This is a genomic window from Pseudomonas sp. 05L36 (genome assembly GCF_056398125.1).
On record NZ_JBFTOU010000008.1, the window covers coordinates 1 to 115343 of the forward strand.

Below are 115343 nucleotides of genomic sequence, written 5' to 3' on the forward strand. Positions count from 1 at the left end.
TTTGCCCGATGGACGAGCTGAGAAGCGTTACTGGTGGCATTAAAAGCGGGCTGGAGCTACGAAGAGCGCTTTAGGTGTAGTTAGCCAGCCAAACATCGTCGGCGCTAGTGTCGACGATGTTTGAACCAGTTTTTACACACTCTGGGCCGGSGGCGGCTAACCCGGCATCCATGCCGGGTTGCCCACTGCGCAGAACCTCCWCTCGGCCTCACGAGGGGGCGTGTACCGCAACAGCGCCCGAGGCGGCCTACCGGCCGGCCTGGTTCTGATGCGTGCGTGTTTCCCTGTAGGAGCTGTCGAGTGCAACGAGGCTGCGATCTTTTGGCTTTATTCCTTACAAACAAGATCAAAAGATCGCAGCCTTCGGCAGCTCCTACGGCGTGATACATCCGCGAAATCAGGTCGGCTGGCAGTCCGCCTTCGCTGGCAAGCCAGCTCCTACAGTGGATCTGCGTACACCCAGTGCTTCTCACCACTCAWCAGGCCGAGCGTTAGCTCGCCTGCAGCTYTTGATCTTGATCCACCCGCCCCCTCGGMAGGCTGAGCGGAGGTGTTTATCCGGGGATTGGCGCGCAGCGCCGTTCGACGCAGTCGAACTCATTGCATGTAGGTCGAAGCGAAGCCGACCGGAGGGCAATGCCCCCGGATGAATACCGGAGCGAAGGAACGCCGAGCCTAAGCGAGGGGCCGTACGCAAGGGGCGAGCGTTTTTTGCTTACTTTTTTAGGCGCTCTTGTAAAAAAGTGAGTCGCCGTAAGGGCGAAACCGTCAGCCGCCGTTACCGCAGCAACGGATATGTACACGGTAAACAAAAGACAGGTCGGCTCGAAGGCCGCCTCGATTACTGACAGATCAAAGCTCAAACCGCAATTCAGGCCAGATCGGCGACGTACCCCGCTTCTGCGACTCAAGAATGGCCCGGCACAACGAGCACAGACGCTGATCCTGAAACACCCGGCGATCGACACTCGACCAGCGCGGTTGCGCCGGCAACAGACTGCCACACAAGGTGCGGTCCGCCGAGCCGCCCAGCTCCAGTTGACGGGTCACCAGATGCACCCGCACTTCCTGGCAGGCGAACAGATCCAGCTGTTCGTCAGGCTCGATCAGTTGGTAGGCAAAAAGTGACCAGGCAGGACGCGGCATCGGGGGCTCCAAATCGGGGGCGCCACCTTAGCCGAAAGCCTGCTTCTAGAAAAGTGTCATAACAGTGGTTTTAGCGTAGGCCAGACATTTTCCAGCAACTTGTCCTGAGCCCCGGCCGCCGGGTGTATGCCGTCGGCCTGCATCAAGTCCGGATGGCCGCCCACACCGTCGAGGAAAAACGGCACCAGCGGGATTTTTTTCTCATCGGCCAGGTTGCTGTAGACCTCGGCGAAGGCCTTGGTGTAGCGGGCACCGTAATTGGGCGGCAGTTGCATGCCGAGCAACAGCACCTTGGCACCGCTGGCCCGGGAGCTGTCGATCATTGACGCAAGATTTTGTTGCAATTGAGTTGGCAGCAAGCCGCGCAGGCCGTCATTGCCGCCCAACTCGAGGATCACGACTTGCGGTTTATGCTCTACAAGCAGCGCGGGCAGGCGTGCCTGGCCCCCGGCACTGGTGTCGCCACTGATGGACGCATTGATCACTTTGTCGTCGAAACCTTCGCGCCTGAGCCGTTGCTCAAGCAGCGACACCCACCCCAGCCGGGTATCCAGCCCGAAACCGGCGCTGATACTATCGCCAACGATCAGGACTGTACCCGCCGCTGCGTTTTGGGCCATGCACATCAAGGCCAGGCCAGCACTCAAAAACCAGACACGCATCGGACTCTCCATGGGCGCAAGCATTCTCATCGCGAAGGACCTTACCAAAGTGGTTCCCAGCGCGGAAGGTGAACTGACCATCCTGCACGAACTCAGCCTGGAACTGAACAAGGGCGACAGCCTGGCCATCGTCGGCGCTTCGGGCTCTGGAAAATCCACACTGCTGGGCCTGCTCGCCGGCCTCGACCTGCCGAGCAGTGGCGAGGTCACTCTCGCCGGGCAAGGCCTGAGCAACCTCGATGAAGACCAGCGTGCGCGCATCCGCGCTGAACACGTGGGTTTCGTGTTCCAGTCATTCCAGTTGCTCGACAGCCTCAATGCCCTGGAAAACGTCATGTTGCCGCTGGAGCTCGACGGCCGCAAAGACGCCCGAGAACGCGCCACCCAATTGCTGCAACGGGTCGGGCTGGGCCAACGCCTGACTCACTCGCCGCGCCAGCTCTCCGGAGGCGAGCAACAACGCGTGGCGATTGCCCGCGCGTTTGCCGCCGAGCCCGATGTGCTGTTCGCCGACGAACCGACCGGCAACCTCGACAGCCACACCGGCGAGCGCATCAGCGACTTGCTGTTCGAGCTCAACCAGGAACGCGGCACGACCCTGGTGCTGGTGACTCACGATGAACGCCTGGCCCATCGCTGCCGGCGCCTGATCCGTCTTGAAGCCGGCCTGCTGGTCGCCCCTCTGGAGCCTTGATGGCACGTCTGCCGCTGTTGCGCCTGTTCAGCCTCGCCATCCGCCAATTGCTGCGCGATGCCCGCGCCGGTGAATTGCGCGTGTTGTTTTTCGCCTTGCTGGTGGCCGTGGCCGCCAGCACCGCCATCGGTTACTTTGGCGCGCGCCTGAACGGCGCCATGATGCTGCGCGCTACCGAGTTCCTCGGTGCCGACCTGCTGCTGGAAGGCAGTTCGCCTGCGCGCCCCGAACAGATAAGAAGCGGCACCGAACTGGGTCTGGAACACGCTCAAGTGGTGGAGTTCTCCAGCGTCATCGCCACCGATAACGGCATTCAGCTGTCCAGCATCAAGGCGGCCGATGACACCTACCCGCTACGCGGCGAATTGAAAAGCGCGCCCGCCCCCTTCGCCACGGAAACAGTCGGTGGCGGACCGCAACCCGGTGAAGCCTGGGTCGAGGCACGCCTGCTGACCGCCCTGGACCTGAAGATCGGCGATAGCATCGATGTCGGCATGAAAACCCTGAAACTGGCGCGGGTGCTGACTTACGAACCCGATCGCGCCGGCAATTTCTACAGCCTGACGCCGCGGGTGCTGATCAATCTCGGCGACCTTGCAGCAACCGGCGTGGTGCAACCCGGTAGCCGGGTCAGCTATCGCGAATTATGGCGAGGCAACGCTCAGGCACTCGAGACGTACCGGCAACTGATCAAGCCGGGGCTTGCCGCCAATCAGCGCTTGCAGGACGCCCGCGACGGCAATCGACAGATCGGTGGCGCCCTGGGCAAGGCCGAACGCTACCTGAACATGGCCAGCCTGGTGGCGGTATTGCTCTCCGGCGTGGCGGTGGCGCTGTCGGCAACCCGCTTCGCCACCCGCCGATTCGATGCCAGTGCATTGCTGCGCTGCCTCGGGCTGTCGCGCCGGGAAACCATGGTGTTGTTCAGCCTGCAACTCACTGTGCTCGGGCTGCTGGCCAGCATCAGCGGCGCCCTCCTCGGCTGGCTCGCACAACTGGGATTGTTTGCCCTGCTGCATGACTTGCTGCCGACCGACGTGCCTGCGGGCGGACTGTTTCCGGCCGTTGCCGGGATCGGCACCGGACTGGTGGCGCTCGCCGGTTTCGCCTTGCCGCCGCTGGCGGCCTTGGGCCGGGTACCGCCATTGCGCGTGCTGCGTCGGGATATGCTGCCGATCCCTTCCAGCACCTGGATGGTCTACGGTGTAGCGCTGGGCGCCCTCGGCCTGATCATGTGGCGCCTGAGCCTGGACCTGGTGCTGACCTTTGCCCTGCTCGGCGGCGGCGTGATTGCAGCGCTGGTGCTGGGCGGTTTGTTGTTGCTGCTGTTGAAGAGTCTGCGGCGCATGCTTGCGCGTGCATCCTTGCCCTGGCGTCTTGGACTCGGGCAATTGCTGCGTCATCCGCTCGCTGCGGCGGGACAGTCCCTGGCGTTCGGCCTGATTCTGCTGTCGATGGCGCTGATCGCCTTGCTACGTGGTGAGTTGCTGGATACCTGGCAAAACCAGTTGCCGAAAAACGCCCCCAATTACTTCGCCCTGAACATCCTGCCCGCAGATAAACAGGCCTTCACCAACCACCTGATCGCCGTGTCGGCTCAATCGGCACCGTTGTACCCGGTGGTGCCGGGGCGATTGATCAGCATCAACGGCGAACCGGTGCAGCAGATCGTCACCAAGGAATCGGCAGGCGACCGGGCGATCCAGCGCGACCTGAGCCTGACCTGGGCCGCGGACCTGCCGTCGGGCAACAAACTCACGGCCGGCAATTGGTGGAACGAACAGACGCCGGATGATGTTCCCGGCGTGTCGGTAGAAGGCAAGGTCGCCGAAAGCCTGAAAATCAAGCTCGGCGACCACCTGGTTTTCAGCGTTGGCGGAGTCAATCGCGAGGCGAAAGTCACCAGCCTGCGGGAGATCGACTGGGACAACTTCCAGCCGAACTTCTTCATGATCTTCCAGCCCGGCACCCTCAAGGATCTGCCGGCGACTTACCTGACCAGTTTCTACCTCGCACCCGGTCACGACCAGCAGATCGTCGACCTGTCCCGGGCCTTCCCGGCGGTGACGATCCTGCAGGTCGAAGCCTTGCTGGAGCAACTGCGCAGCATCCTCGCCCAGGTGACCCTGGCGGTGGAGTACGTGTTGTTGTTTGTGTTGGCGGCGGGGATGGCGGTGCTGTTCTCCGGCCTGCAAGCGACGCTGGATGAACGCATTCGCCAGGGCGCGTTGCTGCGTGCGCTGGGGGCGGAACGGCAATTGCTGGTCAAGGCGCGGCGCATCGAGTTCGGTTTGCTGGGCGCCGTCAGTGGCTTGCTGGCAGCGCTGGGTTCGGAAGTCGTGAGTTGGGTGCTCTACCGCTACGCCTTTGATCTGCCGTGGCATCCGCATCCATTGCTGATGTTGCTGCCACTGCTGGGTGCCGTGCTCATTGGTGGTGCCGGGGTGTTCGGCACCCGTCGGGCATTGAACGCCAGCCCGCTGACAGTCCTGCGCGAGGGTTGATAGACTCCTGCCATCCTCACCACAAGAAGCAGTCATGAGCCGTTACCGCCCTCCCCGCACCGCCGGCACCGCGCTGATCACCCCCGAGGGTGAAGCGCGGATGCGCGCCGAGTTCCATGAGCTGTGGCATGTACGTCGGCCCCAGGTTACCCAGGCTGTCAGCGAAGCCGCGGCCCAGGGTGATCGCTCGGAGAACGCCGAATACACCTACGGCAAAAAGATGCTGCGAGAAATCGACAGCCGCGTGCGGTTTCTCACCAAACGCCTGGAAGCGCTGAAAGTCGTCAGCGAAAAACCCAGCGATCCGAACAAGGTCTATTTCGGCGCCTGGGTCACGATCGAAGATGAGGATGGCAAAGAGTCGCGCTACCGCATTGTCGGGCCCGATGAACTGGACCTCAAACAGGGCCTGATCAGCATTGATTCGCCCTTGGCCCGCGCCCTGATCGGCAAGGCACTGGACGCCGAAGTCCGGGTCCAGACCCCCACCGGTGAGCAGTGCGTTTACATCGTGGCGATCGACTACCCGTGAGCTTTAACGCCGGGTAATCAATCCTTGCCGGGCAACGCGGGTCAGTTGCCGGATCACTTCAGGAGCCTCTTCGAGGCTGGGGGACTGAATCACTGCCAGATCGAAACTGTCGTCGGCGAAACGAGCGAGGGACTCACCGTCTTCGACAAACTGGATCAGGAAAGCAGCGGGACCGCCGGTACGGCGTGGCCAGCCATCGAGATAACGCAAGAGCGTCGGCTGATGTTTGCCGCCAAGCAGGATTTTTGGATTGCGCTGGGTCAGATGTGCCGTGATCGGCGCGGGACGTACAACGGCGTTTAGTGCATTCATTGTGTCGTGTCTCTGCCTCAAAAGTCTGCATGGCAGGTGAGAGGCAACACCGAACCAGCGCTTTAGCGGTATTTCGAAGCCTGTTCCGGCTTCTATCGGCAACTGAATGAGTCACCTGGCGCCCCGCAAGTAGCTGTTTAAATCGGCGCATGAGCAACATCCTAGAGAAGCTGACTGGACAGTGTCAAGAATGACGCTCAACAAAAAAGGCCCGACAATGCGGGCCTTTTCGTTGAGCCAGAGCGGTCAACCAGCGATGGCACGGTCCGCCGAGAGTTTGCCCGCACCTTCGATCAATACCGCGATACTGCCACCGAGCAAGGCCAGGGCGAATTCATAACCGTTGTTGGCCATGAACAGACCGTTGCCAATGTGTACCGAGAAAATCGCGACCAGCAACAGGAAGGACAGGCCAAGCGCGGCCGGGCGAACCAGCAAGCCGATGATCAGGGCCAGGCCGGCGAAGAATTCAATGCCGCCAGACAGTGTCGCCATCAGGTAACCCGGCGTGAGTCCCAGGCTTTCCATGTACTGCGCGGTTCCAGCCAGACCATAGCCACCGAATGCCCCGAAGAGTTTCTGCGAGCCGTGAGCGGCGGAAATAATGCCGACCACGATGCGCAGAACCGTCAGGCCGTAGCCAGCGCGGGTAGACAGTACCTTGTTGATCAGAGTGCTCATGCTGTTTCATTCCTTGTAAGTGTGTGTTGGTTGGCCGCTATATTAATCAGCAATTCAGTTGTTAAAAGCGCAAAAAACCCGCCATAACAATCAGATTAGTTGATCATTTGCGTGAGGCAACCTTTTGCTCCTGGGGCTCCAACGACTCGCGCTCCCGGTCGAACGCCAAGTAGTACTTGTTCACGCTATTAACATAGCTGACAGGCCCCATACCTACTTGCTCCATGGCAATGCGTTCGACCTGGAAAAACCACTGGTTGGGATTCAAGCCTCGCCGCCGCGCTTCGGCGCGCATGCCCTGGACCCGCTCCGGCCCGATGTTGTAGGCCGCCAGCACGAAGGCCATGCGTTCGCGCTCGTTGAGTTTCGGACTGGCAAAGAACTTGCGCCGGATCATCGCCAGGTACTTGGCCCCGGCCTGCACATTGCCATCAAGGTCCTGAATATTGTTGACCCCCACCCGCTGCGCCGCAGAAGGCGTGATCTGCATCAGACCGGTGGGGCCATCGCCACTGCGGGCGGCAGGTTGCAGGGCTGACTCCTTGAAGGCCAGCGCCGCCAGGTTCAGCCAGTCCATGCCCTGGGCATCGGCGTGTTTCTGCAGCACCGGGCGAAGTTTTTCCAGACGCTGCCGGTCCGTCTTCGCCAGTGGATAGTGCACTTGATAGAGACGACGATAGATCCGCAGGAACGCGACGTCCTGATCCGATGGTTTCTTGTAGACGGTGAGGAAGCGATCGATGCTGGCCCGCAGCATCGAGGCGTCACGGCGCACGAACCAGAATTCCTCTCCCGGATCACTGACCAGTACCTGCTTGTCGAAACGCAGCTTGGGCAGGATCTTGCCCCAGCGTTCGGCGATCGGCTGCTCGACGATAGTCAGGTGGAAGATCCCACCCTGCACCATCTCCAGTACATCCTCGACGGCAAGGCTCGGATCGACCCATTCGATTGTGACCGGTGGCAGTTTGTGCAAAGCGAGCTTTTGATTGATCTGGCTGACGGCATCCCCGGCGGCGCTGCCGGCGGGTAACGCCAGGGTCTTGCCGGAAAGCTGTTCAAGCCTGGTGTAGCGGTGTTCGCCCTTGATGCCCACCAGGACCAAGGGGATGTTGCTGGCAATCGGCTCACTGGTGCTGACGGCGAAGCCGGGTTGCAGATCGAGCAACTCGCCTGGCGCCACCAGGTCGCCCTCCCCGCGCTGCAATGCGCCGAGCAGTTGATCCTTGGCCTTGGGAATGATCTTGAGGGTGATTTCCTGACCGTCTCGGGCGTGGCCGTTGAGGTATTGCTCGAATGCTCTCAGACGGTGGTATTCGACCCCGATCGCCTGCCCCTGGACTTCGCCGGAACTGTTACGGCTCTGGTTGACCAACACCCGCAGCACACGACTGCTGCGAATTTCCGCAAGGTCGCGCACCTTGCTGGCCGGTACGGCTTGCAGCGGCCCGGGCAGACGCGCGACCGCCGACATCGGCAGTAGCAGCGAACAACACAGCAGTAGCAAAACCGAGGGACGAATCATCCACTCTCCGGAAAGAATATGAGGCCCGCCTCAATGACGAAAACCATCAAGCGCGGCGACAAAAACAGAGCGCCCAAGGCGCTGGCAAAGTGCGAAAGACTGGCACAATGATGGCAAAACTACCAACCCAGCCTGGCCCGCGGCTCAAGAGACAGCGTTAACCCGTTGTAGTTCTTGGCTTTTCTTATAAATCCACGGCTCTGATATGCTTTCCGGCCTTTGGGCCGAGGTAGCACCATGCAACTCATCGATATCGGCGTCAACCTGACCAACGCCAGTTTTGCCGACAAACACCGGGCCGTACTCGACCGCGCCTACGCGGCCGGCGTGTGCCAACTGGTGCTGACCGGCACCAGTGTCGAGGGCAGTGAACAGGCTCTTGAGCTGTGCCAGCAACTGGACGAAAGCGCCCAGCGCCTGTTCGCCACCGCCGGTATTCACCCTCACTGCGCCAGCGACTGGAACGCCGACAGCGCCCGACGTTTGCGCAGCTTGCTCATGGAGCCGAATGTGGTGGCCGTGGGTGAATGCGGGCTGGATTTCAACCGTGATTTCTCGCCGCGCCCGCAACAGGAGAAAGTCCTCGAAGAACATCTGGCCATGGCCGTCGAATTGCAGCTGCCGGTTTTTCTGCACGAGCGCGACGCCAGCCAGCGTTTGCTGGAGATCCTGCGCGACTTCCGCGACCGACTGCCGGCCGCCGTTGTGCATTGCTTCACTGGGGAGCAGAAGGCGCTGTTCAGCTACCTCGACCTCGACCTGCACATCGGCATTACCGGCTGGATCTGCGACGAGCGCCGGGGCACGCATTTGCATCCGCTGGTCAAGGAGATCAAGCGCGGACGCCTGATGCTCGAAAGCGATGCACCGTATCTACTGCCGCGCAGCCTGCGCCCCAAGCCGAAGAACGGGCGAAACGAGCCGGCGTACCTGACCGAAGTATTGCGTGAAGTGGCGCTGCATCGCGGAGAAAGCCAGGAAGATCTGGCGGCGCACACTACAGCCTGTGCGCGGGCGTTTTATGGGCTGCCATTGATCTCCTGATTAACATAAATCCCTGTGGGAGCGGGCTTGCCCGCGATGAGGCCGGAACCGGCAACATCAATCCAGACCATGACACCTATCAAGCCAATAGCCAGCCTTGATTCGCCGCCAGCATGGACCGGGCCTATTCTTCCTACATGTGTTCAACATGGATCGAGGATCAGCATCATGGGCAAACGTCACCCCAACCTTCCCGTCTGGCAATGGCGAGCGTACCCGAACAATCATCAGCACCCGACCAATCTGGTGCTGCACCTGATCGCGGTGCCGTTGTTCATCGTGGCGTTTCTGCTGATTGTGTCCGGGGTGTTCAGCCTGAGCCTGGCGAACATCGCCATCGGTGTGATCGGTGTGATTGCGGCGCTGGCCTTGCAACGCCACGGCCACAGCCTGGAGACCCAAGCCTCCGAGCCGTTCAGTGACCGCAAAGATGCGATTTCGCGCTTGTTGGTCGAGCAGTTCCTGACGTTTCCGCGATTCTTCCTCAGCGGTGGCTGGTGGCGCGCCTGGCGTGAACGCCACCGCCGTCACTGATCAGGCGAACACGGTCACCGTCTGCCGGCTCATGGCGATCAACCGGCCATCCGCGCTCCACATTTTTGCGGCAGCATGCCCGTAGCCGTCAGCGGCGTATTCGGTTTCGACCAGGTATTTGCACCAGTCCAGAGTGTTCAGTTCCAGCAGCGGTTGCACGAACTCGATGGTCCAGGTCAGCGTGCTGCCCATCGCCGGCTTCTTCAAAAACGGCATCAGGGCCGGCGGCCAGGCGTCCACCAGCGCCAGGATATGCGCCTCGCTGATGGCCTCTTCTTTCACGTCGCCGCGCAAGCGCACCCAGCCGCCCATTTGCCGGGACGTGCTGCCGCTGAACGGCAGCCCGCCGATACTCCAGCGCATCGCCAGATGCCGCATGAATTCCGGGATGACGCCTTCGACAAAAGGCAGTTCCTGGCATTCGTCCCAGTGCTTCATTTCTGGTGCCGGTTCAGCGGTCACCGCCACTTCCGAGGGGCGCGAGGCGCCAAAACTGCCCTGGATCAACGTCACCACCTGACCCTTCTGCATCACCCGGCCCAACACCTGGCTGACCGCCTTGCCTTCGCGCAGCACCTCGACCTCAAAACTGACCGGAACCTCGGGTTCAACCGGGCCGACAAAGGTGATTGCCAACGAACGTACCGGCCGATCCGCCGGAACCCGGGCACGCATGGCTTCGTACTGCAAAGCAGCCACCAGGCCACCGAAACTGGCGCGCCCCTGCGCCCAGGAGGCCGGGATAGACAGCTCATGCGGCTGGCTACGGACAGCGTCGAGCAGTTCGGAGAAACGCATGAAAACCTCAGGGATCGAAAAAAGATGAAGGGATCTTACCCAGCCGGAGAAGGCTATACAGCACCCATTCCGGCCAAAAGTACTGACAGAAGAGCCGAACACATAACCCTGTGGGAGCGAGCCTGCTCCGGGCGGCGTTCCGACGATAGCGCCCGGACAGCCAACATCAATTTTGAATGTCACGACCTCATCGCGAGCAGGCTCGCTCCTACAATGGATCTCCGGTGTTTTCAGGATTTGAAACAGGCCTTACCCAGTTTTTCCAGCACCCGGTCCGCACGCTGTTCAGCCTCGGCCATGGTGGCTGTCCAGACCGCAACACAGGGCTGCAAATCCGTTTCCTGTTCAGCCATGGCCAGCCATTGCACGCAATCGTGCCAGTCGCCCAGCGCGCCCTGGGCCGATTTCAACCGGGACATGGCCGCTTTCGGCAAACGGTCCAGTTCGGGGTAAGCATCGATGCCATAGCGCACACGCTTGATCAGCAGCCGCAGCCGATGACGGTCATGAGCCGGGTCGTGCAGTGCCTCGTCGAGTTTTCCCCACTGCTTGCCCAGGCGTTTTTCGATGCGCTTGCGCAAGCCCTTGAGCAATCCCTGGCGCTGGGCGGCGCGCAGAAAACGCGGAAATGCATCGAGGACGATCAGCAATTGCGCAAGTTCAGGGCTGGCCGCCACGGCCGGATAGGCCTCGGCCATTTGCGCCATGCGCCACTGTGCGGCTTGGGGTTGATGGTGCTGGAGCAGGTACGCCGCCAGCACTTCGCGATCACGTAATGGCGTGCTCAGTTCGCCCACCCGGGAGGCGGCCGCTTCCAGTTGTTCGACACCGGGCAGCCCGCGCAAGGGTCGCAACAGGCTGCGTAACCGACGCATGGTCGTGCGCAGGTCGTGTAACGCTTCAGGGTCTGTACGCTCTTTCAGGCGGGCCTGACAGGCCAGCAGACGAACTTCCAGGCCCAGAACCTGAGCCACCAACCGATCGATCATGGGGGGTTTACTCCGTAAACTGCGCCAGGTTGCAAGCTCCAGGCTGCAAGCTCGGTGGGTCTTGCAGTTTGCAGCTTAGAGCTTGTAACCGCTTTTCGCTTTTAACGCCCCGCGCGCGATTCACGAATATAGAAACGGGCCTTCTCGGCTTTGGTGGTGCAGCCTTCAAACCCCTCGAATTGCTGCTGGGTCTTGGCTGCGGTCAACAGCGACAGGGCCTTGGAGTAGCTGACGGTCCCGGCAAAACCTTCGGCCTTGGCCAAGTCCAGTTCATGCCATGCAGCATCCAGGTTGCTACCGCAACTGTCGCGATAAGCGGTTTTGCCGGCACAACCGGCGAGCGCCAGGGCAATCAATGGCACGCAGATCCAGGCTTTCATCACTCACTCCTCAAAGATAGGTCAACAGTCGTGCAGGTAAGACGGTGTGGCACCTGAAAAGTGCCGTTGGTCCGCTATGCAAACTATAGCGCTGACGAGAATAACCATGTGCCGCCATGGAGTGTCGAAAATACGACGCTCTTGCCCCGTCGAACGACCAAGGCGATTGAAGCGTGCCCCTCGATGGGTGCATTGTTGAACCATTCAAGCGAGGGCGATCCATGAAAAAGCGTGTCGCACTGGTATTGGGCTCGGGTGGAGCCCGGGGTTATGCACATATCGGGGTCATTGAAGAGATCGAACGGCGCGGCTATGACATTGCCTGTATCGCCGGTTGCTCCATGGGCGCGGTGGTGGGCGGGATCTACGCCGCCGGCAAACTCAATGATTACCGCGACTGGATCGAGAGCCTGGATTATCTCGACGTGTTGCGCCTGGTGGACGTCAGTTTTCGTCTGGGGGCGATCCGTGGCGAGAAAGTCTTCGGGCAGATCCGCAAGATCGTCGGCGAGATCAACATCGAAGATTTGCGTATTCCCTACACCGCGGTTGCCACCGACCTGACCAACCAGCAGGAAATCTGGTTCCAGGAAGGTTGCCTGCATCAGGCCATGCGCGCCTCGGCAGCGATTCCCAGCCTGTTTACCCCGGTGATGCAGGGCAACCGCATGCTGGTCGATGGCGGCATTCTCAACCCGCTACCGATCGTGCCCGTAGTGTCGAGCCATTGCGATTTGATCATCGCGGTCAACCTCAACTCCACCAACCAGCGCCACTATCAATTGCCGGTCATCCAGCGTCCCGCCGCCTTCAAGACCCGCTTCGACAGCCTGATCAACTCCGTCGGCTCTAAGTTGCCGTTCCGGCGCAAACAGGCTGAACAATTGTTGGTTCTGGAACAGGAAGCCTTGAAGGCCGAAGGTGCGGACTTCAACCCATGGATCGAATCCGCCGAGCCCGAGGCGCAGCAACCCGCGGCCGCTCCGCAAACCAGTGGCGCACCCCGCTCCGCCACCGGTTCGTTCATCATCGACAACGTCGGGCCGGCGTCCTTGCTGGATTTGATCAACCAGAGTTTCGAGGTAATGCAGACGTCGCTGGCGCAGTACAAGATTGCCGGGTATCCGCCGGACATCCTGATCAACGTGCCTAAACGCGTGTGCCGGTTTTTCGAGTTCTATAAGGCGCCGGAGCTGATCGCGCTGGGACGGGAGATTGCGCGCGATACGCTGGATCGGTATGAGAATGAGCAGAACTGAAAGTCTGAAAATTCTCGATTGAATGTAAGGGCCTCATCGCGAGCAGGCTCGCTCCCACAGTGAGTCTTTGGTGTTCACAAAATGTGTGTCTGGCCGAAACTCCTGTGGGAGCGAGCTTGCTCCGGGCGGCGTTCCGACGATGACGTCAGATCAGGCAACGAAGATCTAAAGGCTACCCTCACTCAACAACCGATACCCCACCCCAGCCTCAGTGACGATGAACCTGGGTTGGGTCGGGTCATCCGCCAGTTTCTGGCGCAAGTGCCCGACCACGATGCGCAGGTAGTGAGTGTCTTCGGTGTGGGTCGGTCCCCAGATGTCCTTGAGCAATTGCTGCTGGGTGATCACCCGCCCGGGATGTCGCGCCAGTTGCGCCAGCACGGCGTATTCCTTGCGAGTCAGCGCGACTTCGATACCGTCGAGTAACACCCGGCGATACGCCAGGTCGACCATCAATGGACCGAAGGTCAGCGCCGCTTGTTGCACCTCGCCCACGGGCGCCTGGCGCAACAACGCACGAATCCGCGCCAGGAACTCCTGAATGCCGAACGGCTTGGTCACGTAGTCATTGGCGCCGCCATCCAGGGCCTCGACTTTCTGCCCTTCACCGGCGCGCACCGAGAGCACCAGCACTGGCACCGTCGACCACTCGCGAAAATCGCGCAATACCTGTTGGCCGTCCATGTCCGGCAAGCCGAGATCGAGCACCAGCAAGTCCGGTTTGTTCAACGCGGCTTGTGCCAATCCTTCACTGCCGGTGCCGGCCTCCAGCACTTTATAGCCCTGGGAAGCGAGGCTGATGCGCAGGAATTTGCGGATCTGCGGTTCGTCGTCGATGACCAAAATGGTCGCGGTCTGGCTCATGAATTCACATCAACACAAAGAAGTGGCAAGAGAGTAGCGCAAGCACGATCAGGCTTCACTCTCGTATCCTGGCTGAGCCTGTAGCGGCAGGTGCAACGTGATGCAGGTCCCGCGCCCCTCGATACCGTCGGCAACGCTGATACGCCCGCCATGGGCACCGACCATGCCCTGACAAATCGCCAGCCCCAGCCCGGTACCCTGCCCGCCACGATCACCCCGCGCCGCGGTGTAGAACATGTCGAAAATCTTCGCCCGTTCCGCCTCCGGAATTCCCGGCCCCTCATCGCAGACCGAGAAAAACAGCTCACGGTCATCGGCCCCGGCGCGCAATTGCAAACGTCCGTGGTGCGGCGAAAACCGCGCGGCGTTTTCCAGCACGTTGACCAGTGCCTGTTCGATCAGCGCGGCATGGACGAACAGCAGCGGCAATTGCGCCGGTACTTCGGTGCTGACCTGCAGCGACGCGAGTACCGCGCGCAAGCGATTGAGCGCACTGCCGATGATATCGGCCGGCGACACCCAGTCCCGTGCCAGCTTCAGCGCGCCGTGGCCGAGCCGGGTCATGTCGAGCAGGTTTTGAATGTAGCGGTCGAGGCGCTCGGCTTCATCGCGCGTGCCTTCGAGCAGTTCACGTCGATCCTCCAGCGGGATCGCTTCACCCAGGGCCAGCAGGCTATCGATACTGCCGCGCATGGACGTCAGCGGAGTGCGCAAATCGTGGGACACCGACGCCAGCAAGGCGCTGCGCAGTTGCTCGGTTTCGCCGTGCAGCCGCGCCGCTTCCAGATCATCGGCCAGTTGCGCCCGGGCCAGTGCCTGGGCCAGCGGCTGGCTCAGCGCGGTCAACAAGCGTCGGCGCTGGCCGCTCAGGGTCTGGCCTTCCCTGGCACATACACCGAGCAACGCCAGCGGGCCGTCCTCCACCGATAACGGCCACCACCACCAGCGGCCGAACGGCAAGGTACCGGTGCCCGCACCCGCGGGTTGATCGTGTTGCCAGGCCCAATCGGCGGCGGCGCGCTCGGCTTCGGTGAACTCGAGCGGGCCACCGGTTTCGACTTTCCAGCCGTTTTGCCCATCGCGATTGAGCAGGCACAGTTGCACATCGCTCCAACCATTGAGGTGCTGGGCAGCCGCGCTGACCACGGCCTGACGGTCGGTGGCGGCGGTGAGTTTGCGTGACAGGTCAAGCAATTCGGTGGTCTCTTCCTGGGTATCACGCAGCGCCTGCAACTGCCTGCGCTGGCGCGCCGCGAGGTTGCCGGTGAGGGCCGCCATCAGCAGGAAGAACAACAAGGTCAGCACGTCTTCTTCGCGCTGGATACTGAAAGAGAAATTCGGTGGAATGAACAGGAAGTCATAGGTCAGGAACGACAGCGCCGCACAGGCCAGCGCCGGCCCGAGACTGCTGCGCACCGCCACCAGCAACACCGCCGCAAGGAACACCAGTGAAATATTTGGCAATGGCAGAACGCTCGCCACGGCCCAGGCCAGGGCGCTGGCCAGAACCGTCGCGACCACGGCCAATGCGTAGTCGAACCAGACCAGTGAATGCATCGACCACTGGTGCGGTTGATGCTGTTGGTGATCGCTGTCGAGAACGTTGATCTCCAGTCCGCGCGCATTACGCAGCAACCGCGCCGCCAGCCCGCCACCGAACAGACGTCGGCGCAAACGTGGCCGGGACTGGCCGACCAGCACCAGGCTGGCGCGGCGTTCGGCGGCATGCTGAATCAGGGTTTTCGCCACTTCACCGGCGCGCAGCAACACCACTTCGCCCCCCAGGCGTTCGGCCAGTTGCTGGGCACTCTGCAGGCGCAGACGTGACTGCTCGTCACGCACGCTGCCGTTGTCCACGTGCACCAAGCTCCAGGGCAGGTGCCGCCGCTGGGCCACGCGGCTGGCATGACGTACCAGGCGTTCAGCCTGGGTATCGCCGTCGACCCCTACCAGCAAACGCCCACGCACGGCCGGAGCCGCTTGACCGAGTTGGCGATAGCCCTGGGCCAGATCGTCATCGACCTGAGCCGCCGCGGTTTGCATCGCCAGTTCGCGCAAAGCCGTCAGGTTGGTCTGGGAAAAGAATGCGTCGATGGCCGCCCGCGCCTGCTCCGGCACATAGACCTTGCCATCGCGCAGTCGCTCCAGCAGCTCCCGTGGCGGCAAGTCGATCAGCAACAGTTCATAGGCTTCCTGCAACACCCAGTCCGGCAGGGTTTCGCGGACCTGCACGCCGGTGATGCCGCGCACCTGGTCGTTGAGGCTTTCCAGATGCTGGACGTTGACCGTGGTGTACACGTCTATGCCTGCGGCGAGCAGTTCCTGAATGTCCTGCCAGCGTTTTTCGTGACGGCTACCGGGTGCGTTGGTGTGCGCCAGTTCGTCGACCAGCACCAGTTTTGGTTTGGCTTTGATCAGACCGTCGAGGTCCATTTCTTCAAGCAACACGCCACGGTATTCCGAGCGCACCAACGGCTGCTGCGGCAAGCCGCCGAGCAGGGCTTCGGTTTCGGCCCGGCCGTGGGTTTCGACGACGCCGGCGATGATTTTCACCCCTTGGCGTAACTGGGTGTGGGCCGCTTGCAGCATGGCGTAGGTCTTGCCGACACCCGGCGCGGCGCCGAGAAACACCTTGAGCCGGCCACGGCCATCGCGGGGCAGGTCTGCTAACAACGCGTCGGCGCGGCCGGAGTTGCTCATTTTCATTGCCTTGTTTGACTTGATATATGGGTGTGGCATTAAAAGATCGCAGCCTGCGGCAGCTCCTACGCCAGATGGCGTACATCCTGTAGGAGCTGGCGAAGCCTGCGATCTTTTGATCTACAGGTTTTCCAGCGCCAGATTCAACTCAAGCACATTCACCACCGGCGGGCCTACCAGTGGTTGCTCGATGTGAGCGTCCAGCAGTTGTTGCAGTGTCGCTACCGGCAGGTTGCGCGCCGTCGCGACACGCGCCAGTTGATAGGCAATCGCCGCCGGTGGCAAGTGCGGATCGAGACCGCTGCCGGACGTAGTGACCAGCGCCAATGGCACCGGCCCCTGGCCTGGCACCAGCAGTTTGTTGGCATCGTCGATCACCCGCGTGGCCAGGGCCGGGTTGCTCGGCGACAGGTTACTGGCGCTGCTCGACACGGTGGCAAAGGCACCAGCCGAAGGGCGCGGGTGGAACCAGGCGTCGCCGACGAAATCCTGGGCGATCAGCGAAGAGCCACGGACCTTGCCCTCGGCATCCCGCACCAGGCTGCCGTTGGCCTGATCCGGAAACGTGACCTGGGCCACGCCGGTGACCACCAGTGGATAGGCGACGCCGGTGATCAGCGTCATCAGGACCAGCAGGCTCAGGGCTGGACGTATCAATGTGGACATTTCAAAACCCTCTAATTCACAAGTCAGGTACACCGTGGCGCATCCATCGCGAGCAAGCTCGCGATGGCGGCTTATCTGGCACACCACGCAGTCAAACCAGATGCAACGCCGTCAACAGCATGTCGATCGCCTTGATGCCCACGAACGGCACCAGGATCCCGCCCAGGCCGTAGATCAGCAGATTGCGCCGCAACAACGCCGCCGCACTCGCCGCATGCACCCTCACACCGCGCAGCGCCAGAGGAATCAGCACCACAATGATCAGGGCGTTGAACACAATCGCCGAGAGAATCGCGCTCTGCGGACTGCTCAGGTGCATCACGTTGAGCACGCCCAGTTGCGGGTAAATCGAGGCGAACAGCGCCGGCAGGATCGCGAAGTACTTGGCCACGTCGTTGGCGATGGAAAAGGTCGTCAGCGCACCGCGGGTGACCAGCAACTCCTTGCCGATCTGCACCACGTCCAGCAGCTTGGTCGGGTCGCTGTCGAGGTCGACCATGTTGGCCGCTTCACGTGCTGCCTGCGTGCCGTCGTTCATCGCCATGCCGACGTCCGCCTGGGCCAGGGCCGGGGCGTCGTTGGCGCCGTCGCCGCACATGGCGACCAGACGACCGTCGTTTTGCTCGTGACGAATGCGCGCCAGTTTTTTCTCCGGCGTGGCTTCCGCCAGCACATCGTCCACACCCGCCTCAGCGGCGATGGCAGCAGCGGTCAATGGGTTGTCGCCGGTGACCATGACGGTGCGGATCCCCAGTTTGCGCAACTCGGCGAAACGCTCGCGGATACCGGGCTTGACCACGTCCTTGAGGTGGATCGCCCCGAGCAACTTGCCGTCGGCACACACCAGCAGCGGGGTGCCGCCGCTTTGGGCGATCTTGTCGATTTCACGGGACAACGGTGCAGCCAGATCAGCCCGCGTGAGGCCGACGAACGCCAGCAACGAATCCACCGCACCTTTGCGGTACACGCGGCCCTGATAGTCGACACCGGACAAGCGGGTTTCGGCGCTGAATGGCACGACTGTCAGCACATCGGCGGACGGTTCCGGTTGCGGATGAGTGCCACGCAGGTACTCGACGATCGACTTGCCTTCAGCGGTGTCGTCGGCCAGCGAAGCCAGCAATGCGCCTTCGGCCAGTTCCCTGGCTGTCACACCTGGCGCGGCATACACCGCCGAGCAACGACGGTTACCGAAGGTGATGGTGCCGGTCTTGTCCAGCAGCAAGACGTGCACGTCCCCCGCCGCTTCCACCGCGCGACCGGACTTGGCGATCACGTTCAGGCGTACCAGGCGATCCATCCCGGCGATACCGATGGCCGACAGCAAACCGCCGATGGTGGTCGGAATCAACGTGACCAACAGCGCCACCAGGAACACCAGCGGCAGGTTGCCATTGGCGAAGTGGGCGAACGGTTGCAGGGTCACGACCACCAGCAGGAAGATCAGGGTCAGGCCGATCAGAAGGATGTCGAGCGCCACTTCATTCGGGGTTTTCTGGCGTTTGGCGCCTTCGACCAGGGCAATCATGCGGTCCAGGGTCGACTCGCCGGGGTTGGCGGTAATCTTCACCAACAGCCAGTCCGACACCAGCCGCGTGTTACCGGTGACGGCCGAGCGGTCGCCACCGGACTCACGAATCACCGGCGCCGATTCGCCGGTAATCGCCGCCTCGTTGACAGCCGCGATGCCTTCAATCACTTCGCCGTCACCGGGGATCATCTCCCCCGCGTCGACGCGCACCACATCACCTTTGCGCAGGCTGATGGCGGGCACCACCTGAAAACTGCCATTGCCGCTCTTGCGCCGCGCGCTCAGGCCTTCGCTACCCGCCTTGAGGCTGTCAGCGCGGGCCTTGCCGCGACCTTCGGCGAGGGCTTCGGCGAAGTTGGCGAACAGCACGGTGAACCACAGCCACACCGCAATTTGCGCGGCGACGAAGGTCGGCACCGCTGTGTCGGGAATGAAGCACAGCACGGTGGTCAGGATCGCGGTCAGTTCGACCACCAGCATCACCGGCGCACGCTGCAATTGCCGTGGGTCGAGCTTGACGAAGGCTTGCAGCAACGCCGGGCGCCAGAGGGCCGAGATCGCGGTTTTCGGTTGTTCCGCTGCCTTGACGGCGGCAGGCTTGATTGCAGGCATATTCATGATGGTTTCCTTAGAATCCCATGCTCAGATGTTCAGCGATTGGTCCCAATGCCAAAGTCGGCAGGAAGGTCAAACCACCCACCAGCAAAATGGTCACGGTCAGCAGGGTCACGAACAGCGGGCCGTGGGTCGGGAAGCTGTTTTGTCCGATCGGTGCGGTTTTCTTCATCGCCAGGCTGCCAGCCAGGGCCAGCACCGGGAGGATGTAGCCGAAGCGACCGATCAACATGCCCAGGCCCAGCATCAGGTTGTGGAACGGGGTGTTGGCGCCGAAGCCACCGAAAGCCGAACCGTTGTTGGCACTGGCCGAGGTGTAGGCGTAGAGCAGCTGACTGAAACCATGAGCGCCCGGGTTGCTCACGGCGGCCACCGGACCTGGCAGGCTGGCGGCGATCGCGCCGAGCACCAGTACACCGATCGGCATGACCATCAGGGTCACCACCAGCAATTGCACTTCCCTGGCCTGCAGTTTCTTGCCGAGGTATTCCGGGGTGCGGCCGATCATCAGGCCGGCGAGGAACACCGCGATCAGCACGTTGAGCAACATGCCGTAGAGCCCGGCGCCGACGCCGCCGAAGATCACTTCGCCGACCATCATGTTGACCAGCGCCACCATGCCGCTCAGCGGGTTGAGGCTGTCGTGCATGCCGTTGACCGAACCGTTGGACGCGGCCGTGGTGGTCACCGACCACAACACCGTGGCGGTGGTGCCGAAACGTGCTTCCTTGCCTTCCAGCGGCGCGGTCTGTTCGACAGCAACGTAGTTCAACGCCGGGTTCGGTTGGTATTCAGCCCACAGCGAGGTCGCGCCGCCGATCAGGAACAGCGCCAGCATGCAGGCGATGATCGCGCGGCTCTGGCGCAGGTCCTTCACGTAATGACCGAAGGTGAAGACCAGCGCGACGGGGATCAGAATGATCGAGGCCATCTCGAACAGGTTGCTCCACGCGGTCGGATTCTCGAACGGATGCGCCGAGTTCACGCCGAAAAAACCACCACCGTTGGTGCCCAATTGCTTGATCGCAATCTGACTGGCCGCCGGGCCAAGGGGAATGACCTGGTCGACGCCTTGCACCGTCACCGCATTCACATACTGCGCGAAGGTTTGCGGCACGCCCTGCCAGACCAGATACAGCGCCAGCAGCAGGCACAGCGGCAGCAGGCCATAGAGGGTGGCGCGGGTCATATCGACCCAGAAGTTGCCAAGCGATGCAGTGGATTTGCGACCGATGCCGCGGCACAGCGCAACCAGTACGGCCAGACCGGTGGCGGCGCTGACGAAGTTCTGCACGGTGAGGCCGACCATCTGGCTCAAGTAGCTCAGGGACGCTTCGCCGCTGTAGGCCTGCCAGTTGGTGTTGGTCATGAAGCTGACGGCGGTATTGAACGCCAGCGTCCACTCCTGGCCCGGCAGGTTCTGAGGGTTCAGCGGCAGGTGGTCCTGGAACAGCAGGATCGCGAACAGCAGCAGGAAACCCGCGAGGTTGAAGGCGAGCAAGGCCAGGGCGTATTTCTGCCAGCTCTGTTCGGCTTGCGGGTCAACCCCGGCCAGTCGGTAACAGCCACGTTCGACTGGCCCAAGGACCGGCGACAACCACGTGCGCTGACCTTCCATCACCTTGTAGTAGAAGCGCCCGAGAAACGGCGCCGGGACCAATACCAGGGCAAAAAACCCGAGGATCAGCCAATAGTCATAACTGTGCATAGCCGCTCCTAGTTCCGGTCCGCGCGCAGCAGCGCAACCAACAGATAAATGAACAGCCCCACTGCCAGCAGTAGTGACACCCCGTCCAGAACGCTCATGGAAGTTCTCCGTGTTACGGCGTATTGCCGCGTGTGGAGTCATTGTCGGAAAGGAGGCTGTAAAGGAACGAGATCGAGGGTGCGGGAGAGGCATAAAGAAAACGTAAAGAGTGGGTTTATGCAGGGGTTACAGGGTGCGGGGCGGAAAAACCGGGAGTGTCGCAGGTAGAACTCTAAATTGTGCGCGAGAGTAGTGAGTGAAGGCTGCAAGTCATGGATAATCCCGCCCGATTGGCGCGACGCAACCGAGTGGGGTCAAGAACTCTTGCACCTCCCCGCTCGCGCCTGCAAGCTACCGCTATTCGCATTTCTGAAGAAGGCTGGCCCAACGTGCGTATCCTTATTACCGGCGGAGCCGGTTTCATAGGCTCGGCCCTTGTCCGCGAGCTGATTCAACACACTGAGCATGATGTGCTCAACCTGGACAAACTGACGTATGCCGGCAATCTCGAGTCGCTGACCAGCATTGCCAACGACACTCGCTACGAGTTCGTTCAGGCCGATATTGTCGATCAGGCGACCGTCAGTGCAGTGCTGGCGCGTTTCCAGCCTCACGCAATCATGCACCTGGCAGCCGAGTCCCACGTCGATCGTTCCATCGACGGGCCATCGGAATTCATCCAGACCAACATCGTCGGCACCTACAGCCTGCTCGAAGCCAGCCGCGCCTATTGGCAAGCCCTCCCGGAGCCTGAGAAAAGCGCCTTCCGCTTTCATCACATTTCCACTGACGAGGTTTACGGCGACCTGCACGGTGTCGACGATCTGTTTACGGAAACGACGCCCTACGCGCCGAGCTCGCCCTACTCCGCCAGCAAGGCAGCGTCCGACCACCTGGTCCGCGCCTGGCAGCGAACCTATGGCTTGCCGGTGCTGCTGACCAATTGCTCGAACAATTACGGGCCGTTCCACTTCCCCGAGAAACTGATTCCGCTGGTCATCCTCAATGCCTTGGCCGGCAAGCCGCTGCCGGTGTATGGCAATGGCCTGCAAGTGCGCGACTGGCTGTTCGTCGAAGATCACGCCCGGGCACTGCTCAAAGTGGTGACCACCGGCACCGTCGGCGAGACCTACAACATCGGCGGGCACAACGAACAAAAGAACATCGACGTGGTACGTGGCATCTGCGCCCTGCTTGAAGAACTGGCACCGCACAAGCCTGAGGGCGTTGCGCATTACGCCGACCTGATCACGTTCGTCCAGGATCGCCCTGGTCATGACCTGCGCTACGCAATCGACGCCAGCAAGATTGAACGCGAACTGGGCTGGGTACCCGAAGAGACCTTCGAAACCGGCCTGCGCAAAACCGTTCAATGGTATCTGGACAATATGGAATGGTGCCGCCGCGTTCAAGACGGCAGCTATCAGGGCGAACGCCTTGGCGCCATCAACCCCAAGGAGCTGCTCGCATGATGAAAGGCATCGTTTTGGCGGGTGGCTCGGGCACGCGCCTGCACCCGATTACGCTTGGAGTGTCGAAACAGCTGTTGCCAGTCTACGACAAGCCAATGATCTACTATCCGATTTCGGTGCTGATGCTGGCCGGTATCAAGGATATTCTGCTGATCTCCACCCCGCAGGATCTGCCCCAATATCGCAATCTGCTGGGTGACGGCAGCCAGTTCGGGGTGAATTTCAGCTTTGCCGAGCAGCCCTCACCGGACGGTCTGGCCCAGGCTTTTCTGATTGGCGAAGAGTTCATTGGCGATGACCCCGTGTGCCTGATCCTGGGCGACAACATTTTCCATGGTCAGCACTTTGGCGAACAATTGCAGAACGCGGCAAAACGCACTTGCGGTGCCACTGTGTTCGGTTACTGGGTCAAAGACCCCGAGCGCTTCGGCGTAATCGATTTCGACAAAGATGGCCGTGCGCTTTCGATCGAAGAGAAACCGAAAAAGCCGAAATCCAGCTATGCCGTTACCGGCCTGTATTTCTACGACAACGATGTGATCGAGATCGCCAAGGCGGTGAAGCCTTCACCTCGCGGCGAGCTGGAAATCACCGACGTCAACAATGCCTATCTGCAACGTGGCGATCTGCAGGTCGAGCGCTTTGGTCGAGGTTTCGCCTGGCTCGACACCGGCACCCACGATAGCTTGCTCGAAGCCTCTCAGTACGTGCAAACCATCGAACACCGCCAAGGCCTCAAAGTCGCCTGTCTCGAAGAGATAGCCTATGAACATGGCTGGATCGACCGCGAACAATTGCTGGAGCGTGCCCGGTACTTTGGCAAAACCGGGTATGGCCAGTACCTGGCCAAACTGGCAGGGGAAGAGCAATGAATCTGTGCGAGCCCGATTCGCCCGGTAACGAGACTGGACTGTTCCCGTGAAAATACTCATCAATGGCCGACATGGTCAGGTTTCACATGAATTGCAACGGCGACTGGGGGCTGCCGGCGAGCTGATCGTATTGGGTCGCGATCAGCTCGACCTTGCGCAACCCGATCAGATTCGCCGTCAGGTGCAAAACGTCCGGCCCGATCTGATCATCAACGCCGCGGCCCATACAGCGGTTGATCTGGCAGAAAGCGAGCCGCAATCAGCCTTTGCCATAAACGCGGTAGCTCCCGGCATCCTTGCCGAAGAAGCGCTGGCTCTCGACATCCCGTTGATACATTACTCCACGGACTATGTATTCGACGGGAGTAAAGCCGGACCTTACACCGAGGACGACACGCCCAATCCGCTTGGGGTGTACGGCAAGAGCAAACTGGCCGGTGAGCAGGCAATCAGGGACGTGCAAGGTAAATACCTGATCCTGCGTACCAGTTGGGTCTATTCAACTCATGGCCGTAACTTTCTGCTGACGATGCAGCGTTTGCTGCAAGAGAAACCGGAGTTACGCGTAGTCGCCGATCAAATCGGCGCCCCTACATGGGCCGGTACAATCGCCAATAGCACCCTTGCCCTGATCGAACGCTGGCAGGCGAACGAAGTTGCCAACTGGGGTACTTATCATCTGACCGCTCAAGGTGAAACCTCCTGGTTCGGCTTCGCACAGGCGATCGGCGAAGCATTGCGACAACAGGGCAAGCCCTGCGCCGACCTGTTACCGATCCCGTCCAGCGACTACCCGACACCCGCAGCCCGGCCGCTCAACTCGCGCCTGGATTGCAGTCGCTTGCAACGCGATTGGGGTGTCAGTCAACCTGACTGGCAAACGGCGTTGCGCGAGTGCCTCACTCAGCAAGCCTGAGCATCAACCGCTGCCCGCACCTGCATTGAAATACCAAACCTGCGCGTTGCAACGGTGTCGGGTAGCGGGCATGCGGGCTTGCTCGCGAAAGCGGCATTTACACCAGCGCCGCCCCTGACTGACGCACAAAATTCGCGCATTCTGTGGCGAACATCCCCGATACGACGCCTTTCATCCTATTACGACGCACCATCGTGAAATGGCACGCCCACTGCACTGGCCTCCCCCGAGCTTTCCAAACCACTCAGGGAGCAAAAACATGAACACACAACTCAAACCCACGCTGGGCACGTTGCACTTGTGGGGCATTGCGGTTGGGCTGGTGATTTCCGGGGAGTATTTCGGCTGGAGTTATGGCTGGGGCGTGGCCGGGACTTTGGGCTTTCTGGTGACCTCATTTTTGGTCGCCACCATGTACACCTGCTTCATCTTCAGTTTCACCGAGCTGACCACTGCCATTCCTCACGCCGGCGGTCCCTTTGCCTACAGCCGTCGCGCCTTTGGCGAAAAAGGCGGGTTGATCGCCGGGCTGGCGACACTGATCGAATTCGTCTTCGCCCCGCCGGCGATTGCCCTGGCCATCGGCGCCTACCTCAATGTCCAGTTTCCAGCCCTTGACCCGAAACACGCGGCAGTCGGTGCCTACATCGTGTTCATGGGCCTCAATATCCTCGGCGTGAAACTGGCAGCGACGTTCGAACTGGTGGTCTGCGTGTTGGCCGTCGCCGAATTACTGGTGTTCATGGGCGTAGTCGCCCCCGCGTTCAGCTTCAGCAACTTCGCCCTCAATGGCTGGGCCGGTTCCGACGTGTTCGATGCTCCGGCGATTGCCGGGATGTTCGCGGCGATCCCCTTTGCCATCTGGTTCTTCCTCGCCATCGAAGGCGCAGCCATGGCCGCCGAAGAAGCCAAGGACCCGAAGCGCACGATTCCCAAGGCTTACATCAGCGGTATTCTGACCCTGGTGCTGCTGGCGATGGGCGTGATGTTCTTCGCCGGTGGCGTCGGCGACTGGCGCACCCTGTCGAACATCAACGACCCGCTGCCACAGGCAATGAAAACCGTGGTCGGCGAAAGCTCGGGCTGGCTGCACATGCTGGTGTGGATCGGCCTGTTTGGTCTAGTGGCGAGTTTTCACGGGATCATCCTTGGCTACTCGCGGCAGTTCTTCGCCCTCGCCCGGGCCGGCTACCTGCCGGTGTCCCTGGCCAGACTGTCACGTTTTCAAACCCCGCACCGGGCGATCATCGCCGGCGGTGTAATCGGCATTGCAGCCATCTACAGCGACGGCTTGATCAACCTAGGCGGCATGACGCTGACCGCCGCAATGATCACCATGGCCGTGTTCGGCGCCATCGTGATGTACATCATGAGCATGCTCAGCCTGTTCAAACTGCGTAAAACCGAGCCGAACCTGGAACGCACCTTCCGCGCCCCCTGCTACCCGCTGGTGCCTTTCATTGCACTGATGCTGGCAGTGGTGTGCCTGGTGGCGATGGCATGGTTCAACACGTTGATCGGCCTGATCTTCCTGGGCTTCATGGTGGCAGGTTTCGTGTACTTCATGCTCACCGCGCAATTGCGCGCCGACGCACCGGCGGATGCGATGTTGACCGGACATTGAAAGCGTTAGAGTGAACCTTGGACAACAGGCATAGAATGGGGGTGATAGCGATGGAACTGCGATGAAACCCCATCACTCAAAGTGGTATGCACGATCGGTTGGCGAACCCTCGTCGACCCGCCCGCTTTTCAAGGAGAGTCCTATGCCCTGGTATGCCTGGCTGATTCTGGTCGTTGCCATCGGCTCGATCGTTGGTGGTCTGATGCTGCTGCGCGACACCGCCAACAAGGTCGAACTGACCGAAGAGCAACGTAAGCGCGTCGCCGAACGCAATGCGGAAATGGACGCCAAGGAAGCGAAGGACCGCTGACTGAAAACCCCGCCTGTATCGGTGGGGTTTGTTTTTGCGTGGAATATCCTTAAATCATACCGCTTTGTACCCATATCGAAGCATCTGCATGCTTTTTAGAAGTAGAAGTACAGTCACCATGCAATTTTCATTGGTTAATATGGTCCGCATTGATGCGGAGATATCAGATGCGTTACTCGCAGGACCATAAAGCCCAGACCCACCAACGCATAATCAAGGAAGCTTCAGCGCGATTTCGACGCGATGGTATCGGCGCGACCGGGCTGCAACCCCTGATGAAAGCTCTGGGCTTGACCCACGGTGGCTTTTACTCGCATTTCAAGTCCAAAGACGAACTGGTGGAGAAAGCCTTGCAAGAGGCTGGCGTACAAGTCGACGAGTTGTGCGCGCAAATCTTCGCCGAGGAACACCCACTCGAAGCTTTCATCGACACCTACCTGTCCGAATGGCATCAAACCTCGCCTCACGAGGGCTGCCCGCTGCTGACCATTTCTTCGGAACTGGGGCTGCGTGGTCAACCGAGTCCAACCAGCGACGTCGTGCTCCAGGCGCGACTCGATCAGATCCAGCACACCCTTGACGGTGAGCGCACCGCCGACCGCAGCATCGTCATCATGTCGACGCTGGTCGGCGCCTTGCTGTTATCCCGCAGCGTCGCCGACGCCGAGTTTGCCCAACGGATTCTCGACGTCGCACGCGATCACCTCAAACATTCACAGGATTAACCCTGCCAACGCTTGAACAGCACACTGGCATTGACCCCGCCAAATCCGAAGCCGTTGGACAGCGCGTATTCGATGGCCATCGGCCGCGCGCTGCCATGAACGATGTCGACACCTTCAGTGGCAGGGTCCGGGTTCTCGAAATTGAGAGTCGCCGGCACGATCTGGTCACGAATCGCCAGCAGCGTAAAGATCGCTTCGAGCCCACCCGCTGCACCGAGCAAATGCCCGGTCGCCGACTTGGTCGATGTCACGGCGATGCCGTTTTGCGCACCGAACAACGCCTTGATCGCCGCCAGCTCACCTAGATCACCAACCGGAGTCGAGGTTGCATGAGCATTCAGATGCTGAACCTGAGCCGGTGAAACACCTGCCTGTGCCAATGCCAACGACATCGCTCGCCGCGCACCGCTACCGTCCTCGGGGCCAGCCGTCAGGTGATAGGCATCGGCGCTGGTACCGTAGCCGACCAGCTCCGCCAGAGGTTGAGCACCACGAGCCAGCGCATGCTCCAGAGACTCGATGACCAGTAGACCGGCCCCTTCTCCCATCACAAAGCCGTCGCGGCCGCTGTCGAAAGGTCGTGAAGCGCGCTCGGGCGTTTCGTTGTAAGCACTGGACAAGGCACGAGCAGCCGCAAAACCGGCAAGACTGACCCGATCGATCGCCGCTTCCGCACCACCGCACACCGCGATATCCGCCTCACCCGCGCGAATCAACCGCGCCGCATCGCCAATCGCCTGAACCCCGGCGGCACATGCCGTGACCGGCGCACCTAATGGCCCTTTGAAGCCATGCTGGATTGACACGTGACCTGCCGCGAGGTTGACCAGAAATGAAGGGATAGTGAATGGAGACAAACGTCTCGGACCACGGCTATCGGTGGTGCGCACCGCATCGGCAATCGCGCCGAAACCACCTACACCTGAACCGATGATGGTGGCCGTGCGCTCCTGGGCATTGGCGTCCAATGCTTGCCAGCCGGCTTGCTCCAGTGCCTGACGCGCCGCTTCCATGGCGAACAGGATGAAGCGGTCCATCTTCTTCTGTTCCTTGGGTGGGGTTGCCCGATCCGGATCGAACCCCGCCTCCGGATCGTCAGCCAACGCAGGCACTGCACCGCCAACCTTGGCCGGCAGGTCGGCAACCACCTCTTGCGGTAAATTGCGCAGCCCGGAACGCCCGGCCAACAGCCGCGTCCAGACTGCCTCGACACCGCTCCCCAGCGGCGACACCAGGCCCATGCCCGTTACAACCACACGACGATCACTCATACCGCAATACCTCAGTCGATTAGGGGCGTTTCATTTGTAACGCGCAGCGGCTTTGCTTTTGGAAAGATTGGGCGCCATCACAAGGCGTGCCGCAACAAAGGCATCCCAGTCGGCGGCATCCGGCAGCGAAGGAATGGTGACCAACTCGCCCTTATCCAGACCCGACAGTGCCGCGTCGACCATCTCGCCCGCTTCCATGACCATCTGGGCCGGAATCTGCGAAGCATCGATACCGGAGCGTTCCCAGATTTCGGTGCGTGTCACCCCAGGCAATACGGCCTGGACCTTGACCCCGGTGCCATCGAGTTCGGCATTCAACGACTGGGTCAGGCTCAATACATAGGCCTTGCTGGCGCTGTAGGTGGCGTTGAAGCGTTCGGGAAACAGCGCTACCACAGAAGCAATGTTGATGATGGTACCCCGGCGCGCCTTGGCAAAACTGGCCGCCGCGGCCGATGCCAATCGCGTCACCGTTGTAACATTCAACTGAATCATTCGCTCCAGTTGATCGGTATCGGCGTTGGCCAACAAGCCATCCGCGGCTACGCCGGCATTGTTCAGTAAAAGGCTGATACTCGAATCGCTGCGCAGACGCTGTTCAAGTTTCAGCACATCGTCCTTCTGCGTCAGATCTGCCTTGAGCACCTCCACCTGAACCCCATGAGCATTGCGCAGCGCGCTTGCCGCTGCTTCAAGCCGCTCCTCGTCACGAGCAACCAGCAACAAATCAAAACCTCGCGCTGCCAACCGTTGCGCGTAAATCGCACCGATACCGGAAGAAGCACCAGTGACGAGGGCGGTGCCTTGGGACTGAATGGACGTCATGACTTGGCTCCTGGGAGATGCCAGAGGGATAGATAAGCGCCTGAATCTCAGCCTGCCTGGACGAGCTGCGTATTTATTATACACATAATTTAATATAGTATATTACAGTCGTAATTTTTCAATTGACGACGGAAGTCAAAACTCGCTGCAGTCACCAAAAATTAAAAAAAGCCGGTCAATAACCGGCCTCCAAGACTGATTTACAAGCATAGTTCAACCGGGACCTCTCGCGATTCTTATCTGGAAGGGCCTGTCGATACCCTTCACTTCGAACAACTCGTCGGCCACAAACAGACCAATACTTTCGCGGTACGCAACAATCGCCAGAGCCTTGGTCTCCCCTACACCGGTTAACTCACGCCGCAAAGTCGGCGCATCGGCCCTGCCAAGATCCACTGTGCCGGTTGCGCATTCGCTGAAGCCTTCCATCACCACCGCAACCTTGGCAGATCCGGATTCGCTGCAGGCTCTGCCTTAGCGGTAAAAGAGGCGCTGGTAAGCAAGGCGAAAACCTGGGAGTAGAAATAGCCTGTACGCATAAATGGCGCTCCATGACATCGGTTGAAGAAGCAGCATTTCTGAAGCTGCTCCTCAAATCAGGCGCCGTGGGAGAATGTCAAGAATGTGTCTGTTGCGGAAAATGAAACAATCAAAGGTCGAGATGAAGGAATTTGGCCAGATAACATTTTGTCAATGCAAACACCGGAGCTGGCAGTACGATTCCAGCAGCTGCGTGATGAGCGAAGAGTGTCTCAACAAAATTTATTTAAATCGCCAATCACTTCGAATAAATTATCCAGCAATAGCGGAACATTAAATACTAACAGATAGTTTAACTATAAGAGTCGCGTGCAACTTTGTGAGAAGATGCATCATCAATAGGTCAATGGCACGATTGAAACCAGGTAGCGCTCCGTGAAAAGGCAGTGGATGGAACTGATTCCGCCCCCTTTAGCGTTGCTAAAATAGCTCATTGATTGCCGAGTCACCAACCGTTGCATCTTCCAGGCAAGCAAGTTTGGTCAGCCACGGCAGAAATCACAGCTTCCGCCGATCGGTTAGAACTGGAGGACCCTGGCTGTAGACAGGGCATTGAAAAAACGTGAAAATCGGCAGCTGCATTATGACCGGCTGCGAAATCTCAATAAATGACTGCGAAGAAAAATATCAGCGCTCTATCCTCTCCAGTGGCTGCGAGTGCTGCAGCCATCGTCGGTCGATTTCTCCTGCTTGGTACGGGGGCCCTGACCGGAATTCTACTGCCACTCACTATGAAGCAAGAGTCCGTGGGCTTGTTTTTTTTGTGCCAATCCATAATAGCAGCGCTTGCCACTTTGGGTCAGTTAGGTTTAAGCATTACAGCTCCAGCTATTATCTCCAGAGCCATCGGTGATAAAGACACTGCCAGGGTAAAGCAAACTTTACGGCGCACTTTAATCATTGGATGCTCAGCGGCAAGTCTGTTCGCGGTTACTTTTTTGATAACTCTAACGGTACTGGAAAACCTGTTGCACTCAGAGTTGACAGGCGCGCTGCAGAAATTAGCACCACTTATCTCAATCAGTATGATGTTAGCTGCCACGGTAACTTTACTATCCGAGCAACACCGGGTTTTAGGACACTTTGTTCAGGCGAGTTTCCTGGTAGTTGGTACTGCTGTCGCCAGCGCTGCTGCCGTCATTATTGCCTGGCAGTCAAAGATAACACTTTCATTGGACACCCTTCTCTTTTCGGGAGTTCTTGGTGTTTTATGTACCGCATTACTGGGTGGATATTCCCTGTGGCGCTGGCACAATACTCATGATGGGGAAACCAAAGAAACTGTAAGTTATTCCGAAATATTGTGGCAAACCATACCTAACCTTACCACCACAAGCGTGCTATTTATCATAGCTCAAGCAGACTTGTGGATCATTGTTTTCTTTGGCAGCACCGCTGACGTAGCAATCTATGGCCTGGCATCACGGCTTGCTATCTTGGTGATAATTCCCTTGGCAGTAGTCAATACAGTCATCGCACCATCAATTGGGCGTCTGTGGGTTCGACGAAAAAAACGTTACTTGCAAAAAGTGATGGGTATCGGTGCGGGTGTAGCAACGGGAATGGCAATTACGGGCTATCTATTATTCGCCATTTTAGGTCAACTCATTATTGCAATGGCTTGGCCAGAAGAGTATTCAGAAGCTTACTTTCTATTTATCATTCTCGGCTTCGCTCAAGTTATTCAGACCTTCGCTGGAACCGCCGGCATGGTCTTGGTCATGTTGCAAAAACAACATATTACCATGCGAATCTCTATTGTCAGCGGTGTACTGATGATCGCCGGAGGAAGTGTGGCATTCATATATTTCGGCATAATTGGATTAGCTATCGTTTATAGCTCGGGCAGTATTATTCAGTCAGCCCTGATGATTCATTATGTAAATCGAATATTCAACCTGAAAACAACTGCCAACTTTAAATCAACAATCAAATTCAGCCAATCCTATTTTCACTAAGAGAATCCACATGGACGATAAAATGACGACACTGCCGAAAGTCACTATTGTCATCCCCACGTACAATACTGCTCGATATTTGCTGGATGCAATTGATAGCGTCAAAAAACAAACCTATCAAAATATCGAACTGATTGTGGTTGATGATGGATCAACCGATGACACTCCGAATTTGCTGAAGAATCATCCTATGCAGTTTTCGCATTTCAGACAGGAAAATGCTGGACAAAGCGCTGCCATGAATTTCGGATGGAAACAAAGTTCCGGCGATTTGTTGGGTTATCTAAGTGCTGATGACAGATTACACCCTACTGCAATCGAGACGATGGTCTCGCGAATGGCGTTGTCACCTGAAGCAGTATTGGCATACCCGGACTTTTGCGTAATCGACGAAGACTCAAATTATGTTAGAACCATTACAGCCCCCGAATATTCTGAAAATCTGCTCATTGCCAATTTCCAATGTTTACCTGGCCCAGGCGCGCTATTCAAACGGACAACATGGGCGCTAGTAGGCGACTGGAATACTGGGTTAAGAAACATTCCGGACATGGACTTTTTTCTGCGTTTTTGTCAACACGGCCCATTCATCCGCGTCCCAGAGGCGCTAGCAGATTTCCGCATTCACTCTGGGTCAACTACCTATAATCCCTCCAGTGTTCAACGTTCAGATGAGCCAGTTATCGTTATTAAAGATTTTTATAATACGAATGGTTTACCCAAAAGGTTTCTTCGCTGGAAAAAAAGGGCGATGGCAAACGCCTATCTGCTGTCAGGATTCATGCACGGTTTCTCCGGCCGTTACCTCATCAGTTTAAAGCAGATGTTTCGGGCCGCAATACTAAGCCCTTCATCACTATTTTCTCGCAAGATGATCAGCTACGTAATCGGCATTTATAAATCCGCATCGGTAAAAAAATGAACGAGATCTCAGAAGGCTATTTTGATAATAAAGCGACAACAACATGGATTGTCGCCACAGTGACTTTACTTAGCGTATGGGCAGGCTTCTATTACCCAGGCATGGTCGCTTTATTTGCAATCTATTGCACACTGAGCATTGCCATAATATATGCCACGATTAAAAATCGACCGAAAAGCTACTTCATATTTTTTCTATTTTCTTTTTTGATTTTAGGTTGCTGGGCAAAAATCACTTTACACTTGCTCATTGGAAACAACTTCATTGAGCCCATAGGAGGCTTTGATGAATCGCCAGCCGCATGGAACAACGCCATTGTAGTACTGATCACAGCATTTAGCGCGCTGCTTATCTGCTACTTCATTGTCGTGGCCGGCTTGCAAGAAAGAAAAGAACTAGAAACCAATATAAACACAAAATTCTTATCAGCACTCTTGGGCATGGCAATCATCTTCACAATTGCCTCTCTAGTTTTTAACTATTACTTTTCGATTATCAAAGTTGGATACGAACCAACTTTAAAGCTACCTAGTTATATTTACGTAGTCTTTTCCTTCATGGTCGCCTGGGGAAACTCTATTGCTCTTTTCACCTTGGCTTACTGGTTGGTAAAAAGCGGAAAATTAACTCCGAACATGCTTTTTTATATCGTCATTATTGAGGGTGCACTGACATCAATTTCGATGGGCAGTCGTGCACAAATGATCCTTCATGTTTCGGCTCCTTTTATTGCTTACCTGATACAAGGGAGAAAACTAGAGTGGAACATATCAAAAATTGGCTGGATAAAGATTTTTTCGACGACCGCTTTATTGTTTGCATTTTCGATAATTTCCGTATCAGTCGATCGCCTTTCTTCGTTTGCAAAGGCAGTACCTTATACAGAAAAAACCATCGTGAAAGGAAATCTGGAAGAATCCGGGACGTCGTTGAAATTATCCGAAAAAGCTTTAATACACGACGCCACCCCAGAGCCATACGTCACCCCGCATCAACTGTCACCCGAACTGAAGTTCAAACGAATCGCAAACGAATTGAGCAAGCTAATCGTAGACCGATGGATTGGCGCTGAAGGAGTTTTAGCAGTAACGAGCAATCATCACCTGAATTTAGATCTTTTTATGAGAGGCTTAAAAGAAGATCCAGCACAAGGCACACAAGCAATATATCAGCGAATATCTAATGCACAGTATGAAAGATTAGAAAATTTTACATTCATGACAATCCCTGGCCCTATAGCAGTACTGTATTACAGCGGCAATCATCTCGTGCTTTTTGCTGGCATGGCACTATTATTCTTCTTGGGTTATAGCATCGAGCTTGCCGCTAAACGGTTACTGAATAATGTTATGACAAGCGCTACTATTGGCGTTGGAATGGCATACTTGACAGTGCAAATTAATTTCCCCAGAGCGTTTCTTTTTTTCGCGATTGAGATAACCGCTTTTCTTATAGGGTTAATTGTACTGAGATGGATACTAAATAAACAAAAGCATCCCATCAACTCTTTACATCAACAAGCACTCTAATTATCCTGAATAAAACCTTCAAAATAATCGACCATATTAGTTACAATTACATGCCAACTATAATGGTCGATTACAAACGACTTAAGTCGTTGCCCTTTAAGCGTCAAATCGTCGGTCTCTGAAAGCATGAGCTGAAGCCCTCTACTGATGCCAGCGGCTGTCGGCTCGACTACTCTTCCCCCGTTGATTGTCTGTACTTCGTCAAAGCCACATGTATTTGTCAGCAATACCGGCAAACCTGTGATTCCTGCTTCCAGAGCAACAAGTGACATGGCTTCCGATCTGGAGGGAATGACAAGCATCAATGCATGTTGATAAGCTTCATTCCGTTGGGCCTCATTGAGAAATCCAATAAAATGAATCTGACGAGCTATTTCATGACCAATCAAAGAGGCCTCAAGCTCGGCTTGCATTCCGAAGTCTGGCCCGGCAAGCACTAAAGGATAATGGTGGGCTGCCTTTGTAGAGAGATAGGCTTTAATAAGCAAATCAGGGCCTTTGACAGGGGCAAGCCTACCCATAAATAAAATATACGGCTCTTCGGGCAGATTCTGCAGTGTACGTATTGGGGTTAACGCGGGCTCCGCCACCCCATTCGGAAACACCGGGATACGATCCGGCAAAAAACCTGTAACTTCTGCAATTAGTATTCGCTCTAACTGAGTAATTGCAATAAACCCCGACGCACTTTTTATAAGTGATTTACCAAGCAACAAATGAAACAGCTTCTTAACTGGACCAGGCTTTCCGATGGAAGCAAATTCACCCGCGGGGCAAAGTACATAAGGAGTCCGCGCGATCCTGGCGAAGAAGCCGGTAATAATGCTCAACAAATTCCAGTAGCCCATGATATGGATAATGTCAGCAGACTTCACCGCTTTCCACAGACGCATAAAATTGACCAATGGGATTGGAAAGTGTTGACCCATTTTTCCAGTAATGTAGGTTTTAACACCTCGAGTATTAAATTCTGATTGCCAGGAATCACCGGACATCGCGATGACTTCACAACGACAGCCTTTATCCGCAAGGGTATTGGCTAAGTGTCTTGTGCGTTCCGCAGTCCCTCCCCCACGCTGTGCATCAAGAGAAATATTAATCAATAAAACATTCATACCGTAGCCCTCAAGTGACTCAAGTAACCTTTAAGGCGCTGGGTGAACAGTGCAGAATCTGGCAATCCAAGTTGCAACAATCGATCTTCTTGGAAGCGACGCATTGGATCGGTATTACTAATCCCTCTGGCATTTAATACCAAACGCAGCACTCGCGAGGGGAGGTAAGGAATATGCAATACTGCAGTACGATTAAATACTTCCAGCAAACAATCCTGAAGATAAGCGAAATTATTATTAGCGTCAGCGTCTTCAGTCACTACAATAATTTCCCCCTGAATTATTGGTGCCGCCGTTGTAACAAACAATAAAACCTCGACTACTTTTTCAACGCTGACCAAATGCATTCGCCGCGCACCGTACAATGAACGGCGCAATGCGAGTTTCCAGCCAGGGGCACTCGAAACTTCCCTTACGAATGAAACAACATTTAATCCACCGACACCAAATACCGCGCCAAGGCGCAAAATCAAGGCTTCGAAATGCTCGGCATTGACGGCGCTCACAAACTTCTCAGCAGCGGCATGCTCACGCTCATAAGGCGTGATAGGCACGATCTGTGAAGCCGAAGTACAAATGCTGTCCTGGCTTGCTCCAAAAACGTCAATACTTGAAACATGGATATAACGTTTAACACGTGCATTGCCGCAAGCGAGCAAAATATTCTTGATCGCTGACAAGAACCATCCGGTGCCGTCTGGCCGCAGCAAATTCAAAACGATGCTGCCGCAATTCAAAATTTTCTCTAACGACGCGCTATCATCCAAGTCAAAATGTCGAACCTGTATAGGCGATTCTGTTAACCAATGTGGCTCGTTTCGATGGACCGCGAAAATAATTTCGAACTCTTTGCTGTAATCAACTAAAGAATTGAGTAAATGCTGACCAACAAAGCCAGTTCCACCTATCACAACGATACGCTGTTCAATGGTAGAGTGAACTTCGCATTCAGTATCACTTGTCTCAAGATTCAAGATGACTCACTCCTTAAATGCACACACAATTCAAGCCCTAGTATTCGTACCAATGCCATCAAAAATATAAAAACAGCTTAAAAAATATAATACATCTATTCAGTACGACTACTCAGCCCACCATGGATCCAGGATTTTTTTCAGTTAAAATCCGTAATATAACCGGCTTAATGATCAAGACGCCGCTGTTCGTAAATCCAATCCACTATCTCTCCTTGAGGGGTGTATCCATGGACTGTTTCTCTCAATAATTGTCGAACGAGAGAGTAATCATTCTCATCAAGCGCCGCAAGCAGATGCGTCAGCTTGACCTTGAGGACTTCCCAGGCCAAATAATCCTCGTGAGCACTCATGATCATCGGGTGCTGAGTTGCAACTACGTTGTCACCAATCAGCAGTTCTTCGTAGAGTTTCTCTCCCGGGCGTAACCCAGTAAACTCAATGGAGATATCACCGTGCGGATTTTTTTCTGAACGAACACTTAAACCTGACAGATGAATCATTCTCTCTGCCAGCTCAACAATTTTTACCGGTTCGCCCATATCCAGCACGAAAACATCACCTCCCATCCCCATAGAGCCCGCCTGAATAACCAGTTGCGCCGCCTCTGGAATGGTCATGAAGTAACGAGTGATTTTAGGATGAGTAACCGTGAGCGGGCCACCTGATTTTATTTGTTTGTGAAATAATGGTATCACCGAGCCGGAAGAACCTAAAACGTTTCCAAAACGGACCATCGTAAATCGGGTTCGATTGACTCTGGATATGCTTGCAGTGTCACCAAATAGTACCGGTGCGGGCTCCTTGCTGAGAGCTTGAAGCGTCAGTTCGGCAAGACGCTTGGTGCTACCCATGACATTTGTAGGCCGTACAGCTTTATCCGTCGAAATCAATACAAAATTAGCCACGCCTGCCTGGATTGCAGCTTGGGCCGTATTAAGTGTACCCATTACATTATTGAGTACACCCTCGGCAATATTATGTTCGACCATCGGAACGTGTTTATAAGCCGCGGCGTGATAGACTGTCTCTACATGCCATGTTGACATCACATCTAAAATTTTAGCCTTATCACGGACCGATCCGAGGATCGGAAGAATTTTCGTAGACAACGACTCCCGAACAATTCGTTGCTCAAGCTCCGACAAAATACTATAGAGATTAAATTCACTATGCTCGAGCAATAAGAGGACCGTGGGTTGCAATGACAATATCTGCCGGCACAACTCAGAACCTATAGACCCACCAGCCCCGGTAACAAGTACGACCTGTTGTTTGATGCAATGTTCGAGTAACTCATGTTGGGCAGCAACTGCATCACGCCCCAATAAGTCGGCGATATCTACTTCTTGGATATCATCGACTTTTACGCGTCCGCTAGCCAAATCCATGAACCCGGGGACAGTGCGAACATGAAGGGGATATTCCTCCAGAAAACCAAGTATTTCTCGACGACGCCCACGAGATGTGGAGGGTATCGCTAATAAAATTTCCTGCACACCAGTAGCTTCAATCATCTCCTTGATATGCTTTGGTTTATAAACCTTAAGCCCAGAAATAACTCGACTGGCAATACTTCTATCGTCATCGATAAAGGCGACCGGACGCATGGCTCGTCCCATTCGCAAAGCTGCTACAAGCTGATTTCCGGCAGCACCAGCTCCATAAATGGCCACCTTAGGTAATCCGTTATCCCGGCTGGTGAAAGGAACATGTTGAGCTGCGGAAAACCAATCACCGAGAAAGTATTGGCGCATGAACAGTCGAAGACCACCGATCATGACCAAACTTAGCCACCAATAATTAAAAATTATTGACCGCGGCACAATATTCTGATGATTACTATACCAATACACGACAACGCCAAGAATTAACGATGACAAACTTACCGCTTTGACGATCGTAATAAGGGCATCATTACCAAAATAGCGCATGACTGCGCGATACATTCCAAATTGAAAGAAAAGTGGAATTGCTACAAACTGCGCACTCAAAAAAAGCCAGAGATGCTGAGTGAGCGGGTTGACCATCTCATCGATGCCTAATCGGACAACAAATGCCATCCACAGGGCTAGCCACACCAACGCGACATCAGCAGCAACCTGGATCAGTCGTTTACTGCGGCGCGGAAGACCTAATAACAAAGCCCGGAATCTTTCCATAACCCCTTCGAACGCTCCAACCACACCTATTTTTATGACGCTTAGAATGCGCTCATTCCCGTACGACTGTCATTTTACACCAGTAAGAGTCGAACATCCGGGCTTGGCCCGAATTTTTTCTTTCTCGCCCGGATGAAATGCTTTTATAATTTAGACTGCGTTTACCTGCTGGAATACGGTAATAGCGCGCCGCCAATGCGGCACTGTTATCAGGATCACAAACCAGTCAGGCGCCCGACTCAACGATTACGCAGATCCCTCTCCTTGCAAGGCCGTCATGATAGGGCAACCGGCCGTAAGATGTGATTGGACTTTACTGCATAGTGCGCAGAAGATATCTCCTCATCACTTAAACCAACCAACAAAATTGAGAAACTCTCAAATATTTATTACATGCAACCCACAGAACATCGCACTGACAATAACAAATCATCAAAACAGTGATTATTTTTACTGTTTCTGCCCCAACTCAAGCATGCTACCGCTGCCGAAAGTCAATATCTTCTTCCAGCCTTAACAACCTGCTGGTTTCTACCATCGAGCCCGTAGACTGAGCAGTACAGACACCCCAACAAATACCACACTAAAGTTATACCCCATCGACAAGCAAGGTAGGCAGACTAGCAGGCGCACTTCTCCTGCATTCTTGAGAAACCGCTCTATCTACCGAACTGAAAAAAAGTTGCAGATATAACAAATCGAAAACGATGGATTACCGATACCCGGAAAACATCACTGAACCGTCAACCGAACGCTCATCTCTTTATAATTTACTTGGCTGACGTCCGCGACAGCTTCCTGATCCTAAGCAATAACCAAAACAATAGAGGCCCCAACACCATCCCTACCAACAGTGAAAGCACTACAATTACCGACACGGGCAATGCAGGCCCTGTCCACCCAAGAAACACCATCGAAATGGTTTGTTGGTTTTCCAGGACGAACACCAAGACCACTAAGATCAATAGCAACAACAAAACCGCAAGCATTACGCGTTTAATATTAGACATCAGTAACAACCCAAACTCCGTTTACTATCACGACACTTCCTCCTCATCCTCATTCACCCGATCACGCAACTCCTTGCCGGGCTTGAAATGCGGAACGAACTTGCCATCGAGGCTGACAGACTGACCGGTTTTCGGATTGCGCCCCACGCGCGGTGCGCGATAGTGCAGTGAGAAACTGCCGAAGCCACGGATCTCGATGCGATCGCCGGTGGCCAGGCATTGGGACATTTGCTCAAGCATGGTCTTGATGGCCAGCTCCACATCCTTTGATGAGAGCAGTCCTTGATGGGTGACAATTCGTTCGATCAACTCCGACTTCGTCATATTTTTCCCTTCTTTTTCAAGCAGCTAGATCAGCGCTTCAAAGGTTTTAGCACGCCCGGACGATTTTGAACAGCCCATTGCATTTACCGCATTCTCTCCCCGCATGAGCGTCCGCGCCCCGGCACCCAGCTCACCTACAGATAACCAACATGGTCCGTGTCAATAAACCCGCAGGATTGAAGCCAAAGAAGTATTCATCTTCATCCCTGGCGTCGTCGGACCTGGCCACAACCTTGTAACCTGCCCCCTTACATTCCCTGTCAGCTCGCTTTTGACACCTCTCCCACCCCGATCCCAGCCCCGAGCAATCGATCTCGACGCCACTGACCCCGTGTACCGCATGGGTCCTTGCATTAGTCGTACAACCCGCCAATGTCAGTACGGCAATCACGACAATGAGCCTTTTCATTCACATCCTTATGCCAGACGCCTCGCCTGACCGTCGTTCGCCTTCAGGCATAAGACTAGTTGCAAATAAACGACTGATCCGATTAAAGAAAAAGACAACCTGAAGCGCCTTGAGTTTCTGCAATCCTCCCCGGGAACCAATATCCTGTTCAACCCGAGTGGTAGCACAGGAGCATCAGTAGCTAATGGCTTGCCGCGACGATGGCATGATTGAGGAATACGACCTGTACGCCGCACGCCGATAGTTCTTCCATCAGCAATGCCTGGTGGGCATATTTTCGTGACAGCCGGTCTGGGGGGACAGGACGTAGAGACGATCTACCAAGCCAAGTGCAGCGCGGTCTCTGAGCCGTTCCAATTGTGGGCGAATCAGCGTCGCGCCGCTGACGCCAGCGTCGATAAAGCGCATGTCCTCAACGACTTGGGCGCCATCAGCCACGATCCGCTCCATCAGCGCGGCAATCTGGCTTTCAATCGTGCCGCGTTTAGCCTGTTGGTCAGAGGATACCCGGGCATAGAGCGCCACCATCTGAATCACAGCCTGGCTCATTGCTCACCTCGCTTGGCAGTACGATGCTTTTTCACAGGGGACCGGGATTGCGACAACTCTGAGGAAGTCCGCGTTTCTGTCGGTTTTAGCTGCTCGTAGACCCTCTCGAGCTCTTCACAAGAGAATCGATTTGGCTCAAAAGCCACACGAATACGCCAGATCCGCGGTTTTCGGCTCATGACTGAATTCTCCCGTCAGTGGGGGCGATGACCTCAATGACGAGAACAATCTCGACGCCGGGGCATCCCGCATACCTCGCAGCAAAACTCTCCATGACAATGCACAGCCCCCATTTTATCCGAGAGTTTGCTCTATTGTTGCCGGCGCTATCTCGCCGTTGTTGTCGAACATCCTGCTCCACGAACTCGATCGTGAATTGGAGCGGCGAGGCCATCGTTTCGTGCGCTACGCCGACGATGCGAACATTTATGTGCGTAGGCGTCGTTCCGGTGAGCGAGTGATGGCCGGCGTCGAGCGGTTCTTGAGGCAGCGTCTGAAACTGACGCTGAACCGGGAAAAGAGCCGGGTAGCCGGGTCATGGATGTGTGACTACTTGGGCTACGGGATGAGCTGGCATCAACAGCCAAGGCTGAGTATCGGCTACGTTGAGATCGGTGATGTTCTGAGGCGTAGCCTGGAGTTCAACAATAACGTCAAGAATCTCGACGGGTTCTTCACAGGCGTGGTGGAGCGTTGCTGGATCAACAGCGGCATCCACGGCACCTACATGGGCGACAGCCTCACGATCCAGCACAACACGATTACCGGTCGCAACTGCGGTATCGAGGTGATCGGCTTGTCTGGCGCTCAGCAGATGGCCATCCATGACAACAACATCACGACCAACGGCGGGGCGCTGGCGTTGATCAACGTCGAACAGCCTCAAATCACGATCAATCAGTTGGAGCACCCTGGTTACTCGTCCCGCTACACGGGCATCTACGATCCGTTCATCCATCTGTCGGGTTGCTTTAAGCCTTACCTGCATCGAAACACTATCAATCCCGACAACCGTTCTGGCGACTATGCAAACAGCGTTTTGCCGTCAAGCACCATAACTACCGATAACGGCACGACCAAGACGGTGCTGAGCGGAAACGATATGAACAAGGCGCGTTTGTATCATGTGAACAGTGGGGTGACAGGCGCGGTGGTGTACCTCGACAAGTATCAGACCTACTACAACGAAGCGGCTTTGGCCTCTACTGGTACGGTCGTAGCGGAGGCTCTCGCAGGATGAAAATTCAGTACACACAATGGCCGCGCAGCGGGAAGATCAGCGCGAAGCTCGTCTACGCCGACGGTACCCATAAGGTCGGTCCTCCTTGCGATACGGAAAAGGTAGCTCTGGCTGCAGCCAGGAAGGCTGAAGCGGAGAAGTAGCCCAAGCGATCCTATGCCAGGGACGGCTGGTGTGTTGTCGCAGACCAGTCTCAAAGCTGATAGCATGCCGGCCTACTGACTATATGTTCGCCTAAAGGACGACTGGCAATGACTTTGGCCAAGGTAATACGCTGTGCATCGCCGAAACGGATTACGTTGGCGGGGTTGGCCCTGGTTTAGATTTCTTCCTCTGCGCTGGGCTCGTCTTTGGTAGAGTAAGCAGCTGCAGCTTGGAAAACGGCAGATCAGGAAGCGAGAGATTGTAGTATCCCGGATATGGACCTGATTGATGCGGTCCCAAAATCCGTAAGAGATCAAGAGGGATGCCAAATCAAAGCAGGCTCGCGTTCTTGGACCCAGCAAATCCAATCTGACATGTCCTGTGCGATAGCTTCTCTGGATATAGTGGGGGTGATCAAGCAGGAAAGTTACGACAGGGTATGCGTCGTGGAGCTCACCCGAGCTAAGCGAGACTCGATTGTGGCAAGCGCCAAGTAGATCCCGAGTGCCCGATACACTTGCCGGCTATCGGCTTAGCATTTCAAGGAAATCAGGAATGTATTCATCATTCGTCAATCGTGGCAGTCTCTTGCTTGCCCCTGCTTTAGCGCTGTGTTCATGGATATCTTTGAATCCGTACTTTTTATGGGGCTCCAGTAGGCATATTGCACTTGCCGGACTAACGGCTGGCGTCATTGCGGCGCTCGCGTTCATCGCTGGTGATAGGCCACGTAAAAGTGAAATGATCGGCTTTGCCATGATGGCCATTTTTATAGTCTACATAAGCTTCCTCCCGAAAACGGACGGAAGCTTTACACGTTGGTATTTCGTTCTGCCGACTATGCTAGCGCTCTTCGTATTCGAAGACAGTCGGAGAGCCGAACTTATAAAAGCATTTTCGATTATCTTCGGGTTGAGCTTGCTGCCAGGTGTTTTGGTATCGATTGGCGCCATTCTCGGGCTTCAAATCAGCTTTAATCACAGCCCGCTTCTAAACCCTGTAATGGCCGCAGCGGGGGGTTATTATCTGAATGTGCCCGGTGTGCTATTGCTTGGGAATAACGTGACGTCTCTACCATGGGGCGGAACGCTCTACCGTTTGTGTGCGGTTTATGATGAGCCGGGGATGGTGGGTACCGTTTCAGCATTTCTGCTCGCAGCCCATAGGTTCCGGATCAGGTCAACAGCCACCATCCTACTTTTCGTAGGCGGGTTGCTCTCGTTTTCTTTGGCGTTTGCAGTGCTGACAGTCGCTGGTTTTGCTGCTCGCCTGGTGCTGACCCGATCTGCCAGAACCTTGGCGCCTCTCGCTCTGAGCGTAGTTGCAGGGCTGCTTGCCGCAGGAGTCATCAAGCCAGATTCTTTCCACACAGAAACGAATGCGAAAGGCCCTGGAGTCGAAGTCACTACATCGGCGCCTAGCTTGACAGGACCATTGTCTTCTCCTCCGGAGCTAGTTGCTAGCCTCCCAGAGACGCAGGCATCGGAAGCTTCGGTAGTGAAAAACACCACTGAATTACCGGCCTCAACCTTGCGTCAGACTCAGTACATAAACAATAGATCGCTTCCTGAAATGCAAAAACTGCTCAATGACTATTGGTCTTCAGGTTTGAAGACTCTTATGTTCGGGGTAAGCTCTGACGCTAGCGTAACGTTTGGTGGAGTCTCTCAAGTGGTAACGAGAATATTCACGGACTTTGGGATCATCGGGATGATCCTTTTTGCAGGCTCTATGATTTTGCTTGCTATCGCGCTTCTGCGTAGAGCTGATTTGCCGAAATGGGCATTACTGTTTTTCGCGCTGTTCCTGTTTAGTATATATCAGCGGCCAATTGTCTGGATGCCTTACGCGTTCACGCTGTTCATTTGTTGTCCGGTATTAGCTGGAGTTAACGTGAGGAAACGAATCAGCGTTACTTAAACGTTATGACTTCATAACAGCTTCAATCTCAACATGACCCGCTACGGCGGGTTTATTGAGATGGTCAGCCTGACCGAGAAGCCCTGCAGGTTTACGCTTGCAGGGCTTTTCTCGTTTTTGGCGGAGGATCTCTCATGAACACGGTGACACTTCGTAAGCGATCCGTAAACCCCGCCAGCCATCAAGATGGATAGCGCGTTTAACTACGCGATACCGGCGAGCAGTTCCAGGGCAGTAAAGCTTCGTAATCCTCAACCGAAGAGGCCGTCGGCAGGCGCTCAAGTGCTGGCGCAGCCACGCATAGGGCTCTTGGCCGTTGGCTTTGGTTGTCTCGACCAGGCTGTAAAGTTGAGCACTGGCCGTCGCGCCTTTGGACGTGTCGGTGAACAACCAGTTCTTCCTTCCGATCACGAAGGGCCTGATGGCGCGTTCGGCAGGGTTGTGGTCAATCGGCAAGTAGCCTTCCTCGACATACCACGCAAGTTTGTTCCAGTTGTTGGCCAGATAACTGATGGCTTTGCCCAGGGCGCTCTGAGCTGTGACCTGAGGCTGTGTCTTTTCCATCCAGTTTTTCAACTGAGCCAGCACCGGCAGGCTGTGCGCGTGACGACCGGTTTTACGCTCGCCGTCGTTGCCGGCCTGTAGATCGCGTTCGATGCCATAAAGCTTGTTGATCAGGTTCAGCGCGATGTCGGCACGTCCCGTCTTGCCTTTGGGCTGTACTTTTTGCGCTTCGACGAATTTGCGTCGTGCATGCGCCCAGCAGCCTAAACGCTCAACCCCCTCCTGCGCGCCCAGCGCGTTGTAACCGGCATAATCATCGGTCATCACGTAGCCGCGATAGCCATCAAGCAGACGCGTCGGCACCTCCTGAGCCCGGCTTGTTGAGGAAGACGAAAAGCACAGGGTCGAATACCGCGACCTTGATATCCAGTTCGACCAGCGCGGCCAGGCCATCAATGGATTTTCGAAAGTCCACGGGTTTGGGGTAAAGATAGACTTTTTCGACTTTTGCATCGGGGCGCATCATGGCGGGCTGGCTCTTGAGGGAATCGGGAGCACAGCATCCGGGATCAGCTAAGCGCTTTGAATGTGGGGTTCATGGAGCGCTTACAACGAATTAACCGCTCAGGCCACCAGGAGCGGTTTTTCACCTTGGATATAGCGTATAAGAAAAATGCCCGTATCTTGCCATACGGGCATTTTCTTTAACCGGTCAGCAGATTGCCAGGTTTTTACACAGCCTGCAATGATCGGCCTTTTTCGTTCAATTACACGCTTAGTTCAATTCGATCTTCTCGCGATTTCTGTCCAGAAGCGCTTTACCAATCCCCTTCACTTCCAGCAGTTCATCTACTGACGCAAATGGCCCATTGCTTTCACGATATGCAACAATCGCTTTGGCCTTGGCCTCGCCTATACCCGACAGTTCACGCTGCAGCGTTGCTGAATCGGCACGATTAAGATCGATTTTGCCCACTTGCCCCTTGGCGGCCACATCCAGTACCTGAGGTGTCTTGAGCACCTCGGGACTGGTCACTGGAGCAGCGAAAGTAACGACGGGAACACTGGTGAGAAGGGCAAAAACCAGAGAGTAGAAATAGCCTGTACGCATAATTGAAGCTCCATGACGGCGTTTTAGAAGGCAGCTTTTTCCGAAGCTGCTCCTCAAACTTAGGCTATGTAATGGCGCTGTCAAAAACATGTACATTGCAAAATATGAAACAATCAGGGTTCCAGGCGTCGCTGCTGGTAGATCCAGTCGACGATTTCACCATCCGGGGAGTAGCCACTAACGGTGTCGCGCAACAACTGGCGAACACGCGCATAATCGTCTTGATCAACGGCGCGGAGCAATTCGCTCAGCTTGACCTTCAGCACATCCCAGGACAGGTAATCCTCGTTGGCAGTCATGATCATCGGGTGCTGAGTGGCAGCCACGTTGTCACCGATCAATAATTCCTCATAAAGTTTTTCACCCGGACGCAGGCCCGTGAACTCGATAGAGATGTCGCCATGCGGGTTTTTTTCCGAACGGACGCTCAAACCAGATAAATGGATCATCTTCTCGGCGAGCTCAACAATCCTCACAGGCTCCCCCATGTCCAAAACGAAAACATCCCCGCCCTGCCCCATGGAACCCGCTTGAATAACCAGCTGCGCGGCTTCGGGAATGGTCATGAAGTATCGAGTAATCTTGGGGTGAGTGACCGTCAGTGGCCCCCCCGACTTGATCTGTTTATGAAATAGCGGAATAACCGAACCGGACGATCCCAGAACGTTCCCAAACCGCACCATTGTGAAGCGCGTCTTGTTAACCCGAGAAACGTTGGTCGTGTCACCGAACAATACCGGTGCCATCTCTCGACTGAGCGCCTGCAGCGTCAACTCGGCAAGACGCTTGGTACTGCCCATTACATTGGTAGGCCTCACGGCCTTGTCAGTCGAAATCAATACAAAGTTGGAGACACCGGCCTGAAGTGCCGCCTGTGCTGTATTCAGTGTGCCGATCACATTGTTGAGCAGACCTTCAGCAATATTATGCTCGACCATAGGCACGTGCTTGTAAGCCGCGGCGTGATACACCGTATCCACACGCCAGGATTTCATCACATCCAGAAGTTTTTCCTGATTGCGCACAGACCCAAGAATTGGCAAAAGACGAATCGGCAATGACTCTCGTGCAATTCGCTGTTCCAGTTCGGACAAGATGCTGTAGAGATTGAACTCGCTATGCTCAAACAGCAAAAGTGTCGTGGGTCCGAGTGCCAGGATCTGACGGCAGAGTTCGGCGCCAATGGAGCCTCCAGCACCTGTAACCAGAACGGACTGCCCCTTGATGCAGTGCTCGAGCAAATCCCCCTGAGCCGGAACAGCATCGCGGCCGAGCAGGTCGGCAATGTCTACTTCCTGGATGTCGTCGACCTTGACCCTGCCACTGGCCAGATCCATGAAGCCCGGGACACTTCGAACGTGCAGAGGAAAACCTTCGAGAAAACCAAGAATCTCGCGGCGGCGACCACGGTTGGATGACGGGATGGCCAGGAGAATTTCCTGAGCGCCCGTGTTGTCGATCATTTGTTGGATATGTTTAGGCTTATATACTTGCAGCCCCGAAATAACCCTATCGGCAATACCGCTATCGTCATCGATAAAGGCAACAGGTCGCATGACCCTCCCCATTCGCAAGGCGGTAACGAGTTGATTGCCGGCGGCCCCCGCACCGTAAATCGCGACTTTTGGCAAGCCATCATCCCTGCTCGTAAACGGAACATGCTGAACCGCGCTGAACCAATCACCCATAAAATACTGGCGCATGGCGAAGCGCAATCCCCCGATCATGATAAGACTCAACCACCAGTAGTTGAATATGATCGAGCGGGGAACGACGTTCTGATGGTTGCTGTACCAGTACAGCAAGACGCCCAGGATCAGGGACGATAATGTGACGGCCTTGATAATGGCAATGAGCGCATCATTTCCGAAGTACCGCATCACCGCGCGATACATGCCAAAGCGGATGAACAGGGGAATTGCCACGACAGGTGCGCTGACAAAAAGCCAAACATGCTGAGTGAGGGGGTTGACCATCTCGTCCAGCCCCAGACGTACAACAAACGCCATCCACAAGGCAAACCAGACCAGAAAAATATCAGTCAGAACCAGCAAAATTCGCTTATGTCGTCTTGGCAGACTTAATAAATGCGCCCGAATTTTATCCATAACCCCTCTAAACACCTCTCGAAGCTCCCAGCATTGATACAGCAACTACAGCTTTTGGTATCTCTTGTGGATAAGGCATTGCGTGATAGCCAGAGCAACCATCACGCATTGTTCGCGATTTCCAACTCGCCAGCGTGGAATTTGAATGCCAGCGCCACCAAAGGCACATAGGCAAGAATCAATCCTGTCGCACCATCCAGGTACTGCATGACGACCAATATAGCGACCGGCAATAACCACAACAAATTGACAGCGGCTATTGCGACTGTGACCACACGATGGCTGCGGAATTTCCGTGAAGCGTACTGGTATCCATGGCTGCGATGAGCCTCATAGACCTTGTCACCACGCAACAGGCGTCGCAGCAAGGTAAAAGTGGCGTCAACAATGAATACGCCTAACAGGATAAGCCATGCCCACAAAAACACCGGTGCAGTCCATGCGGCATGCAGGGCCAACACCGCCAGCACTATGCCTAGAAAACCACTCCCGGCATCGCCCATGAAAATACGCGCTGGCGGGAAATTCCAGACAAGGAAACCGAGTACGGCCATTGTCAGCACAAACGGGGCAATGGAGAGACTCACATGACCGCCAATCCAATACACCAGACAAGCGCCGACACAGGTGCAAATCGCTTCGACACTCGCCAGACCATCAATACCATCCATAAAGTTATAGAGATTGAGCATCCAGACTAGAAAAAAAGCCCCGATGACATAACCAAACCATCCCAGACTTATTTCGTAACCGAACACATTGATCGGGGCCATGCCGCCAATCCAGAACAATGCCCAGATGGCACCAGCGAAATGCGCCAGCAGGCGCCACCGGGCAGCAATGTGTCCGTGGTCGTCAAGAAAACCTATGACTGCTATCCACCCACCGGCTCCAAGTAGAGCCAACGCCATGGGCCAGGCCATGTCATCTACCCAGACAAGCGCCGGTAACGCAATCAGAAAACTCAGGACGATGGCCACACCTCCACCACGCGGTGTCGGGACCGAATGTGAACTTCGTGAATTCGGAATATCTATCAAACTGCGTGCCAAGGCATATTTGCGCAATGCACCCGTGGCCAAAAATGAAACACCAACCACAGCAGCCAACAACCAAATTGTGTTCAAAGATCAACTTCCTGAAACAGCCAAAATCAATTTTGCAATTGAACCAGCACTGCCGTTAGCCAGCTTATCGCTGCCTGTCCTTGTAGTAGTTCGCAGCCGACACCAGAGCTTCATCGACGCTAACGGGAGGAGTCCAGCCCAGCAGCTTTCGAGTTTTGCTTATATCGACTTGCAACGACCCGCAAAGCCGTTGCGATAAAGCCTGCTTACCTAAAAGCTGCGCTCCTCGCTCAAGCAGCACACTCGGAACAGGCAACAACCGTGCAGGCTTGCCCAGCGCTTGCCCCATGCGCCTCAAGAGCTGCGTAGTGGACAGATCTTCCCCATCACTGACAAGGAAAATCTGATTCGCTGCAGCAGGGTGACGAATACAGGTCACTATTAAATCAACAAGATTGTCGAGCGCGACCAGACTGCGTCGATTATGGATAGCCCCGAATGGCAGCGGCACCCCCTTGTCCAGCCAGCGCATCATGTTCAGGAAATTGGCCCTGACACCCGGGCCATAAACGAGCACAGGACGAATAATCACGACCTCCATCCCTGAATCGATCGCGATTTCGCGTAACCCTCGCTCGGCCTCCATCTTTGATACGCCATAGGGGTCCGCTGGCGCGGGTGGAGCATCAGCAAGATAGGGCTCATTGAGCGGCGTACCTTCACCATTCACCTTGATCGAGCTAATGAACACAAAACGTCGAACCCCTTGACCAGCCGCCTGCCGGGCAAGATTCAGTGTGCCTTCGACATTCACCTTGCGAAACGCCACCAGCGGATCGGACTCGGTGTCATTCATCACATGGACACGCGCCGCGCTGTGAATGACGACCTCCACCCGATCCAGCGCCTGCGACCAATCGGCATCACTTTCGAGCCCGGCGGTTTGAACAGTTGTAACGCGCGCCGGACAGTCGGGCAAGGCATGCCCACGAATGGCTGCCACCGGTTCCAGATCTTCAGAAGCCGCTAACCGGCCCAGTACAGCACGGCCTACGAAACCAGTGGCACCTGTCAACAAAACACGCATTTTCAAACCTCGACGCCGCTCAGGGTTTCGACCAGACAGTACGGTTGATGTAGTCGGTGTAACTCAATACGACCCGAACCACCTGCTTGGACACCGGACCCGCCTGGTAATCCCTGACCACGGGGATGACACGCTGATCACGATCATGCTGACTGGTCACCACACGTACAGCATTGAGAACGCCATCCACTTTCAGGCCACTCATAATGAGTGTCCCTTCGTCCATCCCCTCCGGACGCTCATGTGCATTACGGATGGTAATGGCAGGCAAGTTCAGCAGAGAGGCCTCTTCAGTGATGGTGCCACTATCGGACAGGACGCAAAACGCCGACATCTGCAACTTGATGTAGTCAAGCAGACCGAATGGTTTGGAAAAGCGGATCAACGGGTGATCCAACGATTCGCCTATCGCCTCCAGACGTTTGCGGGTGCGGGGGTGAGTGGACACGATGATCGGAAACTTATACTCGTCGGCCAAGGCTCGCAGTGTCTTGAGCAAATCCCGGAGGTTTTCCGGCGTATCGACGTTTTCTTCTCGGTGAGCGCTGATGATGAAGAATTTATCCTGCTCCAGCCCCTCTCGAACCAGCACGTCGGAAGTGAGAATTTTCGGCATGTAGTAGTCGAGCACTTCCTCCATATGCGAACCGGTCTTGATGATGGTTTCAGGACGAATCCCTTCAGCGATCAGATAACGCCGGGCATGCTCGGTCAGCACCATATTGATATCGCTCAGGTGATCGAGCACCTTGCGATTCAGTTCCTCGGGAACTCGCTGATCAAAACAGCGATTGCCGGCTTCCATATGGAATACGGGAATCTTGCGGCGCTTTGCGGCAATGACTGCAAGACAGGTATTGGTATCGCCATAGAGTAAAAGCGCGTCCGGCTTTTCAACTTCAAATACTTCATCCGCCTTGGAAATCACCTCGGCGATGGTCTTGGCAGCCGTATCGCCGGCGGCGCCCAGAAAGTGATCGGGCTTTCGAATTTCAAGATCGTCGAAAAAAACCTGATTCAATTCGAAGTCGTAGTTTTGGCCGGAGTGGACCAACACATGGTTGACCTGCTTATCCAGCTCAGCAATGACACGACTCATCTTGATAAGCTCTGGTCGCGTGCCGACCAGCGTCATGACCTTAAGCATCAAGTTTCTCCTGAATGTATTCCAGATTCAAAAGAACTTTCTTCACGCCTTCAACATCGAGACGCTCAGTATTATGCGAGGTGTAATCTTCAAGATCGGAAATCTCCTGCTCACCTTCAACAAAGAATTTCTTGTAGTTCAGGTCGCGATTGTCCGCCGGGATTCGATAGTAACGCCCCATGTCTTCGGCTTTGGCCATTTCTTCACGGGAAATCAGCGACTCGTAGAGTTTTTCGCCATGACGGGTGCCAATGACCTTGACGGTATTGTCACGAGAGAACAGCTCCTTGAGCGCTTGCGCCAGGTCAGCGACTGTCGAGGCAGGTGCTTTCTGAACGAAAATATCGCCTTGCTCGGCATGCTCGAAAGCGTGCAGCACCAGGTCGACAGAGTCCTCCAGCGACATCAGAAAGCGGGTCATGTTCGGATCAGTGACAGTCAGCGGCTCGTCATTTTGCAATTGGTTGATAAACAACGGAATCACTGACCCGCGCGAGGCCATGACATTGCCGTAACGAGTTGCGCAGATCACAGGTCCCGATGCCGGAATCATCCGCGACCTGGCCACCATCAGTTTTTCAGCCATGGCCTTGGAAATACCCATGGCATTGATTGGATAAACAGCCTTGTCGGTACTTAGCACGACAACGCGCTTAACACCCGAAGCAATCGCGGCATTCAGAACGTTTTCGGTACCGATGACGTTAGTGCGCACGGCTTCCATAGGGTAGAACTCGCAGGAAGGCACCTGCTTCAATGCTGCAGCGTGAAAAATGTAATCCACACCGACCATGGCCTGATCCAGGCTATCGCGATCGCGAACATCACCGATATAGAACTTCACCTTGTCGTTCGACAGGGCAATGCGCATATCTTCCTGTTTTTTTTCATCGCGGCTGAATACACGAATTTCTTTTACGTCGGTATCAAGAAAACGCTTCAACACTGTATGACCAAATGACCCTGTGCCGCCCGTGATCATCAAAATTTTATTATCAAACATAACTACCATCCAAGACTTGATTGTATTTAATGATCAACGCGTTGCGCGCATTGATTTGACCAATTCCAACCATGAAGGTGGAACGTAACCGGTCGCAGATTGGAATTTTGATGAGTCCAGCGAACGATTAATAGAAAGATCACTGTCAGCGACGATATCGATTTCCTTTTCATAAACTTCTGCCACCAATTTCAGCAGAGACAATTTATCAATAGGTGCCACCGAGACATGATAAAGGCCCTTAAGCTCCGGGTTCGGGATCACATAATCACGAATGACACGCGCCAGCTCCACGGTAGGAAGCCCCGAAAAAATGGCCTTTTCGTAGCCCTTGACCGACCCGTTCTGGGATAGAAACCAATCCACCAGCGAGTACTGGCTTCCCAGTTCGTGACCGATGATTGAAGTCCGGAGAGTGACTGCATTCGGCTGGGCATGAAGCTCGCCAATGTACTTGGACTTGCCGTAGAGATCCTCCGCATCGGAGACATCCTCTTCAGTGTAAAGCCCTTTACGTCCGGAAAACACGCAGTCGGTACTGATGTGAATCAAGCGAGCGCCAGACAGTTCGCACAACTTGGCAATGCGATGCGGCAACATGGCATTGATGGGAAGCGCTGAAAGGGGATCCTTGGCATCGGCCAGCTGCTTGATCAAGCCGACGCAGTTAATGACGACATCCGGCTTGACCCGTGCCAGCACCGAAACCAGCGAGTCCTGGTCCAGCACGTCGACATTGCTGATCAACGAACTGCGAGTTTCGTCTGAAAAGTGTTTTGCGCCACCTGGGTTACGTAAAGTGCCCCACACCTCATAGCATGGGTTTCCATGGAATTGCCTGAACACCGTGCTACCCAGCATCCCGGTGACCCCTAACACTAGTACTTTCATTTTGAGCTACCTTTCAATTCATTGATCCTGGTACAGAGGATTTCGACGAGACGCTGGCTTTGACGCTCCATTTCGAAATGCTCGAGGTAGTACGCCCTGCCCGACTGCCCCAATGACTCCCGTTCATCCGAACTCATGTGGAAAAGTTGCTCAATGCACCTGGCCATACCTTCGGCATCTTGCGCCGGGCTCGTCAGGCCTGCATTGGCCTCTTGAATGACCCGAGCCCCTTCGCCATCCAGCGCGGCGACAATCGGCCTCCCCGCGGCAAGGTAAGCCTGGACTTTACTGGGAATGGTATAGGAGAACGCCTCATCTTGCTTCAACGTCACCAACAATCCCGTGGCACGACTGAAAAAATGTGGCATTTCACCTACCGGATACCGGCCGGCGAGGACAAGGTTGTCCAATGATCGGGATTTTTTCTGGCTTTCGATCCAGCTCAGCATGCTACCGCTGCCGACCAGAACAATTCGGAGATTGGATAGATGACGAAGCCTGTCTGCTACCTCAACCAGGGTTTCGACCGATTGTGCGGTCCCCAGGTTGCCAGCAAAAACGAGACAGAAATGGTTTTCGAGCTCCGCAAGCAGCGATGCAGGAATCCGGGTCTCTTCGGAGCCTGGCGGAGTATCCTGATAACAATTTGGGAAATACACGACCTTGCCGGGATCAGCATAGCGAGCAACCGGTTCCCGGAATGCCCTCGACTGAACGAGTAAAGTGTCAACGCAGGCGTAAATGCCTCTGACCATCCACCCTACCACGCGCAAGAGCGATTTATTCCTGATGAATCCCGTCGCACTCAAACTCTCTGGCCAGAGATCTTGAACCCATACAGCCAGATGACTCTTGAGTTTCCATTTCAAATAGATGGCGGGAATGACCGACGTAATCGGGGAAGGTGCAAACACAAAAATTGCGTCGTAACGTTCGCCTTTTACAGCAGCCGGGTAAAATTTCAGCCCATTTACGATATAAGACAAATAATTCAGTATCAGGTTTTTTGCGCCCGAAGAGCCGCGAGGTCTAAGCGGTGCACGGCATACGCCAACTGTCGTTTCGTAACTTTCTTCCTGGTATCCGGAAGCATGGTAGCCGTCGAACACAACACCATCCGGATAGTTCGGTTTGCCGGTAAGAACTTTTACGACATGCCCTTGAGCAGACAAGCTTTTGACCAGGTCGTTGATAATAAATGATTCCGGCCAAAAATACTGCGACACCACGAGAACTCTCATCTATCAAACACCTGCTTTTCGCAACTTGGCCAACGCCAGCAACTCGGACCACGTTTTTCTTGAGGTTTGTTCCCAATCAAACTTATCACTTTGTGCAACCGCTGCAACGGCCAGCTTTTTCAAGAACTCCGGATTTGTTAATGCTTCTGTCAATACGTCTGCTATGTCTTGGGAGTCAAACGGCGAAAAATACAATGCTGCGTCCGCGCCAGACTCCGGCATGGGCATAACATTGGAGCACATCATTGGCCGACCTGAAGCGAGCGCTTCAAGAAGTATGTTCGGACTGTTCTCGCACGACGAGGCAAAGAGATTCAGATACGCGTGGTGATACAGAGGAGGAAGTTCCTGATAAGGAATAGCGCCAAGTAGCAGGACCTGGCCTTCCAGACCTAGCGTCGAAATCAGAGTCTTTACACGCCCGGCTTCCGGCAGATTTGTTTCCCCGACAAGAATCAGCGGGAACCTTTCACGAAGCTCTTGAGGTAGTTTCCCGTAAGCACTGACCACTTGAAAATCATGCTTGTAAACGTCAAATCTCGACACATATAAAATGTACTCGCTCCCTGGTAAAAAATCCGGGCGAACAGTACTTTTGCCGTGTGTCCGAAACACAGAACCAATTCCATGAGGGATAGTAACGGCGCTTTTAACCTTGGCCAGCGATTCGATGCCCCCTCGTGCATAATTTGAAATAAATATCGTCAAATCAGCTTCAGTCATGCTCTTGAGCATAATGCGGCTCAACAACCAATTTCTGATCCGTTGCAACCCGAACGGTACACTTTTTCGTACGCGCAAATCAAATGGAATCATCTTCCGAAACATCGTCGCAACCTTGCAACCGGCTGGTGCACGAGTGCCCACTACCCCCCCGGGACAAAACAGCAGGTCAGCCTTTTCAGCCTTCAAGATACCGGGTAACACCCACTTTTCCCACAAGGCTCTGACAAGCGGATTTTCTGTCGGCCAGGCAGGTTCGACGCGACGGATCCTTGGGTGATCTGGCAGCTTGAGTGACGAAGGGGCAAACACGAGGATATCAAGATCCTCGAAGGGTACGAACTGAAAAGGATTAATCAGATATGTCTGACCTCCACCCAAGCGGGCAGAGAGCGCATTGAAAACTATCTTCATGGAAAACCTTTTGCTCAATCTGAATTAGCGACTATTTTTATCAAGCCAGGATTGGAACATCAGAATATTCCACAAATGAAGACTACGATCGTACGTTCCGTTTTGATGCTGGAGCCACGCTGAGCGAATTTTCTGACAATCGAAATAGCCCTCACTCCTGATTCGCTTCTCAGCCAGCAAGTCCTCTGCCCACTCTCCCAGTGGTCCACGCACCATTGCGCCAGTGGAATAGAGAAGCCCGCCTTTGGTCTATCGAAGAACGAGGTAGGTACGTATCTCTTAAGCAGTTCGCGAAGTGGCCGCTTCCCGACGCCACTTTTGATCAACTGCTCTGAAGACAAAAAAACGCCAGTTCCGCGACTCGATGATCAAGCAAGGGTGCCCGGGCTTCGAGGCTCGCGCTCATGGCACCACGCTCGATATTTACGAGCAGATCATCCGGCAAGTACTGAGAAACATCCCACCTACGAATTTCTTCGATGTAATCGTCCATCGACTCCCAAGAGACGTCGCCCTGATCTTGACCGTCAATACCCAATACCACATTGTCTGCAGGTTGTCATTTCGACTACATTTACGCCAGAAAACCTTAACAACTAAAGCGCAAACAGCAATGAATTCCCGTCTCAACGAACGCGCGCAGGATACCGCATCATTGCCTCTGCTGAACACCAGAAACAAACTCCAATAAAATCAATGTTCAACTTACCGCCCCTGCTTCTGACCCTCAAGGCATAAGCAGACACAACACCGCCCCCCCACAATCATTCCGACCAAGAATGAAACAACGCCAAAAATCGACAACTGAAGCTGTGGTGAAGAAAAACCTAAAAAGGAGATGACAACAAACTGCTGGTTTTCCAGCACGAAGAGCAGGTATGGAATTGATACAAACAACACAAACCCTGTGATCACGAATCGCTTGAAGCGGCGGCTGTCTCACCAACTAATCGTCACTGCAACCCTCCTCATCCTCATTCAGCCGATCACGCAATTCCTTACCCAGCTTGAAATGCGGAACGAACTTGCCATCGAGACTGAGACCGACCGGTTTTCGAATTGCGCCCCACCCTCGGGGAGCGATAGCGCAGAGAGAAACTGCCAAACCCACGGATCTCGATACGATCGCCGGTGGCCAGGCGCTGGGACATTTGTTCAAGCAAGGTCTTGATGGCCTGCTCCACATCCCTGGATGAGAGCAGCCCCTGACGGGTGACAATTCGCTCGATCAACTCCGACTTAGTCATAGCCCCCCCCTTCTTTTTCAAGCAACCAGATCAGCGCTTCACAGCGCCTCAGCACACCCGGAGGATTTTGAACAGTGCAGCAGTTACCCCATCGTTCTCCTGCCAGGTATCTCACCTGACCATCACTTACTTTCAGGCATAAGGCTAGCTGCAAATAAACGACTGATTCGACTAAGAAAGAGACAACCTGAGGAGCCCTGGATTTCATCAACAAACCCCGGCAGGCCAATATTCTGTTCAGCCCAGGTAAAATCCAGGCACAAAAAAGGGCGACCGAAGTCGCCCTTTTTTACAGAAAGCCAGAACTTAGTTCTGTTTTTCCATTTGTGCACGCAGCAGGTCACCCAGAGTGGTGGCCACAGGAGCGTCAGTAGCTACTGGCTTGTCGCGCAGGCTCTGGATTGCTTCTTTCTCGTCTTCAACGTCTTTCGACTTGATCGAGAGCTGAATTACACGGCTCTTGCGGTCAACGCTGATGATCTTGGCTTCTACTTCTTCGCCTTCTTTCAGAACGTTGCGCGCGTCTTCAACGCGGTCACGGCTGATTTCAGAGGCTTTCAGAGTCGCTTCGATATCGTCGGCCAGAGTGATGATGGCGCCTTTAGCGTCAACTTCCTTCACGATGCCTTTAACGATGGCGCCTTTGTCGTTCTCTTGAACGTACTCGGAGAACGGATCGCTTTCCAGCTGCTTGATACCCAGGGAGATGCGCTCGCGCTCCGGGTCAACCGACAGGATAACGGTGTCCAGCTCGTCGCCCTTCTTGAAGCGGCGAACGGCTTCTTCGCCCACTTCGTTCCAGGAGATGTCGGACAGGTGAACCAGACCGTCGATGCCGCCGTCCAGACCAATGAAGATACCGAAATCGGTGATCGACTTGATGGTGCCGGAGATTTTATCGCCCTTGTTGAACTGGCCAGAGAAATCTTCCCATGGGTTGGATTTGCACTGCTTGATGCCCAGGGAGATACGACGACGCTCTTCGTCGATGTCCAGAACCATGACTTCCACTTCGTCGCCGACTTGTACGACTTTCGAAGGGTGGATGTTCTTGTTGGTCCAGTCCATTTCGGAAACGTGTACCAGACCTTCAACGCCTTCTTCCAGCTCAGCGAAGCAGCCGTAGTCGGTCAGGTTGGTTACACGCGCGGTAACGCGAGTGCTTTCTGGGTAACGGGCTTTGATAGCAACCCATGGATCTTCGCCCAGTTGCTTCAGGCCCAGGGAAACACGATTGCGCTCGCGATCGTACTTCAGAACCTTGACATCGATCTCGTCGCCAACGTTGACGATTTCGGAAGGATGCTTGATACGCTTCCAGGCCATGTCGGTAATGTGCAGCAGGCCATCGACGCCACCCAGATCGACGAATGCGCCGTAATCGGTGAGGTTCTTGACGATACCTTTGACTTGTTGGCCTTCCTGCAGGGATTCCAGCAGAGCTTCGCGCTCGGCGGAGTTCTCGGCTTCCAGGACGCTGCGACGGGAAACGACAACGTTGTTGCGCTTCTGGTCCAGCTTGATGACCTTGAATTCCAGCTCTTTGCCTTCCAGGTGCGTGGTGTCGCGCACTGGACGGACGTCAACCAGAGAACCTGGCAGGAACGCACGGATGCCGTTAACGTCGACAGTGAAGCCGCCTTTAACCTTACCGTTGATAACGCCCTTGACCACTTCTTCGGCTGCGAAGGCTGCTTCCAGAACAATCCAGCATTCAGCGCGCTTGGCTTTTTCACGGGACAGCTTGGTTTCACCAAAGCCGTCTTCAACCGAGTCCAGAGCAACGTGAACTTCGTCACCGACGTTGATGTTCAGTTCGCCAGCGTCGTTGTAGAACTGCTCAAGCGGGATGAGTGCTTCAGACTTCAGGCCAGCGTGAACGGTTACCCAGCGAGCCTGGTAATCGATATCAACGATAACACCGGTGATGATGGAGCCTGCCTGAAGGTTCAGGGTTTTTAGGCTTTCTTCAAAGAGTTCCGCAAAGCTTTCGCTCATTTTAATTCCTGTTGATGAGGGCGAAGAATACGCCCATCTCCACACCCCAGACGGTGTGGGTTAGTTTCATTTAAAAGAAGCCACCGCAGGACTATGACTGGTCCCCTGCGGCCCTCTTGGTCACCCGGCGATATCGCGAATGGCGATCTCGCTCATGATGCGTTCCAGCACCTGATCGATGGATAATTCCGTGGAATCCAGCTGTATGGCGTCAGCCGCCGGTTTGAGCGGGGCTACCGCTCGCTGGGTGTCACGCTCATCGCGCGCACGTATCTCATCTAGCAGACTCGACAGACTAACACCCTCGACTTTGCCCTTCAACTGCAAATATCGACGGCGTGCCCGCTCCTCGGCACTGGCGGTCAGAAAAATCTTCAATGGCGCGCCAGGAAAAACCACGGTGCCCATGTCGCGACCATCCGCCACAAGGCCCGGCGCCTCCTGAAAGGCTCGCTGGCGCTGCAGCAGCGCCTCGCGTACAGCGGGCAGCGCAGCCACCTGGGAAGCGCCGGAACCGACGCTTTCGGTGCGAATGACATCGCTGACTTCATCACCTTCCAGAATGATGCGTTGCAACTGACCTTCCGTCGCCGCGATGAACTGCACATCCAGATGAGCGGCGAGTTTCTTCAGCAGCTCTTCATTGGTCAGGTCGACACCATGGTTATGCGCGGCGAAGGCCAGCAATCGGTACAACGCACCGGAGTCCAGCAGGTTCCAGCCCAGGCGCTTGGCCAGAATCCCGGCGACCGTGCCCTTGCCCGAACCGCTTGGCCCATCGATGGTGATGACCGGTGCAATGCTGATCACGACTGTGCCTCTTGTGCCACGCGAATACCGACCTGTGCGCACAGCGCCAGGAAATTCGGGAACGACGTCGCGACGTTGGCGCAATCATGAATGCGGATCGGCGCACTGGCGCGCAGCGAAGCAACGCTGAACGCCATGGCGATACGATGATCACCATGACCGTGCACTTCACCGCCGCCGATCTGGCCGCCGTCGATGATGATGCCATCCGGGGTCGGCTCGCACTTGACGCCCAACGCCAGCAAGCCATCGACCATGACCTGGATACGATCCGACTCCTTGACCCGCAGCTCTTCGGCGCCACGCAACACGGTGCGCCCTTCGGCACAGGCGGCGGCGACGAACAGCACCGGGAACTCGTCGATCGCCAGCGGAACCAGCGCCTCGGGAATCTCGATACCTTTGAGTTTAGCTGCACGTACGCGCAAGTCAGCTACCGGTTCGCCACCCACTTCACGCTGGTTTTCCAGGGTGATGTCGGCACCCATCAGGCGCAGGATGTCGATCACACCGGTACGGGTCGGGTTGATGCCAACGTGTTCCAGCACCAGCTCCGAACCTTCGGCGATCGAAGCCGCCACCAGGAAGAACGCCGAGGACGAAATATCACCTGGGACTTCAATATGGGTCGCGGTCAGCTTGTTGCCGGACTCGACCGATGCGGTCGCACCGCTGACCGTTACCGGGTAGCCGAAGCCACGCAGCATGCGCTCGGTATGGTCGCGGGTCGGAGCAGGCTCGGTAACCGTGGTCTTGCCTTCGGCATACAGACCGGCCAGCAGCAGGCAGGACTTAACCTGGGCACTGGCCATCGGCATGGTGTAGGTCAGACCCTTGAGCTTGTGGCCACCACGGATGGTCATCGGTGGACGACCTTCCGCGGCGGTTTCGATCACGGCGCCCATTTCACGCAGCGGATTGGCCACGCGATTCATCGGGCGCTTGGACAGCGAAGCGTCGCCGGTCAGGGTGCTGTCGAAGTTCTGCGCGGCCAGCAGGCCGGACAGCAAACGCATCGAAGTACCGGAGTTGCCCAGATAGATCGGGCCCGGTGCCGGCTTCAGGCCATGCAGGCCAACACCGTGAATGGTCACGCGACCGTGGTGCGGACCTTCGATCACGACGCCCATGTCACGGAATGCCTGCAAGGTCGCCAGGGCATCTTCGCCCTCGAGGAAACCTTCGACTTCGGTGACACCTTCAGCCAGGGAACCGAGCATGATCGAACGGTGGGAAATCGATTTGTCACCTGGTACGCGAATCCGACCGGACAGGCGGCCACCAGGTTGAGCCAGGAAAATCAGATCATTGGAATTCATAGCGTCCACATAGGCCCTGCGGGCCAGGATTTTACTGAAATGCTCGCGGGCAACCCGGGCGCGAGTGAATACGCCCAACAATTGGTGCCCATCCCCTGCATCGACCGCGTCGCGCAAGGCGTCGAGGTCACTGCGAAATGTATCGAGTGTGCGCAGGACAGCTTCGCGGTTGGCGAGGAAGATGTCGTGCCACATGACCGGGTCGCTTCCGGCGATTCTTGTGAAATCGCGGAAACCGCCCGCAGCGTAACGGAAGATCTCAAGATTTTCATTGCGCTTGGCCAACGAATCGACCAAGCCGAACGCCAGCAAGTGCGGCAGATGACTGGTCGCTGCCAAGACTTCGTCGTGACGTTCGACCTGCATGTGCTCGACATCGGCGCCCAATTCGCGCCACAAACGGTCGACTACCGCCAGGGCTGCCGGATCGGTTTGCTCCAGCGGCGTGAGGATCACTTTATGACGACGAAACAGCTCGGCGTTGGAGGCTTCCACGCCGCTCTGCTCGGAACCGGCAATCGGATGGCCCGGCACGAACCGCACCGGCATGCCGCCGAACGCCTCGGTTGCCGCACGCACCACATTGCCTTTGGCGCTGCCGACATCGGTCAGGATCGCTTGCCCCAGATCCATGTTCGCCAAACGCGCGAGCACTTTTTCCATGGCCAGGATCGGCACCGCCAGTTGAATGACATCGGCACCCTGACAAGCAATGCCCAGGTCTTCCTCACAGCGATCCACCACACCCAATTCGACCGCGAGTTTGCGCGATTGCGGATCGAGATCGACCCCGACCACTTCGCGGCATATGCCGCTCTCACGCAAACCCTTGGCAAACGAACCGCCGATCAACCCAAGACCGACCACCACCAGGCGACCGATCATAGGTTCAGCAGATTGCAGCGCAGTGACATCAACCACGAGCCAGAACCTTGGTCAGCGCTTCAAGGAAGCGGCTGTTCTCTGCCGGCAGACCAATCGTGACGCGCAGGTGATTCGGCATGCCGTAGTTCGCTACCGGACGCACGATCACGCCTTCACGAAGCAAGCCCTGGAACACCGGCGCTGCAACCTGACCCAGGTCCACGCAAATGAAGTTGCCCCTTGACGGAATCCAGCTCAACCCCAATTCACGGAAACCCGCCTCCAGTTGCAGCATGCCAGCCTCATTGAGTTGACGGCTTTGCGCGAGATACTCTTCATCCTTCAACGCTGCACAGGCCGCAGCCAGAGCCAGGCTGTTGACGTTGAACGGCTGGCGTACACGGTTCAGCACGTCCGCGACCACCGCCGTGGACAAGCCATAACCCACGCGCAGTGCGGCCAGGCCATAGGCCTTGGAGAAGGTGCGGGAAACCAGCAGGTTCGGATAAGCCGCCAGGAAGTCCAGGCCGTCCGGCATATCGCTGCCTTCGGCGTACTCGATGTAGGCCTCGTCCAGCACCACCAGCACATGCTCCGGAACATCCTGCAGGAATTCGTCCAGCGCCTCGGCTTCGAACCAGGTCCCGGTCGGGTTGTTCGGGTTGGCGATAAAGACCACACGGGTATTGGCATCGATCGCCGCCAGCATGGCGGGCAGGTCATGCCCCCAGTCCTTGGCCGGAACCACCTTGGCCTGCGCACCGACCGCCTGAGTGGCAATCGGGTAGACAGCGAACGCATGCTCGCTGAATACGGCATTCAGGCCCGGCGCCAGATAGGCGCGCGCCACCAGCTCAAGAATGTCGTTGGAGCCATTACCCAGCGTCACTTGATTGAGCTCGACACGGCACTGCTCGGCCAGCAGGGTCTTGAGCGCAAAACCGTTGCCGTCCGGATAGCGGGTCAGCTCGACCAGCGCATCGCGGATGGCCGCCAGCGCCTTGGGGCCGGCGCCCAGCGGGTTTTCGTTGCTCGCCAGTTTGACGATGCTGGCTGGATCGAGATCCAGCTCACGCGCCAGTTCGTCCACGGGTTTTCCCGGAACGTAAGGCGAAAGTTGTTGCACGCCCGGCTGTGCCAGAGCGAGGAAATTGCCACTCATTTGCTACCGCCCCTTACAGAACTGCTTTCGGGTAGGAACCCAGCACTTTGAGTGCCACTGCTTCCTGACTGATCTTTTCCAGCACACTTTTGACCAGCGGGTCGCGGTGGTGGCCAACGAAGTCGATGAAGAACACGTAGGTCCACTTGCCGCTGCGCGACGGACGAGTCTCGATTCGCGTCAGGTCGATGCCATTGTCGTGGAACGGCACCAGCAACTCGTGCAGCGCACCCGGCTTGTTGCTCATCGAAACGATGATCGAGGTCTTGTCGTCGCCAGTCGGCGGCACTTCCTGATTACCGATCATGAGGAAGCGCGTGGAGTTATCCGGACGGTCCTCGATTTTTTCGGCCAGACGGGTCAAGCCATACAGGCCGGCCGCCATGTCGCCGGCAATCGCCGCCGAGTTCCACTCGCCCTTGACCCGCTTGGCCGCTTCGGCGTTGCTGGACACCGCCACGCGCTCGACATTCGGGTAATGGGCGTCCAGCCACTTGCGGCACTGGGCCAGGGACTGGGCGTGGGAGTAGATGCGGCTGATGCTGTCGGTCTTGGTGTTTTCACCGACCAACAGGTGATGGTGGATACGCAGCTCGACTTCGCCGCAGATCACCATGTCATGCTCAAGGAAGCTGTCGAGGGTGTGATTGACCGCGCCTTCGGTGGAGTTTTCCACCGGCACCACGCCAAAATTCACCGCACCGGCCGCCACTTCACGGAACACTTCGTCGATCGCCGCCATCGGCTTGCTGATCACGGCGTGACCGAAGTGCTTCATGGCCGCCGCCTGGGTGAAGGTACCTTCAGGGCCGAGATAAGCCACTTTCAGCGGCTGTTCGAGCGCCAGGCACGAAGACATGATTTCGCGGAACAACCGCGCCATCTCTTCGTTGCCCAGCGGCCCCTGGTTACGCTGCATGACACGCTTGAGCACCTGAGCTTCGCGCTCAGGACGATAGAACACCGGCACTTCGCCTTCGGCCAGCGAGGCCATCTTTACTCGCGCGACTTCCTGGGCGCAGCGCGCACGCTCACTGATCAGCTCCAGGACCTTTTCGTCCAGGGCATCAATGCGCAGGCGCAGTGCCTTGAGTTCTTGCTCAGACATTAGCCGTGTTCCTTCTCGAACTCTGCCATGTACGAAATCAGCGCATTGACGGCGTTGATGTCGACGGCGTTATAGATGGAGGCGCGCATACCACCCACGGAACGGTGCCCCTTGAGGTTCAACAGACCACGCTCGTCGGCACCGGCCAGGAACGGCTTGTCCAGACGATCATCCGCCAGGCGGAACGGCACGTTCATCCACGAGCGGTCCGACTTGTTGATCGGGTTGCTGTACAGGCCGCTGGCATCGATGAAGCCGTACAGCGTGCGCTGCTTGACTTCGTTGAGCTTGCCGATGGCCTCGACGCCGCCCTGCTCCTTGAGCCACTCGAACACCAGGCCGGACAAGTACCAGGCCAGGGTCGGCGGGGTGTTGTACATCGAACCGTTATCGGCCGCGACCTTGTAGTCGAGCATGGTCGGACACAGGGAACGAGCCTTGCCCAGCAGGTCTTCGCGAACGATGTTGACGACGATACCGCTCGGACCGATGTTTTTCTGGGCGCCGGCGTAAATCATGCCAAAACGCGAAACATCCACCGGGCGCGACAGGATGTCCGAGGACATGTCGGCGACCAGCGGAACATCACCGGTTTCCGGAATCCACTGGAATTCCAGGCCGCCGATGGTTTCGTTCGGCGCGTAGTGAACGTAGGCCGCGTCTTTCGACAGCTTCCACTCGTTCTGGCCGGGAATGGCGAAATAGTCGTAAGGCCTGGCGGTGCCGGCAACGTTGACGCGGCCGAAGCGTGAAGCTTCTTCGATGGCTTTCTGCGACCAGATACCGGTGTCGATATAGTCGGCAGAGCCGTTTTCCGGCAACAGGTTCAGAGGAATCTGAGCAAATTGCTGGCTGGCGCCACCTTGCAGGAACAGCACTTTATAGTTCGAGGGGATATTCAGCAGATCACGCAGATCCTGCTCGGCCTTGGTGGCGATGGACACGAACTCATCACTGCGATGGCTCATTTCCATGACCGACAGACCCTTGCCGTGCCAGTCGAGGAGTTCACCCTGGGCGCGCTGCAGGACAGCTTCGGGAAGCGCCGCAGGACCGGCACAGAAGTTATAGGCTCTCTTGCTCACATCCAATCTCGCTCTGATTTGGTGGTATCACGCAATAAATCGCAACATCAATCTCCACCCTGTAGGAGCGAGCTTGCTCGCGAAAAACCCGAGAACGCCGCGGGATGCCAGGCCTCCCGCGTTATCGTTAACGTCCATCGCGAGCGAGCTCGCTCCTACAGAAGGGACAAAATTACTCAAAGGGACAAACAACAAGGGGGCGAATTTTCATCCGCCCCCTGCTTACCCGCTTATTCCTGTGGTTCTTCGTCAGCGGCGGCGTCGAGTTGCTGGTCTTCGGCAACGTCGTCGATCACGACTTCACCGACAAACCCTTCACCCTCTTCACCTTCCAGCTCTTCGCCTTCGACTTCCGACGGCTCCTGAACCCGCTCCAGACCGACCAGCGTTTCATCGTTGGCCAGTTTGATCAGGGTCACGCCCTGGGTGTTACGACCCAGGCTGGACACTTCGTCGACACGGGTGCGCACCAGAGTGCCCTGGTCGGAAATCAGCATGATTTCCTCGCCGTCGAGCACCTGGACCGCACCGACCAGACGGCCGTTACGCTCGTTGCTGACCATGGCAATAACGCCCTGGCCGCCACGCTTGTACTCAGGGAACTCGGTGATCGCCGTGCGCTTGCCGTAGCCACGCGCCGAAGCTGTGAGGATCTGGCTGCCTTCTTCCGGGATCAGCATGGAAATCAGCTTCTGGCCTTCCGGCAGACGCATGCCGCGCACACCGCGGGCGGTACGGCCCATGGCACGAACGTCGGATTCCTTGAAACGGGTGACCTTGCCGCCATCGGAGAACAGCATCACTTCGCGTTCGCCATCGGTGATGGCCGCGGAAATCAGCACGTCGCCTTCGTCCAGCTCCAGCGCGATCAGGCCGACGCTGCGTTGACGGCTGAAGGATTCCAGCGGGGTCTTCTTCACGGTGCCGTTGGCGGTGGCCATGAAGATGTAGTGACCTTCGGTGTACTCCTCGACCGGCAGCATGGTGGTGATGTATTCACCGTCATCCAGCGGCAGCAGGTTGACCAGCGGACGACCACGGGCAGCACGTGACGCTTCAGGGATTTCGTAGGTTTTCAGCCAGTACACCTTGCCCTTGCTGGAGAACAGCAGCAGCGTGGTGTGGCTGTTGGCAACCAGCAGGTGAGCGATGTAGTCCTCATCCTTGACGCCGGTCGCCGACTTGCCTTTACCGCCACGACGCTGGGCCTGGTACGCAGCCAGCGGCTGGGTCTTGGCGTAGCCACCGTGGGAAATGGTCACGACGCGCTCTTCTTCCGGGATCATGTCACCCAGGGTCAGGTCGAGACGGGCATCGAGGATTTCAGTACGACGCACGTCGCCGTATTCGGCGCGAATCACTTCCAGCTCTTCGCGGATCACTTCCATCAGGCGCGTGGCGCTGTTGAGGATGCGGATCAGCTCGCCGATCTGGTTGAGGATCTCTTGATACTCGGCCAGCAGTTTTTCGTGTTCCAGACCGGTCAGGCGGTGCAGACGCAGCTCCAGAATGGCTTGCGCCTGTTCTGGCGACAGGAAGTACTTGCCGTCGCGCAGACCGTATTGCGGATCGAGGTTTTCCGGACGGCACGAATCGGCGCCGGCACGTTCAACCATCGCCACCACGGCCGAGGATTCCCAAGGCGTGCTGATCAGCGCTTCCTTGGCTTCCGACGGCGTTGGCGACGCCTTGATCAGGGCGATGACCGGGTCGATGTTCGACAGGGCAACCGCTTGACCTTCAAGGATATGACCACGCTCGCGCGCCTTGCGCAGTTCGAACACGGTACGACGGGTCACCACTTCGCGGCGGTGACGGACGAAGGCTTCCAGCAGGTCCTTGAGGTTCAGGATCCGCGGACGGCCGTCGATCAGCGCGACGATGTTGATACCGAACACCGCTTGCAGCTGGGTCTGGGCGTAGAGGTTGTTAAGGATGACCTCAGGCACTTCGCCGCGACGCAGCTCGATCACGACGCGCATACCGTCCTTGTCGGACTCGTCACGCAGTTCGGTGATGCCTTCAAGCTTCTTCTCTTTGACCAGCTCGGCGATCTTCTCGATCAGACGCGCCTTGTTCAGCTGGTAAGGGAGTTCGGTGATGACGATCTGCTGGCGGCCACCGACCTTGTCGATGTCTTCGATCATCGAGCGGGCGCGCATGTAAATGCGCCCGCGACCGGTGCGGTAGGCTTCGATGATGCCGGCGCGACCGTTGATGATCGCGGCGGTCGGGAAGTCCGGACCGGGGATGTATTGCATCAGCTCGTCGACGGTCAGCTCAGGGTTGTCGATGAGCGCCAGGCAACCGTCGATGACTTCACCGAGGTTGTGCGGCGGAATGTTGGTCGCCATGCCTACGGCGATACCGCTGGAGCCGTTGACCAGCAGGTTGGGAATACGGGTCGGCATGACCGCCGGAATCATTTCGGTGCCGTCGTAGTTCGGCACCCAGTCCACGGTTTCTTTATGCAGGTCAGCCAGCAGCTCGTGCGCCAGCTTGGTCATGCGCACTTCGGTGTATCGCATGGCCGCGGCGTTGTCGCCGTCCACCGAACCGAAGTTGCCCTGGCCGTCTACCAGCAGGTAGCGCAGGGAGAATGGCTGTGCCATCCGAACGATGGTGTCGTACACCGCGGTATCACCGTGCGGGTGATACTTACCGATCACGTCACCGACAACACGGGCAGATTTCTTGTACGGCTTGTTGAAGTCGTTGCCCAGCTCGCTCATCGCGAACAGCACGCGCCGGTGCACGGGCTTCAAGCCATCGCGCGCATCCGGCAGTGCCCGCCCGACAATTACGCTCATCGCGTAGTCGAGGTAGGACTGCTTCAGCTCGTCTTCGATATTGACCGGGAGGATTTCTTTGGCCAGTTCGCCCATGAGAAGCCTGATTCCTTTTTCTGGTGAAACTTCGTCAGGACCAACGAAGCTCGCCGCTGCAGGCTCAGTGCCATGCATTGGCTTACGACAAATCAACGAGTTATGCCATGGATCTGCGCAGTAAAGATCACCCCGCGGGGCAACCTTGGAAACCGCCGGATGTTATCACAAGAGCCGCCACGCACCTATCCCCCAGACGCGCATGGAGAGTAGTTAGTTGACCGGTGACAGGCTTGAAGGGGACGAGAGGGGCTTAGAGCCGTGATCAACCGGCATTCAACCGTATTTTTCACTTGTAAACACCGACCTGTAGGAGCTGCCGCAGGCTGCGATCTTTTCGGGACCGTTACCGACTTATGCCGGGAAGATCAAAAGATCGCAGCCTTCGGCAGCTCCTACAGGGATTTCGTGCAACCCGAATGATTTAATGCAGACGTTTGCGGCACATCAACTGCGCCATCTTCGCGGTATCCGGGCGCTCGACGATGCCTTTTTCGGTGACGATCGCATCGATCAGATCCGCCGGCGTCACGTCGAACACCGGGTTGAAGGCATTGACGTCGGCGCCGACGCGCTTGCCACCGACCTCCAGCAACTCGCGACCATCACGCTCTTCAATCGGAATGTCATCGCCACTGGCCAGGTTCATGTCGATGGTCGAACTCGGCGCCACCACCATGAAGCGCACGCCGTGGTGCATGGCGTTGACGGCCAGCTGATAGGTGCCGATCTTGTTGGCCACATCGCCATTGGCGGTGATCCGGTCAGCGCCGACGATGACCCAGGTGGGGCCTTTGGTCTTCATGATATGCGCCGCGGCGGAATCGACATTGAGGGTCACGGGAATGCCTTCATTGGCCAGTTCCCACGCGGTCAGCCGCGAGCCCTGCAACCATGGGCGGGTTTCGTCGACATATACCTGCTCGACCATACCTTCGAGGAATGCACCACGAATCACCCCCAGTGCGGTGCCAAAGCCGCCCGTGGCCAGCGCGCCGGTGTTGCAGTGGGTGAGGATCGCCTGGGCGTTGCCCTGATGCTTGCGGATCAGGTCCACACCCAGCTGGGCCATGGTCAAGTTGGCTTCGCGATCACTTTCATGAATGGCGATGGCCTCGGCCTCCAGCACCTCCAGCGGATCGGCATTGTCCTTCAGGCGATCAAGCCGGTCGTGCATGCGCCCCAGCGCCCAGAACAGGTTGACCGCAGTAGGACGGGAATCGGCCAACAGCATGAAATCCTCTTCCAGCGCAGCGTACCAGTCGCCACCTTCGGCAATCCGGGCGCGGGCCGCCAGTACGATGCCATAGGCTGCGCTAATGCCGATGGCCGGCGCGCCACGCACCACCATCGAGCGAATGGCCTCGGCCACGCCAGCAGCGCTGGTGTAGGCAATCCAGGTTTCCTCGAACGGCAAAATACGCTGATCCAGCAGATGGAGAGCGCCATCACGCCAATCGATGGCCTTTACCTTTTCCGCAGCCAACAGTCGATCGCGCATCCCTCACCCCGCACTCATGAACAAAAGCCGCCGATTATAGCGATCCCCCCGCGAAGACGCTCGGGTATACTTCGCAATCCTATACAAAAGCACTGGAACCGACCCTCGATGCCGAACACTGCCGCTGCGCTCGACCTGTTATTGCTGCCGACCTGGCTGGTACCCGTCGAACCCGCTGGTGTTGTCCTCAAGGAACATGGCGTGGGCATCCGTGATGGACGCATCGTGTTTATCGGCCCACGTTCCGCCGCGCTGAAGCTTAACGCAACCGAAACCCGCGAATTGCCCGACATGCTGCTCAGCCCCGGCCTGATCAATGCCCACGGGCACGCGGCGATGACGCTGTTCCGTGGCCTGGCCGATGATCTGCCATTGATGACCTGGCTGGAAAACCATATCTGGCCCGCCGAGGCCAAATGGGTCGATGAAGCTTTCGTGCGCGACGGTACCGACCTTGCCATCGCCGAGCAAATCAAAGGCGGCATCACCTGTTTCTCTGACATGTACTTCTTCCCGAAGGTTGCCAGCGAGCGCGTGCACAACAGCGGCATTCGCGCGCAAATCGCGATTCCGATCCTCGACTTCCCGATTCCGGGGGCCGCCACGGCGGACGAAGCCATTCGTCAGGGCGTTGAACTGTTTGGCGATCTCAAGCACCACGAACGCATCAAAATCACCTTCGGCCCCCATGCACCCTACACCGTAGGCGACGAAAACCTGGAAAAAATCCGGATGATCGCCGAGGAACTGGACGCTTCGATCCACATGCACGTGCATGAAACCGCCTTCGAAGTACAACAATCGGTCGAGCAGCGCGGTGAACGACCACTGGCCCGACTGGCGCGCCTGGGTTTGCTGGGGCCGCGCTTCCAGGCGGTTCACATGACCCAGATCAGCGAAGAAGACCTGGCGCTGCTGGTAGAAAGCAACAGCAATGTGATTCATTGCCCGGAGTCGAACCTGAAGCTGGCCAGCGGGTTCTGCCCGGTCGAGCGTTTGTGGCAGGCCGGGGTCAATGTTGCGGTCGGCACCGATGGCGCGGCCAGCAACAATGACCTGGACCTGCTCGGCGAAACCCGCACCGCGGCCCTGCTGGCCAAGGCTGTCGCCGGCTCGGCCACCGCGCTGGATGCCCATCGTGCCTTGCGCATGGCCACCCTCAATGGCGCCCGGGCACTGGGTATCGAGGCCGAAGTCGGTTCGCTGGAAATCGGCAAGGCCGCGGACATGGTGGCTTTCGACCTCTCCGGCCTGGCCCAGCAACCGGTCTACGAACCGGTTTCGCAGCTTATATATGCCACCGGCCGCGACTGCGTGAAACACCTTTGGGTTGCCGGCAAGCAGTTGCTCGACGACCGTCGCCTGACACGCCTGGATGAACAACAGCTTGGCGCTGTCGCGAGGGCCTGGGGCCAGCGCATCAGCGGCCGCACCGAATCGTAAGCACCCTGGAACGCAATCCGGGGCAACAGGATTTTTCAAGTTTTAGAGGACTAGACCATGAGCAACGTCGACTACGCCGAAATCGCCAAATTCGAGGCCCTGGCTCATCGCTGGTGGGACCGCGAAAGCGAATTCAAACCGCTGCACGACATCAACCCGCTGCGGGTCAACTGGATTGACGAGCGGGTCAACCTGGCCGGTAAAAAAGTCCTCGACGTCGGTTGCGGCGGCGGCATCCTCAGCGAAGCCATGGCCCAACGCGGTGCGACCGTGATGGGTATCGACATGGGCGAAGCGCCGTTGGCGGTTGCCCAGTTGCATCAGCTGGAGTCGGGCGTGAGCGTCGAGTACCGACAGATCACCGCCGAAGCCCTGGCCGAGGAAATGCCGGAGCAGTTCGACGTGGTCACCTGCCTTGAAATGCTTGAGCACGTGCCGGACCCGTCGTCGGTCATCCGCGCCTGCTTCCGCATGGTCAAGCCCGGCGGCCAGGTGTTCTTCTCCACCATCAACCGCAACCCGAAGGCGTACCTGTTCGCCATCGTCGGCGCCGAATACATCATGAAGCTGCTGCCGCGCGGCACCCACGACTTCAAGAAATTCATCCGCCCTTCCGAACTCGGCGCCTGGAGCCGCATGGCCGGCCTGACCGTCAAGGACATCATCGGCCTGACCTACAACCCGCTGACCAAGCACTACAAACTGGCGGCCGACGTGGACGTCAACTACATGATCCAGACCCTGCGCGAGGAGTAAGCCGATGCCAATCAGAGCAGTTCTTTTCGACATGGACGGCACTCTGCTCGACACCGCGCCGGACTTCATTGCGATCTGTCAGGCGATGCGTGCCGACCGTGGCTTGCCACCGATGAACGACAAGTACATTCGCGACGAGATTTCCGGCGGCGCCAAGGCGATGGTCGCGGTGACCTTCGCCATGGACCCGGAATCCCCGGGGTTCGAGGAACTGCGCCTGGAGTTTCTGGAGCGCTACCTCGTCGGCTGTGCGGTGCACAGCAAGCTGTTCGACGGCATGGCTGAATTGCTGGCCGACATCGAAAAAGCCAACCTGATCTGGGGCGTGGTCACCAACAAGCCGCTGCGCTTCGCCGAGCCGATCATGCAACAACTGGGGCTGGCTGAACGCTCGGCGCTGCTGATCTGCCCGGATCATGTGAAAAACAGCAAACCGGACCCCGAGCCACTGATCCTTGCCTGCAAGATGCTCGACCTGGACCCGGCCAGCGTGCTGTTCGTTGGCGATGACTTGCGCGACATCGAGTCGGGCCGCGATGCCGGTACCAAGACTGCTGCGGTGACCTTCGGCTATATCCACCCGGATGATAATCCGCGGCATTGGGGTGCGGATGTGGTGGTTGATCATCCGCTGGAGTTGCGCAAGGTGCTCGATAGTGCGCTTTGCAGCTGCTGATTAAAGTCAAGAGATCGCAGCCTGCGGTAGCTCCTACAGGGGACCGCGATCGACGTAGGAGCTGCCGCAGGCTGCGATCTTTTCCAGCTTTGTTATGGATTGAGGTTTTTTATGTTTGATTATTCCGCCCGCCCCGAACTGCTCAAGGATCGGGTCATTCTGGTCACCGGCGCAGGACGTGGCATTGGCGCCGCAGCGGCAAAAGCCTACGCGGCACACGGCGCAACCGTGCTGCTGCTGGGCAAGACCGAAGCCAACCTGACCCAGGTCTACGACGAAATCGAAGCCGCCGGCCATCCACAACCGGCGGTGATCCCGTTCAACCTCGAAACCGCCCTGCCCCATCAATACGATGAGCTGGCGGCGATGATCGAAAGCGAATTCGGGCATCTCGACGGCCTGCTGCACAATGCTTCGATCATCGGCCCGCGCACGCCGATCGAGCAGCTGTCCGGCGAAAACTTCATGCGGGTCATGCAAGTCAACGTCAATGCCATGTTCATGCTCACCAGCACTCTGCTGCCGCTGCTCAAGCTGTCGCAAGATGCCTCGGTGGTGTTCACGTCCAGCAGCGTCGGCCGCAAGGGACGTGCGTACTGGGGCGCTTACGGCGTCTCCAAATTCGCCACTGAAGGGCTGATGCAAACCCTGGCTGACGAAGTCGATACCGTGGCCCCGGTACGCTCCAACAGCATCAACCCGGGCGCTACCCGCACCAGCATGCGCGCCCAGGCTTACCCGGGTGAAAATCCGCTGAACAACCCGACGCCCGAGGAGATCATGCCGGTCTACCTTTACCTGATGGGCCCGGACAGCACCGGTATCAACGGCCAGGCGTTCAACGCCCAGTAGCGACCGTACGTCGCTTTTTGGTGCCGCGCCGATTTCCTGTCGCGGCACTCGAATACACGCCAGGAACCTGTCAAACAAACGTCACATACTGCGCTGCACACGTAACAGACGAAGCACAACCTATTGATTTAATACAAATTTTATTAAGATGAACCGAATGGCACGACTTTCGCTCTAAATTTGCTAAGACACGCAACGTGAAAGCAGACGGAACGAAGCTTGAGTGCGGCGATTACTCATCTTCTACAAAGCAGATTAAACTTGTACGAAATGTCCTACGGGACTGACGGACCAGTACGACGCGCAGCCTAAGCCGCTCTCACCCTGCTTGTAAGACAGCCTTACTGCTTAGGGGCGCACGCCTTATGAAACCACCTTCCCAGACCAACGCAATTGACTTCGATAGCGCCAAATTGCAGCGCCTGGGCTTTGGTCAGCAACCGCTTCTTCTGGCAAGGCCTATCAGTCTTGCGCAATTGCGCCAGCAACTGAGCCTGCAGCTGCAAACCAGTCTGGAACCGCAACGCATTCTTGGGACGTTCTATCGCGAGATTCAGCGATTGGTGCCGCTGGACGCTTTGTGCTACCTGCACAAGAGCAGTGACTTGCGTCTGGAGTTCGGCCAACGCGGCCACCATTCCATCAGTTACAGCCTCAGCCACGAAGGCGAACACCTGGGTGAGCTGATTTTCCGCCGCAATCAGCGTTTCAGCGAACAGGAACAGGGCAATCTCGAATCGCTGCTGGCCGCGCTGCTTTTCCCGATGCGCAACGCGCTGCTTTACCGTACCGCCACCCAAAGCGCACTGCGCGACCCGCTGACGGGCACCGGCAACCGCATCGCCATGGACCAGACATTGCAAAGGGAAATCGAGCTATCCCGGCGCCATCTGCAACCGTTATCGGTGCTGATGCTGGACATCGATCATTTCAAGCAAGTCAATGATACCCACGGCCACAGCACAGGCGATGACGTGCTCAAGGCGGTCGCTGCCTCGATCAAAAACCAGCTGCGCAACGTGGACATGGTGTTTCGCTATGGCGGTGAAGAGTTCCTGATCCTGCTGTCGAACACCAGCCGCGAGGCCGCGGCCATGGTCGGTGAGCGGCTGCGGTTTGCAGTGCAGTCTGAAGAATACCTGGCCGATGGTTATACGATCTTGCTGACGGTCAGCCTCGGCTGTTCGACATTGTTACCCGGCGAGTCTGCCGAAAGCCTGTTGCGACGGGCAGACAGTGCACTGTATGTGGCCAAGCGCGAAGGTCGTAACCGGTTGGAGATGGCGGGGTAACTGCCGACCACAAAATAATGTGGGAGCGAGCCTGCTCGCGAATGGGATCTGACCTTCAACGATCATGTTGACTGACAGTCCGTATTCGCGAGCAGGCTCGCTCCCACAGTTGTTTCAAGCAGACGTTGAATCAGCCTTCCGCCAGTGCCATCCGCTCACGTACGACCGGTGCCCGCTCTACGTGCTCCAACTGCATGCAACGTTCGAGAAACAGGTACATGTAGTCGTAGCTCTTGCACACAGCCTGGCGCAACTCCACCTGCAGGGATTTGCTCGGGTTGGTGCCTGCCAATGTACAGATGATTTCCAGGGCTTCCCATGGATGGGCATCGTCGTACTGGGCATGCATCTTCAGCCACTTCATCGCTCGCTTGCGATCTTCCTCGGGGAACGAGGCGGCGTAGATACCGTTGGAACAAACGACCGCCGACCATTCCCCGGTCGCCCCTTCGATGGCGTAGTTGGTAGCGGCAATCGCAACGATCAGCGAGTCGGCTGAACTGGTGTGCCAGCACCAATGGCTCAAGGCGTGAAGCTCCGGTGCAACCTGCTGTGCCTGCAGGTCTTCCAGGCTGACACCGTGCGCGCGACTCCAATGCACCCAGTAATCGGCGTGGTTCAATTCGACGCGGATATTACGCATCAGCCAGCGACGGGCCATGTCTTCGCCGGGATGACGGGCAAAGCGTGTCTTGGTCAGGTTTTGTGCCATATACAACGCGAACTGTTCGACCACCGGCCAGCCACCGATCAGGTATTGGCGCATGGTCTTTGCACTGAGTTTGTTGTCTCGCATGCGTTGGTACAGTTCGTGTTCGACAACCCGGCGTTTGCTCTCGCTGCAATCCTGGATCAGGCGCTGGGCCCAGGCAGGGTAACTTGCAGCTTCCATGAGCGGTCCGGTTCGGTTGAATGTATCGATCACTGTCGAGCTCCTTTTGATTGTGATTGTAAGACCGGCAGGAGTTTCAACGGAACGTGCCAGGGGCCTTGAACAACAGAGGCTGAGGCCTGGCGGGACGACTTAACAGGCTATCAAAGGTAAACAAATGCGGGCGTTCAATCACATACCCTTGAGCGTAATCCACCCCGATCTCCAGCAATGCCTGCTCGATCTGGGGCGTTTCGACAAACTCGGCAATCGTGCGCTTACCCATGACATGACCGATGTGATTGATCACTTCGACCATGGCGCGGTTAATCGGGTCGTCCAGCATATCCTTTACGAAACTCCCATCGATCTTCAGGAAGTCTACAGGCAAATGTTTCAGATACGCGAATGAGGACATTCCGGCACAAAAATCATCCAGTGAAAAATAGCATCCTAAGCCTTTGAGTTCATTAATGAATCGAATGGCGCTGCCAAGATTTGAAATAGCACTGGTCTCAGTAATTTCAAAACAAATCATTTCAGGCGGAATCGAATACGTCACAAACTGTTCGCGCAGGAAGTCCAGAAACGCCTCATCCCCGATCGTCGTGCCTGACAGATTGATCGCACACATGGCCAGCGGCCCCTGGTGCTGTTCGGCCTGACACTGGGCAATGATCTTGAACACGTTCTGCACAACCCAGCGGTCCAGAGAGCTCATCAGGCCATAGCGTTCGGCGGCCGGGATGAAACTGTCGGGCAAGATCATGCGCCCCGCCTCATCATGCAACCGCAACAGGATTTCGATATGCCCACTGCCATGCTCGGTATGACCGAGGGATGCGATTTCCTGGGCGTACAAGCAGAAGCGGTCCTCCTCCAGCGCCATGTGCAAACGCTGCACCCAGGCCATTTCGCCGAAGCGCAGGGACAATTCCGAGTCATCCGGATGATAGACCTGGACCCGGTTCCGGCCCTTTTCCTTGGCCATGTAGCACGCCATGTCGGCAGCACGCAGCGAGGCTTCGAGCGTCGTCGGATTCTGCGCAACATGGACCAGTCCGATACTGACAGTGGTCACGAAAGGCCGGCCCTTCCAGACAAAATGCAGATTCTGCACAGTCTGACGCAGGCTCTCGGCAATTTTCTCCGCCGCTTCCGGTGCGCAGTTTTCCAGCAGGATACCGAACTCGTCGCCGCCAAGGCGTGCCAGGGTATCGCCTTCGCGCAACCCGGATTGCAACAAGGCACAGATATGCCGCAACAGTTCGTCGCCCGCCGCGTGACCACAGGTATCGTTGACCAGCTTGAACTGATCCAGATCGAGGAACATCAGGGCATGGCGACCCGAATGGCGGGTCAGGTTGTGCAGCGCCTGTTCCAGGCGATATTCGAATTCGCGGCGGTTGGCAAGCCCGGTCAAGGCGTCGTGGGTCGCCTGCCACGACAGATTGGCGATGTATTGCCGCTCCTGGGTCATGTCATGCAGCACCAGCACCGTTCCGCTGACTTTGCCGGCAATGCGGATCGGAGCACCCACCAGCGTGACCGACACCGTGCTGCCGTCCAGGCGTTGAATCAACTTGGAGTGCTCACTGCCGCCACTGAGTTGACCGCTCAGAATATGCTCGATCAGGGTGAAACCGTCGGTCTGTGCATTTTCATCCAGCAGGTTGAACAGCGCCGCCAGCGGCAACCCTGTCGCCTGCTCGGCCTTCCAGTGGGTCAATGCCTCGGCCGCCGGATTCATGTAGGCAATCGCACCGGAAACATCCGTGGTGATCACGCCGTCGCCAATCGATTGCAGAGTGATCTGCGCCCGCTCTTTCTCCAGTTGCAGCGCATCGGCGAAGGCATGGCGCTGCTTGAGCAGTTTATGGGTGCGCATCAAGGCCAATACAATCAAACCCAGGGCGGTGGCGAGGTTGGTCACCAGCAACAGTCGCAGGATCATCCGCGAGCCTTCGCCCAAGGCATCGCTGAAAGCCTTCGCCGCCGGTGTCACACTTTCGTTGATGACGAATATCTGATCCTTCCAGCGCTTGATATCGGCATCGGTGGCCTGCCTGGTGGTGATGCGCTGATGCATCTCCTGCGCAATGGCATCGAGTTGCACCAGATACCCGTCGCCTACCCTCCAAAGGTCGATGGCTTTCTCGTGGTAACTGAAGTGCCGGAAATTCAGGTACAACCAGATCACACTGGTGATGTCATCCGGATGGTTGCCGCCCTTGAGGATCGCCACACGTGCCGCCTCGATGTTCGGCGGCCGATGATCCAGCGCCACACGCAATTCATGCCCACCCTGAGGCACGGAAATGGCGTTCTGGTATTTATGAAAAATCGCTTCGTCGCCGCTGTCGGCGTAGAGATTGAGGTAATAGATGGCGTCTTTCTGGCCCTTGGACCACAGGCTCTCACCGGCGACATAACCGCGAACAGCCGACAGTACATAAAGGCTGACACCGCCCAAGAGGGCCTGAAACACCACAACGGCGATAAATGGCCAGACGATGCCCAACAGCCGTGGCGTTCCGAGAGTCCGCTTTTGATTCATGAGGTCCCTTACATTAGAGCTGCTCGATTGTCGTCCGGACGAAAATCGCTACGGCTAGACTAGGGTGCCTTCGTCGTCCCGACAAGCTGATCAAAGCTTCGAACATCAACACAGCCAATATATATGTACCGCAAAGACAGTCCTTGATGCATCGAGACTGACGTCCCTTCTATCAAGAGATGTCACTGTTTATGCATACCACAAATGCTTCGGCAACAACCCCATACCAACAATATCTGGGTCAACTCGCAGAATACGACGCGCTGCTAGGCCGTCTACGTGATGCCAAGGCGCGAGGCCTTGCTCTGGCCGGCATCTATTTATCTCCCCAGCCTCACTCCCCCCTTGCCCAGGAACATGACGTCGGGCAAACCCACTTGCACAGCTTGCTCAGACACCCGGACTATCTGGCACTTGTCGAAAAGTTGAAGATCATGAATTTTTTATCTGTGTCTACAGCAGGAGGACGCAGCGTTTACAAGACGGCTGACCAGAAGGGTGCCGAAGTCATTCTCTCCATGACTGAAAATCCTGGCTGGCGCGAACTGACCGAAAAAATCGAGCCGATAGCTCTCAGCATGGGCGGACAATTGCGCTCGGATAAGTTGCTCAGCCTTCCTCAGGTTCTGACGTATTACGCGTTACCGGCAGCGCAAACTCAAAACACCACTGAAATGGAGTCGCTAATTCACAAACTGGAGGAAAGACGCGCCAGTCACTCATTGCAACTCTTCAGTGGTGTTGATATCGACACCTTGAATCGTTCACCCACAGCTGAAGACCGACAACTACTCAAAACCATACAGAGAGCCACTCCGACATCCGCTATGACCATCGATAGCCTGCTCGCTCAACTGACGAACAGAGATATCGTTGCCATCGTCCAGCGCTTTCTTCCCGAAACCGAAAGCTCGCTATTCAGCTACCTGATTCAAAACGCAGTGCCCAATGCGACCGAAGCTCAAGTCCGTGTCACGCCCACGGTAGTGCTGGAAAGCATTTTGCGCTCCGCCGAGTCAGAGCGACTGGCAATGGCGCTGTTGGAAGGCTTGAACTGGTACGGTGGAAAACCCGGCGAAGAAACTTCATCAGGCGTACGAATCAAACTGCTCAGCAAAGCCATTCGCTTATGGACAAACAAGAGCGGTAATCCCGCTGATATCGCTGGATACCCATGGCATCAACGCTCGAATTGGGGAAAGAGTTATCCGAGTATCCGGGCTGAGTTTGAACAGCATCTATTCGATTCCCGGCGAGCGTCATCAATGACTGAGGCGATCTTGCTCGCGCGCTTGCTGCAACCAGAATTCCCACGAGCGTTTCAAGTCCCGGACATTCCACCTGATCTTCCCTATGGAAGTTCTGTGGTTTGGGTCAATTTTGTCCACGGTGTAACGCTGGCCGAAGCCATCGAGCCTGACTCGATCGAGCGGATGACCTTCCAGCAATTGGTCAACCTGCCAATCAAACGAACCGACGGAGCAACGCCAGAGCAATTGAATCTTATCGCCCTGGCGAGGCTGCTTCCGTCACTGGACTGGGCGGTTACCCAAGGGGTCATTTCGCAAAAAAGTCTTGAAAACCATTCACAGAGCGACATCGATCTGGCGCTATCTGCACTGGAAAACCAAAAAAACGAATTGAATGAGGCCCTCATTCAACTCGATAAAAAACCACCCGAACGACTGGCGATCGCCAAAACAAAAATGCAGTCAATCTTTGGAGAGGATGCCTTCATCTCGGATGGTCGAAAACTGGCTAGAAAGGGCATTACCGGACCGGCCGGTTTTCGTGACACGCCGCCGCTTAAAGGCAAGGAGTACGACTATTACTCGTTTGTCGACGTCTATGCATCCGGCAAGTTCGACGATCAGAAAAGTTGGCTGGCGACACAAAGCGACGGCACCACCATCAGCACGCAATGGATACGGATAGACGAAAGCCGAAGGATCGTCACCGGAGAAAGGCCATGGCGCAAACCAGGCTCCCGGTGGGTTATCTCACCGGAGACCAGGTTGCCCGACGTCAAAGCTCTGTTCGACAATGACTTCAAGCACTATCTGCAATTGACCACAACGGCCTATGAAACACTGATCAGAAGTCAATTGGCCTCACTCCCGTTTGCCGATCGCCAGGCCATCGCCTTAGGCGAACTCAGGGTATACAGCTTGAGAAAGGAAACGCGTGGTATCGAGGCCCAAAATGAAACGCCGGAAATGATCCTACCGCTACGAGCCCGCAACGGCTTGATACTGCAGGCGATCCATCCGCGCGAAACCCAGGGTCACGAACAGGGTATTGAAACCAGGTATTACGAATTGCTGCCCAGAGCAGGCGTCATACGTCGTATCGAAAACCTTGGCCCGGAACATTTGGGTGGTGCCGTCCAGACGGAAAAGTGGCGTCAACTGAAATCGACCGTTTCCGTCAGCGTATTGCGCCATAAGACGTTGCCCTTTGATTGGGACGCTCATTCGACAGGCAGCAAACCGAAAGAAGACGCGAGTTGCCAGGCTATCATCGAACAGTTAGGGGGCACTTTCGCCACCGAGACAGAGACAGTGGAAAGTTCGGACATTATCCCGTTGACGCTGTCATCAAGTCGTTGCGTGGCGATCAGTCATTTCATTGCAACTCAGCTGCTGTTCACGGACCCGATAAAACTTCGCATTGCCGCCTACGGACAAACGCGTTTCGAACTCGAAGAGGCGCGGGGTGAAAAAGCCCTCGAAATCGGGAAAATGTTCATGCCTTTCTGGAACAGTATCGAAGACTTGGCCTCCGGCGACAAAACACGCCTGATCAACGGGACGTTCGGCCTGTTTGCCGACCTGCTTTCCTTTGCACAACCCATCGGCAAGTTTGCCTCGGGCTCGGCAATACTGATCAGTAATGCAGGCCGACTGACCTTTCGCGCCAGACTTCCCGCATTTGTGTCGCTGACGAAAAAACTGTTGATTTCGAGCCTGCAAACGCTGAATCCGGTTGATGGTATTGGATCGCTGCTCCGGGCATTGGGAGCCAGAGGGGTAAAACTTGCCAGATTCAGCGTTCTCAGAATCAAGGAACTGGCGGGCAAGGCCGGCAGTTATGATTTCGTGCACAAGCTGCCGCAGATCAGCGATGCGGGCCGCTGGAAACCGTTGGCAAAGGGTGACCAGTTAGCGACCGTCAAGGGTATTGACGACATCCACATACGCAAATCGGCCATTCCCGACAATGCCGACTACCACTTGATCGATCCATTATCGTCCAGACCCTACGGTCCCCGGCTAACCACCCGCTCAGGTGATATTTCGTTAGGGAGATCGCATTACAATTCCCTGGATAACACCAAAAATCACGTCATTGTCGAAGTTTCTGAAAACAGCCGCATTCGGGAAGTGCTTGAAGTCGATGGCCGAACTACGTTGTTTATCGATGATGTGCCGTATCGGCTGGATGGCGACACGCTGCGTCGCGCCGACCTGATCGACGATCAGGCGATGCTCAGATCCTTGCCTTGTCGGGTACGGCGTGCCCCAGGTGCCGATGTATGCGAAACGAGCTATGTCACTCGCGCCCCCGCCCCTACTCCTGATATCAACAGCTTCGATGAAACCAAAGGTTGGGCCCCCTGGTTCGGAGATAGTATCTATACGAATGGCGCGAAGGGAACACCGATGAAAAGGGCATCGATTGCTACACACGAGACTCTCGGTGCAACCATCGAGTTTTGCCAAGGTATTTTTGGACGTGTGAAGGTCAGTGTTCCCGATCGGGGTGTAATGGATACCCTTAGAGCCGGCGCCATTATTGTCGAAGCGGCAGATGGCACGAAGCGGTATGTGTTTACACGCCTAAATGCCAGCGACTTTTTCGTTGCCGAACTCGCAAAAGGACGAAGCTTGGGTAATCCGCTGACATTCAAACAAGCATCAACGCTGTCCGAAGCGCTGAAGGAGCAATTGATGGTGGTCTACACCGGCTCGCTGAATGCCAACAACATGGCAAGAATCCATGGCATCGAGGCCGTCGAGCGCGCCATGAAAACCATGGATGAAATTGCCATTCCAATTAGCGTCCACGAGCCCAATACGCTCAAGCGACTCGAGCTGCTCAAGGTTGATACCAGTCCCGGGGAGGCAATTCTTTTCGATCATAAAACCAGAATGATCATCAGAAGTTCCGAGGATGGTGCCGCCACGTGGTCACCGTCCAAGAAAGCACCGGACAGCGTGCGTGAAACGACAGCGGAGGTTTTCAATAATCTGTTTCAGAAAAAAGTCATCGCCATCCAATCGAGTCGGGGCGAGCCCCTGGCTCTAAACATCGACAAGATGATGCAGCAACTGCAAGTCATCATCGGCCAAAAACTCCAGCGACCAGTGCATGCCCCAAGGAATATTGCGTTCGCCGAAATCAAGACCAAAGCTGGGGTGCGTGAAATCTATGTCAGCGTTTCCGGCAGCAAAGGTGACACCGGTTTCCTGCCAATGTTTCAAAATCCAGCTAACAGAAAGGAGGTAACCGTCGACGGTACCCGTTACTTCAATATAGATAAAGGAACCCGATTCCCGGAGACCGCCCTAAGCATAACCCCAGCGGGCAAGCTACAGGCGATCCCCCATACCATCGACAATATTGAAACATACACGCCTATGCTCACCTCTCGCCCAACCTCGCTGGACACTGAGAGCAAGCTCATTAGCGTCATACGCAAGAAATATCCAGATCCAAAAGACCTGGACTCCATCACGATCGCCACCACCTTAGCGCCCTGCGACTCCTGCGCGGTCGTCATGAAACAATTCGGCTATGACGGCAGCCCCAATGCACTCGACGTGATCTGGAAGTAAACGCTAGCGCAATCAATGCTGCTGCAAATGCCCATACAGCTTGGCGTATAACCCACCCTCGGCGATCAATTGCTGATGGTCGCCATCCTCGGCAATTTGCCCGCCGTCGAACACCAGCACACGATCGGCTTGTTTTACCGCCGAAAGACGGTGGGCAATGATCAGTGTGGTGCGGTTGCTCAGGAACCGCGCCAGTGCCTGGTGCAGGTTGTACTCGGTGGCGGCATCGAGCGCCGAGGTGGCTTCGTCGAGGATCACCACCTTGGGCTCGGCCAGCACCATCCGGGCGATGGCCAGGCGTTGGCGCTGCCCGCCGGACAAACGCACGCCGGAGCGCCCGACGATGCTGTCCAGGCCATTGGGCAAATCCCGGACCGTAGCGTGCAACTGGGCGATTTCCAGTGCCTGCCAGCAGGCCTCGTCACTGCGTTCGCGGCCCATGGTCAGGTTGGCGCGGATGGTGTCGTTGAACAGCGCCGGATGTTGCAGGACTACGGCGACATTTTCCCGCACGGTTTCCAGGCCGATCTCTTGCTGGGTTGAACCACCAAAGCGAATGGTGCCCGCCAGCGGCGTATACAAGCCCAGCAGTAGTTGCACCAGCGTGCTCTTGCCGCCGCCACTGGCACCGACGATTGCGACCTTTTCGCCGGGGGCGATGGACAGGTTCATCTGGTTCAAGACCAGTTCATCACCGTAACCGAAACTCAACCCCTGTACTTCCAGCCCGACCGTCTCGCGACCGACGAAAGGGTCGACGCCGCCCGGGTACTCGGGCTCATCGTCACGGGACAGCAGTTCGTTGATCCGCGACAGCGCACCATCGGCTGCGTAGTAGGCATATTGCAGGTTCAGCAGTTGTTCCACCGGACCGATCATGAACCACAGGTAGCTGAACACCGCGAGCATCTGGCCGATTGAAAGGTCGGAAAACAGTACGGTGAGCATCGCCGCGGCACGGAAAATATCGATGCCGAACTGGAACAGCAAGCCGCTGGCGCGGTTCGACGCATCGGTTTTCCATTGCGAGTTCACCGCATAGTCGCGCACGTCCCGGGCGCGCTGCCCCAAGCGACCGAGGAAAAACCCCTGGCGGTTACCGGCGCGTACTTCCTGGATCGCATCCAGGGTTTCGGTCAAGGCCTGGGTGAAGCGCGAGGTGCTGTCGTTCTCGAGCTTCTTCAGGTGTTTGACCCGTTTGCCCAACTGCACCGTGGCATAGATCACCAGCGGGTTGAACAGCAGGATCAGCAGCGCGAGTTTCCAGTGCATCCACATCAGGATGGAGGCAGTGCCCACCAGCGTCAGCATGGCCACGAGGAAACGGCTGAGGGTTTCGCCAACGAATTTGTCCAGGGTGTCCAGGTCGGTGACCAGATGCGTGGTCACCGTGCCGCTGCCCAGGCTTTCGTATTCGCCCAGCGAGATGCGCTTGAGTCGTTCGATCAGGCGTATGCGAATGCGATAGACGATGTCCTTGGCCAGTCCGGCGAACAATTTCGCCTGCACCACGTTGAACATCAACGCCGCGCAGCGCAGGGTCAGGGTCACCAGCAGCATCAGTCCGATGTAGCCCGCGGCTTTCTGCCAGCCTTCGGGCAGCGCGTGGTTCATGATCTTCAGCGCCGCATCACCGTGCCCCAGCAACACCTCGTCCACCAGCAATGGCAGGAGCAAGGGAATCGGCACGCTGCACAAGGTCGCCAGCACGGCCACGCCGTTGGCGATCCACAGGGATTTCTTGTGATGCAGGGCCAGTCGGCGGATTTCCGCCCAGCTCAGACGGTCGACACGTTTAGCGGATGCGACATCATCGGGCAGGTCATGCACAGGCAGCACGCTCCAGCCAGCGGCCGAGCAGCGGGGACAACTCGCTCAACGGCTGATAGCCATTGGTCAACAACGCCAACTGCCCATTTCGCTCAGCCAGCAACGTAGGAAAACCGGCGATGCCCAGGTCCTGGACCCAAGTGAAATCGGCAGATGTCGCGGCGTGCGTATCGGCACGGTCAAACGCGGCGGCGAATTCGATGCGCGGCAGACCGGCCTGTTCGGCCAGTTCCACCAGGACGCTGGCGCGGGTGACGTCGCGTCCTTCGGCATAAAATGCGTGCTGAATCAGCCCGAGCAGTTTCCAGGCACAATCCGGCGCCAGCGTGCGCGCCGTCACCAGTGCCCGGCAGGCAGGTTCGGTATCGTAGACAAAGCCATCGGGTAACGCGCCTTCAAGCTTGAAGGGCTGGCCGGTGGCCTCGGTGACCGCCTGCCAGTGTTCGAGGATATAGCGCCGGGTACTCGGCTCCAGTGCGGCACCGTTACCGGTGCGCAAACCACCCACGATCAGATGCACCTCCACGCCTGCGGCTTGCGCCTGCTCGACCAGTGCGTTGGCCACCGGGGCAAACCCCCAGCACCAGGAACACATCGGGTCCATCACATAAAGCAGGCGCGCAGACATGGTTCAGGCCTCGGAAGATGCTTGCTTGTAGTTGTAGCCGATCGGGTGAGGCTGGTTTCGAGCCTTGGCCAGCTCGATCTGCTTCTGCCGGTCGATCGCACTGCGACGGGTCTTCTCACTCAGCTTATCCCAGCAATGCGGGCAACTGATGCCGGCCACGTAATGCTCGGACGCGCGGTCTTCCACGCTGACCGGCGTGCGGCAGGCATGACATTGATCGTAGTCGCCTTCGCTCAGGTCGTGACGAACGGTCACGCGGTTGTCGAACACGAAGCAGTCGCCCTGCCACCTGGTTTCTTCCTGCGGCACCTCTTCGAGGTACTTCAGGATGCCGCCCTTGAGGTGAAAGACCTCACCGTAGCCCTCGCTGAGCATGTAGCTCGAGGCCTTCTCGCAGCGGATGCCACCGGTGCAGAACATCGCGACCTTCTTGTGCACGGCCGGGTCGAAGTTGGCTTTGATGTAATCGGGAAATTCGCGAAAACTGGTGGTTTTCGGATCGATGGCGCCTTCGAAGGTACCGATCGAGACCTCGTAATCGTTACGGGTGTCGATCAGCAGTACTTCCGGGTCGCTGATCAGCGCGTTCCAGTCCTGCGGATCGACGTAGGTGCCGACCTTTTTGTTCGGGTCCACGCCTTCCACGCCGAGGGTGACGATTTCTTTCTTGAGCTTGACTTTGGTGCGGTAGAACGGCTGGTCGTCGCAGTACGACTCTTTATGGTCGATGTCGTCCATGCGCGGGTCGTTCTTGAGCCAGGCCATCAGCCCGTCGATGCCTTCGCGGCTGCCGGACACGGTGCCGTTGATACCCTCTTCGGCAATCAGCAGCGTGCCTTTGATGCCGTTGTCGACCATCGCTTGCAGCAGGGGCTCGCGCAGGGCGACGTAATCTTCCAGGGTGACGAACTTATACAGTGCCGCCACGACAATCTGTTGTGTCATGGGTAAATCTCCAGGTGGCTACCCTCGTAAGGGGTGAACCGGATGCGAAAAAAAACGCGCCGGGTTAGCGGCGCGTTGGGCATTCTAACAAAAAAGATCGCAGCCTGCGGCAGCTCCTACATGGGAATGCGTATTCCTGTAGGAGCTGCCGCAGGCTGCGATCTTTTGAGCTTAATGCTCGCTACCGCCAGCGCAGGTCGGCGAGGCCGGGGCCGCGTCGATCCGGGCCCATTCCTCCGGCGTGTAGGTATGCAGCGCCAACGCATGGAACTCGCCCATCAGCTCGCCGAGCGTGCCGTAGACCTTCTGGTGGCGCTTGACCCGGTTCAGGCCTTCGAACTGCGCGCTGACCACCACAGCCTTGAAATGGGTCTGCAACCCACGGCTGTGCATATGGCTCTCATCCAGCACGTGCAGATGCTCGGGCTGAAGCAGGGCCAGTGTCGATTCGATGCGTTGTTGCATGGTCATACCGAACTCCGCTTAAGGCTTTTTCTTGGCTGGCGCAGCCGCGTCTTTCGGCGTCAGCTCGGCGGTCATGTCAGCCAACAGCTTGTTGACCACCGGCACTGCGCTTTCCAGCTTGGCCTGGGTCATCTGGGCCGATTGCTGGGTCAGCTGAGGCATTTTTTCCAGGACTTTCTTGCCCAGTGGCGACTGGTAGAACGCAACCAGGTCCTTGAGCTCGGATTCGGTGAAGTTGGTGGTGTAGAGCTTGACCATGTCCGGTTTCAGCTTGTTCCAGCCAATGGCCTGGTCCAGAGCGGCGTTGGCCTTGGCCTGGTAGGTTTCCAGCACGGCTTTTTTCGACTCAGGAGCTTTGGTCTGTTCGAAACGCTGGGCAAACATCTGCTGTACTTGCATGTACACCGGGGTGCCCAGTTTGTCAGCGTGCGCCATGGTCAGGAAAGCCTCGGCACTGGCGTTATGGCTGGCGGTGTCGGCAAGAACCTGGCCGCTGGCGCAGACCAAAGCAACGGCGGTACAGATGGCACGAAGACGAGTCATCGAGTTTCCTTTTCTAGCTGGCGAGGTAAGACCCCAAGGGCGTCCATTCTGCGCCTAAAAAAGTCTGTCGCTCAACCCCAAGCCTTGTCGTACCTGATTTAGAGGGGTTGAATGGTCAAATTCAGACTGATGGAACCACGGCCGTCGATCACGGCCTAAACTGCGCAATCGGACCTACAGGAGTGAGCAAGATGAGCCGTATCGAAACCGACAGCCTCGGCGAGGTTGAAGTCCCGGATGAAGCCTACTGGGGCGCTCAGACACAACGCTCGCTGATCAACTTCGCCATTGGCAACGAACGCATGCCGCTGGCGGTGTTGCATGCCCTGGCGCTGATCAAGAAAGCCGCGGCACGGGTCAATGATCGCAACGGCGACGTGCCCGCCGACATCGCCCGCCTGATCGAGCAGGCAGCCGACGAAGTGCTCGGCGGCGACCACGACGACCAGTTTCCGCTGGTGGTCTGGCAAACCGGCAGCGGCACCCAGAGCAACATGAATGTCAACGAAGTGATCGCCGGTCGCGCCAACGAGCTGGCCGGCAACCCCCGTGGCGGCAAGTCCCCGGTGCACCCCAATGATCACGTCAATCGCTCCCAGAGTTCCAACGACTGCTTCCCTACCGCCATGCACATCGCCGCCGTCCAGGCGGTGCAACAGCACTTGCTGCCGGCGATCAGCGAACTGTCCGGCGGGCTGGCCGAGTTGGCCGCCCGCCATATGAAACTGGTCAAGACCGGCCGCACCCACATGATGGATGCGACTCCGATCAGCTTCGGTCAGGAAATCTCGGCGTTCATCGCGCAACTCGATTACGCCGAACGGGCGATCCGCAGCGCACTGCCCGCGGTCTGCGAGCTGGCCCAGGGCGGAACGGCCGTCGGCACCGGGCTCAATTCACCCCACGGCTTCGGTGAGGCCATCGCTGCAGAATTGGCCGCCCTCTCCGGTTTGCCATTTATCACCGCACCGAACAAGTTCGCCGCACTGGCCGGCCATGAGCCGCTGACCACGCTGTCCGGCGCGCTGAAAACCCTCGCCGTGACCCTGATGAAGATCGCCAACGATCTGCGCCTGCTGGGTTCCGGTCCGCGCGCCGGCTTCGCCGAAGTCAAGCTGCCGGCCAATGAACCGGGCAGCTCGATCATGCCAGGCAAGGTCAACCCGACCCAGTGCGAAGCCTTGTCGATGCTGGCCTGCCAGGTGTTGGGCAACGACGTCGCCATCGGCTTTGCCGCCAGTCAGGGCCACTTGCAGCTGAACGTGTTCAAACCGGTGATCATCCACAACCTGCTGCAATCGATCCGTTTGCTGGGTGATGGCTGCAGCAACTTCCAGCAGCACTGCGTGGCCGGTCTGGAGCCGGATGCGGAAAAAATGGCTGAACACCTGGAACGAGGCCTGATGCTGGTGACGGCGCTCAACCCGCACATTGGCTATGACAAATCGGCGAAGATCGCCAAGAAGGCCTACAGCGAAGGCCTGACCTTGCGCGAGGCGGCGTTGCAACTGGGGTATCTGACCGATGAAGAGTTCGATGCGTGGGTAAGGCCGGAGAATATGCTGGAGGCTGGGGCCAAGGGCTGAGTTTTGCAGTGAAGCGAAAAGATCGCAGCCTGCGGCAGCTCCTACGGGAATACGCGTTTACATGTAGGAGCTGCCGCAGGCTGCGATCTTTTGATCTTCAGGCCATCCGCACCTTCCGCGCCTTCCGCGCCTTCAGCCCGGCAATCAACGAAGGCCCCAACGCCACCAGCGCCGACCCCAGCACCACCAGCACCGCACCGCCATAACCCAGACCATTGATCGTCTCGGCATACACATAGTCAGGCCATAGCCATGCAGCCATGGCAACCGCCACAAAGGTCACCAGCGGTGTGATGGCCAGCGTTGCGCTGACCCGAGAGGCTTCCCAATGGGCCAGGGCCTCGGCAAACGCGCCATAGGCAATCAGGGTGTTGAGGCAGCACGCCAGCAGCAACCAACCCTGCAACGGGTTCAATTGCAACGCTTCGAGCGGATGCACCCACGGCGTCAACAGCAGCGCGCAAAACAGGTAGATCACCATCATCACCTGCAGCGAATTCCACACCGTCAGCAATTGCTTCTGCCCCAGGGCATAGAAGGTCCAGACCGTGGACGCCAACAGCACCAGCAGCACGCCAGCGGTGTAGTCGGTCAGCGACGTGAGCAATTCACTCAAGCGCTGGTTGAAAAACAGCGCAAAACCGATCAGCAGCACCAACAGCCCGATCCCCTGCCCCAGGCTGAACCGCTCCTTGAACACAAACACGCTGGCGATCAGCAGCATGATCGGCCCCATCTGCACCACGAGTTGCGCCGTGCCGGGGCTGAGCAGGTTCAGGCCCATCAAATACAGCACATAGTTACCGACCAGGCCGAGCACCGCCATCAGTACCAGCCAGCCACCGCGAGGACCGAGCACTTTGCGGCTAGGCAGACGCCTGGTGGCCGCCAGGTAAATGAACAGGCAGCCGCCGGACACCATCAAGCGAAACCAGGTGACTGTCACCGGATCCATCACCAGCAGCACCTGCTTGAGCTTGATCGGCAGGATTCCCCACAACAACGCGGTCAACAAGGCCAGGAACAGACCGTAACCCCAGCGACCCGATGAAATGTGCATGTGAACCCCAACGCCAACTGACAGGAGCCGTCATTCTAGGCCTGGAGCGGTGGCGTACACAGGCACAGTTTCGGTCTGGCCGCGAATGAAACTGTGCGGGTCGTAATCTTCAGGTGATGTTTTTTGACCGTGGCGCACCCATCGCGAGCAAGCTCGCTCCCACAGTGTCTAGCGGCGATCATTAATCTTGTGTACGCCACAAAACCTGTGGGAGCGAGCTTGCTCGCGATGGCTATCTAACTGACAACAAGGTACATCAAGGCTTAACGCACCGCCTCAAACAGTCCCGTAGCCCCCATCCCGCCACCCACGCACATGGTGACGACACCGTAACGCAGATTGCGTCGCTGCAATTCACGAACCAGATGCCCGACCTGGCGCGAGCCGGTCATGCCGAACGGGTGACCGATGGAGATCGAGCCGCCGTTGACGTTGTACCGGGCGTTGTCGATTTCCAGGCGGTTGCGGCTGTACAGGCACTGCGAGGCGAACGCTTCGTTGAGTTCCCACAGGTCGATGTCGTCAATCCGCAAGCCTTTGGCCTTGAGCAGTTTCGGTACCGAAAACACCGGGCCGATGCCCATCTCGTCCGGCGCGCAACCGGCCACGGTAAAACCGCGAAAGAACGCTTTCGGCTTGAGCCCCAGTTCCAGCGCTTTTTCCAGGCTCATCACCAGGGTCATGGACGCGCCATCAGACAGTTGCGAAGAGTTGCCGGCCGTGACCGAGCCATCTTCGGCGAACACCGGCTTCAACCCGGCCAGACTTTCCAGGGTGGTGTCCGGGCGGTTGCAGTCATCGCGGTCGACGATGCCGTCGAGAATCTGCACCTGACCGGTGTTTTTGTCTTCGACGCGGTACTTCACCGCCATCGGCGCGATTTCATCGCAGAACAGCCCGGCGGCCTGAGCCTGAGCAGTACGCTGCTGGCTTTGCAACGCGTACAGGTCCTGCTCTTCACGGCTGACGCCGTACCGACGCGCGACTATTTCAGCAGTCTGCCCCATCGGGAAGTAGATGCCCGGCACCTGTTCCTTGAGCAGCGGGTTGATCAGGTTGTCGGTATTGACGCTCTTCATGGTCAGGCTGATGGACTCGACACCGCCGGCGACGATGATGTCGCTGCAACCCGAAGCGATCTGGTTGGCGGCAATGGCGATCGCCTGCAAACCCGAGGAACAGAAGCGGTTGAGGGTCATGCCGGCCGTGCCGATGCCCAGGCGCGACAGCACCGCGACATTGCGACCGATATTGAAACCCTGGGCGCCTTCGTTGGAACCGGCGCCAACGATGCAGTCCTCGACGCTCGCCGGATCGATACCGGAGCGTAGCAACAGTGCATCGACACAGTGTGCCGCCATGTCGTCCGGGCGGGTCATGTTGAATTTGCCGCGAAAGGATTTGGCCAGGCCGGTCCGCACGCTGTCGACGATCACCACTTCACGCATGACATACCTCATTGTTGTTATCGGTTGAGAGTGGACCGAGCATAAGTCCAGCGCTTCACCGACCGCGACAATCATTCACCTCGCGTATGCGCAACCATCGCTTCAATCCTTGTCCTTACGCTTCTTGTTCTCATGCCGGTCGGATTTTTCGAAAGCCTCCTCCAGTGCGCGATTGATGGTGCGCAAGACTTTGACCCGTGCCCAACGCTTGTCGTTGGCTTCCACCAGGGTCCATGGCGCAATCTCGGTGCTGGTACGGTCGACCATGTCGCCAACCGCCGCGCGATAGTCATCCCACTTTTCACGGTTGCGCCAGTCATCGTCAGTGATCTTGAAGCGCTTGAAGGGAATCTTTTCGCGCTCCTCGAAGCGCTCCAGTTGCGTCTGTTTGTCGATGGACAGCCAGAACTTGACCACGATCACCCCGGCATCGGTCAGTTGTTCCTCGAAATCGTTGATCTCGCTGTAGGCACGCAGCCAGTCTGCCGGGCTGCAAAACCCTTCGATACGCTCCACTAACACCCGGCCATACCAGGAGCGGTCGAACACGGTGAACTTGCCCCGGGCCGGCAGGTGCCGCCAGAAGCGCCACAGATACGGTTGCGCCCGTTCTTCTTCGGTGGGCGCGGCAATCGGCACGATGCTGTACTGGCGCGGATCAAGCGCTGCCGCTACCCGGCGGATCGCCCCGCCCTTGCCAGCCGCGTCGTTGCCTTCGAACACCGCCACCAGCGCGTGGCGGCGCATGCGTTTGTCGCGCATCAACCCGGAAAACCGCGCCTGCTCGGTAATCAGCTGTTCTTCGTAATCTTCCTTGTCCAGGTGCAGGGTCAGGTCCAGGCTGTCGATCAGGTTCACTTGATCGACACTGGGGAACACTGGCGCGGCGCTGACCTTTTCCGGATGGATCGTCGGTCGCTGCAATGCGCCCTGCAGGCCCGCCAGCAGAATCCGCCCCACGGCCAAGCTCCGATAATGGGCATCCACCCCGGCGATCACATGCCACGGTGCATAGTCGCGGCTGGTGCGGCGCAGCACCCGTTCGCCATACTTCACGAACCTGTCGTAGGTTTGCGACTGCTGCCAGTCCAGCGGGCTGATGCGCCAGCTGTGCAGCGGGTCGTCGGCCAGCGCCTTGAGGCGTGCCTTCATTTGCTTCTTGGAGAGGTGAAACCAGAACTTGAAGATCAGCGCACCTTCATCGCACAGCATCTTTTCCAGGCGCTCGGCGCCGTTGATCGCCTGGTCCAGTCGCGGATCCTTGAACACGCCATGGACCCGTCCCTGCAGCATCTGGCTGTACCAGTTGCCGAAGAAAATCCCCATGCGCCCCTTGGCCGGGAGCATCCGCCAGTACCGCCAGGCCGGCGGCCGCGCCAGTTCTTCATCGGTTTGCTGGTCGAAGGTGCGGACCTCGATCAAGCGCGGGTCCATCCACTCGTTGAGCACCTTGATCGTCTCACCCTTACCGGCACCTTCGATGCCATTGATCAAAATGATCACCGGAAAGCGGCGTTGCTGCTGCAATTCGAATTGCGCTTCGAGCAACGCTTCGCGCAGGGCCGGGACTTCGGCGTCGTAGGTTGCTTTGTCAATGGCGTGATCGATTTCAGCAGATTCAAACATGAGCGGCTCCCTTCCAGATGTGAGCAAGACTAGCGGATTGAACTGAAGGCCAGCAGAGATTCTCCCGGTCTCGGCCAATACATGCCTTGCCACGGATCAAGCACCACGCCGTCGATCGGCTAGAATGGCGGCCTTGCCGTTGCCGAGCCTGCCATGAAACCTGAATTGCCCCACGCCCAGCTCGACTGGGACGACCAAGGTCGCCCGTATTCGCGAGTGTTCGACGATGTGTATTTCTCCGATCAGTCGGGGCTGGACGAAACCCGCTATGTCTTTATCGAACAGAACTGTTTGGCGGAGCGCTTTGCGGCCTTGCCCGAGGGCGGACGGCTAGTCATCGGGGAAACAGGGTTCGGCACCGGGCTGAATTTCCTGTGCGCCTGGCAGGTGTTCGAACAACACGCGGCGGCCGGAGCGCGGCTGCATTTTGTCAGCGTCGAAAAGTACCCGTTGAGCCCGGCCGATTTGCAACGAGCCCTGGCGCTGTGGCCGGAACTCAAGGTGTTTGCCGATCAATTGCTGTCGCAGTACGTGGCGATCCATCAGGGTTTTCAGCGCCTGACGCTGGACCACGGCCGCGTGACCCTGACGCTGCTGATCGGCGATGCACTGGAGCAACTGCCGCAACTCGATGCCCGAATCGACGCCTGGTTCCTCGACGGTTTCGCTCCGGCGAAAAACCCTGACATGTGGACCGCCGAACTGTTTGCCGAACTGGCACGCCTGGCCGCTCCCGGTGCATCCATCAGCACCTTCACCAGCACCGGTTGGGTGCGGCGCCTGCTCAACGCCGCCGGCTTCAAGATGAAACGCACACCTGGCATCGGCCATAAATGGGAAATCCTGCGCGGTGAGTTCCTCGGCTGGCCCCAGGAAGCGCCGGCCCCGGCCCTGGATAAACCCTGGTTTGCCCGCCCGGCCCCGCTGACCGGCGAGCGCCAGGCACTGGTAATCGGTGCCGGCCTGGCCGGTTGTGCCAGCGCCGCCAGCCTCGCCGCGCGTGGTTGGCAAGTGACAGTGCTGGAGCGCCACGACGACATCGCCCGGGAAGCCTCGGGCAACCCGCAGGGCGTGCTCTACCTGAAGTTATCCGCCCACGGCACGGCGTTGTCACAAATGATCGTCAGCGGTTTCGGCTACACCCGACGCCTGCTCGAACACTTGCAACGGGGTCGCGACTGGGACGATTGCGGCGTGTTGCAACTGGCCTTCAATGCCAAGGAAGCCGAACGCCAGGCGCAATTGGCCGCGGCGTTTCCAGCGGACTTGCTGCACCTGCTGGATCAACCCGAGGCGCAGGCCGTGGCCGGTATCGGGCTGGCACAGGGGGGGCTGTTCTATCCCGAAGGCGGCTGGGTTCACCCACCGGCGCTGTGCCAGTGGCAGGCTGCGCATCCACAGATTCAATTGCTCACCCATCACGATGCGCTGGAACTGCGCAAGGTTGAAGGCCGTTGGCAAGCCTGGGACGGCGAGCGATTGCTTGCCGACGCCCCCGTGGTGGTGCTCGCTGGCGCAGCCGAAATCCAGCGTTTCCCCGAGAGCGCCGAGTTGCCGCTCAAACGCATTCGCGGACAAATCACCCGCCTGGCGCAAACCCCGCAAAGCCAGGCCCTGAGCACCGTGGTGTGTGCAGAAGGCTATGTCGCCCCTGCCCGTTTGGGCGAACACACCCTGGGGGCCAGTTTCGATTTCAAGAGCGATGACCTGACGCCGACCACGGCCGAACACCTGGGCAACATGGCCATGCTCGAAGAGATTTCCCACGATCTGGTCGAGCGTCTACAGGCCGATAATCTTGCGCCTGAAAGCCTCCAGGGGCGTGCCGCTTTTCGCTGCACCAGCCCCGACTACTTGCCAATCGTCGGCCCGTTAGCCGACACCCAGGCGTTCACTCAGGCTTATGCAGCGCTGGGCAAGGATGCCCGGCAGGTGCCGGACGCCGAATGCCCATGGCTTGACGGTTTGTACATCAACAGCGGTCACGGCTCGCGCGGCCTGATCACCGCGCCGCTGTCCGGAGAACTGCTGGCAGCCTGGCTGGACAACGAACCCCTGCCGTTGCCCAGAAGCGTGGCCGAAGCCTGCCATCCCAATCGGTTTGCCCTGCGGCGCCTGATCCGGGGCAAGTAATCGATACAGCAGCCGAAGTCGCCCTCACGGGGCGATTCGGCCGTGGTCTGGCGCGCATATAACTCATCGATCTAAAACTCCCCTTACCGAGGAGGGTCACTTTCTGAGTACCCGCCGTTCTGGCGCGGTATCGATCGACCCTCCCCAACGGAAAAACCGGTAAGGAATTTATGTGCGGATTAGCTGGCGAGTTACGTTTTGATCATCAACCTGCAGACCTTGCAGCCATTGAACGAATCACCCATCACCTGGCCCCCCGCGGCCCCGACGCCTGGGGCTTTCATAGCCAGGGGCCGGTTGCCCTGGGCCATCGGCGCCTGAAAATCATGGACCTGTCGGACGGCTCGGCGCAGCCGATGATCGACCCGCAATTGGGCTTGTCCCTGGCCTTCAACGGGGCGATCTACAACTTTCCGCAATTGCGCGCCGAGCTTGAAAGCCTGGGATACACCTTCTATTCCGGTGGCGACACCGAAGTGTTGCTCAAGGGCTATCACGCCTGGGGCGAAGCGCTGCTGCCAAAACTCAACGGCATGTTTGCCTTCGCCGTTTGGGAGCGCGATGCCCAACGCCTGTTCATCGCCCGCGACCGACTCGGCGTGAAACCGCTGTACCTGTCGCGCACCGACCAGCGCCTGCGCTTCGCCTCGGCGCTGCCGGCATTGCTCAAGGGCGGCGACATCAACCCGATCCTCGATCCTGTAGCGCTCAATCACTATCTGAATTTCCACTCCGTGGTCCCGGCACCGCGCACCTTGCTGGCGGGCATTGAAAAACTGCCGCCGGCCACCTGGATGCGCATCGAAGCCGATGGCCGCACCGAACAGAAAACCTGGTGGACCCTGCCCTACGGCCCTCACGCCGATGAGACGGATCTGACCCTCGAAGACTGGCGCGACCGTGTGCTCGTCAGCACTCGCGAAGCTGTTGCCATCCGCCAACGTGCAGCGGTGGATGTCGGCGTGCTCTTGTCCGGCGGCGTCGATTCAAGCCTGCTGGTGGGCCTGTTGCGGGAAGTCGGCGTGGACAATCTGTCGACCTTTTCCATCGGGTTTCAGGATGCGGGCGGCGAGCGCGGTGACGAGTTCCAGTATTCCGACCTGATCGCCCGGCACTACGGCACGCAGCATCACCAATTGCGCATCGAAGAAAAAGAGATCATCGAACAACTGCCCGCCGCATTCCGCGCCATGAGCGAACCGATGGTCAGCCATGACTGCATTGCCTTCTACCTGTTGTCACGGGAGGTGGCCAAACACTGCAAAGTCGTCCAGAGCGGCCAGGGCGCCGATGAACTGTTCGCCGGTTACCACTGGTATCCGCAAGTGGACGGCGCGAGTGATCCGTATGCCGCGTACCGCGAAGCGTTTTTCGACCGCAGCTACGACGACTACGCCGCCACCGTGCAACCAAAATGGATGAGCGCGAATGACGCCGCCGGTGACTTCGTCAAAGCCCATTTCGCCCAGCCCGGTGCCGATGCGGCGGTGGACAAGGCCTTGCGTCTGGACAGCACGGTGATGCTGGTGGACGACCCGGTCAAACGCGTCGACAACATGACCATGGCCTGGGGTCTGGAGGCGCGCACGCCGTTTCTCGACTACCGCCTGGTGGAGCTGTCGGCACGGATTCCGGGGCGCTTCAAACTGCCGGACGGCGGCAAGCACGTCTTGAAAGAAGCCGCGCGACAAGTGATTCCCAGTGAAGTGATCGACCGCAAGAAAGGTTACTTCCCGGTGCCGGGCCTCAAGCATTTGCAAGGCGATACGCTGGAATGGGTGCGCGAGCTACTGCTCGATCCCAGCCAGGATCGCGGCCTGTTCAACCCCGCGATGCTCGACCGTCTGCTGACCGATCCACAGGGTCAATTGACTCCGTTGCGCGGCTCGAAGCTGTGGCAACTGGCGGCCCTCAACCTGTGGCTCAGCGAACAAGGAATCTGACCAATGAAACCTCACGCCACGGCTTTCAGCCAACGCCTGTTGCGCGGCCAGTCGCCTTCCTACGAACGCTTGCAGGCACGCCTGGCCGAAGATGGCAGTGAACTCGGTGGGGCGCCGATTGCTGTGCATTGCGGCTGGGGCCGTTTGTTGATCGGCCACACCTTTGCCGATGCGGCGAGCCTCGCTGGGGAGTTGCTCAACGAGCAGCCCGGTGAACGGGACATTGCGCTGTACGTCGCCGCGCCCCAGCAAGTGCTGGGGCTGGAGCCGACGCAGCTGTTTCTCGACCCGTCCGATACCTTGCGCCTGTGGTTCAGTGATTACCGTCAAGCGACCCGGGTGTTTCGCGGTTTCCGCATTCGCCGCGCGCAAAGCGATGCCGACTGGCAGGCGATCAATCAGCTGTATCAGGCCCGCGGCATGCTGCCTATCGACGCCACCCGGCTCACTGCGCGCCACCTGGGTGGCCCGGTGTACTGGCTGGCCGAAGACGAGGACAGCGGCGCGGTGATCGGCAGCGTCATGGGCCTCAATCATGAAAAAGCCTTCAACGATCCGGAACACGGCAGCAGCCTGTGGTGCCTGGCGGTCGACCCGCACTGTGCGCGACCGGGTGTCGGTGAAGTGCTGGTGCGGCATCTGATCGAGCACTTCATGAGTCGCGGGCTCGCCTACCTCGACCTGTCCGTGCTGCACGATAACCGCCAGGCGAAGAGCCTTTACGCCAAGCTCGGTTTTCGCAACTTGTCGACCTTCGCCATCAAGCGCAAGAACGGCATCAATCAGCCGCTGTTTCTCGGGCCAGGCCCCGAAGCCGCTTTCAACCCGTACGCGCGGATCATTGTCGAAGAGGCTCACCGCCGTGGCATTGATGTGCAGGTCGATGACGCCGACGCCGGCATGTTCACCCTCAGCCATGGCGGGCGTCGGGTACGCTGCCGCGAATCCCTGAGCGACCTGACCAGCGCCATCAGCATGAGCCTGTGCCAGGACAAAAGTCTGACCCACAAAATGCTCAAGGCAGCCGGGTTGAACCTGCCGGCGCAGCAATTGGCGGGTAACGCCGATGACAATCTGGCATTCCTCGATGAACACCAGCGCGTGGTGGTCAAGCCACTGGATGGTGAACAGGGGCAAGGGGTGGCGGTGGATTTGCGTACCCTTGAGGAGGTGCAGCAAGCCATAGAAGCCGCTCGCCACTTCGACAGCCGCGTGCTGCTGGAAGGTTTCCACGAAGGCCTCGACCTGCGCATTGTGGTGATCGGTTTTGAAGTGGTCGCCGCCGCCATTCGCCGGCCGGCCGAAGTAGTCGGCGACGGCCAGCACTCCATCGGCGCATTGATCGAAGCCCAGAGCCGTCGGCGACAGGCGGCCACGGGTGGCGAAAGCAAGATCCCGCAGGACGCGGAAACCCGGCGCACCTTGCAGGCCGCCGGATACGACTACAGCAGCATTCTGCCGGCCGGCGAGCATCTTTTCGTACGACGCACGGCGAATCTTCATACCGGCGGCGTGCTTGAAGACGTCACGGCGATCCTGCACCCGACGCTGCTGGACGCCGCCGTGCGGGCCGCGCGGGCGCTGGACATTCCCATGGTCGGCCTCGACTTGATGGTGTCCGCCGCTGACCAGCCGGACTACGTGTTTATCGAAGCCAACGAACGGGCCGGGCTGGCCAACCACGAACCGCAGCCCACGGCGGAGCGGTTTGTGGATTTGCTGTTTCCGCACAGCCAGCCGGCAGTCTCTTAGTGATGTGTTGCCTGGGCGGACCCCTTCGCGAGCAAGCTCGCTCCTACAGGGGAATGCGTTCCAATGTAGGAGCTGGCTTGCCAGCGAAGGGGCCAGCCCAGGCAACAAAAATCCCCTCATCGAAACCATCGATGGCCTCAATACATCAGGAGTTTCCATGACCAGCAAAATCCCCGAACCGGACCTCGGTTACCTGCAAAAAGTCCTGCTGGAAATGCTCGCCATTCCCAGCCCCACCGGGTTCACCGACACCATCGTGCGCTACGTCGCCGAGCGCCTTGAAGAACTCGGTATTCCCTTCGAGCTGACTCGTCGTGGCACCATCCGCGCCACGCTCAAGGGCAAGAAAAGCAGCCCCGACCGCGCCGTTTCCGCTCACCTGGACACCATCGGCGCGGCGGTGCGTGCGGTGAAGGACAACGGCCGCCTGACCCTCGCGCCGGTCGGCTGCTGGTCCAGCCGCTTTGCCGAAGGCAGTCGGGTCAGCCTGTTTACCGACAATGGCGTGATCCGCGGCAGCGTCTTGCCGCTGATGGCGTCCGGGCACGCGTTCAATACCGCCGTGGATGAGATGCCGATCAGTTGGGATCACATCGAATTGCGCCTGGACGCCTACTGCGCCACCCGTGCCGACTGCGAGTCGCTGGGCATCAGCGTCGGCGATTTCGTCGCCTTCGACCCGTTGCCGGAGTTCACCGAAAGCGGCCACATCAGCGCCCGCCACCTCGACGACAAGGCCGGGGTGGCCGCGCTGCTGGCGGCGCTCAAAGCCATCGTCGACAGTGGCGAAGAGTTGATGATCGACTGCCATCCACTGTTCACCATCACCGAGGAAACCGGCAGCGGCGCCGCGGCGGCGTTACCCTGGGACGTCAGTGAGTTCGTCGGCATCGACATCGCACCGGTCGCGCCAGGCCAACACTCCAGCGAGCACGCGGTGTGCATCGCGATGCAGGATTCCGGCGGGCCGTATGACTATCACCTGTCGCGCCACCTCCTGCGCCTGGCCAGCGACAACGAGTTGCCGGCGCGCCGCGACCTGTTCCGCTACTACTTCAGCGACGCACATTCAGCGGTCACCGCCGGCCACGACATTCGCACCGCCCTGCTCGCCTTCGGCTGCGACGCCACCCACGGTTACGAACGCACCCACATCGACAGCCTCGCCGCCCTGAGCCGCCTGCTCGGTGCGTACATCCTCAGCCCGCCCGTGTTTGCCAGCGATGCGCAACCGGCCAAGGGTTCACTGGACCGCTTCAGCCATCAGCTCGAACATGACACACAGATGGAAAGCGATACGCGGGTGCCTTCGGTGGACAGCCTGGTGGGGCAGCGGTCGGAGAACTGATTCAGGATCTTCAATCGCCAGGTATACCGCTATCGTCGGAACGCCGCCCGGAGCAGGCTCGCTCCCACACTCGACCGCATTCCCATGAAAGAACTCGGTCTACTGTGGGAGCGAGCTTGCTCGCGAAGGCGTCAGACCAGACAACACAAGATCCCGTGCTGGCCGTCCTCGCCCAATCGCCGTAGCATCGCGCCATTGATCCAACCGAGGTGCCTATGCTGATCCCCCACGACCAACTTCAAGTCGACACCCTCACCCGCCTGATCGAGGATTTCGTGACCCGCGACGGCACGGACAATGGCGACGACACGCCGCTGGAAACCCGCGTACTGCGCGTGCGCCAGGCCTTGACCAAGGGGCAGGCACTGATTGTCTTCGACCCGGAAAGCGAGCAATGCCAACTGATGCTCAAGCACGACGTGCCCAAGCACCTTTTTGACTGAAGCCTTCAGTGCCCCTTGGTCTTCGTCAGTTTGTTCTGGATGCGTTCGTAGATTTCGCAGCGGTGCACTTTGACGTCCTGGGGCGCTTCGACGCCAAAGCGAATGTTGTTTCCGTTGATCGCGAGTACGCGCACGGAAATGTTGTCACCGATGGAAATGGTTTCGCCCACAATGCGAGTGAGTACGAGCATGAGGAGTGTCCTTCAGGGGTTACTGGCCCTTGAAGATGCCCGGCCCGCGGTACGCCTACAATGCTCCGACAGCAAACCAGACCGGACTGACAGCCATGACGCACCACGCTTACGGAAAGGTCTGACAACCCGGCTGATTGTAGGGCCGATCTGTCAGGACGCGGAGAATCGCGGCCCGAACAGGATGATGCTCGCGCCGATCACACACAACGCTACGCCAAGCCAGTCCGAACCCAGCGGACGAATCCGCTCGACCACGGCCAACCAGCCGATTGAGGCAACGATGTAGATGCCACCGTAAGCGGCGTAGGCGCGGCCGGCATAGGTGGCTTCGATACGGGTCAGCAGCAGGGCGAACAGGGTCAGGCTGAGGAGCGCCGGCACCACCCACCACATGCTTTTACCCTGGCGCAGCCACATCCAGAAGGCGAAGCAACCGGCAATTTCGAACAGCGCAGCGAGGAAAAACCACAGGTAATTGAGCATGCAAGCGTCTCGCGAGGATGGCCGATGGCGGCCACCCTAACCACAGCGTTGCCTGCGAGCAAGATCAGCTTGCCGATTGCCTGGCCTTGGCGCGCATTTTGTCGGCCATGACGGTCATTTCGTTGTAGAGCAGTTGCGGGTTCTTCTGCTTGAGCGCCCAGGCCATGCGGCCCTGTTCGTGGGGCAGGATCATGAACTCGCCGGCGGCGACCTGCCGGTAGATGTAGTCGGCGATGTCAGCGGCGCTGATCGGCGAGCTTTCCAGCAACTTGCCGACCTGGGCTTTCATCGCCGGGGTCGGACCGCGGAAGGAGTCCAGCAGGTTGGTCTGGAAGAACGATGGACACACCACATGCACGCCGACTTCCTGATGCGCCAGTTCGATCAGCAGGCTTTCGGACAACGCCACCACGCCCGCCTTGGCCACGTTGTAGTTGCTCATCGCCGGGCCTTGCATCAACGCGGCCATGGACGCGATGTTGATGATCTTGCCTTTGCTTTTTTCCAGCAGCGGCAGGAAAGCCTTGCAGCCCTTGACCACGCCCATCAGGTTGATCGCGATCTGCCAGTCCCAGTCCTCCAGGGACAACTCACTGAAGAACCCGCCAGACGCCACACCCGCGTTATTGACGATGACATCGATGCCGCCGAATTTGACTTCGCAGGCCTGGGCGAACGCCGTCAACTGGCTGTAATCGCGTACGTCACAACGCTGGATAAAACCATCGCCGCCCGCTTCGCGGACCAGCTTGAGGGTTTCCTGCAAACCGGGCTCGCTGACGTCCGACAAGGCCAGTTGCCAGCCTTCACGCGCCCAGCGCAGCGCGATTTCGCGACCCAGACCAGAGCCTGCACCAGTGATCATCATGCGATTTTGCATAGCAAACAGCCTTGTTGTTCTCGGAAGATGCACCGAGTGTAGCGAAGGAAATTGCCCGACCCACGCTCCATCAGATTGCTGAATGGCCCGAGCAAACCGCGGGAGCGCCTGAAGTAACTGATGCAACAAAAAAAGCTAAAGACCCGTTCGAAATACTTGAAAAAAACCTGGAATTTTCCTGCAAGCGCAAGAGTCGGAATATTTAAGCAGCGCGAATTTACTTCATTCCCGCTGACCTTGATTGGCATGGTCAATTCACTGCATTTTCGACAAGGAAATAGACATGGGCACAATACTAATCATCATTCTGATCCTGTTACTGGTCGGTGGTTTGCCGGTCTTCCCACACTCCAGAAGTTGGGGTTATGGCCCATCCGGAATCATCGGCGTCGTGTTGGTGGTACTGTTGATCCTGCTCTTGCTCGGCCGAATATAAAAATCCGCCAGGCAAAAAAAGAGGCTCTTGAAGAGCCTCTTTTCCATTGCGTCACAACTTACTGCGGCGTGCCGTGAACTACACCGGCGGTGTTGTCCAGCAGACTCTTGGTCGCGGTTTGCAGGAACGCTTCGAGCTTGAGCTTCAACTCAGCGGTACCCGGTGCATCCGCAATGATCTCGGCATGCGGCGTAGCGCCCATTTCGTATTGGTACAACTTTGGCGCCATGTCCTTTTCCTTCGGCAGTACAAGGATCCGGTCGTCGCTGAGGATGGCCGTGGTCTGCTCGTTACCCGAAGGTTTGATCACACCAAAACCCTTGTCGCCTTCAGGCAGGTTGAGCAGGTCGCGGCCCCAGCATTGCTGGCGAGTTTCACCGCCCAGGCGGCCCATGATGGTCGGCACGATGTCGATCTGGGTGCCCACGGTGTGGTCACGCTGACCGAACTTCTCCTGGATGCCCGGCGCGATCATCAACATCGGCACGTTGAAGCGGCCCAGGTCCATTTCAGTGATCTGCTGTTCGTTGCCGAAACCGTGGTCACCGACGATGACGAACAGGGTTTCCTTGAAGTACGGCTCCTTGCGGGCCTTTTCAAAGAACTGGCCCAGCGCCCAGTCCGCGTAACGCATGGCGGTCAAGTGCTCGTTCAGGCTGCCGCGATTGGTCACGCGCTCGACCGGCAATGGCGTCGGCAAGGCGTATGGCGTGTGGTTGGACAGGGTTTGCAGCAAGGCATAGAACGGTTTGCCGTTTTCCCGCGCCTTGAGCTCTTGCAGGCTGCGATCGAACATATCCTGGTCGGACACGCCCCATGTCGGGTCGGAGAACACCGGGTTAACAAAATCGTTACGGCCGATGAAGTTGGTCATGCCCTGGTTGCTGAAGAAGCCCGACTGGTTGTCCCAGGCGAAATCACCGTTGTAGACATACACGTCGTCATAGTGACGGGCACTGAGCAACTGCGGCAGGCCAGACAGCTTGTGGCTGCCTTCCGGGGTCTGCATCAGGTATTCGAAACCCGGCAGGTTCGGGAAACAGCCCATGGTGGCGAACATGCCCTGGTGGGTATGGGTACCGTTGGAGAAGAAGCGGTCGAACAGCAGGCCTTCCTTCGACAGCTTGTCGAGGTACGGCGTGATGTTGCCCGGCCCGCCCAAAGCACCCACCGAGTGACCGGCCATGCTTTCCATCAGGATCACGACGACGTTCTTGATCGGCAGGGTCTTGTCGGCCGGCGGCGTGTAGTCACGACGTACGGCGGCCATGTCGGCTTCGACCAGTTTCTCGTCGGGCAACACCAGCATGTCACGCACGATTTGCTGGGCTTGCTCTTGAGGCAGGGTGGCCTTCCAGATGTTGTCGCGTTCTTCGGACATCCGGCTCTTCGCTGCGGCAACCAATTGCAGGGTGCCGTTGAGACCCAATTGGTTGGCGAAGTTCGAGTTGGTGGTATAGACGTCACCCCAACGTAGTGGCGGGCCTTGGCGCAGTGTGCCGCGCGCGGCGACCACACAAACCAGCAGGCACACCACGAATACCGCGATGCGCGCATACCACGGGGCAACCTGGCGCGTGCCGATGCTGCCACCACTGAATGGGCCACGGGGACGGGTTGCACGGTCGGCGCCCTTGAATGCCAGGCTCAGGATCCAGGTGCCCACGGCCCATGCCAGCAGGTAACGAACCACCGGGAAACCGTACCAGAGCATGCTCATCACGGTTTTCGGATCTTCCTTGACGTACTGGAAGACCAGGCCGTTGAGGCGCTGGTGGAACTCACGGTAGAAGTCCATCTCCATCAGGCCCAGGAACAGCGCAATGCTGGAGACGATCGTCAACCAGAGACGGAACAGCCCGCGTGCGGCCATGGCCCGGGCGCTGAACAGTGCCAGCAGCAAGGGAATGCTGAGATAGACCACCAGACGCAGGTCGAAACGCAGACCGTTGGCGAATGCCTCGAGAAAGGTCGAGGCCGGTGTGTCGAGGATCATCGAGCGGTTGTAAACCAGCAGCGCGACGCGCAGCAGGCTGAACATGACCATCATGACCAGGGCACACAACAGCGTGTAGGCCAGATGCGATTTGACGGTCGGTTGCAGCAGGCGACTAGAAGCTCGCTGCTGATTCAGGGCGTCCGGGATTGCCATGTCGTTTTAGGACCCATTGGAAGTTAAAGTTTCAAAAATACAGCTGCGCCTTGCCCTCTTTTCGGCCCGTACAAGGCCTGGGGGTTTGCGCGGTGCGCAAATGTTGCACGATCAACGGCTGCATTGCCATTGATTACTACCCTCATCCCGACTGTTTCATCCTGCATTCAGCAGTACGCAGCGCGTTACGGGAGAGCCGGCGAATTGTCTTGGAGAGTGGGTGAAAATTTCGTGCAACGCATATCCGGAAACAATTTAAAGCCTGCGCACCGGTCAAAAACGCAAACGCCCCGATCGAGTCGGGGCGTTACGAAGTCACCTTAAAAGAGCGATAAAGTTACTTCTCGGCGCGTTCCTTGAGGGCTTTCAAGGTATTGAACGGGGCATCCACCACAAACTTGTTGGCCACCATCGACGGCACGCTGCCGCCCGGCTCGGTGTGCACCTGATAGGTCACTTCGACCTGGTCGCCCTTGGGCACGAACTTCCAGAAACCGTCGACCTTGGCGACCCGGACGAAGCCTTTTTCTTCAGGAACGTATTTCGGTACGCCTTCGAGCTTGCGGGTCAGGCTGCCATCAGCCCCTTCGATGGTGGTGACGTGCAGCACCGAATCACGCGGAGTAACCGGCCACGGGGTGTTGAACTGAGTGTAGGTCCAGCTCTGGTTGCCTTCGTGCTTGAGCAGCTTCTGGGTTTTGCATTCGTGAATCCAGGCGCAGGCTCCGGACACGTCTTCCTGCAACGCGCGCAGCTTGGCTATGGTGGTTTTCATCAGCGTGACGCCCTGGTAGGCCTTGTAGTCGGAGCCGGCCACTTCACTCAGGGAGATCTTGATGCCGTCTTCGTCTTTTTTGACTTTCCAGTCTTCGGCCTGGGCCGTCGAAGTGGCCAGCACAACCGTCAAACCACACAGCACAGCAATACGATGCAGCGAACCCATAGTCTTATTCCTTATTGTTTAAGTTACGTTCGTTGGGCTTGCACCTCCGATCACCTTCAGGTTTTTCGGAGGTGATCGCAGGTGCAAGCCCACACATCACGCCGCCGTCATTTGCTCCCACCAGCCAATCAACCGGATCGCTTCTTCGCTGCTGCTTCCGCACACCTCGGGGTCGGCCTCGAAGGCAGAACACACCGCCGGCCGTTCCGGCTGGCCGAAAATATTGCACAGGTTATCGGAGGAAAGTTGCAGGCAACGCTCCCCTGCGGCTTTGCCGTTGGGCATACCGGGAATCGGTGAACTGATGGAAGGGGCAATGCAACAAGCGCCACAGCCCTCACGGCATTTCATGACGACAAGCTCCTCGCGACGAGCAATGTGTAAAAGGACGAGGCACAGAGTACCCGCTTAAACAGTTGTTTTAAATTACCTGCGAGCGGGTTTTTCAATGCAAACGAACATGACCGACCAGTCGCCGACAAAGCGTCTGGTCTGCGGTTCGCGGATCCTGGTGAGGTTACTGCTTGAACTCGAAATCCAGCGCCGCACCTTCGACCTCGCGGCGTTCTTCCTTTCGCAGTTGCAGCTGCATTTCATTGGTGAGCAGGCGGCCGTTGAGCTGGAACGGGCTGCTGCCGCTTTTGTCACCGAACATCTGGGGTAACAATGGTTCGCGCCTGGACAACGGCACCGTTCCGATCGGCTTCAGCTCCTGAACCATATCCTTGGGCAGGCTCAGGTCCAACTTGGCGGATGGAAGCTCGGTCTTGACAACTTCGCTGGCCGGTTTCGATTTGGAGGCAATGGGCTGGCGCTTTTTCACGGGCGTCGCCGGTTTCTCGGCCGGCGAGGCTTTTTTCACAGGTTCGGGTTTTATCGGTGCGACGTGGAAACTGCCGGTGGCCTCCTGATCCTGCTCGGTAGCCGCTACGACGAATGCCGGCTGAATACTCGCAATCAGGCAGAGCAAAAGCCAGGCGGCAGGAAAAGTCGGTTTCATGTATCCCACGGTGGGTGCAAACGGCAGAGGTGCATATGCTCCCCTGTTGCAGCCCACAAGACAAGCACCGTAGCAGCCTGTTACAAACCGCCCGCCATCTCCTGGCAGAGCTGGGTGGCCAGCATGCCCAGGGTCATCAACGCGCGCTCGGCTTCACGATTCCACGGGATGCCGCAATTGAGGCGAATGCAGTGATTGAACTGCTCGGTGTTACTGAAGATCAGCCCCGGCGCAATACTGATGCCCTGCTGCAATGCCCGCACGTGCAACTCCTGAGTGTTGACCCGTCCCGGCAGACTGACCCACAGAATGAAACCTCCGGTAGGCCGGGTCATCTGCGTGCCTTCCGGGAAATACTGCTGCACGGCCAGCTGGAAGGCGCTGAGGTTTTTCCGGTATTCCTGACGGATGAAGCGCAAATGCCGGTCGTACCCACCATTTTCCAGGTAAGCGGCAATGCCCATCTGGGTCACGCTGCACGCAGAATGCGTGCTGAAGGTCTGCAAGCGCTGGATTTCCTGCTGATACTTGCCGGCAATCATCCAGCCGATCCGCACGCCAGGCGACAGGGTTTTAGAGAAGCTCGAGCAATAGATCACCCGATCCAGCCGATCGTAGGCCTTGAGGGACTTGGTGCGCCCCTGTTCGAACATCAGCTCACCGTAGATATCGTCTTCGACAATCTGGATATCGAAGTCCGACGCCAGGCGCAGCAATTGTTTCTGCCGCTCCTCCGGCATGGTGCCGCCCAACGGATTGCTCAGACGGGTGGTCAACACCAACGCCTTGATCGACCATTGATTGGCCGCCAGTTGCAGGGCTTCCAGGCTCATGCCCGTGGCCGGATCGCTGGGGATCTCGATGACCTTGAGGCCCAACAGGTCGGCCAGTTGCAGCAAACCGTAATAAGTCGGCGATTCGGCCGCGATCAGATCGCCCGGACGGGTCAGCACACGCAAGGACATCTGCAGCGCATCGACGCAACCGTGGGTGATCACCACTTCCGACGGATCGACCACCACGCCGGCATCGCGCATGCGGATCGCCACCTGTCGGCGCAACGGTTCGAAACCGGGGCTGAACATGTAGCTGAAGGCCCGCGGACTATGGAAACGGGTGACTTTGGCCAATTGCTGATGCAGTGCCCGCACCGGCAAATAATCGACACTCGGCACTGCAGCGCCCAGCGGGAAGACACCTTCACGACGGGATTCGACCAGGACTTGTTGAATGATGCTACTGCGGGTGACCAGGCCGGGGCGCTCGACCCGGGCGATGTCCGGCGTCGGTGCGGTGAGGGCCGGCGTCTGGTGCACGTAGTAACCCGACTGCGGCCGGGCGCGGATCAACCCCTGATCCTCGAGATTGGCATACGCCTGCAACACCGTCGCATGGCTGACATTGAGCTGCGAGCTCATCTTGCGCACCGAGGGCACGCGTTCTCCCGGCTGATAGACCCCACGGCGGATGTCTTCGGCCAGTTGTTGAGCAATACGTTGATAGAGCAAAAGATTGGTCATGACGCAGCACTCGATTTCACGGGCATTTTATTCTTGTGTGAAACAATACCGGAACAGTTTAGAAGTGTACGGGGACAGTTGCCACAATAGTCGACCATACAGTGCAGTGTCAGCAAAATCTGTACTGTTTTGCGCGGTAATCGGCAGGTATAAAAAAACCCGGCGCTGCATGGCAGGCCGGGTTGTAGGAACTGTAGGGTGCATAGCGCCACCCTGGAGCAGCCTTAGCGGGCAGCGCCGAGCTGGCCCTTTTCGTCGGAAAACACAATTTCCACCCGACGGTTCTGCGCACGGCCCCGTTCCGACGCATTCGCGTCCACGGGATACTCGTCGCCATAACCCTCGACCTGAATACGCTTGTCGTCGATGCCCAGGTCCATCAACACATCAGCCACCGATTGTGCGCGGTCGCGGGACAGCTTGAGGTTTTCCTGCTTGCCCCCGGTACTGTCCGTATAACCTTCGATCCGTACCACACGCTTGGGATTGAGTTGCAGGAACTGCACGATCTTCAACACCACACGGTTGGCCGAAGGTTTCAATTCCGCTTCGCCGGTGTCGAACAGCATGTCGCCCAATGTCATCACCAGGCCACGGTCGGTCTGGGTGGTCGTCAATGCCAGGATCTGCTCTTCGAGCCATTTGCCTTGCTGCTGCACGCTGAACAGTTTGGATTCACGCAGTGCCAGTTGCAGGCGCTGCCGCTCCAGTTCAAGCTTCGCCGCTTGCTCTTCGTTGAGCGCCTGATCGGTGTGTTCCCGGGCAATGGCGCTATAGCGCTGGCTCAGGTAGGCGTAATGCACCACGTCCGAACCGCTACCCCAATAGCTGGACAGGCGATCGGCACGGGCCAGGGACTCCCCGGCGCGAATCACGTCCTTGGGGGCGATTCGCAGCACATTGGAGTCTTCCTTGACCTTCTGAAAATCGGCTCCAGCCTGCTGCAATGCGGTCTCGCTGTGCTGGCTGGCGCAACCAGACAGGCTCGCGCAGCCTGCCAGGATCAAACCGCCGAGGGCTTTGCTCTTGAGGCTCATTCGGCATCTCCCAGTTGCTTTTGCAGGCGGGCGATGCGGGTGTTCAGCACGTTCAACTGCTCCTCGCTCTTGGCCTTCAACACCTTGGCTTCAGCCAGGCGCGCATCGAGTTCGGCCTGTTCGGCCCGCATCCGCGCATTCTTGAAGGATTGATCGGTCATGTTGCCCTTGGCACGATTGTACTTGTCCTCGGCCAGTTTCATTTCCGGCACATCGTCGGCGGTGGCGCCCACGGCCTTGGCCTGTTCGAGTGCCTGTTCGGTCAGGCGCATCTGTTCATTCGGCGCAGGATCGGTTGCACAACCCGCCAGGACCACAAAGGCCACGGCAGCGAAAAGAGGTCGAATACTCACTAGATATCCCTACTGTTTTGGGGCACTGACGGGTTGTTGCGAGGGTTGCTGCGGTTGTGAGCGTTGTGCCTTCCAACGCTCGATATTGCGCATCAGCACGGCTTCCGTCAGTCCGGACGCGGGCAATTCTGTCATCTTTTTGGCCAACTGTCCGCGCAACCACGGATCGTTGCAGGCCGAGTCATGGGAAATCGCCAGGTACAGGCCAGGCTTGTCGACCGGTTGCGAGCGAGTGACCAAATCACCGGCCATGCCCAGTGTCTGTGCGGTCGCCATGCCCGAGTAACGTCCTGCCAGCACAAACTCGACCTCGCCCAACAGCAGTTTCTGAAAGGCCTGGGTCAGGTTGGACGTGTGCGTGAGGGTTAACTGCTGTCCGGCAAAGGTGCTGAATTGCGGAGTCAATCGAGCCTTTTCCGACACGGCACCGGAATGGCCGTGCAGATCTTGTGCTTCGTTATAGATCAGCGTCGAGTCCTTGCGCGTCCAGACCAGATAGTCGTTTTCCAGCACGGGTGGATGGATGTAATCCAGGGAATCCAGCTCACTGACGGTCAACGTCGCGTCCGCCAGCATGTCCATGCGCCCACTGCGCACTTCGTCCAGGGCCTGGGCGCGTTTGCCGGCATACAGCAGTTCGACCTTGAGCCCCAACTCCCCCGCCACTTGCTGCAGCAAATCGGCACTGGCACCGATCAGGTGCCTGGGATTCTGCGGGTCTTGCCACAGGTACGGCGGCGCGTCCGGGCTGCCGGTGACCACCAGGCGTTCGCATTTGCCGGCGGCGAAAGACAGCGCGGGCAATAGCGTCAATCCCAGCAAACTCCACACAAGGCGCAGATCCATGGCTACACACTCCACTCATACCCGGTTATGCCCCTTGTAGGAGCGAGCTTGCTCGCGATGAACGTTAACGATGACGCGTTCATTCTGGAAAAACGCGGCGCATTTGAGTCCATCGCGAGCAAGCTCGCTCCTACAGAAGAGCAAAAAAAAGCCCGGCCAAAAGGCCGGGCTCTTTATAAGTGAAGCAGCCGGATTAGACCAGCTTCTCGAACTCAGGGATGGCTTCGAACAGGTCTGCCACCAGGCCGTAATCGGCCACCTGGAAGATCGGCGCTTCTTCGTCCTTGTTGATCGCAACGATCACTTTGGAGTCTTTCATGCCGGCCAGGTGCTGGATCGCGCCGGAGATACCGACGGCGATGTACAGCTGTGGAGCAACGATCTTGCCGGTCTGACCGACCTGCATGTCGTTGGGTACAAAACCGGCGTCGACCGCGGCGCGGGAGGCACCGACGGCAGCGCCCAGCTTGTCGGCCAGGGCGTACAGGTGTTTGAAGTTGTCGCCGTTCTGCATGCCGCGACCGCCGGAAACGACGATCTTGGCAGCGGTCAGTTCCGGACGATCGGACTTGGCCAGCTCTTCGCCAACGAAGCTGGAGATGCCAGCGTCGTGGGCAGCGGCAACGGCTTCAACAGCAGCAGAACCGCCTTCAGCGGCAACCGGGTCGAAACCGGTGGCACGCACGGTGATCACTTTCACTGCAGCGTTCGATTGAACGGTAGCGATGGCGTTACCGGCGTAGATCGGACGCTTGAAGGTGTCAGCGCTTTCTACCGAGATGATCTCGGAGATCTGGTCAACGTCCAGGGCAGCGGCAACCCGCGGCAGGATGTTTTTGCCGTTGGAAGTAGCGGCAGCCAGGATGTGGCTGTAGCCCTTGCCCAGCTCGGCAACCAGCGGAGCGATGTTTTCCGGCAGTTGATGCGCGTAGGCAGCGTTGTCGGCCAGCAGCACTTTAGCCACGCCAGCGATTTTCGCGGCAGCTTCAGCCACCGCGCCAGCGCCCTGGCCTGCAACCAGTACGTGCACGTCGCCGCCGATTTTGGCAGCAGCGGCCACGGTGTTCAGCGTGGCCGGGGCCACTGCTTTGCCGTCGTGTTCAGCGATTACCAAGATAGTCATGATTAGATTACCTTCGCTTCGTTTTTCAGTTTCTCGACCAGTTCAGCCACCGACTTGACCTTGATACCCGCGCTGCGTGCAGCCGGCGCTTCGACTTTCAGGGTCTTGTTGGTGGAGGCGGTGGAAACGCCCAAAGCATCCGGAGTCAGCACTTCGAGAGGCTTCTTCTTGGCTTTCATGATGTTTGGCAGAGACGCGTAGCGCGGCTCGTTCAAACGCAGGTCGGTGGTGACGATGGCCGGCAACTTCAGGGAAACCGTCTGCGCGCCGCCGTCGACTTCACGGGTGACAGCAACGCTGTCGCCGCTGATTTCGACTTTGGACGCGAACGTGCCCTGACCGTAGCCGCTCAATGCAGCGAGCATCTGGCCAGTCTGGTTGTTGTCGCTGTCGATGGCTTGTTTGCCAAGGATCACCAGCTGAGGCTGTTCCTTGTCGACAACGGCCTTCAGCAGCTTGGCAACGGCCAGGGAAGTCAGGTCTTCGGCGGACTCGACGAGGATGGCACGGTCGGCACCCAGAGCCAGCGCGGTGCGCAGTTGCTCTTGAGCGGTGGACGGGCCTACGGAGACGACGACGATTTCAGTCGCAACACCCTTCTCTTTCAGGCGTACGGCTTCTTCCACGGCGATTTCGCAGAACGGGTTCATCGACATCTTGACGTTGGCAAGATCGACGCCGGAATTGTCCGCCTTGACGCGAACCTTGACGTTGTAATCCACAACGCGTTTGACAGCTACAAGAACCTTCATGGATTCCTCGTTACTCTCCGGTGAAAAGAAAGTCGCCTAGGCGAACCTGGCGGTTGATGCTCATCGGGCGCAAGGGCACCTCCAAAAACGCCGGCAAAGGTGTCAAGTGACCATCGCTCATGATGTGGATGACCGTTCGTCAGTGGTGACTGACGAGTCATTCAACATCGCGGCGTGTAAACTACGCATCAAACCCGCGCGGCTCATCACTCTCTACTCCCATCGCCCTGTCTTTAGAGGTGCTCTTGAAACCAACAGTCAGCCTACGGCGAGCGCAAAACCGCCCGTATCTTGACCGGAACGCCTATTCCGGTCAATACGCCAAAATGGCCGTTCATAAGGCGCGTGACTTTGATTTCTCTGGCCTCGAGCCAATTCAAACAAACGTTTGTATTGGACGCTGAGAGTGGTGTAGATATAATGCGCCACCCAAAGAGAAAGGTGGTCAATCGATTGTCCGCTCTCGGCGTTGCGCCGGGATTCATGGATGCGACACCGAACCTCCAAATTAGAAAAAAAACTGTTGAGCCTTGAGTAGGAGATAACCTGTGGAACGCGAATACATGGAATTCGACGTTGTCATCGTCGGTGCCGGCCCCGCTGGTCTTTCCGCCGCCTGCCGCTTGAAGCAGAAGGCCGCCGAAGCCGGTAAGGAAATCAGCGTCTGCGTGGTCGAAAAAGGCTCCGAAGTCGGTGCTCACATTTTGTCCGGTGCCGTGTTCGAACCACGGGCCCTGAACGAACTGTTCCCGGACTGGAAAGAACTCGGCGCGCCGCTGAACACCCCCGTCACCCGCGACGAAATCTTCGTTCTGAAGAACGCTGAAAGCGCGCAGAAAGTTCCTGACTTCTTTGTGCCCAAGACCATGCACAACGAAGGCAACTACATCATCTCCCTGGGCAACCTGTGCCGCTGGCTGGCCCAGCAGGCCGAGAACCTGGGCGTGGAAATCTACCCGGGTTTCGCCGCTCAGGAAGCGCTGATCGACGAGAACGGCGTGGTTCGCGGGATTATCACCGGTGACCTGGGCGTCGACCGCGAAGGTAATCCGAAGGAAGGCCTGTACACCCCCGGCATGGAACTGCGTGGCAAGTACACGCTGTTCGCCGAAGGTTGCCGCGGCCACATCGGCAAGCAGCTGATCAAGCGTTTCAACCTGGACACTGACGCTGATGCCCAGCACTACGGCATCGGCCTGAAAGAAATCTGGGAAGTCGACCCGGCCAAGCACCAGCCTGGCCTGGTAGTCCACACCGCCGGTTGGCCGATGGACATCATGGGCACCGAGAACACCGGTGGCTCGTTCCTCTATCACCTGGAAAACAACCAGGTGGTCGTCGGTCTGATCGTCGACCTGTCCTACAGCAACACCTACCTGTCGCCGTTCGACGAGTTCCAGCGCCTCAAGCATCACCCGGTGCTCAAGCAGTACCTGGAAGGCGGCAAGCGCATCAGCTACGGCGCGCGTGCCATCTGCAAAGGCGGCCTGAACTCGCTGCCGAAAATGGTGTTCAAGGGCGGCGCGCTGATCGGTTGCGACCTCGGTACCCTGAACTTCGCCAAGATCAAAGGCAGCCACACAGCGATGAAATCCGGCATGCTCGCCGCTGAATCCGTGGCTGACGCGCTGTTCGCCGAGAAGGACGGCAGCGAAGAACTGACCACCTACGTCGACAGCTTCAAGAACAGCTGGCTCTACGAAGAACTGTTCGCCAGCCGCAACTTCGGCCCGGCGATCCACAAGTTCGGCGCCATCGTCGGTGGCGGTTTCAACTGGCTGGACCAGAACATCTTCGGCGGCAAACTGCCGTTCACCCTGCACGACACCAAACCGGATTACGCTTGCCTGAAACTGGCGGCCGACTGCAAGAAGATCGACTACCCGAAACCGGACGGCAAGATCAGCTTCGACAAACTCAGCTCGGTGTTCATCTCCGGTACCAACCACGAAGAAGAGCAGCCGTGCCACCTGAAGCTGGCCGACGCGAGCATCCCGATCGGCAAGAACCTGCCGCTGTACGATGAGCCGGCACAGCGTTACTGCCCGGCCGGCGTGTATGAAGTGATCACCAAGGAAGACGGCGAGAAGCGCTTCCAGATCAATGCCCAGAACTGTGTTCACTGCAAGACTTGCGACATCAAGGACCCTGCACAGAACATCACCTGGGTGACGCCGGAAGGCTCTGGCGGCCCGACTTACCCGAACATGTAAGCCGAACCGCTGAACATCAAGGCTCCCGAAACGGGGGCCTTTTTGTTGCGTGCGATTGTAGGAGCGAGCTTGCTCGCGATGGTGTGTCATTCAGCATTAATGTTGACTGACACTCCATCGCGAGCAAGCTCGCTCCTACAGTAGGGGTGCTAAACCTCAGGCTGCGCGCTCTTCACCGGGATTACGCTCGAAGTACCGCTTGTACTCGCGACTGAACTGCGACGTGCTCTGATACCCCACCCGATGCGCCACCTGCGCCACGCCCAGCCCCTCGCCCAGCAACAACTGCTGCGCCCTGAGCAGACGCAATCGCTTCAGATACTGCACCGGTGACAACAAGGTGCTGCGCTTGAAATGCTCGTGAAAGGTCGACGCACTCATGTTCGCGCAACTGGCCAGGGTCTCGACGTTCAACGGTTCGGTGTAATGCGCATGCAGATGACTGAGGGATGCCGCGATCCGGGCGAACTGCCCCTGCTGCTCAACCAGCGCCCGCAATACATCGGCTTGCGGACCGCGCAATGCGACGAACAGTAACTCGCGCAAACGCGCTTGCCCCATGATCTGGCATTCCAGCGGATCGTGCAGGCAACGCAGCAGCCGCTCGACACAACCGCGCATGGCATCATCGAGCACTGCCGAGGTCATGGACTCAGGCGTTTGCGCCGGAATATGCCGCCCCGGCGCCAGGCCCATTGCCAATACCAGCTCGCCCAGCATCACCCGGTCGATCGCGACAGAAACGCCCAGCATTGGCCCGCTCGGCGCGGCAAAGGTTTCACACTCGAACGGCACCGGCAGCGCCTGAATCAGGTAGTGCCCTGCGCCATATTCCAGAGTGCGCGGCCCCAGGTACGCCAGTTTGCTGCCCTGGGCGATGATCACCAGGCTCGGCTCGTAGATCTGCGGCCCACGGGCCACATCGCAACTGGCCCGCAGAACCTGTACGCCCGGCAACGCGGTCGGGACGAACCCGTCGCGAGTGGACAGTGGCTCGATCAGCGAAACCAGGCTGGCATTGGCATCAAGATGACGGGTCAACAGCATGAAAAAACTTCGCAAAAAAAGGGATGAAAGCATCATCGCAGGTCTGATCGCCAATGGGAT

At 57.5% G+C, this 115343-nt stretch carries 97 protein-coding genes and 5 pseudogenes; 32 read left to right on the top strand and 70 right to left on the bottom strand.

Annotated features, from left to right (window positions below):
- Positions 1–852: 852 nt before the first annotated feature.
- Together AC1DKH_RS10885 and AC1DKH_RS10890 are read right to left on the bottom strand one after the other, a co-directional pair.
- Positions 853–1146: a hypothetical protein gene (locus AC1DKH_RS10885; RefSeq protein ID WP_003226812.1), complete on the bottom strand. Its 294-nt coding sequence runs from the start codon at positions 1144–1146 to the stop codon at positions 853–855.
- 56 nt (positions 1147–1202) lie between these two features.
- Positions 1203–1808, bottom strand: coding sequence for an arylesterase (locus AC1DKH_RS10890; RefSeq protein ID WP_477753755.1), 606 nt, complete (start codon positions 1806–1808; stop codon positions 1203–1205).
- Positions 1809–1818: 10 nt separating this feature from the next.
- Here AC1DKH_RS10890 and AC1DKH_RS10895 point away from each other — a divergent pair, with 10 nt between their 5' ends.
- Genes AC1DKH_RS10895 through greB form a run of 3 tightly spaced genes read left to right on the top strand, consistent with a single transcriptional unit; the run spans position 1819 to position 5538 of the window.
- Entirely contained in the window at positions 1819–2502 is a 684-nt protein-coding gene (locus AC1DKH_RS10895) for an ABC transporter ATP-binding protein (RefSeq protein ID WP_477798158.1), read from the top strand.
- Positions 2502–5006: an ABC transporter permease gene (locus AC1DKH_RS10900; protein ID WP_477798159.1), complete on the top strand. Its 2505-nt coding sequence runs from the start codon at positions 2502–2504 to the stop codon at positions 5004–5006. Before AC1DKH_RS10895 ends, AC1DKH_RS10900 begins: the two co-directional genes overlap by 1 nt.
- Before the next feature lie 34 nt (positions 5007–5040).
- The gene (gene greB / locus AC1DKH_RS10905) at positions 5041–5538 is read left to right on the top strand and encodes a transcription elongation factor GreB (protein WP_007973570.1); all 498 of its coding nucleotides are present in this window, start codon (positions 5041–5043) and stop codon (positions 5536–5538) included.
- Positions 5539–5541: 3 nt separating this feature from the next.
- Here the strand turns inward: greB and AC1DKH_RS10910 are convergent, their stop codons facing one another.
- The 3 genes from AC1DKH_RS10910 to AC1DKH_RS10920 form a co-directional block, all read right to left on the bottom strand.
- The gene (locus AC1DKH_RS10910) at positions 5542–5850 is read right to left on the bottom strand and encodes a class I SAM-dependent methyltransferase (protein WP_477753753.1); all 309 of its coding nucleotides are present in this window, start codon (positions 5848–5850) and stop codon (positions 5542–5544) included.
- 246 nt (positions 5851–6096) lie between these two features.
- The gene (locus AC1DKH_RS10915; RefSeq protein ID WP_477798160.1) at positions 6097–6531 is read right to left on the bottom strand and encodes a DoxX family protein; all 435 of its coding nucleotides are present in this window, start codon (positions 6529–6531) and stop codon (positions 6097–6099) included.
- A 103-nt stretch (positions 6532–6634) separates the two neighbouring features.
- On the bottom strand, positions 6635–8056 hold the full coding sequence (locus tag AC1DKH_RS10920; RefSeq protein ID WP_477798161.1) for an MltF family protein: 1422 nt from the start codon (positions 8054–8056) through the stop codon (positions 6635–6637).
- Between the two features lie 237 nt (positions 8057–8293).
- Here AC1DKH_RS10920 and AC1DKH_RS10925 point away from each other — a divergent pair, with 237 nt between their 5' ends.
- Both AC1DKH_RS10925 and AC1DKH_RS10930 read left to right on the top strand, forming a co-directional pair.
- The gene (locus AC1DKH_RS10925; protein ID WP_046042641.1) at positions 8294–9100 is read left to right on the top strand and encodes a TatD family hydrolase; all 807 of its coding nucleotides are present in this window, start codon (positions 8294–8296) and stop codon (positions 9098–9100) included.
- A gap of 168 nt (positions 9101–9268) precedes the next feature.
- Complete coding sequence (locus AC1DKH_RS10930) at positions 9269–9634, top strand: terminase (RefSeq protein ID WP_477753750.1); 366 nt, start codon at positions 9269–9271, stop codon at positions 9632–9634.
- Here the strand turns inward: AC1DKH_RS10930 and AC1DKH_RS10935 are convergent, their stop codons facing one another.
- From AC1DKH_RS10935 to AC1DKH_RS10945, 3 genes are all read right to left on the bottom strand, one after another.
- A complete protein-coding gene (locus AC1DKH_RS10935) occupies positions 9635–10432 on the bottom strand; it encodes an acyl-CoA thioesterase (protein ID WP_477764724.1) in 798 nt (265 codons plus the stop codon).
- 230 nt (positions 10433–10662) lie between these two features.
- Positions 10663–11421, bottom strand: a complete 759-nt coding sequence (locus AC1DKH_RS10940; RefSeq protein ID WP_477764725.1) for a CHAD domain-containing protein — start codon at positions 11419–11421, stop codon at positions 10663–10665.
- 101 nt (positions 11422–11522) lie between these two features.
- Positions 11523–11801: a hypothetical protein gene (locus tag AC1DKH_RS10945; protein ID WP_008000319.1), complete on the bottom strand. Its 279-nt coding sequence runs from the start codon at positions 11799–11801 to the stop codon at positions 11523–11525.
- Positions 11802–12022: 221 nt separating this feature from the next.
- Between AC1DKH_RS10945 and AC1DKH_RS10950 the strand changes: the two genes are divergently transcribed.
- Complete coding sequence (locus tag AC1DKH_RS10950) at positions 12023–13060, top strand: patatin-like phospholipase family protein (protein ID WP_477753747.1); 1038 nt, start codon at positions 12023–12025, stop codon at positions 13058–13060.
- Between the two features lie 165 nt (positions 13061–13225).
- Here AC1DKH_RS10950 and AC1DKH_RS10955 read toward each other — a convergent pair whose 3' ends face one another.
- The 6 genes from AC1DKH_RS10955 to kdpF form a co-directional block, all read right to left on the bottom strand.
- A complete protein-coding gene (locus AC1DKH_RS10955; RefSeq protein ID WP_477798162.1) occupies positions 13226–13924 on the bottom strand; it encodes a response regulator in 699 nt (232 codons plus the stop codon).
- A 48-nt stretch (positions 13925–13972) separates the two neighbouring features.
- On the bottom strand, positions 13973–16624 hold the full coding sequence (locus tag AC1DKH_RS10960) for a DUF4118 domain-containing protein (RefSeq protein ID WP_477798163.1): 2652 nt from the start codon (positions 16622–16624) through the stop codon (positions 13973–13975).
- A gap of 120 nt (positions 16625–16744) precedes the next feature.
- On the bottom strand, positions 16745–17290 hold the full coding sequence (gene kdpC / locus AC1DKH_RS10965) for a potassium-transporting ATPase subunit KdpC (protein WP_477798164.1): 546 nt from the start codon (positions 17288–17290) through the stop codon (positions 16745–16747).
- A 91-nt stretch (positions 17291–17381) separates the two neighbouring features.
- Positions 17382–19439, bottom strand: coding sequence for a potassium-transporting ATPase subunit KdpB (gene kdpB / locus AC1DKH_RS10970; RefSeq protein WP_477764729.1), 2058 nt, complete (start codon positions 19437–19439; stop codon positions 17382–17384).
- 10 nt (positions 19440–19449) lie between these two features.
- Positions 19450–21144, bottom strand: coding sequence for a potassium-transporting ATPase subunit KdpA (gene kdpA, locus AC1DKH_RS10975; protein WP_477798165.1), 1695 nt, complete (start codon positions 21142–21144; stop codon positions 19450–19452).
- An 8-nt stretch (positions 21145–21152) separates the two neighbouring features.
- A complete protein-coding gene (kdpF, locus tag AC1DKH_RS10980) occupies positions 21153–21242 on the bottom strand; it encodes a K(+)-transporting ATPase subunit F (protein ID WP_007899818.1) in 90 nt (29 codons plus the stop codon).
- Between the two features lie 330 nt (positions 21243–21572).
- On the opposite strand from kdpF, the gene rfbB reads away from it, so the two are divergent.
- The 6 genes from rfbB to AC1DKH_RS11010 all read left to right on the top strand — a co-directional run bounded on the left by rfbB (position 21573) and on the right by AC1DKH_RS11010 (position 27102).
- Entirely contained in the window at positions 21573–22655 is a 1083-nt protein-coding gene (gene rfbB / locus AC1DKH_RS10985) for a dTDP-glucose 4,6-dehydratase (RefSeq protein WP_477764731.1), read from the top strand.
- Positions 22652–23527 (top strand): glucose-1-phosphate thymidylyltransferase RfbA, encoded by an 876-nt coding sequence (rfbA, locus tag AC1DKH_RS10990; RefSeq protein ID WP_477798166.1) that lies wholly within the window; start codon positions 22652–22654, stop codon positions 23525–23527. Before rfbB ends, rfbA begins: the two co-directional genes overlap by 4 nt.
- 46 nt (positions 23528–23573) lie before the next feature.
- Positions 23574–24443, top strand: a complete 870-nt coding sequence (gene rfbD, locus AC1DKH_RS10995) for a dTDP-4-dehydrorhamnose reductase (RefSeq protein ID WP_477798167.1) — start codon at positions 23574–23576, stop codon at positions 24441–24443.
- A 259-nt stretch (positions 24444–24702) separates the two neighbouring features.
- Complete coding sequence (gene eat, locus AC1DKH_RS11000) at positions 24703–26067, top strand: ethanolamine permease (protein WP_477760137.1); 1365 nt, start codon at positions 24703–24705, stop codon at positions 26065–26067.
- Positions 26068–26209: 142 nt separating this feature from the next.
- The gene (locus AC1DKH_RS11005; RefSeq protein WP_477760138.1) at positions 26210–26377 is read left to right on the top strand and encodes a DUF2897 family protein; all 168 of its coding nucleotides are present in this window, start codon (positions 26210–26212) and stop codon (positions 26375–26377) included.
- A 167-nt stretch (positions 26378–26544) separates the two neighbouring features.
- Positions 26545–27102, top strand: a complete 558-nt coding sequence (locus AC1DKH_RS11010; RefSeq protein ID WP_477760139.1) for a TetR/AcrR family transcriptional regulator — start codon at positions 26545–26547, stop codon at positions 27100–27102.
- On the opposite strand, the gene fabF is transcribed toward AC1DKH_RS11010, so the two are convergent.
- The 3 genes and pseudogenes from fabF to AC1DKH_RS11025 form a co-directional block, all read right to left on the bottom strand.
- Positions 27099–28373: a beta-ketoacyl-ACP synthase II gene (gene fabF / locus AC1DKH_RS11015; protein WP_477798168.1), complete on the bottom strand. Its 1275-nt coding sequence runs from the start codon at positions 28371–28373 to the stop codon at positions 27099–27101. The genes AC1DKH_RS11010 and fabF overlap by 4 nt on opposite strands.
- 30 nt (positions 28374–28403) lie before the next feature.
- Entirely contained in the window at positions 28404–29198 is a 795-nt protein-coding gene (locus tag AC1DKH_RS11020; RefSeq protein ID WP_477798169.1) for an SDR family NAD(P)-dependent oxidoreductase, read from the bottom strand.
- A gap of 175 nt (positions 29199–29373) precedes the next feature.
- A pseudogene (locus AC1DKH_RS11025) lies at positions 29374–29737 on the bottom strand (ComEA family DNA-binding protein).
- A 609-nt stretch (positions 29738–30346) separates the two neighbouring features.
- On the opposite strand from AC1DKH_RS11025, the gene AC1DKH_RS11030 reads away from it, so the two are divergent.
- From AC1DKH_RS11030 to AC1DKH_RS11040, 3 genes are read left to right on the top strand one after another with little or no spacing between them, the layout of a single operon-like run.
- Entirely contained in the window at positions 30347–31696 is a 1350-nt protein-coding gene (locus AC1DKH_RS11030) for a lipopolysaccharide biosynthesis protein (RefSeq protein WP_477760142.1), read from the top strand.
- Between the two features lie 10 nt (positions 31697–31706).
- Positions 31707–32618, top strand: coding sequence for a glycosyltransferase (locus tag AC1DKH_RS11035; RefSeq protein WP_477798170.1), 912 nt, complete (start codon positions 31707–31709; stop codon positions 32616–32618).
- Positions 32615–34147 (top strand): hypothetical protein, encoded by a 1533-nt coding sequence (locus AC1DKH_RS11040; protein ID WP_477798171.1) that lies wholly within the window; start codon positions 32615–32617, stop codon positions 34145–34147. The genes AC1DKH_RS11035 and AC1DKH_RS11040 overlap by 4 nt, the downstream gene beginning before the upstream one ends.
- Here AC1DKH_RS11040 and AC1DKH_RS11045 read toward each other — a convergent pair.
- The 7 genes from AC1DKH_RS11045 to AC1DKH_RS11075 all read right to left on the bottom strand — a co-directional run bounded on the left by AC1DKH_RS11045 (position 34144) and on the right by AC1DKH_RS11075 (position 40690).
- Positions 34144–35262, bottom strand: a complete 1119-nt coding sequence (locus tag AC1DKH_RS11045) for a glycosyltransferase (RefSeq protein ID WP_477798172.1) — start codon at positions 35260–35262, stop codon at positions 34144–34146. The two genes, AC1DKH_RS11040 and AC1DKH_RS11045, sit on opposite strands and share 4 nt — an antisense overlap.
- The gene (locus tag AC1DKH_RS11050; protein WP_477798173.1) at positions 35259–36236 is read right to left on the bottom strand and encodes an NAD-dependent epimerase/dehydratase family protein; all 978 of its coding nucleotides are present in this window, start codon (positions 36234–36236) and stop codon (positions 35259–35261) included. The genes AC1DKH_RS11045 and AC1DKH_RS11050 overlap by 4 nt, the downstream gene beginning before the upstream one ends.
- A gap of 167 nt (positions 36237–36403) precedes the next feature.
- Positions 36404–38398: a polysaccharide biosynthesis protein gene (locus AC1DKH_RS11055; RefSeq protein WP_477798174.1), complete on the bottom strand. Its 1995-nt coding sequence runs from the start codon at positions 38396–38398 to the stop codon at positions 36404–36406.
- 770 nt (positions 38399–39168) lie between these two features.
- Positions 39169–39408 (bottom strand): lipopolysaccharide assembly protein LapA domain-containing protein, encoded by a 240-nt coding sequence (locus tag AC1DKH_RS11060; protein ID WP_477798175.1) that lies wholly within the window; start codon positions 39406–39408, stop codon positions 39169–39171.
- Positions 39409–39435: 27 nt separating this feature from the next.
- Complete coding sequence (gene ihfB / locus AC1DKH_RS11065) at positions 39436–39732, bottom strand: integration host factor subunit beta (protein WP_108215432.1); 297 nt, start codon at positions 39730–39732, stop codon at positions 39436–39438.
- A 130-nt stretch (positions 39733–39862) separates the two neighbouring features.
- On the bottom strand, positions 39863–40141 hold the full coding sequence (locus AC1DKH_RS11070) for a hypothetical protein (protein WP_477798176.1): 279 nt from the start codon (positions 40139–40141) through the stop codon (positions 39863–39865).
- A gap of 252 nt (positions 40142–40393) precedes the next feature.
- A complete protein-coding gene (locus AC1DKH_RS11075; RefSeq protein WP_477798177.1) occupies positions 40394–40690 on the bottom strand; it encodes a recombinase family protein in 297 nt (98 codons plus the stop codon).
- Between the two features lie 322 nt (positions 40691–41012).
- On the opposite strand from AC1DKH_RS11075, the pseudogene AC1DKH_RS11080 reads away from it, so the two are divergent.
- Positions 41013–41327 (top strand): annotated as a pseudogene (locus AC1DKH_RS11080) (reverse transcriptase domain-containing protein); the annotation flags it as partial.
- 1302 nt (positions 41328–42629) lie between these two features.
- Positions 42630–43994 (top strand): hypothetical protein, encoded by a 1365-nt coding sequence (locus tag AC1DKH_RS11085; protein WP_477759891.1) that lies wholly within the window; start codon positions 42630–42632, stop codon positions 43992–43994.
- 199 nt (positions 43995–44193) lie between these two features.
- Here the strand turns inward: AC1DKH_RS11085 and tnpC are convergent.
- From tnpC to mtnA, 22 genes and pseudogenes are all read right to left on the bottom strand, one after another.
- A pseudogene (gene tnpC / locus AC1DKH_RS11090) lies at positions 44194–44882 on the bottom strand (IS66 family transposase); the annotation flags it as partial.
- The gene (gene tnpB / locus AC1DKH_RS11095) at positions 44842–45024 is read right to left on the bottom strand and encodes an IS66 family insertion sequence element accessory protein TnpB (protein ID WP_477759892.1); all 183 of its coding nucleotides are present in this window, start codon (positions 45022–45024) and stop codon (positions 44842–44844) included. The pseudogene tnpC and the gene tnpB, both read right to left, overlap by 41 nt.
- Before the next feature lie 249 nt (positions 45025–45273).
- Positions 45274–45609, bottom strand: a complete 336-nt coding sequence (locus tag AC1DKH_RS11100) for a ComEA family DNA-binding protein (RefSeq protein ID WP_477756448.1) — start codon at positions 45607–45609, stop codon at positions 45274–45276.
- Between the two features lie 113 nt (positions 45610–45722).
- On the bottom strand, positions 45723–47717 hold the full coding sequence (locus AC1DKH_RS11105) for a polysaccharide biosynthesis protein (RefSeq protein WP_477764744.1): 1995 nt from the start codon (positions 47715–47717) through the stop codon (positions 45723–45725).
- Between the two features lie 101 nt (positions 47718–47818).
- Positions 47819–48844 (bottom strand): MraY family glycosyltransferase, encoded by a 1026-nt coding sequence (locus AC1DKH_RS11110; RefSeq protein ID WP_477759894.1) that lies wholly within the window; start codon positions 48842–48844, stop codon positions 47819–47821.
- Between the two features lie 64 nt (positions 48845–48908).
- The gene (locus AC1DKH_RS11115) at positions 48909–49871 is read right to left on the bottom strand and encodes a UDP-glucose 4-epimerase family protein (RefSeq protein WP_477764746.1); all 963 of its coding nucleotides are present in this window, start codon (positions 49869–49871) and stop codon (positions 48909–48911) included.
- Positions 49872–49890: 19 nt separating this feature from the next.
- Positions 49891–51018 carry a non-hydrolyzing UDP-N-acetylglucosamine 2-epimerase gene (gene wecB, locus AC1DKH_RS11120; RefSeq protein ID WP_477756583.1) on the bottom strand — a complete coding sequence of 376 codons (1128 nt, stop codon included), beginning with the start codon at positions 51016–51018 and terminating at the stop codon, positions 49891–49893.
- Complete coding sequence (locus AC1DKH_RS11125) at positions 51011–52021, bottom strand: polysaccharide biosynthesis protein (RefSeq protein ID WP_414876638.1); 1011 nt, start codon at positions 52019–52021, stop codon at positions 51011–51013. The genes wecB and AC1DKH_RS11125 overlap by 8 nt, the downstream gene beginning before the upstream one ends.
- 33 nt (positions 52022–52054) lie before the next feature.
- Positions 52055–52912 (bottom strand): dTDP-4-dehydrorhamnose reductase family protein, encoded by an 858-nt coding sequence (locus tag AC1DKH_RS11130; RefSeq protein ID WP_477798178.1) that lies wholly within the window; start codon positions 52910–52912, stop codon positions 52055–52057.
- The gene (locus tag AC1DKH_RS11135; RefSeq protein ID WP_477756752.1) at positions 52909–54153 is read right to left on the bottom strand and encodes a glycosyltransferase family 4 protein; all 1245 of its coding nucleotides are present in this window, start codon (positions 54151–54153) and stop codon (positions 52909–52911) included. The genes AC1DKH_RS11130 and AC1DKH_RS11135 overlap by 4 nt, the downstream gene beginning before the upstream one ends.
- A 3-nt stretch (positions 54154–54156) precedes the next feature.
- Positions 54157–55290, bottom strand: coding sequence for a glycosyltransferase family 4 protein (locus AC1DKH_RS11140; protein ID WP_477798179.1), 1134 nt, complete (start codon positions 55288–55290; stop codon positions 54157–54159).
- A gap of 24 nt (positions 55291–55314) precedes the next feature.
- Positions 55315–55631, bottom strand: a pseudogene (locus AC1DKH_RS11145) (asparagine synthase-related protein).
- Positions 55613–55783, bottom strand: a complete 171-nt coding sequence (locus AC1DKH_RS11150) for an asparagine synthase-related protein (RefSeq protein WP_477756919.1) — start codon at positions 55781–55783, stop codon at positions 55613–55615. Before AC1DKH_RS11150 ends, AC1DKH_RS11145 begins: the two are co-directional and overlap by 19 nt.
- A 453-nt stretch (positions 55784–56236) precedes the next feature.
- A pseudogene (gene ihfB / locus AC1DKH_RS11155) lies at positions 56237–56537 on the bottom strand (integration host factor subunit beta).
- Positions 56538–56843: 306 nt separating this feature from the next.
- A complete protein-coding gene (gene rpsA, locus AC1DKH_RS11160; RefSeq protein ID WP_007973639.1) occupies positions 56844–58535 on the bottom strand; it encodes a 30S ribosomal protein S1 in 1692 nt (563 codons plus the stop codon).
- A gap of 120 nt (positions 58536–58655) precedes the next feature.
- Positions 58656–59345 (bottom strand): (d)CMP kinase, encoded by a 690-nt coding sequence (gene cmk / locus AC1DKH_RS11165; RefSeq protein WP_477798180.1) that lies wholly within the window; start codon positions 59343–59345, stop codon positions 58656–58658.
- Positions 59342–61549, bottom strand: a complete 2208-nt coding sequence (locus tag AC1DKH_RS11170; protein WP_477798268.1) for a bifunctional prephenate dehydrogenase/3-phosphoshikimate 1-carboxyvinyltransferase — start codon at positions 61547–61549, stop codon at positions 59342–59344. Before AC1DKH_RS11170 ends, cmk begins: the two co-directional genes overlap by 4 nt.
- Before the next feature lie 28 nt (positions 61550–61577).
- The gene (gene hisC, locus AC1DKH_RS11175; RefSeq protein WP_477798181.1) at positions 61578–62690 is read right to left on the bottom strand and encodes a histidinol-phosphate transaminase; all 1113 of its coding nucleotides are present in this window, start codon (positions 62688–62690) and stop codon (positions 61578–61580) included.
- A gap of 13 nt (positions 62691–62703) precedes the next feature.
- Complete coding sequence (gene pheA, locus AC1DKH_RS11180; RefSeq protein WP_477759896.1) at positions 62704–63798, bottom strand: prephenate dehydratase; 1095 nt, start codon at positions 63796–63798, stop codon at positions 62704–62706.
- Positions 63798–64883 carry a 3-phosphoserine/phosphohydroxythreonine transaminase gene (gene serC / locus AC1DKH_RS11185; protein ID WP_477798182.1) on the bottom strand — a complete coding sequence of 362 codons (1086 nt, stop codon included), beginning with the start codon at positions 64881–64883 and terminating at the stop codon, positions 63798–63800. The genes pheA and serC overlap by 1 nt, the downstream gene beginning before the upstream one ends.
- A 230-nt stretch (positions 64884–65113) precedes the next feature.
- A complete protein-coding gene (gene gyrA / locus AC1DKH_RS11190; RefSeq protein WP_056727165.1) occupies positions 65114–67768 on the bottom strand; it encodes a DNA gyrase subunit A in 2655 nt (884 codons plus the stop codon).
- A 424-nt stretch (positions 67769–68192) separates the two neighbouring features.
- A complete protein-coding gene (gene mtnA, locus AC1DKH_RS11195; protein WP_477764752.1) occupies positions 68193–69269 on the bottom strand; it encodes an S-methyl-5-thioribose-1-phosphate isomerase in 1077 nt (358 codons plus the stop codon).
- A gap of 108 nt (positions 69270–69377) precedes the next feature.
- Between mtnA and AC1DKH_RS11200 the strand changes: the two genes are divergently transcribed.
- The 5 genes from AC1DKH_RS11200 to AC1DKH_RS11220 all read left to right on the top strand — a co-directional run bounded on the left by AC1DKH_RS11200 (position 69378) and on the right by AC1DKH_RS11220 (position 74288).
- Positions 69378–70712: a TRZ/ATZ family hydrolase gene (locus AC1DKH_RS11200; RefSeq protein ID WP_477759898.1), complete on the top strand. Its 1335-nt coding sequence runs from the start codon at positions 69378–69380 to the stop codon at positions 70710–70712.
- A 57-nt stretch (positions 70713–70769) separates the two neighbouring features.
- Entirely contained in the window at positions 70770–71468 is a 699-nt protein-coding gene (ubiG, locus tag AC1DKH_RS11205) for a bifunctional 2-polyprenyl-6-hydroxyphenol methylase/3-demethylubiquinol 3-O-methyltransferase UbiG (RefSeq protein ID WP_046042598.1), read from the top strand.
- Positions 71469–71472: 4 nt separating this feature from the next.
- Entirely contained in the window at positions 71473–72144 is a 672-nt protein-coding gene (gene mupP, locus AC1DKH_RS11210; protein WP_477798183.1) for an N-acetylmuramic acid 6-phosphate phosphatase MupP, read from the top strand.
- A 111-nt stretch (positions 72145–72255) separates the two neighbouring features.
- On the top strand, positions 72256–72996 hold the full coding sequence (locus AC1DKH_RS11215; protein ID WP_477754607.1) for a YciK family oxidoreductase: 741 nt from the start codon (positions 72256–72258) through the stop codon (positions 72994–72996).
- Positions 72997–73361: 365 nt separating this feature from the next.
- Positions 73362–74288 carry a GGDEF domain-containing protein gene (locus AC1DKH_RS11220; RefSeq protein WP_477798184.1) on the top strand — a complete coding sequence of 309 codons (927 nt, stop codon included), beginning with the start codon at positions 73362–73364 and terminating at the stop codon, positions 74286–74288.
- Positions 74289–74418: 130 nt separating this feature from the next.
- Here the strand turns inward: AC1DKH_RS11220 and AC1DKH_RS11225 are convergent, their stop codons facing one another.
- Together AC1DKH_RS11225 and AC1DKH_RS11230 are read right to left on the bottom strand one after the other, a co-directional pair.
- Positions 74419–75180, bottom strand: coding sequence for a TenA family transcriptional regulator (locus AC1DKH_RS11225; RefSeq protein ID WP_477754609.1), 762 nt, complete (start codon positions 75178–75180; stop codon positions 74419–74421).
- A gap of 76 nt (positions 75181–75256) precedes the next feature.
- Positions 75257–77716 carry an EAL domain-containing protein gene (locus tag AC1DKH_RS11230; RefSeq protein WP_477798185.1) on the bottom strand — a complete coding sequence of 820 codons (2460 nt, stop codon included), beginning with the start codon at positions 77714–77716 and terminating at the stop codon, positions 75257–75259.
- A 191-nt stretch (positions 77717–77907) separates the two neighbouring features.
- Here AC1DKH_RS11230 and AC1DKH_RS11235 point away from each other — a divergent pair, with 191 nt between their 5' ends.
- Positions 77908–82554, top strand: a complete 4647-nt coding sequence (locus AC1DKH_RS11235; protein WP_477798186.1) for a hypothetical protein — start codon at positions 77908–77910, stop codon at positions 82552–82554.
- Positions 82555–82566: 12 nt separating this feature from the next.
- Here the strand turns inward: AC1DKH_RS11235 and AC1DKH_RS11240 are convergent, their stop codons facing one another.
- The 5 genes from AC1DKH_RS11240 to AC1DKH_RS11260 all read right to left on the bottom strand — a co-directional run bounded on the left by AC1DKH_RS11240 (position 82567) and on the right by AC1DKH_RS11260 (position 86965).
- Entirely contained in the window at positions 82567–84384 is a 1818-nt protein-coding gene (locus AC1DKH_RS11240; protein WP_477798269.1) for an ABC transporter ATP-binding protein, read from the bottom strand.
- Positions 84377–84979 (bottom strand): DsbA family protein, encoded by a 603-nt coding sequence (locus tag AC1DKH_RS11245; protein WP_477754615.1) that lies wholly within the window; start codon positions 84977–84979, stop codon positions 84377–84379. Before AC1DKH_RS11245 ends, AC1DKH_RS11240 begins: the two co-directional genes overlap by 8 nt.
- A 36-nt stretch (positions 84980–85015) precedes the next feature.
- A complete protein-coding gene (gene trhO / locus AC1DKH_RS11250; RefSeq protein ID WP_477798187.1) occupies positions 85016–85957 on the bottom strand; it encodes an oxygen-dependent tRNA uridine(34) hydroxylase TrhO in 942 nt (313 codons plus the stop codon).
- A gap of 171 nt (positions 85958–86128) precedes the next feature.
- The gene (locus AC1DKH_RS11255; RefSeq protein ID WP_477754612.1) at positions 86129–86428 is read right to left on the bottom strand and encodes a BolA family protein; all 300 of its coding nucleotides are present in this window, start codon (positions 86426–86428) and stop codon (positions 86129–86131) included.
- A 12-nt stretch (positions 86429–86440) separates the two neighbouring features.
- Positions 86441–86965, bottom strand: a complete 525-nt coding sequence (locus AC1DKH_RS11260; protein ID WP_007997268.1) for a DUF2059 domain-containing protein — start codon at positions 86963–86965, stop codon at positions 86441–86443.
- Positions 86966–87156: 191 nt separating this feature from the next.
- Here AC1DKH_RS11260 and AC1DKH_RS11265 point away from each other — a divergent pair, with 191 nt between their 5' ends.
- Positions 87157–88551: a class II fumarate hydratase gene (locus tag AC1DKH_RS11265; protein WP_477754613.1), complete on the top strand. Its 1395-nt coding sequence runs from the start codon at positions 87157–87159 to the stop codon at positions 88549–88551.
- A 97-nt stretch (positions 88552–88648) separates the two neighbouring features.
- Here the strand turns inward: AC1DKH_RS11265 and AC1DKH_RS11270 are convergent, their stop codons facing one another.
- The 3 genes from AC1DKH_RS11270 to pap form a co-directional block, all read right to left on the bottom strand.
- On the bottom strand, positions 88649–89611 hold the full coding sequence (locus AC1DKH_RS11270) for a DMT family transporter (protein ID WP_477798188.1): 963 nt from the start codon (positions 89609–89611) through the stop codon (positions 88649–88651).
- A gap of 263 nt (positions 89612–89874) precedes the next feature.
- Positions 89875–91059, bottom strand: a complete 1185-nt coding sequence (locus AC1DKH_RS11275) for a thiolase family protein (RefSeq protein ID WP_477798189.1) — start codon at positions 91057–91059, stop codon at positions 89875–89877.
- Positions 91060–91161: 102 nt separating this feature from the next.
- A complete protein-coding gene (pap, locus tag AC1DKH_RS11280; RefSeq protein ID WP_477798190.1) occupies positions 91162–92685 on the bottom strand; it encodes a polyphosphate:AMP phosphotransferase in 1524 nt (507 codons plus the stop codon).
- A gap of 153 nt (positions 92686–92838) precedes the next feature.
- Here pap and mnmC point away from each other — a divergent pair, with 153 nt between their 5' ends.
- From mnmC to AC1DKH_RS11305, 5 genes are all read left to right on the top strand, one after another.
- Positions 92839–94818, top strand: a complete 1980-nt coding sequence (gene mnmC, locus AC1DKH_RS11285; RefSeq protein WP_477798191.1) for a bifunctional tRNA (5-methylaminomethyl-2-thiouridine)(34)-methyltransferase MnmC2/FAD-dependent 5-carboxymethylaminomethyl-2-thiouridine(34) oxidoreductase MnmC1 — start codon at positions 92839–92841, stop codon at positions 94816–94818.
- Positions 94819–94988: 170 nt separating this feature from the next.
- The gene (locus AC1DKH_RS11290; protein ID WP_477798192.1) at positions 94989–96761 is read left to right on the top strand and encodes an N-acetylglutaminylglutamine amidotransferase; all 1773 of its coding nucleotides are present in this window, start codon (positions 94989–94991) and stop codon (positions 96759–96761) included.
- 3 nt (positions 96762–96764) lie between these two features.
- A complete protein-coding gene (ngg, locus tag AC1DKH_RS11295; protein ID WP_477754908.1) occupies positions 96765–98513 on the top strand; it encodes an N-acetylglutaminylglutamine synthetase in 1749 nt (582 codons plus the stop codon).
- 157 nt (positions 98514–98670) lie between these two features.
- Positions 98671–99861: an osmoprotectant NAGGN system M42 family peptidase gene (locus AC1DKH_RS11300; protein ID WP_477798193.1), complete on the top strand. Its 1191-nt coding sequence runs from the start codon at positions 98671–98673 to the stop codon at positions 99859–99861.
- 215 nt (positions 99862–100076) lie between these two features.
- Entirely contained in the window at positions 100077–100304 is a 228-nt protein-coding gene (locus AC1DKH_RS11305; protein WP_056727184.1) for a YheU family protein, read from the top strand.
- Positions 100305–100309: 5 nt separating this feature from the next.
- Here AC1DKH_RS11305 and csrA read toward each other — a convergent pair whose 3' ends face one another.
- From csrA to AC1DKH_RS11320, 3 genes are all read right to left on the bottom strand, one after another.
- On the bottom strand, positions 100310–100495 hold the full coding sequence (gene csrA / locus AC1DKH_RS11310) for a carbon storage regulator CsrA (RefSeq protein WP_477754906.1): 186 nt from the start codon (positions 100493–100495) through the stop codon (positions 100310–100312).
- A gap of 153 nt (positions 100496–100648) precedes the next feature.
- On the bottom strand, positions 100649–100981 hold the full coding sequence (locus tag AC1DKH_RS11315) for a YnfA family protein (RefSeq protein WP_223508037.1): 333 nt from the start codon (positions 100979–100981) through the stop codon (positions 100649–100651).
- Positions 100982–101045: 64 nt separating this feature from the next.
- On the bottom strand, positions 101046–101861 hold the full coding sequence (locus tag AC1DKH_RS11320; RefSeq protein ID WP_218427556.1) for an SDR family oxidoreductase: 816 nt from the start codon (positions 101859–101861) through the stop codon (positions 101046–101048).
- Between the two features lie 277 nt (positions 101862–102138).
- Here AC1DKH_RS11320 and AC1DKH_RS11325 point away from each other — a divergent pair, with 277 nt between their 5' ends.
- Positions 102139–102297 (top strand): DUF3309 family protein, encoded by a 159-nt coding sequence (locus AC1DKH_RS11325; RefSeq protein ID WP_477754914.1) that lies wholly within the window; start codon positions 102139–102141, stop codon positions 102295–102297.
- 58 nt (positions 102298–102355) lie between these two features.
- Here AC1DKH_RS11325 and AC1DKH_RS11330 read toward each other — a convergent pair whose 3' ends face one another.
- From AC1DKH_RS11330 to AC1DKH_RS11365, 8 genes are all read right to left on the bottom strand, one after another.
- On the bottom strand, positions 102356–104449 hold the full coding sequence (locus AC1DKH_RS11330) for an LTA synthase family protein (RefSeq protein ID WP_477798194.1): 2094 nt from the start codon (positions 104447–104449) through the stop codon (positions 102356–102358).
- 337 nt (positions 104450–104786) lie between these two features.
- On the bottom strand, positions 104787–105392 hold the full coding sequence (locus AC1DKH_RS11335; RefSeq protein ID WP_477798195.1) for an START domain-containing protein: 606 nt from the start codon (positions 105390–105392) through the stop codon (positions 104787–104789).
- Positions 105393–105488: 96 nt separating this feature from the next.
- Positions 105489–105743, bottom strand: coding sequence for a YkgJ family cysteine cluster protein (locus tag AC1DKH_RS11340; protein WP_108215386.1), 255 nt, complete (start codon positions 105741–105743; stop codon positions 105489–105491).
- Positions 105744–105909: 166 nt separating this feature from the next.
- Positions 105910–106392: a translation initiation factor 2 gene (locus AC1DKH_RS11345; RefSeq protein WP_477753719.1), complete on the bottom strand. Its 483-nt coding sequence runs from the start codon at positions 106390–106392 to the stop codon at positions 105910–105912.
- Positions 106393–106472: 80 nt separating this feature from the next.
- Positions 106473–107912, bottom strand: coding sequence for an aminotransferase-like domain-containing protein (locus AC1DKH_RS11350; RefSeq protein ID WP_008050371.1), 1440 nt, complete (start codon positions 107910–107912; stop codon positions 106473–106475).
- A 224-nt stretch (positions 107913–108136) separates the two neighbouring features.
- Positions 108137–108949, bottom strand: coding sequence for an OmpA family protein (locus tag AC1DKH_RS11355; protein WP_477759902.1), 813 nt, complete (start codon positions 108947–108949; stop codon positions 108137–108139).
- Positions 108946–109302 (bottom strand): DUF4398 domain-containing protein, encoded by a 357-nt coding sequence (locus tag AC1DKH_RS11360; protein WP_108215383.1) that lies wholly within the window; start codon positions 109300–109302, stop codon positions 108946–108948. Before AC1DKH_RS11360 ends, AC1DKH_RS11355 begins: the two co-directional genes overlap by 4 nt.
- Before the next feature lie 9 nt (positions 109303–109311).
- Positions 109312–110148 carry a substrate-binding periplasmic protein gene (locus AC1DKH_RS11365; protein WP_477798196.1) on the bottom strand — a complete coding sequence of 279 codons (837 nt, stop codon included), beginning with the start codon at positions 110146–110148 and terminating at the stop codon, positions 109312–109314.
- Positions 110149–110196: 48 nt separating this feature from the next.
- On the opposite strand from AC1DKH_RS11365, the gene AC1DKH_RS11370 reads away from it, so the two are divergent.
- On the top strand, positions 110197–110331 hold the full coding sequence (locus tag AC1DKH_RS11370; RefSeq protein ID WP_477798197.1) for a hypothetical protein: 135 nt from the start codon (positions 110197–110199) through the stop codon (positions 110329–110331).
- Positions 110332–110341: 10 nt separating this feature from the next.
- On the opposite strand, the gene AC1DKH_RS11375 is transcribed toward AC1DKH_RS11370, so the two are convergent.
- Both AC1DKH_RS11375 and AC1DKH_RS11380 read right to left on the bottom strand, forming a co-directional pair.
- Entirely contained in the window at positions 110342–111271 is a 930-nt protein-coding gene (locus AC1DKH_RS11375) for an electron transfer flavoprotein subunit alpha/FixB family protein (RefSeq protein WP_477798198.1), read from the bottom strand.
- 2 nt (positions 111272–111273) lie between these two features.
- Complete coding sequence (locus AC1DKH_RS11380) at positions 111274–112023, bottom strand: electron transfer flavoprotein subunit beta/FixA family protein (RefSeq protein ID WP_150753971.1); 750 nt, start codon at positions 112021–112023, stop codon at positions 111274–111276.
- A 548-nt stretch (positions 112024–112571) separates the two neighbouring features.
- Here AC1DKH_RS11380 and AC1DKH_RS11385 point away from each other — a divergent pair.
- Complete coding sequence (locus AC1DKH_RS11385; protein ID WP_477798199.1) at positions 112572–114236, top strand: electron transfer flavoprotein-ubiquinone oxidoreductase; 1665 nt, start codon at positions 112572–112574, stop codon at positions 114234–114236.
- A gap of 156 nt (positions 114237–114392) precedes the next feature.
- Here AC1DKH_RS11385 and AC1DKH_RS11390 read toward each other — a convergent pair whose 3' ends face one another.
- Positions 114393–115283, bottom strand: coding sequence for an AraC family transcriptional regulator (locus AC1DKH_RS11390; protein ID WP_477798200.1), 891 nt, complete (start codon positions 115281–115283; stop codon positions 114393–114395).
- Positions 115284–115343 lie beyond the last annotated feature (60 nt).

Excerpts from the sequence above, each read along its gene's own strand:
- AC1DKH_RS11075 (WP_477798177.1), bottom strand. The coding sequence starts at position 40,690 with ATGAGCCAGGCTGTGATTCAGATGGTGGCGCTCTATGCCCGGGTATCC.
- AC1DKH_RS11275 (WP_477798189.1), bottom strand. The coding sequence starts at position 91,059 with ATGCGTGAAGTGGTGATCGTCGACAGCGTGCGGACCGGCCTGGCCAAA.
- AC1DKH_RS11070 (WP_477798176.1), bottom strand. The coding sequence starts at position 40,141 with ATGAAAAGGCTCATTGTCGTGATTGCCGTACTGACATTGGCGGGTTGT.
- AC1DKH_RS11340 (WP_108215386.1), bottom strand. The coding sequence starts at position 105,743 with ATGAAATGCCGTGAGGGCTGTGGCGCTTGTTGCATTGCCCCTTCCATC.
- AC1DKH_RS10895 (WP_477798158.1), top strand. The coding sequence starts at position 1,819 with ATGGGCGCAAGCATTCTCATCGCGAAGGACCTTACCAAAGTGGTTCCC.
- AC1DKH_RS11330 (WP_477798194.1), bottom strand. The coding sequence starts at position 104,449 with ATGGCAATCCCGGACGCCCTGAATCAGCAGCGAGCTTCTAGTCGCCTG.
- AC1DKH_RS11270 (WP_477798188.1), bottom strand. The coding sequence starts at position 89,611 with ATGCACATTTCATCGGGTCGCTGGGGTTACGGTCTGTTCCTGGCCTTG.
- kdpB (WP_477764729.1), bottom strand. The coding sequence starts at position 19,439 with ATGAATATGCCTGCAATCAAGCCTGCCGCCGTCAAGGCAGCGGAACAA.
- AC1DKH_RS10935 (WP_477764724.1), bottom strand. The coding sequence starts at position 10,432 with ATGCGTTTCTCCGAACTGCTCGACGCTGTCCGTAGCCAGCCGCATGAG.
- kdpF (WP_007899818.1), bottom strand. The coding sequence starts at position 21,242 with ATGAGCGTTCTGGACGGGGTGTCACTACTGCTGGCAGTGGGGCTGTTC.
- AC1DKH_RS10955 (WP_477798162.1), bottom strand. The coding sequence starts at position 13,924 with ATGAGCCAGACCGCGACCATTTTGGTCATCGACGACGAACCGCAGATC.
- mtnA (WP_477764752.1), bottom strand. The coding sequence starts at position 69,269 with ATGCGCGATCGACTGTTGGCTGCGGAAAAGGTAAAGGCCATCGATTGG.
- AC1DKH_RS11265 (WP_477754613.1), top strand. The coding sequence starts at position 87,157 with ATGAGCCGTATCGAAACCGACAGCCTCGGCGAGGTTGAAGTCCCGGAT.
- AC1DKH_RS10900 (WP_477798159.1), top strand. The coding sequence starts at position 2,502 with ATGGCACGTCTGCCGCTGTTGCGCCTGTTCAGCCTCGCCATCCGCCAA.
- AC1DKH_RS11290 (WP_477798192.1), top strand. The coding sequence starts at position 94,989 with ATGTGCGGATTAGCTGGCGAGTTACGTTTTGATCATCAACCTGCAGAC.
- pap (WP_477798190.1), bottom strand. The coding sequence starts at position 92,685 with ATGTTTGAATCTGCTGAAATCGATCACGCCATTGACAAAGCAACCTAC.
- AC1DKH_RS11010 (WP_477760139.1), top strand. The coding sequence starts at position 26,545 with ATGCGTTACTCGCAGGACCATAAAGCCCAGACCCACCAACGCATAATC.
- AC1DKH_RS11320 (WP_218427556.1), bottom strand. The coding sequence starts at position 101,861 with ATGCAAAATCGCATGATGATCACTGGTGCAGGCTCTGGTCTGGGTCGC.
- AC1DKH_RS11055 (WP_477798174.1), bottom strand. The coding sequence starts at position 38,398 with ATGGAAAGATTCCGGGCTTTGTTATTAGGTCTTCCGCGCCGCAGTAAA.
- mnmC (WP_477798191.1), top strand. The coding sequence starts at position 92,839 with ATGAAACCTGAATTGCCCCACGCCCAGCTCGACTGGGACGACCAAGGT.
- AC1DKH_RS11045 (WP_477798172.1), bottom strand. The coding sequence starts at position 35,262 with ATGAATGTTTTATTGATTAATATTTCTCTTGATGCACAGCGTGGGGGA.
- AC1DKH_RS11125 (WP_414876638.1), bottom strand. The coding sequence starts at position 52,021 with ATGTTTGATAATAAAATTTTGATGATCACGGGCGGCACAGGGTCATTT.
- AC1DKH_RS11235 (WP_477798186.1), top strand. The coding sequence starts at position 77,908 with ATGCATACCACAAATGCTTCGGCAACAACCCCATACCAACAATATCTG.
- AC1DKH_RS11005 (WP_477760138.1), top strand. The coding sequence starts at position 26,210 with ATGCCCTGGTATGCCTGGCTGATTCTGGTCGTTGCCATCGGCTCGATC.
- AC1DKH_RS10915 (WP_477798160.1), bottom strand. The coding sequence starts at position 6,531 with ATGAGCACTCTGATCAACAAGGTACTGTCTACCCGCGCTGGCTACGGC.
- AC1DKH_RS11365 (WP_477798196.1), bottom strand. The coding sequence starts at position 110,148 with ATGGATCTGCGCCTTGTGTGGAGTTTGCTGGGATTGACGCTATTGCCC.
- AC1DKH_RS11220 (WP_477798184.1), top strand. The coding sequence starts at position 73,362 with ATGAAACCACCTTCCCAGACCAACGCAATTGACTTCGATAGCGCCAAA.
- AC1DKH_RS11115 (WP_477764746.1), bottom strand. The coding sequence starts at position 49,871 with ATGCGTGTTTTGTTGACAGGTGCCACTGGTTTCGTAGGCCGTGCTGTA.
- AC1DKH_RS11100 (WP_477756448.1), bottom strand. The coding sequence starts at position 45,609 with ATGCGTACAGGCTATTTCTACTCTCTGGTTTTTGCCCTTCTCACCAGT.
- AC1DKH_RS11085 (WP_477759891.1), top strand. The coding sequence starts at position 42,630 with ATGTATTCATCATTCGTCAATCGTGGCAGTCTCTTGCTTGCCCCTGCT.
- AC1DKH_RS11030 (WP_477760142.1), top strand. The coding sequence starts at position 30,347 with ATGACTGCGAAGAAAAATATCAGCGCTCTATCCTCTCCAGTGGCTGCG.
- AC1DKH_RS11225 (WP_477754609.1), bottom strand. The coding sequence starts at position 75,180 with ATGGAAGCTGCAAGTTACCCTGCCTGGGCCCAGCGCCTGATCCAGGAT.
- AC1DKH_RS11380 (WP_150753971.1), bottom strand. The coding sequence starts at position 112,023 with ATGAAGGTTCTTGTAGCTGTCAAACGCGTTGTGGATTACAACGTCAAG.
- AC1DKH_RS10945 (WP_008000319.1), bottom strand. The coding sequence starts at position 11,801 with ATGAAAGCCTGGATCTGCGTGCCATTGATTGCCCTGGCGCTCGCCGGT.
- AC1DKH_RS11215 (WP_477754607.1), top strand. The coding sequence starts at position 72,256 with ATGTTTGATTATTCCGCCCGCCCCGAACTGCTCAAGGATCGGGTCATT.
- AC1DKH_RS11255 (WP_477754612.1), bottom strand. The coding sequence starts at position 86,428 with ATGACCATGCAACAACGCATCGAATCGACACTGGCCCTGCTTCAGCCC.
- AC1DKH_RS11315 (WP_223508037.1), bottom strand. The coding sequence starts at position 100,981 with ATGCTCAATTACCTGTGGTTTTTCCTCGCTGCGCTGTTCGAAATTGCC.
- AC1DKH_RS11350 (WP_008050371.1), bottom strand. The coding sequence starts at position 107,912 with ATGACCAATCTTTTGCTCTATCAACGTATTGCTCAACAACTGGCCGAA.
- tnpB (WP_477759892.1), bottom strand. The coding sequence starts at position 45,024 with ATGATGCGCCCCGATGCAAAAGTCGAAAAAGTCTATCTTTACCCCAAA.
- AC1DKH_RS11150 (WP_477756919.1), bottom strand. The coding sequence starts at position 55,783 with ATGGACGATTACATCGAAGAAATTCGTAGGTGGGATGTTTCTCAGTAC.
- AC1DKH_RS11060 (WP_477798175.1), bottom strand. The coding sequence starts at position 39,408 with ATGTCTAATATTAAACGCGTAATGCTTGCGGTTTTGTTGTTGCTATTG.
- AC1DKH_RS11170 (WP_477798268.1), bottom strand. The coding sequence starts at position 61,549 with ATGATCGGTCGCCTGGTGGTGGTCGGTCTTGGGTTGATCGGCGGTTCG.
- AC1DKH_RS10940 (WP_477764725.1), bottom strand. The coding sequence starts at position 11,421 with ATGATCGATCGGTTGGTGGCTCAGGTTCTGGGCCTGGAAGTTCGTCTG.
- AC1DKH_RS11375 (WP_477798198.1), bottom strand. The coding sequence starts at position 111,271 with ATGACTATCTTGGTAATCGCTGAACACGACGGCAAAGCAGTGGCCCCG.
- AC1DKH_RS11105 (WP_477764744.1), bottom strand. The coding sequence starts at position 47,717 with ATGGATAAAATTCGGGCGCATTTATTAAGTCTGCCAAGACGACATAAG.
- AC1DKH_RS10930 (WP_477753750.1), top strand. The coding sequence starts at position 9,269 with ATGGGCAAACGTCACCCCAACCTTCCCGTCTGGCAATGGCGAGCGTAC.
- ihfB (WP_108215432.1), bottom strand. The coding sequence starts at position 39,732 with ATGACGAAGTCGGAGTTGATCGAACGAATTGTCACCCATCAAGGACTG.
- AC1DKH_RS11140 (WP_477798179.1), bottom strand. The coding sequence starts at position 55,290 with ATGAAGATAGTTTTCAATGCGCTCTCTGCCCGCTTGGGTGGAGGTCAG.
- rpsA (WP_007973639.1), bottom strand. The coding sequence starts at position 58,535 with ATGAGCGAAAGCTTTGCGGAACTCTTTGAAGAAAGCCTAAAAACCCTG.
- wecB (WP_477756583.1), bottom strand. The coding sequence starts at position 51,018 with ATGCTTAAGGTCATGACGCTGGTCGGCACGCGACCAGAGCTTATCAAG.
- csrA (WP_477754906.1), bottom strand. The coding sequence starts at position 100,495 with ATGCTCGTACTCACTCGCATTGTGGGCGAAACCATTTCCATCGGTGAC.
- hisC (WP_477798181.1), bottom strand. The coding sequence starts at position 62,690 with ATGAGTGGCAATTTCCTCGCTCTGGCACAGCCGGGCGTGCAACAACTT.
- AC1DKH_RS10950 (WP_477753747.1), top strand. The coding sequence starts at position 12,023 with ATGAAAAAGCGTGTCGCACTGGTATTGGGCTCGGGTGGAGCCCGGGGT.
- ubiG (WP_046042598.1), top strand. The coding sequence starts at position 70,770 with ATGAGCAACGTCGACTACGCCGAAATCGCCAAATTCGAGGCCCTGGCT.
- AC1DKH_RS10890 (WP_477753755.1), bottom strand. The coding sequence starts at position 1,808 with ATGCGTGTCTGGTTTTTGAGTGCTGGCCTGGCCTTGATGTGCATGGCC.
- AC1DKH_RS10910 (WP_477753753.1), bottom strand. The coding sequence starts at position 5,850 with ATGAATGCACTAAACGCCGTTGTACGTCCCGCGCCGATCACGGCACAT.
- AC1DKH_RS10925 (WP_046042641.1), top strand. The coding sequence starts at position 8,294 with ATGCAACTCATCGATATCGGCGTCAACCTGACCAACGCCAGTTTTGCC.
- AC1DKH_RS11335 (WP_477798195.1), bottom strand. The coding sequence starts at position 105,392 with ATGGGTTCGCTGCATCGTATTGCTGTGCTGTGTGGTTTGACGGTTGTG.
- mupP (WP_477798183.1), top strand. The coding sequence starts at position 71,473 with ATGCCAATCAGAGCAGTTCTTTTCGACATGGACGGCACTCTGCTCGAC.
- AC1DKH_RS11390 (WP_477798200.1), bottom strand. The coding sequence starts at position 115,283 with ATGCTGTTGACCCGTCATCTTGATGCCAATGCCAGCCTGGTTTCGCTG.
- rfbA (WP_477798166.1), top strand. The coding sequence starts at position 22,652 with ATGATGAAAGGCATCGTTTTGGCGGGTGGCTCGGGCACGCGCCTGCAC.
- AC1DKH_RS11260 (WP_007997268.1), bottom strand. The coding sequence starts at position 86,965 with ATGACTCGTCTTCGTGCCATCTGTACCGCCGTTGCTTTGGTCTGCGCC.
- AC1DKH_RS11200 (WP_477759898.1), top strand. The coding sequence starts at position 69,378 with ATGCCGAACACTGCCGCTGCGCTCGACCTGTTATTGCTGCCGACCTGG.
- kdpC (WP_477798164.1), bottom strand. The coding sequence starts at position 17,290 with ATGTCCACATTGATACGTCCAGCCCTGAGCCTGCTGGTCCTGATGACG.
- AC1DKH_RS10960 (WP_477798163.1), bottom strand. The coding sequence starts at position 16,624 with ATGAGCAACTCCGGCCGCGCCGACGCGTTGTTAGCAGACCTGCCCCGC.
- AC1DKH_RS10920 (WP_477798161.1), bottom strand. The coding sequence starts at position 8,056 with ATGATTCGTCCCTCGGTTTTGCTACTGCTGTGTTGTTCGCTGCTACTG.
- AC1DKH_RS11130 (WP_477798178.1), bottom strand. The coding sequence starts at position 52,912 with ATGAAAGTACTAGTGTTAGGGGTCACCGGGATGCTGGGTAGCACGGTG.
- kdpA (WP_477798165.1), bottom strand. The coding sequence starts at position 21,144 with ATGCACAGTTATGACTATTGGCTGATCCTCGGGTTTTTTGCCCTGGTA.
- AC1DKH_RS11345 (WP_477753719.1), bottom strand. The coding sequence starts at position 106,392 with ATGAAACCGACTTTTCCTGCCGCCTGGCTTTTGCTCTGCCTGATTGCG.
- AC1DKH_RS11245 (WP_477754615.1), bottom strand. The coding sequence starts at position 84,979 with ATGTGTTCCTGGTGCTGGGGGTTTGCCCCGGTGGCCAACGCACTGGTC.
- AC1DKH_RS10885 (WP_003226812.1), bottom strand. The coding sequence starts at position 1,146 with ATGCCGCGTCCTGCCTGGTCACTTTTTGCCTACCAACTGATCGAGCCT.
- ngg (WP_477754908.1), top strand. The coding sequence starts at position 96,765 with ATGAAACCTCACGCCACGGCTTTCAGCCAACGCCTGTTGCGCGGCCAG.
- AC1DKH_RS11230 (WP_477798185.1), bottom strand. The coding sequence starts at position 77,716 with ATGAATCAAAAGCGGACTCTCGGAACGCCACGGCTGTTGGGCATCGTC.
- AC1DKH_RS11135 (WP_477756752.1), bottom strand. The coding sequence starts at position 54,153 with ATGAGAGTTCTCGTGGTGTCGCAGTATTTTTGGCCGGAATCATTTATT.
- trhO (WP_477798187.1), bottom strand. The coding sequence starts at position 85,957 with ATGACACAACAGATTGTCGTGGCGGCACTGTATAAGTTCGTCACCCTG.
- AC1DKH_RS11305 (WP_056727184.1), top strand. The coding sequence starts at position 100,077 with ATGCTGATCCCCCACGACCAACTTCAAGTCGACACCCTCACCCGCCTG.
- fabF (WP_477798168.1), bottom strand. The coding sequence starts at position 28,373 with ATGAGTGATCGTCGTGTGGTTGTAACGGGCATGGGCCTGGTGTCGCCG.
- eat (WP_477760137.1), top strand. The coding sequence starts at position 24,703 with ATGAACACACAACTCAAACCCACGCTGGGCACGTTGCACTTGTGGGGC.
- AC1DKH_RS11355 (WP_477759902.1), bottom strand. The coding sequence starts at position 108,949 with ATGAGCCTCAAGAGCAAAGCCCTCGGCGGTTTGATCCTGGCAGGCTGC.
- gyrA (WP_056727165.1), bottom strand. The coding sequence starts at position 67,768 with ATGGGCGAACTGGCCAAAGAAATCCTCCCGGTCAATATCGAAGACGAG.
- AC1DKH_RS11035 (WP_477798170.1), top strand. The coding sequence starts at position 31,707 with ATGGACGATAAAATGACGACACTGCCGAAAGTCACTATTGTCATCCCC.
- pheA (WP_477759896.1), bottom strand. The coding sequence starts at position 63,798 with ATGTCTGAGCAAGAACTCAAGGCACTGCGCCTGCGCATTGATGCCCTG.
- AC1DKH_RS11300 (WP_477798193.1), top strand. The coding sequence starts at position 98,671 with ATGACCAGCAAAATCCCCGAACCGGACCTCGGTTACCTGCAAAAAGTC.
- greB (WP_007973570.1), top strand. The coding sequence starts at position 5,041 with ATGAGCCGTTACCGCCCTCCCCGCACCGCCGGCACCGCGCTGATCACC.
- AC1DKH_RS11040 (WP_477798171.1), top strand. The coding sequence starts at position 32,615 with ATGAACGAGATCTCAGAAGGCTATTTTGATAATAAAGCGACAACAACA.
- AC1DKH_RS11020 (WP_477798169.1), bottom strand. The coding sequence starts at position 29,198 with ATGACGTCCATTCAGTCCCAAGGCACCGCCCTCGTCACTGGTGCTTCT.